This window comes from Mycoplasmopsis californica, from assembly GCF_000695835.1.
Taxonomy (GTDB): Bacteria; Bacillota_I; Bacilli_A; order Mycoplasmatales; family Metamycoplasmataceae; genus Mycoplasmopsis; species Mycoplasmopsis californica.
In genome coordinates this window covers 692057-793841 of the sequence record NZ_CP007521.1, presented here as the reverse complement: position 1 = coordinate 793841, position 101785 = coordinate 692057, and the positions used below count along the sequence as shown (strand labels likewise).

Annotated in this window: 96 protein-coding genes, 4 tRNA genes, 1 other RNA gene and 1 pseudogene (1 of these 102 only partly in view); 53 read left to right on the top strand and 49 right to left on the bottom strand. The window is 30.8% G+C overall.

Features of this window, described 5'->3' with window-relative positions:
• Positions 1-268: 268 nt before the first annotated feature.
• The 5 genes from MCFN_RS03345 to MCFN_RS03325 all read left to right on the top strand — a co-directional run bounded on the left by MCFN_RS03345 (position 269) and on the right by MCFN_RS03325 (position 6955).
• Positions 269-2452: an ATP-dependent DNA helicase gene (locus MCFN_RS03345; protein ID WP_081817287.1), complete on the top strand. Its 2184-nt coding sequence runs from the start codon at positions 269-271 to the stop codon at positions 2450-2452.
• Positions 2440-2997, top strand: coding sequence for an aminoacyl-tRNA hydrolase (gene pth, locus MCFN_RS03340; protein WP_038562374.1), 558 nt, complete (start codon positions 2440-2442; stop codon positions 2995-2997). The genes MCFN_RS03345 and pth overlap by 13 nt, the downstream gene beginning before the upstream one ends.
• Positions 2978-3856 carry a tRNA lysidine(34) synthetase TilS gene (gene tilS / locus MCFN_RS03335; protein ID WP_038562371.1) on the top strand — a complete coding sequence of 293 codons (879 nt, stop codon included), beginning with the start codon at positions 2978-2980 and terminating at the stop codon, positions 3854-3856. Before pth ends, tilS begins: the two co-directional genes overlap by 20 nt.
• A 49-nt stretch (positions 3857-3905) precedes the next feature.
• Entirely contained in the window at positions 3906-5993 is a 2088-nt protein-coding gene (gene ftsH / locus MCFN_RS03330) for an ATP-dependent zinc metalloprotease FtsH (RefSeq protein WP_038562368.1), read from the top strand.
• Between the two features lie 167 nt (positions 5994-6160).
• Positions 6161-6955, top strand: coding sequence for an alpha/beta fold hydrolase (locus MCFN_RS03325; protein WP_038562365.1), 795 nt, complete (start codon positions 6161-6163; stop codon positions 6953-6955).
• A gap of 24 nt (positions 6956-6979) precedes the next feature.
• Here the strand turns inward: MCFN_RS03325 and MCFN_RS03320 are convergent, their stop codons facing one another.
• From MCFN_RS03320 to MCFN_RS03310, 4 genes are all read right to left on the bottom strand, one after another.
• The gene (locus MCFN_RS03320; protein WP_038562362.1) at positions 6980-7720 is read right to left on the bottom strand and encodes a YebC/PmpR family DNA-binding transcriptional regulator; all 741 of its coding nucleotides are present in this window, start codon (positions 7718-7720) and stop codon (positions 6980-6982) included.
• Position 7721: 1 nt separating this feature from the next.
• Positions 7722-8519 carry an NAD(+) synthase gene (gene nadE / locus MCFN_RS03315; RefSeq protein ID WP_038562360.1) on the bottom strand — a complete coding sequence of 266 codons (798 nt, stop codon included), beginning with the start codon at positions 8517-8519 and terminating at the stop codon, positions 7722-7724.
• Positions 8520-8560: 41 nt separating this feature from the next.
• A complete protein-coding gene (locus tag MCFN_RS03460) occupies positions 8561-9478 on the bottom strand; it encodes an HpyAIV family type II restriction enzyme (protein WP_051604595.1) in 918 nt (305 codons plus the stop codon).
• Between the two features lie 107 nt (positions 9479-9585).
• Positions 9586-10899 carry a DUF2179 domain-containing protein gene (locus MCFN_RS03310; protein WP_408633510.1) on the bottom strand — a complete coding sequence of 438 codons (1314 nt, stop codon included), beginning with the start codon at positions 10897-10899 and terminating at the stop codon, positions 9586-9588.
• A 221-nt stretch (positions 10900-11120) separates the two neighbouring features.
• Between MCFN_RS03310 and gyrB the strand changes: the two genes are divergently transcribed.
• From gyrB to smpB, 6 genes are all read left to right on the top strand, one after another.
• Positions 11121-13046: a DNA topoisomerase (ATP-hydrolyzing) subunit B gene (gyrB, locus tag MCFN_RS03305; RefSeq protein ID WP_038562354.1), complete on the top strand. Its 1926-nt coding sequence runs from the start codon at positions 11121-11123 to the stop codon at positions 13044-13046.
• Positions 13047-13169: 123 nt separating this feature from the next.
• On the top strand, positions 13170-13484 hold the full coding sequence (locus tag MCFN_RS03300; RefSeq protein WP_038562352.1) for a thioredoxin family protein: 315 nt from the start codon (positions 13170-13172) through the stop codon (positions 13482-13484).
• A gap of 148 nt (positions 13485-13632) precedes the next feature.
• Positions 13633-14007, top strand: a complete 375-nt coding sequence (locus MCFN_RS03665) for a site-specific DNA-methyltransferase (RefSeq protein ID WP_187468866.1) — start codon at positions 13633-13635, stop codon at positions 14005-14007.
• Complete coding sequence (locus MCFN_RS03295) at positions 13979-15556, top strand: site-specific DNA-methyltransferase (RefSeq protein ID WP_235619440.1); 1578 nt, start codon at positions 13979-13981, stop codon at positions 15554-15556. The genes MCFN_RS03665 and MCFN_RS03295 overlap by 29 nt, the downstream gene beginning before the upstream one ends.
• 1 nt (position 15557) lies before the next feature.
• Positions 15558-18164, top strand: a complete 2607-nt coding sequence (locus tag MCFN_RS03290; protein ID WP_038562349.1) for a DEAD/DEAH box helicase family protein — start codon at positions 15558-15560, stop codon at positions 18162-18164.
• 134 nt (positions 18165-18298) lie between these two features.
• Positions 18299-18742, top strand: coding sequence for an SsrA-binding protein (gene smpB, locus MCFN_RS03285; RefSeq protein WP_038562346.1), 444 nt, complete (start codon positions 18299-18301; stop codon positions 18740-18742).
• A 49-nt stretch (positions 18743-18791) separates the two neighbouring features.
• On the opposite strand, the gene MCFN_RS03280 is transcribed toward smpB, so the two are convergent.
• Positions 18792-19778 carry a LacI family DNA-binding transcriptional regulator gene (locus MCFN_RS03280; protein ID WP_038562343.1) on the bottom strand — a complete coding sequence of 329 codons (987 nt, stop codon included), beginning with the start codon at positions 19776-19778 and terminating at the stop codon, positions 18792-18794.
• A gap of 56 nt (positions 19779-19834) precedes the next feature.
• On the opposite strand from MCFN_RS03280, the gene ffs reads away from it, so the two are divergent.
• An RNA gene (gene ffs, locus MCFN_RS03520) (signal recognition particle sRNA small type) lies at positions 19835-19919 on the top strand.
• A gap of 29 nt (positions 19920-19948) precedes the next feature.
• Here the strand turns inward: ffs and rsmD are convergent.
• Positions 19949-20497, bottom strand: a complete 549-nt coding sequence (gene rsmD / locus MCFN_RS03275; protein WP_038562340.1) for a 16S rRNA (guanine(966)-N(2))-methyltransferase RsmD — start codon at positions 20495-20497, stop codon at positions 19949-19951.
• Between the two features lie 33 nt (positions 20498-20530).
• Between rsmD and def the strand changes: the two genes are divergently transcribed.
• The 7 genes from def to MCFN_RS03455 all read left to right on the top strand — a co-directional run bounded on the left by def (position 20531) and on the right by MCFN_RS03455 (position 32760).
• Positions 20531-21118 (top strand): peptide deformylase, encoded by a 588-nt coding sequence (def, locus tag MCFN_RS03270; RefSeq protein ID WP_125075585.1) that lies wholly within the window; start codon positions 20531-20533, stop codon positions 21116-21118.
• Between the two features lie 80 nt (positions 21119-21198).
• Complete coding sequence (locus tag MCFN_RS03265; protein WP_038562337.1) at positions 21199-22422, top strand: MFS transporter; 1224 nt, start codon at positions 21199-21201, stop codon at positions 22420-22422.
• Between the two features lie 17 nt (positions 22423-22439).
• Complete coding sequence (locus tag MCFN_RS03260) at positions 22440-24581, top strand: helix-hairpin-helix domain-containing protein (protein WP_038562334.1); 2142 nt, start codon at positions 22440-22442, stop codon at positions 24579-24581.
• A gap of 144 nt (positions 24582-24725) precedes the next feature.
• Positions 24726-27635, top strand: a complete 2910-nt coding sequence (gene dnaE, locus MCFN_RS03255; protein ID WP_038562331.1) for a DNA polymerase III subunit alpha — start codon at positions 24726-24728, stop codon at positions 27633-27635.
• 7 nt (positions 27636-27642) lie between these two features.
• Complete coding sequence (locus MCFN_RS03250) at positions 27643-28515, top strand: 5'-3' exonuclease (RefSeq protein ID WP_038562328.1); 873 nt, start codon at positions 27643-27645, stop codon at positions 28513-28515.
• 202 nt (positions 28516-28717) lie between these two features.
• On the top strand, positions 28718-30973 hold the full coding sequence (locus tag MCFN_RS03240) for a hypothetical protein (protein WP_038562323.1): 2256 nt from the start codon (positions 28718-28720) through the stop codon (positions 30971-30973).
• A 149-nt stretch (positions 30974-31122) separates the two neighbouring features.
• Complete coding sequence (locus MCFN_RS03455) at positions 31123-32760, top strand: MnuA family membrane nuclease (RefSeq protein ID WP_051604594.1); 1638 nt, start codon at positions 31123-31125, stop codon at positions 32758-32760.
• Between the two features lie 73 nt (positions 32761-32833).
• Here MCFN_RS03455 and MCFN_RS03230 read toward each other — a convergent pair whose 3' ends face one another.
• From MCFN_RS03230 to MCFN_RS03210, 5 genes are read right to left on the bottom strand one after another with little or no spacing between them, the layout of a single operon-like run.
• Positions 32834-33346: an adenine phosphoribosyltransferase gene (locus MCFN_RS03230; RefSeq protein WP_038562320.1), complete on the bottom strand. Its 513-nt coding sequence runs from the start codon at positions 33344-33346 to the stop codon at positions 32834-32836.
• Between the two features lie 13 nt (positions 33347-33359).
• Positions 33360-35165, bottom strand: coding sequence for a translation initiation factor IF-2 (infB, locus tag MCFN_RS03225; protein ID WP_038562317.1), 1806 nt, complete (start codon positions 35163-35165; stop codon positions 33360-33362).
• Complete coding sequence (locus MCFN_RS03220; protein WP_223211390.1) at positions 35126-35419, bottom strand: YlxR family protein; 294 nt, start codon at positions 35417-35419, stop codon at positions 35126-35128. Before MCFN_RS03220 ends, infB begins: the two co-directional genes overlap by 40 nt.
• 1 nt (position 35420) lies before the next feature.
• A complete protein-coding gene (locus MCFN_RS03215) occupies positions 35421-37031 on the bottom strand; it encodes a NusA N-terminal domain-containing protein (protein WP_038562310.1) in 1611 nt (536 codons plus the stop codon).
• 9 nt (positions 37032-37040) lie between these two features.
• Positions 37041-37469, bottom strand: a complete 429-nt coding sequence (locus MCFN_RS03210) for an LSm family protein (protein ID WP_038562308.1) — start codon at positions 37467-37469, stop codon at positions 37041-37043.
• A 325-nt stretch (positions 37470-37794) separates the two neighbouring features.
• Here MCFN_RS03210 and rpsT point away from each other — a divergent pair, with 325 nt between their 5' ends.
• A complete protein-coding gene (gene rpsT / locus MCFN_RS03205) occupies positions 37795-38064 on the top strand; it encodes a 30S ribosomal protein S20 (protein ID WP_038562305.1) in 270 nt (89 codons plus the stop codon).
• A 112-nt stretch (positions 38065-38176) separates the two neighbouring features.
• Here rpsT and MCFN_RS03200 read toward each other — a convergent pair whose 3' ends face one another.
• Together MCFN_RS03200 and MCFN_RS03195 are read right to left on the bottom strand one after the other, a co-directional pair.
• On the bottom strand, positions 38177-39163 hold the full coding sequence (locus tag MCFN_RS03200; RefSeq protein ID WP_038562302.1) for an alpha-ketoacid dehydrogenase subunit beta: 987 nt from the start codon (positions 39161-39163) through the stop codon (positions 38177-38179).
• Positions 39164-39188: 25 nt separating this feature from the next.
• The gene (locus tag MCFN_RS03195) at positions 39189-40271 is read right to left on the bottom strand and encodes a thiamine pyrophosphate-dependent enzyme (protein ID WP_038562299.1); all 1083 of its coding nucleotides are present in this window, start codon (positions 40269-40271) and stop codon (positions 39189-39191) included.
• A gap of 317 nt (positions 40272-40588) precedes the next feature.
• Between MCFN_RS03195 and MCFN_RS03190 the strand changes: the two genes are divergently transcribed.
• Positions 40589-41479, top strand: a complete 891-nt coding sequence (locus MCFN_RS03190; RefSeq protein ID WP_038562296.1) for a DegV family protein — start codon at positions 40589-40591, stop codon at positions 41477-41479.
• Between the two features lie 42 nt (positions 41480-41521).
• Here MCFN_RS03190 and MCFN_RS03185 read toward each other — a convergent pair.
• Positions 41522-41596, bottom strand: a tRNA-Trp gene (locus tag MCFN_RS03185).
• 64 nt (positions 41597-41660) lie between these two features.
• Between MCFN_RS03185 and MCFN_RS03180 the strand changes: the two genes are divergently transcribed.
• Positions 41661-42308, top strand: coding sequence for a hypothetical protein (locus tag MCFN_RS03180; RefSeq protein ID WP_038562293.1), 648 nt, complete (start codon positions 41661-41663; stop codon positions 42306-42308).
• 80 nt (positions 42309-42388) lie between these two features.
• A tRNA-Thr gene (locus tag MCFN_RS03175) sits at positions 42389-42464 on the top strand.
• 125 nt (positions 42465-42589) lie between these two features.
• Here the strand turns inward: MCFN_RS03175 and MCFN_RS03170 are convergent.
• Positions 42590-43642 (bottom strand): zinc-dependent alcohol dehydrogenase family protein, encoded by a 1053-nt coding sequence (locus MCFN_RS03170; protein ID WP_223211389.1) that lies wholly within the window; start codon positions 43640-43642, stop codon positions 42590-42592.
• 200 nt (positions 43643-43842) lie between these two features.
• Positions 43843-44682, bottom strand: coding sequence for a methionyl-tRNA formyltransferase (fmt, locus tag MCFN_RS03165; protein ID WP_187468865.1), 840 nt, complete (start codon positions 44680-44682; stop codon positions 43843-43845).
• Positions 44683-44758: 76 nt separating this feature from the next.
• Here fmt and MCFN_RS03160 point away from each other — a divergent pair, with 76 nt between their 5' ends.
• Together MCFN_RS03160 and MCFN_RS03155 are read left to right on the top strand one after the other, a co-directional pair.
• Positions 44759-47677, top strand: coding sequence for a lysylphosphatidylglycerol synthase transmembrane domain-containing protein (locus MCFN_RS03160; protein WP_038562290.1), 2919 nt, complete (start codon positions 44759-44761; stop codon positions 47675-47677).
• 300 nt (positions 47678-47977) lie between these two features.
• Positions 47978-49399: a hexose phosphate transporter gene (locus MCFN_RS03155; RefSeq protein WP_038562288.1), complete on the top strand. Its 1422-nt coding sequence runs from the start codon at positions 47978-47980 to the stop codon at positions 49397-49399.
• 45 nt (positions 49400-49444) lie between these two features.
• Here the strand turns inward: MCFN_RS03155 and MCFN_RS03150 are convergent, their stop codons facing one another.
• Complete coding sequence (locus tag MCFN_RS03150; protein ID WP_038562284.1) at positions 49445-50143, bottom strand: ribonuclease HIII; 699 nt, start codon at positions 50141-50143, stop codon at positions 49445-49447.
• 2 nt (positions 50144-50145) lie between these two features.
• On the bottom strand, positions 50146-51063 hold the full coding sequence (locus MCFN_RS03145) for a Cof-type HAD-IIB family hydrolase (RefSeq protein ID WP_038562281.1): 918 nt from the start codon (positions 51061-51063) through the stop codon (positions 50146-50148).
• A 447-nt stretch (positions 51064-51510) separates the two neighbouring features.
• Between MCFN_RS03145 and MCFN_RS03140 the strand changes: the two genes are divergently transcribed.
• From MCFN_RS03140 to MCFN_RS03445, 3 genes are all read left to right on the top strand, one after another.
• Positions 51511-51873 (top strand): hypothetical protein, encoded by a 363-nt coding sequence (locus tag MCFN_RS03140; protein WP_038562278.1) that lies wholly within the window; start codon positions 51511-51513, stop codon positions 51871-51873.
• A gap of 448 nt (positions 51874-52321) precedes the next feature.
• Positions 52322-52780 carry an AEC family transporter gene (locus MCFN_RS03450; RefSeq protein WP_051604593.1) on the top strand — a complete coding sequence of 153 codons (459 nt, stop codon included), beginning with the start codon at positions 52322-52324 and terminating at the stop codon, positions 52778-52780.
• A 21-nt stretch (positions 52781-52801) separates the two neighbouring features.
• Positions 52802-53521, top strand: coding sequence for an AEC family transporter (locus MCFN_RS03445; RefSeq protein ID WP_051604592.1), 720 nt, complete (start codon positions 52802-52804; stop codon positions 53519-53521).
• A gap of 30 nt (positions 53522-53551) precedes the next feature.
• Here MCFN_RS03445 and MCFN_RS03660 read toward each other — a convergent pair whose 3' ends face one another.
• Genes MCFN_RS03660 through MCFN_RS03110 form a run of 6 tightly spaced genes read right to left on the bottom strand, consistent with a single transcriptional unit; the run spans position 53552 to position 58099 of the window.
• The gene (locus MCFN_RS03660; RefSeq protein WP_235619439.1) at positions 53552-53929 is read right to left on the bottom strand and encodes a nitroreductase family protein; all 378 of its coding nucleotides are present in this window, start codon (positions 53927-53929) and stop codon (positions 53552-53554) included.
• Positions 53914-54285: a nitroreductase family protein gene (locus MCFN_RS03655; protein WP_235619438.1), complete on the bottom strand. Its 372-nt coding sequence runs from the start codon at positions 54283-54285 to the stop codon at positions 53914-53916. Before MCFN_RS03655 ends, MCFN_RS03660 begins: the two co-directional genes overlap by 16 nt.
• A 17-nt stretch (positions 54286-54302) precedes the next feature.
• Positions 54303-55148, bottom strand: a complete 846-nt coding sequence (locus MCFN_RS03440) for an Asp23/Gls24 family envelope stress response protein (RefSeq protein ID WP_051604591.1) — start codon at positions 55146-55148, stop codon at positions 54303-54305.
• Positions 55149-55165: 17 nt separating this feature from the next.
• Positions 55166-56077 carry an RluA family pseudouridine synthase gene (locus MCFN_RS03120; RefSeq protein WP_038562275.1) on the bottom strand — a complete coding sequence of 304 codons (912 nt, stop codon included), beginning with the start codon at positions 56075-56077 and terminating at the stop codon, positions 55166-55168.
• A gap of 59 nt (positions 56078-56136) precedes the next feature.
• Positions 56137-57555, bottom strand: coding sequence for a phosphotransferase (locus MCFN_RS03115; protein WP_038562272.1), 1419 nt, complete (start codon positions 57553-57555; stop codon positions 56137-56139).
• Between the two features lie 10 nt (positions 57556-57565).
• The gene (locus MCFN_RS03110) at positions 57566-58099 is read right to left on the bottom strand and encodes an NUDIX hydrolase (protein WP_038562269.1); all 534 of its coding nucleotides are present in this window, start codon (positions 58097-58099) and stop codon (positions 57566-57568) included.
• Positions 58100-58371: 272 nt separating this feature from the next.
• Between MCFN_RS03110 and MCFN_RS03105 the strand changes: the two genes are divergently transcribed.
• The 3 genes from MCFN_RS03105 to MCFN_RS03095 all read left to right on the top strand — a co-directional run bounded on the left by MCFN_RS03105 (position 58372) and on the right by MCFN_RS03095 (position 59314).
• Positions 58372-58455, top strand: a tRNA-Tyr gene (locus MCFN_RS03105).
• A gap of 3 nt (positions 58456-58458) precedes the next feature.
• Positions 58459-58533 (top strand) — tRNA-Gln (locus MCFN_RS03100).
• A gap of 46 nt (positions 58534-58579) precedes the next feature.
• The gene (locus tag MCFN_RS03095) at positions 58580-59314 is read left to right on the top strand and encodes an MAG0110 family membrane protein (RefSeq protein WP_038562266.1); all 735 of its coding nucleotides are present in this window, start codon (positions 58580-58582) and stop codon (positions 59312-59314) included.
• Between the two features lie 87 nt (positions 59315-59401).
• Here MCFN_RS03095 and MCFN_RS03090 read toward each other — a convergent pair whose 3' ends face one another.
• The 14 genes and pseudogenes from MCFN_RS03090 to MCFN_RS03025 form a co-directional block, all read right to left on the bottom strand.
• On the bottom strand, positions 59402-59626 hold the full coding sequence (locus tag MCFN_RS03090; protein WP_038562555.1) for an acyl carrier protein: 225 nt from the start codon (positions 59624-59626) through the stop codon (positions 59402-59404).
• Positions 59627-59633: 7 nt separating this feature from the next.
• Positions 59634-60344 (bottom strand): peptide chain release factor N(5)-glutamine methyltransferase, encoded by a 711-nt coding sequence (gene prmC / locus MCFN_RS03085; protein WP_038562263.1) that lies wholly within the window; start codon positions 60342-60344, stop codon positions 59634-59636.
• Positions 60344-61423 (bottom strand): peptide chain release factor 1, encoded by a 1080-nt coding sequence (gene prfA / locus MCFN_RS03080; protein WP_038562260.1) that lies wholly within the window; start codon positions 61421-61423, stop codon positions 60344-60346. Before prfA ends, prmC begins: the two co-directional genes overlap by 1 nt.
• A gap of 128 nt (positions 61424-61551) precedes the next feature.
• Positions 61552-62244, bottom strand: a complete 693-nt coding sequence (gene rplA / locus MCFN_RS03075) for a 50S ribosomal protein L1 (RefSeq protein ID WP_038562258.1) — start codon at positions 62242-62244, stop codon at positions 61552-61554.
• A 23-nt stretch (positions 62245-62267) separates the two neighbouring features.
• A pseudogene (rplK, locus tag MCFN_RS03070) lies at positions 62268-62696 on the bottom strand (50S ribosomal protein L11); the annotation flags it as partial.
• Positions 62697-62899: 203 nt separating this feature from the next.
• Complete coding sequence (locus MCFN_RS03065; protein WP_038562552.1) at positions 62900-63451, bottom strand: thermonuclease family protein; 552 nt, start codon at positions 63449-63451, stop codon at positions 62900-62902.
• A 97-nt stretch (positions 63452-63548) separates the two neighbouring features.
• The gene (gene gatB / locus MCFN_RS03060; RefSeq protein WP_038562253.1) at positions 63549-64964 is read right to left on the bottom strand and encodes an Asp-tRNA(Asn)/Glu-tRNA(Gln) amidotransferase subunit GatB; all 1416 of its coding nucleotides are present in this window, start codon (positions 64962-64964) and stop codon (positions 63549-63551) included.
• The gene (locus MCFN_RS03055; RefSeq protein ID WP_038562250.1) at positions 64957-66285 is read right to left on the bottom strand and encodes an amidase family protein; all 1329 of its coding nucleotides are present in this window, start codon (positions 66283-66285) and stop codon (positions 64957-64959) included. The genes gatB and MCFN_RS03055 overlap by 8 nt, the downstream gene beginning before the upstream one ends.
• Complete coding sequence (locus MCFN_RS03050) at positions 66285-66587, bottom strand: Asp-tRNA(Asn)/Glu-tRNA(Gln) amidotransferase subunit GatC (RefSeq protein WP_038562248.1); 303 nt, start codon at positions 66585-66587, stop codon at positions 66285-66287. The genes MCFN_RS03055 and MCFN_RS03050 overlap by 1 nt, the downstream gene beginning before the upstream one ends.
• A gap of 9 nt (positions 66588-66596) precedes the next feature.
• Positions 66597-67454: a pseudouridine synthase gene (locus tag MCFN_RS03045; RefSeq protein WP_038562245.1), complete on the bottom strand. Its 858-nt coding sequence runs from the start codon at positions 67452-67454 to the stop codon at positions 66597-66599.
• Between the two features lie 25 nt (positions 67455-67479).
• On the bottom strand, positions 67480-68064 hold the full coding sequence (scpB, locus tag MCFN_RS03040; protein ID WP_038562243.1) for an SMC-Scp complex subunit ScpB: 585 nt from the start codon (positions 68062-68064) through the stop codon (positions 67480-67482).
• Complete coding sequence (locus MCFN_RS03035) at positions 68054-68791, bottom strand: segregation/condensation protein A (RefSeq protein WP_038562549.1); 738 nt, start codon at positions 68789-68791, stop codon at positions 68054-68056. Before MCFN_RS03035 ends, scpB begins: the two co-directional genes overlap by 11 nt.
• Positions 68792-68864: 73 nt before the next feature.
• On the bottom strand, positions 68865-69608 hold the full coding sequence (locus MCFN_RS03030; RefSeq protein WP_038562240.1) for a lysophospholipid acyltransferase family protein: 744 nt from the start codon (positions 69606-69608) through the stop codon (positions 68865-68867).
• A gap of 1 nt (position 69609) precedes the next feature.
• The gene (locus tag MCFN_RS03025; RefSeq protein ID WP_051604589.1) at positions 69610-69909 is read right to left on the bottom strand and encodes a 4'-phosphopantetheinyl transferase superfamily protein; all 300 of its coding nucleotides are present in this window, start codon (positions 69907-69909) and stop codon (positions 69610-69612) included.
• Between the two features lie 162 nt (positions 69910-70071).
• On the opposite strand from MCFN_RS03025, the gene MCFN_RS03020 reads away from it, so the two are divergent.
• The 8 genes from MCFN_RS03020 (at position 70072) to MCFN_RS02985 (ending at position 76919) form a co-directional block, all read left to right on the top strand.
• The gene (locus MCFN_RS03020) at positions 70072-70806 is read left to right on the top strand and encodes a PQ-loop domain-containing transporter (RefSeq protein ID WP_038562236.1); all 735 of its coding nucleotides are present in this window, start codon (positions 70072-70074) and stop codon (positions 70804-70806) included.
• 114 nt (positions 70807-70920) lie between these two features.
• Positions 70921-71370 carry an RpiB/LacA/LacB family sugar-phosphate isomerase gene (locus MCFN_RS03015; RefSeq protein ID WP_038562234.1) on the top strand — a complete coding sequence of 150 codons (450 nt, stop codon included), beginning with the start codon at positions 70921-70923 and terminating at the stop codon, positions 71368-71370.
• 95 nt (positions 71371-71465) lie between these two features.
• Positions 71466-72521 carry a YhjD/YihY/BrkB family envelope integrity protein gene (locus MCFN_RS03010; RefSeq protein ID WP_038562231.1) on the top strand — a complete coding sequence of 352 codons (1056 nt, stop codon included), beginning with the start codon at positions 71466-71468 and terminating at the stop codon, positions 72519-72521.
• An 80-nt stretch (positions 72522-72601) separates the two neighbouring features.
• Entirely contained in the window at positions 72602-73681 is a 1080-nt protein-coding gene (dnaJ, locus tag MCFN_RS03005; protein WP_038562229.1) for a molecular chaperone DnaJ, read from the top strand.
• Positions 73682-73818: 137 nt separating this feature from the next.
• Positions 73819-74289 (top strand): hypothetical protein, encoded by a 471-nt coding sequence (locus MCFN_RS03000; protein WP_038562228.1) that lies wholly within the window; start codon positions 73819-73821, stop codon positions 74287-74289.
• 57 nt (positions 74290-74346) lie between these two features.
• Complete coding sequence (gene cmk, locus MCFN_RS02995) at positions 74347-75030, top strand: (d)CMP kinase (RefSeq protein WP_038562225.1); 684 nt, start codon at positions 74347-74349, stop codon at positions 75028-75030.
• Positions 75020-76327 carry a ribosome biogenesis GTPase Der gene (gene der / locus MCFN_RS02990; RefSeq protein WP_038562221.1) on the top strand — a complete coding sequence of 436 codons (1308 nt, stop codon included), beginning with the start codon at positions 75020-75022 and terminating at the stop codon, positions 76325-76327. Before cmk ends, der begins: the two co-directional genes overlap by 11 nt.
• Before the next feature lie 313 nt (positions 76328-76640).
• Entirely contained in the window at positions 76641-76919 is a 279-nt protein-coding gene (locus MCFN_RS02985; protein WP_038562218.1) for an HU family DNA-binding protein, read from the top strand.
• On the opposite strand, the gene recU is transcribed toward MCFN_RS02985, so the two are convergent.
• Positions 76916-77395, bottom strand: a complete 480-nt coding sequence (gene recU / locus MCFN_RS02980; protein ID WP_038562215.1) for a Holliday junction resolvase RecU — start codon at positions 77393-77395, stop codon at positions 76916-76918. The two genes, MCFN_RS02985 and recU, sit on opposite strands and share 4 nt — an antisense overlap.
• A gap of 126 nt (positions 77396-77521) precedes the next feature.
• Between recU and MCFN_RS02975 the strand changes: the two genes are divergently transcribed.
• The 12 genes from MCFN_RS02975 to MCFN_RS02920 all read left to right on the top strand — a co-directional run bounded on the left by MCFN_RS02975 (position 77522) and on the right by MCFN_RS02920 (position 91918).
• Complete coding sequence (locus tag MCFN_RS02975) at positions 77522-79582, top strand: Mbov_0121 family peptidase domain-containing ABC transporter (RefSeq protein ID WP_038562212.1); 2061 nt, start codon at positions 77522-77524, stop codon at positions 79580-79582.
• Positions 79557-79943: an MAG1140 family protein gene (locus tag MCFN_RS02970; protein WP_038562209.1), complete on the top strand. Its 387-nt coding sequence runs from the start codon at positions 79557-79559 to the stop codon at positions 79941-79943. The genes MCFN_RS02975 and MCFN_RS02970 overlap by 26 nt, the downstream gene beginning before the upstream one ends.
• A gap of 170 nt (positions 79944-80113) precedes the next feature.
• Positions 80114-80569, top strand: a complete 456-nt coding sequence (gene ybeY / locus MCFN_RS02965) for an rRNA maturation RNase YbeY (RefSeq protein ID WP_038562206.1) — start codon at positions 80114-80116, stop codon at positions 80567-80569.
• Positions 80570-80573: 4 nt separating this feature from the next.
• On the top strand, positions 80574-80963 hold the full coding sequence (gene cdd / locus MCFN_RS02960; RefSeq protein WP_038562203.1) for a cytidine deaminase: 390 nt from the start codon (positions 80574-80576) through the stop codon (positions 80961-80963).
• The gene (gene era, locus MCFN_RS02955) at positions 80963-81832 is read left to right on the top strand and encodes a GTPase Era (protein ID WP_038562201.1); all 870 of its coding nucleotides are present in this window, start codon (positions 80963-80965) and stop codon (positions 81830-81832) included. Before cdd ends, era begins: the two co-directional genes overlap by 1 nt.
• An 11-nt stretch (positions 81833-81843) precedes the next feature.
• A complete protein-coding gene (locus tag MCFN_RS02950) occupies positions 81844-82899 on the top strand; it encodes an aminopeptidase P family protein (RefSeq protein ID WP_038562199.1) in 1056 nt (351 codons plus the stop codon).
• 2 nt (positions 82900-82901) lie between these two features.
• Entirely contained in the window at positions 82902-84242 is a 1341-nt protein-coding gene (locus MCFN_RS02945) for an aldehyde dehydrogenase family protein (RefSeq protein ID WP_051604588.1), read from the top strand.
• Positions 84243-84319: 77 nt separating this feature from the next.
• Positions 84320-85750, top strand: coding sequence for a proline--tRNA ligase (proS, locus tag MCFN_RS02940; RefSeq protein WP_038562197.1), 1431 nt, complete (start codon positions 84320-84322; stop codon positions 85748-85750).
• A 52-nt stretch (positions 85751-85802) separates the two neighbouring features.
• A complete protein-coding gene (locus MCFN_RS02935; protein WP_038562195.1) occupies positions 85803-86168 on the top strand; it encodes an MG284/MPN403 family protein in 366 nt (121 codons plus the stop codon).
• 95 nt (positions 86169-86263) lie between these two features.
• Complete coding sequence (locus MCFN_RS02930; RefSeq protein WP_038562192.1) at positions 86264-90607, top strand: PolC-type DNA polymerase III; 4344 nt, start codon at positions 86264-86266, stop codon at positions 90605-90607.
• Positions 90608-90614: 7 nt separating this feature from the next.
• A complete protein-coding gene (locus tag MCFN_RS02925; RefSeq protein WP_038562189.1) occupies positions 90615-91250 on the top strand; it encodes a chromate transporter in 636 nt (211 codons plus the stop codon).
• The gene (locus tag MCFN_RS02920; protein WP_038562186.1) at positions 91250-91918 is read left to right on the top strand and encodes a chromate transporter; all 669 of its coding nucleotides are present in this window, start codon (positions 91250-91252) and stop codon (positions 91916-91918) included. The genes MCFN_RS02925 and MCFN_RS02920 overlap by 1 nt, the downstream gene beginning before the upstream one ends.
• A 67-nt stretch (positions 91919-91985) precedes the next feature.
• On the opposite strand, the gene rpmG is transcribed toward MCFN_RS02920, so the two are convergent.
• The 3 genes from rpmG to ftsY form a co-directional block, all read right to left on the bottom strand.
• The gene (rpmG, locus tag MCFN_RS02915) at positions 91986-92138 is read right to left on the bottom strand and encodes a 50S ribosomal protein L33 (protein WP_038562183.1); all 153 of its coding nucleotides are present in this window, start codon (positions 92136-92138) and stop codon (positions 91986-91988) included.
• A gap of 158 nt (positions 92139-92296) precedes the next feature.
• Positions 92297-92533 carry a sigma factor-like helix-turn-helix DNA-binding protein gene (locus tag MCFN_RS02910; RefSeq protein ID WP_038562180.1) on the bottom strand — a complete coding sequence of 79 codons (237 nt, stop codon included), beginning with the start codon at positions 92531-92533 and terminating at the stop codon, positions 92297-92299.
• Positions 92511-93569, bottom strand: coding sequence for a signal recognition particle-docking protein FtsY (ftsY, locus tag MCFN_RS02905; protein ID WP_038562177.1), 1059 nt, complete (start codon positions 93567-93569; stop codon positions 92511-92513). The genes MCFN_RS02910 and ftsY overlap by 23 nt, the downstream gene beginning before the upstream one ends.
• Before the next feature lie 338 nt (positions 93570-93907).
• On the opposite strand from ftsY, the gene MCFN_RS02900 reads away from it, so the two are divergent.
• On the top strand, positions 93908-94498 hold the full coding sequence (locus MCFN_RS02900; protein ID WP_038562175.1) for a DUF402 domain-containing protein: 591 nt from the start codon (positions 93908-93910) through the stop codon (positions 94496-94498).
• 83 nt (positions 94499-94581) lie between these two features.
• On the opposite strand, the gene MCFN_RS02895 is transcribed toward MCFN_RS02900, so the two are convergent.
• The 7 genes from MCFN_RS02895 to dnaX all read right to left on the bottom strand — a co-directional run bounded on the left by MCFN_RS02895 (position 94582) and on the right by dnaX (position 101409).
• Positions 94582-96237, bottom strand: a complete 1656-nt coding sequence (locus tag MCFN_RS02895; protein ID WP_038562172.1) for an MBL fold metallo-hydrolase RNA specificity domain-containing protein — start codon at positions 96235-96237, stop codon at positions 94582-94584.
• Between the two features lie 98 nt (positions 96238-96335).
• A complete protein-coding gene (rsmI, locus tag MCFN_RS02890) occupies positions 96336-97061 on the bottom strand; it encodes a 16S rRNA (cytidine(1402)-2'-O)-methyltransferase (protein WP_038562169.1) in 726 nt (241 codons plus the stop codon).
• Entirely contained in the window at positions 97054-97971 is a 918-nt protein-coding gene (locus tag MCFN_RS02885; RefSeq protein WP_038562165.1) for an AAA family ATPase, read from the bottom strand. The genes rsmI and MCFN_RS02885 overlap by 8 nt, the downstream gene beginning before the upstream one ends.
• On the bottom strand, positions 97971-98627 hold the full coding sequence (tmk, locus tag MCFN_RS02880) for a dTMP kinase (RefSeq protein ID WP_038562162.1): 657 nt from the start codon (positions 98625-98627) through the stop codon (positions 97971-97973). Before tmk ends, MCFN_RS02885 begins: the two co-directional genes overlap by 1 nt.
• A 10-nt stretch (positions 98628-98637) precedes the next feature.
• Positions 98638-99222: a toprim domain-containing protein gene (locus MCFN_RS02875; protein ID WP_038562159.1), complete on the bottom strand. Its 585-nt coding sequence runs from the start codon at positions 99220-99222 to the stop codon at positions 98638-98640.
• Positions 99222-99512: a YbaB/EbfC family nucleoid-associated protein gene (locus MCFN_RS02870; RefSeq protein WP_038562157.1), complete on the bottom strand. Its 291-nt coding sequence runs from the start codon at positions 99510-99512 to the stop codon at positions 99222-99224. Before MCFN_RS02870 ends, MCFN_RS02875 begins: the two co-directional genes overlap by 1 nt.
• Before the next feature lie 37 nt (positions 99513-99549).
• Positions 99550-101409, bottom strand: a complete 1860-nt coding sequence (gene dnaX / locus MCFN_RS02865) for a DNA polymerase III subunit gamma/tau (RefSeq protein WP_038562154.1) — start codon at positions 101407-101409, stop codon at positions 99550-99552.
• A 189-nt stretch (positions 101410-101598) separates the two neighbouring features.
• On the opposite strand from dnaX, the gene gpmI reads away from it, so the two are divergent.
• On the top strand, positions 101599-101785 hold the 5' portion of the coding sequence (gene gpmI / locus MCFN_RS02860) for a 2,3-bisphosphoglycerate-independent phosphoglycerate mutase (protein WP_038562152.1). 1304 nt of this gene lie beyond the right edge of the window; only the first 187 of its 1491 coding nucleotides appear in the window; its start codon is at positions 101599-101601; its stop codon lies off the right edge, out of view.

The following is a 101785-nucleotide window of genomic DNA, read 5'->3' as shown; positions in this document are numbered from 1 at the left end:
CCCTTTTTGTCGTTTATAGATATATCTATAATATTTTAATTTTATTATGTTGATAATTTAAATTTTTATATTTTGAGTTTTTAACAGGTTATCCACATATTTATATTTTACGAATAAACCATATTTATAGCTATTTTTTTAAAATTTAATGAATATTTACATAGAAGCAAAAATGCTGTGGATAACTTGTTATTTTAAGTGTCAAAAATAATATTTATAAACAATAAATCAACTATTTAAAAAAACTTAATTTACTATAATATTTAATATGAATAATGAAGTAAATGCAAATACGAAAAAAGGAACCAAAAATCAAATCCAATTAAGGGGAATGTTCAAAAAAATAATTAGCGGCGGAGAGTCAAATAATTGATTGTGAGCATTGGCAATTTTTGTTTCTGATGAGGGCGAGAATCACACAGTTTATTGCAAAGGTAGGGCATTAAAATTAATGACGCATTATGATGTTGTGCTGTCGGAAAATTTTAATGATAAATATAAAAACAAAAATCTAGTTTCATTATCAATCAGTCAGCCGAAAAATAACGAAGAGCTAAAAAAAGTGCTATTAAGAACTAATACAGGTATTGGCCGAGCGACAATAGAGAAATTGGACAAGCAATTTGGAGAAGATTGGATCGATTCGTTTTTAAAAAATCCAGAAATATTTAAAGAAAAAATAAACGAAAAAACATTTACTTCATTAGATAATTTTTTTAAAACCTACACAAACAAAAGTTATAACTTTTTTCTAAGCCATGGATTAGAAAAGTTATATGATGCATTAAAAATTGATTTTTCAGAGGGTGACCTAATTGAGGAATTGAAAAAAATCAATCCTTACACACTCGTTTACACTCATAATTACTCATTTTCTAAAATAGATGATTTAGGTATAGCGTTGGAATTGCACAACAGCATTGAGCGTCTTTATGCATTAATTTATCATTCGATTGAAAAAGAAATTAATTCTAATAACTCTACAAAAATAAAAATGAATTACATATTGGAAGCTGTTAAAACTGATTTTTTAAATTATAGTGATAAAGTAATTTTAGATGCTATTACATATATGATTAATAATGCTTTCATTGTATACTGAGATGATACAGGATTATTTTCTACTCATTCGATTGTTAGAAAAGAAAATTATATAGCCGTTAGGTTATCTAGATTAAAAAAAATTGCCTTAAAAATAAGTAATTATCAAGCCCATAGCAGTATTTCTAAACTTCAACAAGAAGCATTTATGAATGCGATTATAAATTCAGTTAGTGTTATTTCAGGGTTCCCGGGCACCGGGAAATCATTTGTGATTAAAAACATTATAGAGTTTTTAATAAGTGAAAAATTATTCAAAAAAGAAGAAATAGTTATTGTAACTCCTACTGGAAGAGCGGCCGTAAACTTAAAAGCTAAGTCAGGTGTAGATGCTAAAACAATTCATAGTTATTTTAAAATAAGTGATACCCCTTTTAAATCAACCCTATCTTGCCAATTAACAGAAAACACTCATAAAGTATTGGTAATTGATGAGTTTTCGATGGTTAATACTGATTTATTTTATACAGTCCTTTACAATTCGCCAGATCTTGAAAAACTAATTTTAGTAGGTGATGCCGACCAATTACCATGTATAGGGGCCGGTAATTTGCTTGATGATATTATTGAATCTAATAAATTTCAAACAACAAAATTGGTTGAAATTTTTAGAACAGACCACAGAGACATCGCTGAACATTTTTTAGCAGTTAGAGAATTTAAAGAACCTCGTTATAACACCGAAAACATTGAATGGTATGATGCTAACAATATTGATTTTAAAGATAAATTATTATCCATTTATCAAGAAAAAGTCGATCGTTTTGGCATACAAAATGTCGCTTTATTAATTCCACTTCATAAAACTCCTCATGGAACAATTAAAATGAATATGTTGTTGCAAGAATGGAATTTATATCGTCAAAACCTGAATATTGAAGATATACCTTCAATTAAGATAGGCGCGGGTGAAAATGCTAAAATTTTTTATCTAGGTGATAAAGTGGTGCAAAATGAAAACGATTATGATTTAAATGTCTATAATGGTGAAATAGGTTTTATTGAATCGATTGATAAAGAAGGTAAAAAAATCACTATTAATTTTGATTATAAAAAAATTGAATATTCACGTGACCAATTTATTCAATATATTACCTTAGGGTATGCCCTTACTGTTCATAAATTTCAAGGTTCAGAAAGTTCATGTGTTATATTCCCTGTTCTTCCAGAATATGATTATTTATTTGAAACTAAATTAATTTATACAGCTGTTTCTCGCTCGAAAGAAAATTTAGTGATATTAGGTGATTTAGGATACTATCGTGAAAAAGTTTTAAAAGGTCACAAAAAAGAAAAAACACTAACTAATTTTGCAGATTCTATTCAAATGGAGGAATTATGAAACTTATAGTTGGTCTTGGAAACATTGGTGATGAATATAAATTTACTCGTCACAATATAGGATTTTTAACTATTGACAATCTTATCAATAAAACAGGTATTAAATTAAATAAAGAAAAGTTTAATGGACGCTTTGGTATGGGTGATGGTTTTATTTTAGCTAAACCTTCAACATATATGAATAAATCAGGTCAATTTATTAGAGAAATTTGTGATTTTTACAAAATATCATCTTCTGATGTAATGATTATTTATGATGAAAAAGATTTTAAATTAGGACAAGCATCTATAAAAATAGGCGGTTCTGATGCCGGTCATAATGGGGTTAAAAGCGTCATTCAACATCTAAGCGCAAATGATTTCAAACGGCTAAGAATAGGGATAGGTTGTGATCCGAAATTTGAATTAAAAGATTGAGTTTTGAGTAAATTTACCCTAGAAGATATGCCCATTATTGAAAAAGTTTTATCAGTAGCTGCTGACGCAGCGCTTTCGTTTGTGTATAATGATATTAACAGAGTAATTGAGAAATTTAATGGAACTTATAAAAAATAATGTTTTAGTCGCTGTGAGCGGCGGTCCAGATTCAATGTTTCTTTTAAATTGTGCAATAAAAATGTATGGATTTGAAAATATAATTGTTGCTACAATGAATTACAACACGAGAGCTCAAAGTCAAAAAGAGGTGGAGTTAGTCCGGACTTTTTGTGAATTGAACATGATTTATTTTGAGTTAAAATCAGTAAAATACACTGAGAAAAATGGCAATTTCGAAGATTGAGCACGGATTGAAAGATATAGTTTTTTCTCAGAAGTTTATAGACGCCATAATTGCGATCTATTATTGCTCGGACATCATAAAGACGATTTTATAGAAACTGTGTTAATGCAGATAGAAGCTAAAAAACAACCCTTACAATGAGGGATGAAAAAACATAATATTCTTTTTGGAATGAATATTTATCGTCCTTTTCTTGATAAATACTGAAAATTTGAAATTGAGAATTTAGCAAATACCAACAGCATCCCTTATCTTGTGGATGAATCAAATTTTTCAGATATTTATACTAGGAATAAAATAAGGGCAAAAATATCAGGTTGAAACATTAAAGAAAAAGAATTATTTTTTGAAAAATATTATTCAAATCTTCAATGCGAAAATACACAAAAAACCGTTGAAAATAAGTATGAAGACTGAAAAAAATCCGAATTTTCACAAGACAGTTTTTCAAAATACACACAAAAAAAACAATTATTTTTTATGTTTATTCATAAACATTTTTTGAACATTAAATTAAGTACGAAGAAATTAGAATCTATAATTCAGTGATACATTTCCAAAAACCGAACTGGAAAATATTTAATTAAAAATAACATATGATTAATTAAAAAACAAGGTAAGCTAAAACATTAAAATATTTTTGCTATATAATTTTAAATATTAATTTATATGAAAGGATGCAATGAAAGAGAAACAACCTGTAAATAAAGGTAAGGTTATTTGAACAATTCTTTTAAGTATTTTAGGTGTAATTGCCACCGCTATTTTTGTGTATATGCTATTTAGAAGATTTTTGCCTCAAAATAAACCTGTTGGCCTTAAACAATGATTAGACCATATTAAAGCGGCCATAGCAAAAGAAAATGATACAGTTTATTTATCAGATATATTTATTGATAGATTAAACGGGCAAATTTCATATATTTTTAACGACGCAAATGGTGTTAAAACTAAATTTATTGCTAATGTTGGTACTGAAAACGCAATTCGTTGATTGAGCCATGAATCAATATCAGAAGGCTTAATAAGCGAATTAGGTGCAGGATATTATTATCCAACACTGCTAAAAGCATCTATGTTTGCGAATAATGGTGCCGCTATTGACCCAATTCAATCTGTGCCATTACCATCACAATCAGCTCCTTGATGACAAGTAATTTTGCAAAGTTTATTACCAATTTTGTTATGAATTTTAATTGGTTGATTATTCTTTAGAACCATGGCGCGTGGCGGCGGAATGGTCGGAATGGTCGGTGATGGAAAAGGGCCTGCAAAGAAAATAAAAAGTGATAAGAAATTTAAAGATATTGCTGGTAATAAAGAGGCAATTGAAGAAATTAGTGAAATTGTAGATTATTTAAAAGATCCTAAAAAATACGCAGTCGCCGGGGCAAGAATGCCCCATGGGATTTTGCTAGGAGGTCCTCCGGGTACTGGAAAAACATTACTGGCTAAAGCAACAGCTGGTGAAGCAAATGTTCCATTTTACTTCATTTCGGCATCTAATTTTGTGGAAATGTACGTTGGATTGGGGGCTAAAAGAGTAAGAAGCGTAGTCGCCGAAGCGCGTAAAAACGCCCCTGCAATTATCTTTATCGATGAACTTGATGCAATCGGAAGAACAAGGGGTGCTGGATTAGGTGGGGGTCATGATGAGCGTGAGCAAACACTTAATCAACTTCTAGTTGAGATGGATGGTATGGAGCAAAATAATGGTATTTTGTTCTTCGCTGCAACTAACAGAACTGATGTTTTAGATCCAGCTTTAATTCGTCCCGGTCGTTTTGATCGTCAAATAACAGTTGGATTACCTGACGTTAAAGAAAGACAAGAAATTCTTGAATTACACGCAAAAGGTAAAAGATTGGCTCCTAATATTGATATGATGAAAGTTGCCCGCCGTACTCCGGGTTATTCAGGGGCGCAACTTGAAAATGTTATTAATGAAGCTAGTTTATTGGCAGTTAGATTTAAACATCCAGTAATTACTCTTGAAGATATTGATGAGGCTATTGATAGAGTTATGGCTGGACCAGCTAAGAAAAATAGAGTAATTTCTAAAAAAGAATTAGAAATGGTTGCTTACCACGAAGCGGGACACGCAGTTGTCGGTATTAAAGAACCGGGCGCAAATAAAGTTCAAAAAATCACAATTATTCCCCGCGGTCAAGCCGGTGGTTACAATTTAATGATGCCTGAAGAAGAAAAATACAACATGTCTAAACAAGAATTAATCTCAATGATTACTTCATTTATGGGAGGGCGTGCTGCTGAGGAAATTATTTATGGTCCTGATAATATTTCAACAGGGGCCAGCGATGATATTCAAAAAGCAACAAAAATAGCTCGTAAAATGGTTACAGAATACGGTATGTCGGATCTTGGGCCAATTCAGTATGAAACTGATGAAAGCTCTCCATTTTTAGGTCGTGATTACTTAAAATCAGCATCGTTCTCTGCGCAAGTGGGCCACGAAATTGATTTAGAGGTTCGCAAAATTATTCTTGAAGCACAAGTTAGGGCAAAAGAAATTATTTTAGCAAATAAAGAGCTTTTAGAATTAATAAAAACAGCTTTACTTGAAAAAGAAACTATTGTTGCCGAGGAAATTGAGTATATTGCCAAAAATATGAAACTTCCTGAAAAACAACAAGTTGAAGCCATAAAGGAAAATAACCATTCGCTTGATGAATTAATTGCGATGTCGCAAGAACAAATGCAACATTCAACCGTTGAAACGAATGAATTATCCGAAAGTACCGAAAAATAAAACAAAAAGATTGGTTTAACCAGTCTTTTTTTAAAAATAAAAACCCGAATACTCGGGCGGTATATTAAAGTTATACACTTCAATAGCGGCTCATCGCAAAATTATTATACATTCTCTTTTAAAATTCGATTAATTTATTGATAAAATTACAATTATTAAGGAGAATAATGAAGGCAATTATTTATGATTATCCATACGTTTTTAAGGACAATCACAATGAGGAGAGCAATGTAATTTTTGTGCACGGCTTTAATTCAAGTCCGGCCACATTTAGAATTTTTGAAGAATATTGAAAAAAATCGAATTATTATGCAATCCAATTTCCCGGAAACAACAATACTAATCCAGTAAATGGACATGAAATTAGCGTTTATCAGTATGCTAAATTACTTGTAGAATTTGTAGAAAAGAATAAACTAAAAAATGTGACATTGATTGGGCACTCAATGGGTGGTGGGACAATTTCACTAGCTTATGAAATGAAGCCAGAACTTTTTAGTAAAATGATTTATATTGCTCCGATGAATAAATCATCATTATCAACAGTTGACAAATATTTTGAAACATATTTCCCAAAAACTTTTGATCAGTTTTTAAAATTTTTAGAAGCTTTATATTACGATACGACACGTTTTACTAGTGATTCAAGATGAATGAACTTAACACAAAAAAACTTCGATGCTAACTATTTTAACAATGATAATATATTAAAATTAGGTCGCTCACTACCAAACCTTCAATTACACAATGACATAGAAAAAGGACTACAAGCCATAAAAGTTCCAACTCTTTTGATTTTGGGAGAAAAAGACGCTGTAATTGATCGTGATAACTGTTTACGCTATTTTGAAAATAATGTTGAAGATATAAAGACAATTTATATACCACAGACTGGACACATGATGTTTGAAGAAAATTGAAAATCTTTTATTTCCATATTAGAGCCATTTTTATTGAGTTAAAAAAATACACTGCTGTGTATTTTTTTACTCTTCAGTGAATTCAATGTTGTGATACACTTCTTGAACATCATCATCATCTTCAAGTTTTGCAATAAATTCTTTAATTTTTACTGATTTTTCCTCATCAAAAGAGACTGTTGAATTTGGAACATATGTAACTTCACATTGTAAGAAATCGATAACACCTAAGTTAGTTTCAACAGCTTGCTTTAAATCTGCGAAATTTTCTGGTGCACAAGTAATTAAAAATGATTCTTCATAATTTTCAATATCGTTAGCACCATTTTCTAAAGCGATCATTGTTAAAGAGTCTTCATCGACTAAATCCTTAGATATTTCTAAAAGTCCTAATAAATCAAATTGAAAAGGTACTTGTCCAGTTTTTCCTAAGACGGCATTTTGACGGTTAAATAATGCAGTCATTGAAGATTTAGTTCTATTCATATTGTCGCTCAGTGTTTTGATTAAGAATGTTGCGCCACCTGTGATTGTGGCATTAAATAAAGTTTCCACGAAGCTTGCACCTTCCTTCGCTTCTCCTTTCGCTTTTGCCAACGCTCTCTCAATATTAGCTTTTGGCATGTTTTTAGCTTTTGCTTTTGAGATAGCAAGTTTTAATGCGGGGTTAGAATCGGGATCTGGGCCGCCTGCTCCGGTTGCCACAACATAAATTTCTTTAAAAAGTTTTTGGAATATTTTACCTCGTGCTCTATCTTGGGCACCCTTACGATGAGCTATATTAGCCGAGTGTGAATGTCCTGCCATATTAATTCTCCTTTAAAAATTGTTCAATTGTTTTCGGTTGATATGGTTTGCAACGCTTATGTTGAGTTGCTTTATGCATCTGTTTAATTTTTGTTTTTGTTTCAATATTTAATAATTCTACCCTATTATTCAAATAATTATCAAGTTCGTCATATGAAAAACCTAATTCATCTTCGTCATTTTGTCCCGCTCATAAACCAGCAGATGGTTTTTTATTTATGATACTGTCTGGAATGTTTAAATATTTAGCCATTAATTTTACTTCATTTTTTAAAAGTCTGCTAATGGGCAAAATATCGACTCCACCATCACCATATTTAGTAAAATAACCTATATACATCTCATCTTCATTATCAGTGCCTGCGACCAAATAAGAATTTTGTTGAGCGATAGCATATAAAGCAGCCATCCTGATTCTTGGTTTGATATTGCTTAGTGCCATTTTATTTTCTACATTGCAAACAGCGCTAATTTCACTGAATGTAGAGTGCAAATTGATTGTTTTTGTGTCCAATCCGATATTAGAAGATAATTGCTTAATATCACCTAAATCGTGTTCCATATTATCGATAGGCATAACTATGCCTAGAGTATTTTCGGGAAAAGCTCTTTTAGCAAGTGCAGCAACAAGAGCTGAATCAATTCCGCCGCTGATACCTACTACCAGACCTTTTGCACGCGCTTTTTTGACGCGTAAACGAATTCACTCAACCAAATAATCACAATATTTTTGAATACGCTGATTATTCGGGTCAGATGTTATATCGTTATTTAAACGCAATCCTAGACGATCTTTCATATTTACTCCTATTTATTTATGCGAAATAGATGTTTTAGTGTTTAGACTTCTTCAACCGCCACTTCATTTCTTCTTTGCATAGCAATTTTATAATTACTATTTTCAGCTTCATTATCAAAAATAATTTGCCGTATTTTAAGAGCGTTTTCGTCATCACTTGATATTTTATTTCAAGCAGATTCACTGCAATGCACCATAAACTCAAGAGTTTCTGGGTCTCGATTTAGGTTTGGTATCTTTAATAATTTATCTCAATTTTCATTTTTAAATGTTTGAATATGATTTTCAATTAATTTTCATTGTGACTCTGCTTCAAAAATAGAGAAAAAACCAGAACCATAATAGATTGAAAATTGAAAATTATCATTTGAGATCGACCTTGCAAATTCAGACAAGGAAGAGTTATTATTTGTGTAAAAATCATTGACAAATCATAAAATATAATGTATTTTATAATCTCTATAGTTGTTTTGTAGTGCTTTTGAACGCTCGTTAATTTTAAATGTGAAATCTAAAAATTCAGTTTGCGATGCCGTATCATATTTTTTAGCATTAACAATATAAAGCTCTTTTTTTTCCTTGTTGATTCAGGTTATATTAGCTTTAAATTTAACTGAGCGTGATGCTTTTATAATCTCTTCGGGTGATAATATTTGATTTTCATCGCCTGGTAAATTGTCTTTTTCTAAATATGATAATTTAAAGTTCTTATTGATATGCTCGTAATTTAGATTGCTAAAACTGTTTGTAACTATATTTTCAGCGCACTGAATCAAGAATTTATAAAATTTATTTTCTTGCGATCTTAAAAATGATTGCTCCATTTTGGTTTGGATTTGAAAAGGGTGTAAATCTGAGTTATATCGGTACGGAGCTTCAAATAATTTTAATAAAAGCTTAGGCCCATTATCAGCAGTTAACGCTTGTTTTAACTGAATTAAAAAACTTGTGTATTCCATTAAGCACCTTTCGTTTTGGTTGTAAAGCAATTAGATATATTTTAGCAAATCTCAGTATATTCGAGTAATAATCGTAGTTTTTAAATAAAAAAGTGCATTGCACCTTTTTAAAATTTGCCACCAGGGATATATAACTTACCGTCTACTGATGCGACATTTGATACAGTGATTAAAGCATCTTTATCAACTGCCCGTATTTTTTTAATTAAACGTGGAACTTGTTTGTATAAAGTAATTGACGATAATACTTTAGTTTTTGATCCAGAGTAGCCACCTTCACCAACTGTAACGGTAAAACTGTTAATGGTTTTTTGGTCTCCGATAATAGCCGCTTTAATAGCACTCATGTGTGGAGAGTAAACTTTACATTGAACTATTTTAAATCTTGGGAATAATTTATTTAATGCTGCCACAAAAACAAAGTTTGAGAACAATGTTGAAATAAAGTTTGGTGATAAATACATCGCGGGAGATCATGCCACTTTTTTCATATTGGCTATAGCTTCAGTAATTTGACCTTGCTCGTAGGCACTCATGGTTGCTCACCCCTCAATTTGTTCTGGGTTAATTTGACTGGCAAAACCATTAATTAATAAGCTACCAGGCAAGTATGAACCGAATAATACGGCAACAACTAAAATACCTAAATTTATGTAACCATTAATTGTCCCGAAGTTTTTTTGCTTAACAACTGACATATATTCGCCGATTATTCCAGTTACACCAGCTGAACCACCAATAATTGCGATAACAGCAAAGAAATAAGCTAACATAAATCCATAAACAACACCAAAAATCATTTGCGCTATAACATTACCTGCGTCATCTCATAATAAAGGAATAAGAGACCACATTTGAGGTTTATTTCCTCAATACTCTTTAGTAATGTGGTTTTTTAGAGCTTCTGGGACATCACTGTGTGAAAAATTACCAAACATGTAGAATTTATCATTACCTGGAATTTGACCGATAGCAAACGAAACAAGGCTAGAAACAACTAAAAATAATATTGTTAGCATTGTAAATACTTTGCCAGCTTTTTTTCAACCAAAAATAAAAATAGGTATTGATAATATTATGTAAAGAATCCAGAATAAAGCGTGGTCAATAATGTTATAAATTTCTGGTGTTATATTTTTATTATTACGTAATAAAACGTTAGTTAATCTAGCCGCCGCTTGCCCAAAAGCAGCTGCTCCAAAGTTGTAGATACCAGGGTTTTTAACAAAAAATACACTGATAACACCGAATAAAACAGCTAAAAGTGAAGTTATTGTCGCTAATTTCCACATTGGCATTGGAGCGTAAAAACGAGATAATTTCAACACAAAATTAGACATTCTTGTGTATGTATAATCAGTGTTTTGACGTTTAACTTTTTTCAAGACTGGATGATCAGGTTCTTGCGTAAATATATCTAAATGAGCATTGTCATCGTCAATATTACGATAAAGTTTGGAATTATTTTCTTGACTTTTTTGAGACTTCAATTTTGATCTCCTTTCAATAATTATTAAAAAAAGCTGCTCTAAAAAATTAGATACACTCTCTATTTAAATTATAAATTATTTATAAAAACAAAAAATAGAAAATTATTAATATATAATATTAATATTAAATTTTAATATATATTGGAGGTCTTATGTCGCAAAATGAGTATGGTGCATCAAATATTAAGGTTTTAAAGGGTTTAGAAGCAGTTAGAGTGCGTCCAGGAATGTATATTGGTTCAACTGGACCACGCGGCTTACATCACTTAATCTGAGAAATAGTTGATAACTCAGTTGATGAATGTATGGCGGGCTATGCTAACCGCGTTGATATAACTCTTACTAATGATGGTTTTGCTGTTATTGAAGATAATGGCCGTGGCATTCCGACTGATATTCACCCTGAAACAGGTTTATCAACCGTTGAAACTGTATTAACTGTTTTACACGCTGGAGGTAAATTTGATTCTGATAGTTACAAGGTGTCTGGAGGTCTTCACGGAGTTGGTGCTTCAGTTGTTAATGCTTTAAGTACTCATTTTGAGGTTTGAGTTAAGCGTAATAATAAACTTCATTATGCAAGTTTTCAAAACGGGGGGCAAACAACCCAGGCCCTAAAAGTAATTGATGATGTTCAAAACGGGGACACAGGGACAAAAATTAAATTTCATCCAGATTTTTCAATTATGGATGAACATCCATTTGATAAAAACGTAATTGTAGACCACGCAAAACAAATAGCGTATTTAAACAGAAACTTAACAATTTCAGTAGCTGACGAGCGTGATAACTCAAAAATCGAATTTCATTTCGAAGGAGGCTTGATAGATTATGTTAAAGAGCTGAACAAAGGCCAAAAATTAATTCACCCCGAAGTAATATATGCTGAAGGTGAGTATGCATACGGAGATGAAGCGCCAGTTGTTGTTGAAGTTGCTGTTCAATATAATGAAAAAATTACAAGCAATGTTGTGAGTTACGCAAACAATATTATTACTGTTGAGGGCGGGACGCATGAAAGTGGATTTTATGATGCTTTAGTTCGTTTGATTAATAATTACGCAATTAAGAACGGCTATGTTAAAAGTGAGGAAGAAAAATTTACGCGCGATGATATTAAAGAAGGTATTGTTGCAATAATTTCAATTAAACATACGGATCCTATTTTTGAAGGGCAAACCAAAGGTAAATTAGGAAATAAGGACGCTAGAATTGCTGTAAATAAAGTATTTAGTGGCGCTCTTGAGCGTTTCCTTGATGAAAACCCTGTTGAAGCCAAGTCATTGGTACAAAAAATTCACGAAGCTCGAAGATCGCGTTTAGCAGGGCAAGCCGCACGGGACGCTGCACGTAGAAAAACAGTTTTTGATAGCGGCTCTTTACCAGGTAAGTTAGCTGATTGTTCATCTAAAAACGCAGAAATTAGTGAACTTTATATCGTTGAGGGTAATTCAGCTGGTGGTTCGGCAAAAAATGGACGTAATCGAGAGACACAAGCAATTTTGCCGTTGCGTGGTAAGGTTATTAATGTAGAGAAGAATAACCCAAGCAAAGTATTTGCTAATGCTGAAATTTTATCAATTATTTCAGCATTAGGTACAGGAGTTGGTGAAGATTTTAATATTAATAAATTAAGATACCACAAAGTTGTAATTATGACCGATGCCGACGTTGATGGTTCGCACATAAGAACCCTTTTATTAACATTTTTCTATCGTTATTTCAGACCTTTAATTGAATATGGCTTCATTTACATCGCTCAACCCCCATTATATAGATTACAACAAGGCAAAACGCTCAAATATGTATATTCTGATGCCGAAAAAGACAAAGCTATGGCTGAAATGAATAATGGCCAAAAAATAACAGTTCAACGTTATAAAGGTCTTGGTGAAATGGATGCTGAGCAACTTTGAGAAACAACAATGGATCCTGACAACCGTAAAATGTTACAAGTACAAATAGAAGATGCAGCTCAGGCCGATTGAGTTTTTACAACATTAATGGGTGATGAAGTTTTCCCGCGTCGAGAATTTATTGAAGCTAATGCAAAATATGTAAAAAACATTGATTTATAACCATCTAAATCCTTGAATTTTTGAAGCAAAAAATGCAAAAACTAAAAAAAACAATAATTTTTAATGCAATTTTGCATTTTTTGTATAAAATAAATTTAAATAATAACAAGAAAGGAATTGCTTATGTTAAGAGAAATTACAGAAAAAGAATATAAAGAACAATACGCCTCAACACAAAAAGGCACATATTTATTAGTGTTCCATGCACTATGATGTCCACCATGTAGAAACTTTAAACACTCTTTAGAAGAGTTAGCTGAAAAAGACGGAGTAGATATCTTCCGTATCGATGTTGATGAAAACCGTCAACTACCTGGCGAATTCGGGGTAAAAAATTTACCTACCTGATTTATTATGAAAGATGGCGAAGTTGTGGAAAAAGTGGTTGGATATCATCCATATTCAGAACTAAAAGAATTTGTAAGCAAACACTTATAAAAATTTATATTACACACAAAAACACTGAGTTTTCAGTGTTTTTTTGTATTTAGTTTTAATTTTAAGTATGGTTGCCACAGTTTTCTTTATAGATACTCTGATTTTTAAATTAAAATAATATTATTGAATATGATCTATTGGAGCAAACGTGAAGAAAAACATTTTTAAAATAGTTGAAGAAGTATTATTATCAAAAGATAAATATGTATCAGAAGATAAAAAACTATTGAAAACAGAGGTTTATAGCGATATTATGAGCATGAATGAGGATTTACTCGCTTTATTGCTTTCTAATCAACAAATAAAAGATAATTTTTTCAAAAATATTGATGGAACACTGATTTTTGATAAACAAAAATTCGCTTGATTCATTGAGTCTAAGGAGTTTTTACCAGACTCATATACTCAGTATGCAAATAAAATTGGACTGACACATAATGGCAATTTCATTTCTAAAACAAACGACGTTGTTTTAGATTTTCTATATAAAGACTGTGTCTTGCGGGGGGCAAGACAAGGATAGTGCGAAAAGACAAGAAATCTTTTATAACGAAATAATAGCTAGCGATGAAATCAGTAGAATGCTTGCTCCAAAAGTTTTTACAAATGTAAAAAGATATTCAAAAGACGGTATTGAAGAAAATATTACCTTTAATGGCAACGATAATTTAATAATTAAAGGTAATAACCTTATAGCATTATCAAGTTTACTTAAAAGATACGAGGGTAAAGTTAAATGTATTTATATTGACCCACCGTACAATACAGGAAATGATTCATTTAATTACAACGACTCGTTTAATCATTCAACTTGACTAACATTCATGAAAAATAGACTTGAATTAGCAAAGAGATTGTTGAGTGATGACGGGGTGATTTTTGTACATCTTGATAGAAATGAAGTTCATTATTGTAAAGTTTTAATGGATGATATTTTTGATAGAAAAAACGAAATTACTACTATAGTATGATTAAATAAAGAGGGTGGGGGAAAAAGTGATAGTAAATTATTTAGGCAAAAGCATGAATATATTTTAATTTTTGCTAAAAATATAAATAATGTTACTATAAATCCTTTACAAGTTGAAGATATTGATAGATATAAGGAACAAGATGAATATGTTGCTACAAGAGGAAAATATCAACTTATTAAATTAGATAGTGGAAGCTTGGGATGGGTAAAAAGCTTGGATTACCCAATAGAAAATGATGGTGTAACTTATTATGCCGGAGGAGATCGAAAAAAATGGGAAGACAGACAAAATGGAGGAGCAAGTATTAAGGATTGGGGATGAAGATGAAGATGGAATAAGGAAAAATTTGAGTGGGGAATTAAAAATGATTTTATTGTTTTTAAAAATGGAAATGTTTATACTAAACAATATTTAAGTTGTGACAATGATGGAAATATTCTCCCGAGAACTATTCAACCTACAGGCATAATTGAAAAATATTCTAATACACAATCAAATAAACATATGAAATTGTTATTTGAAAAAGTTCCTTTTAACTACTCTAAACCCGAAGGTCTTATTTATGAATTATTAAATTATTCTACACAACAAAATGACCTTGTTTTAGATTTCCACCTAGGTTCAGGTACAACCGCTGCAGTAGCTCATAAAATGGGAAGAAGATACATAGGTATTGAGCAAATGGACTATATTGAAGATGTTACGATTGAAAGAATGAAAAAAGTTATTGACGGTGAACAAGGTGGTATCTCTAAAACAATAAACTGAGAAGGTGGTGGTTCTTTTGTTTATTGTGAGCTTATGGAAAACTCAAAAACCTTAATAAATAAAATACAAAGTGCCGATGAAAGCAGTATTAATGCAATAAAAACTCAAATATATTCAGATGATAGAATAATTCCTTATATTTCTACTGAGGAGTTAACAAGTGCTGATGATGAATTTAATGCTTTAGATTTAAGTGAAAAGAAAAAAGTTCTTCTTAAATTAATTGATAAAAACAAGCTATATGTAAATTACTCTGATATAGAAGATGAAGATTTTGCTGTAAGTGAAGCTGATAAAGAATTTAGTAATTCATTTTATAAAGGTAACTAATATGGCACAACAATTTTTATATGAAAAAATCAATACCCTAAAGGAATATGGTCAAAGTATTGATTTTCCTGACATTATTAATAGTTGTCTCTCTAACAAAATAGACTTAAGAGATTACCAAAAAGAAGCTTTTAGTAATTTTATTCTGTATTTTGAAAATGATAAATTAAGAAAAAATAAACAGATTCATACACTGTTTCATATGGCGACTGGTAGTGGTAAAACTGTTATTATGGCTGGACTTATTCTTTATCTATATACAAAAGGTTATAGAAAGTTTTTGTTTTTTGTCAATCAGACGAATGTACTTGAAAAAACAATTGAAAACTTTACCAATCCACTATCAAGTAAATATTTATTCAATGAGAGTATTGAGTATTTAGGTAACAACATAAAGATTAAAAAAGTTAATAATTTTAGCACTAATATACTCAATGATGATATTGAAATAGTATTTACTACGACACAAAAACTTCACTTAGATTTAGCACAACCAAAAGAAAATTCAATCACACACGAAGAATTTGAAAATAATAAAATAGTATTTATTTCTGATGAAAGTCATCATATTAATACATTAACTAAAATGAGTAGCAAGACTGAGGAATCGTCAGTAAAAAGCTGAGAAAGTTCAGTTACAAGAGCTTTATCGAGTAATAAAGATAATATTATGCTTGAATTTACGGCAACGTGTGATTTAAAAGATGCCAATGTTCTTGATAAATATATTGATAAAATTGTTTTCAATTATCCACTTATTTCTTTTAGGGAAAGTGGATATACAAAAGATTTTCAAAATTTTGCCACATACACTGACCTATGACAAAGAACGATTATTGCCCTTGTTATGAGCGAGTATCGAAGATTTCTATTTTCTGATTTAAAGCTTAATATCAAGCCTGTAATTATGTTAAAATCACAAAAAATCAGCGAATCCAAGAAATTCTATGATGAATTTTTTAACAAAATTAAAAACCTAACAAGTTATGAACTAATGAATCTTGAATTATTTAATATCGATAAATTAAATGAGGCGATTAATTATTTTAAACAAAAAGATGAGACACTAGAATTATTAGAACATTCAATTAAAAATTCATTTACGATTGAAAAATCAATTATTATTAACGGTACATCAGCCGATAATAAAGAAAGTCAACTACTTGTTAATTCATTAGAAGATGTTGATAATTCAATAAGAATTGTTTTTGCTGTTGATATGTTGAATGAGGGCTGAGATGTGTTAAATTTATTCGATATTGTCCGTCTTTATGATACAAGACAAGGTAGTGGTAAAGCAGGTAAAATTGCTACATACACAATTAAAGAAGCACAACTTATAGGTCGTGGAGCTAGATACTGCCCATTTGTCGATGAGGATGAAGAATATAAATTCAAAAGAAAATATGATAACGATATAACTAATAAAAATCGTATTCTAGAAACAATGTATTTTCACAGTAAAAATGACTCCAAATATATATCAGAACTTAAGCAAGCACTTATTGCTACTGGGTTACAACCAGAAGAACTTATCAAGTTAGAGTACAAATTAAAAGATGAATTTAAGACGAGTGATTTTTACAAAAAAAGCTTCGTATATTCAAATAAACGAGTACTAAAAAGCACTCCTAACACACTTGAAACGAGTATGAGATCTAAAACTTATCACTACACAGACATTGAAAATTCAGGGGCTATATCAAATTTATTTTCTGATGAAAGCAAGATCGCTAATTTAAAAGTAAATACAGAAATAATAAAACTAAAAGAGATTAATTACAATATCCTTTTAGGAGCGATTGAATGCTATAATGAGCTTCGTTTTAGTGTTCTTAAAGAAAAATACCCTAATTTAAAATCAACCAAAGAATTTTTAACCTCAGATCAATTTATTGGTAATTCAACCATTGAAATTAAATATTCGCACAGTAAATTAACTGCTAAAACTGTATTTTTAGCAGTGAAAAATGCATTAGGTGAGGTTGCTTCACACATTCTAAAATTAAAACCACAATACGAAGGTTCGACTGATTTTATTGCAAAGCAACTTAGTGAAGTGCTTAAGGATAAAATAATAAGTTTAAGCACAATTGATCAAAATGGTGGTAAAGGAGATTCGCAAAATAATTGTGTTAATGAAAACTATCAATTAGATTTATCTAAAGAAAGTTGATATGTTTTTAATGATAACTACGGCACAAGCGAAGAAAAATTATTTATAAAATATTTTAAAACACATATAGAACCCTTGCTAAAAGATAAAGATTTAGAGTATTATGTTGTTAGAAACGAGCGAATTCCTGAATTAGCTATATATTCGTTTGAAAGCGGTGAGAGATTTGAACCTGACTTTTTATTATTTTTGCGAAAAAAATCTAGATATGATGACACGACTTATCAAGGATTTATTGAACCCAAGGGTAGTCATCTTGTAGAAAATGATTCATGAAAAGAAGAATTTTTAATGCAAATCAATGAGAAAAACCATATTAGCGGGTTATTTGCTGACCAATACAAAATAATAGGATTTCCATTTTTCAATCAAGAACAAGATAAGATTGAAAAATTTAAATCTCATATTATGAATTTTATTACCGGAATATAAATCATTATTTAGCGATAAAAATAAAGCTATATAAATAACATTAAAATGTTGTAAATGAATACAGTTTTATATTTGGATTATAGAATTTACAGTATTAATATCAATAAATTAATGTTTGTTATAATAAAGATAATATGAAAATAATTAGCGATAATAGAAAAGGTTTGCACGGTCACTCAATTTTAGAAAAACATGAGGCCGGAATAGTTCTTGAAGGTTGAGAAGTAAAGTCGGCACGGGCAAAAACTGTTCAACTAACAAGTTCTTATTGTTTTTTTCGTGCTAAAGAATTATTTTTATGTAACGCAACATTTAAAGAATATATGCTAATTAAATCAAATCCTACACAAGATAGAAAATTATTGCTTCATCGCAATGAACTCCTGCGCTTGCAAACGAAAAAAGAACATTTAGGCAATGCAACTATTTTGCCAACAAAAATATATTTTAATGATAAAGGTAAAATTAAAGTAGAAATAGCCCTTGTCACTTCAATGAACAAAGCGGATAAACGTGAACAAATAAAAAAGCGTGACAATGAACGCTATTTAAAAAAAGTTTTAAAAAATTATTCATAACGTCTATAAAACTCAGTGTTTATACACGTTTTTTATAAAAAAACAGGATTTAAACCTGTTTTTGAGATAAGACAGTTGGCTTAACGCTTACAGAGACTGGTTCTAAATACGCGTTAGGTTTATCTTGTTTTTTTAATTCGGCATCAAAAATGATTTTTTCGATTGCTGCACCCACTTTACGATAATCGATTAAAATTTTAGATTTGTATTTTTTTTGCGTATCGTAAATTGAATGAGTTCCAATATCGGTTAAGCGTAATTGATTATCATTTGAAGAAACTAAGTTAATAAAAGATTCGTGAGTTGAGCAAACAACATTGACATGATTTTGATCAAATAGATATTTTTGAAATTTTTGAACATCTGAATTTTTGTGGTTATCAATAAAATATCGCTCATACTCAATGTTTAATTCTTCGCAAGCTTTTTTAAATCCTAAAAAGCGCGATTCTCGCTGATATTGACTTAATTTTAAGTCATCAGCATAAACAACTTTTTGTCCATTTTCAATATAGTTATAAAACATTTTAGTTACTGAAAAGAAGGCGTTTAAAACGTCTACTTCGACATAATTCATGCCCTTGATTGGATCTCCAAATGCAACAGTCGTTATTGATAAGTCTTGGTCTTTGATAAAGTTTATTATTTCAGTGTTATCACCTTTTGGAAGGAAAAACACAATTGCGTTAGGTTTTCAAGCCATACACCATCTAATTGTTTCAATATATTGAATTGCAGTCGGTTCTGAGTGCGTGATAAAGACTTTTTTCTGATGGGTTTCAGCGCTTGTTTCGATTCCATTAATTATGTGCGATACTGAGTGATCATAAACTTTTGGAGCAATTACAAAAATAGAACTGCTACGACCTTTTATCAAACGAGCGCCATTATTAGGATAATATCCATTTTCCTTAACAACTTTTTCAATTTTTGCGCGTGTTTTTTTACTTACGTAACCAGCATTATAATAACGACTGACGGTACTTATCGATACTTTTGCAAGTTTGGAAATGTCTTTATATGAAAAACTTCTCATATTATTATTTTACTATATTAAGTTTTTAATATTGCGTTTTTTAGTTTATAATAAATTTGCCAATAGAACAATAACATTGTAACCTGGTCAGGGCGGGAACGCAGCAGCCACATCAAAAAGTGTTGTGTCTGTTGGTTTTTTATTACTGAATATCAGTATTTTTAGTGCTTTTAGACGACATTAGTAATATATACAATGGTTGTTTTGCCATATTGTTTTGTTTTTGAAATTATTAATTCCTTAGGAATTACAATTTGCGTAATATCATCTGTTTCAAGAATTATAGTTCCAAATTTTTCTAAGTATTTCAATTCAACTATTAAATTTAAAGCTTCGTTAACTAAATTGTATTTGCGATAAGGTGGATCAATAAAAATAAAATCAAAAACCCGTCCACCCATATTCCTTAATCATTGAATAGCATCATCTTTAAATATTTGGACATTATTTATTTTTAAATTGTTCAAATTGTCGCTTATTACTTTAAAACACTCAGAATCATTATCAACTAATAATGCTTTTGCACATCCATTACTGATAGCTTCTATACCCATTGCTCCACTGCCGGCAAATAAGTCTAAAACAATTTTTCCTTCAATTTCAAAACGCAATGTATTAAAAATCGCTTCACGTATGCTGTCTTTTGTAGCCCGCGTGTTCTCCTTACGGGGTTGCAGAATTTGCAATCTTCTATACTTTCCTGATATTATTCTAAGCATAAGAGCTCCTAATATTGTGGTATTATTATTTTTATGAATTATAAATTAAAAGTCAGAGATTTTACAATTACACAACTACCCAAAAATGTGCTTCGCAAAAAATCAAAAGATATTCCAATACCTTTGACCCCTGAGGATATTGAGCTTGCTGAAGCAATGATTTATCACATTGATGATTCTCAACTTCCTGAAACCAAATACCAACCTGGTATTGGTGTGGCCGCTGTGCAATACGGTGTTTTAAAGAATATGTTTTATATTAATTTTGGTACAGCTGATCCAGAATTGCTAGAAAATGGTCAAAAACCAGTTAAAGATGTGTTTATTAATCCAAAAATCATCGCTAAAAGCGACTTTCAAGTCGCATTAGCTGAGGGAGAAGGTTGCTTGAGTGTTGGGCAGAACATTACAGGTCAAGAAGGGTATGTATTTCGTGCCAATCGAATAGTTTTTGAAGCTTATTCATACAATGAAAAAAAAGTAGTAAGAGTAGATCTAACCGGCTATTTAGCTATTGTTGCTCAACATGAACTTGACCATCTTGATGGAAAATTGTTTATAGACCATATCGATACGAAAAATCCTTGAAAAATGAAGCCAAACTCACGTTTAATTAATTAGTGCATGCAATTTATCTTTTTAAATATGATAATTTAATTGCAAGTATTACTGCGAAAACTAGAAAGTGATAATATTTGAATATGCAAACATTATTATCTAATCAGAATACAAAATCAAGTTCTTTTAGTTTAGGACCTTTAGATGCATTTATTAATTTTTATAAAGACATAAGTCCAGCAACGATATTTTTTATTGTTGCTGGTATTTTGGCTGTTTTTGTTGCAATAAGTGTACTTTGAGGTTTGGCTAAAGGTTTTTGACCGGCCGTAATCATGTTTATATTTATTGTAATAGGATTCGGTATTTCAGTATTTATTGCAGCAAAAGTTGATATTAATAAATACTATAAATTATTTACTAAGGGCAGAAATGACATTGATAATTTCTGGATATTTAAAGACGAATCTCGCTATATAATTGGTGGAATAATATTATGATGCTCAATGTTTATTTTTTGAATTATCGCCCTTATCGGGACATCTTTAATAACCGCAATATTTGGTTGTAGTGCTCAGAAACTGAAAAAACGTGGCAAAAACGTCAAATTAAATCGTATTTTAGGTGGTGCTATTGCTCCTGTTTCTTCATTAATTCTTGCATCTCCTCTAATCAATAATGTTGGATATTTAGGGAGTGATGGATTTTTAATTACTATTAACGATAAGTTTTTAGAAATTGTGTCAGGTGGTAAGTTGAGGGGTTATTCACGTTTAGCACCTGTTTTAAAAGCAACTACACATCTTTATTCTAATAGAGAAGATTTACAGAAGTTGGCTGATTTCAAAGGTGATGTTAATATAGACAAAACGACAGCAAGGTTTGATAAAGAAAACAACAAATTTGTGATTAAACTTGACGTAAACAATAATTCAAATGCATTAAACTCAGGAAACAATCAAGAATACGAAGAATTAAACAAAAAAATTGAAATTGTCAACAAAGTATTTAGCACAGCATTACAAACTAACGAATCACTGTCATTATTACTTAAAATGACAAGTTTTATAACTAAAAATAAAAATGATGAATTTATAAGCAGATATGCTAAACAAATTGAAAAAGTTAAACAAGAAGCACAAAAAAATGCTCTCGATCCAACGAAGACGAAATTAGAAGTTGTAATTCCAGATGGTATCACAAAACCAAACATTAAATTAACAAAAAAACAAGAAAAGATTGTATTAGACCACTTTACAGAATTGTTTAAAAATAGCAATTTACAAAAAGATGATATCAAAATTTTAACTAATATATTCACATCAAGTTTATCTAATTGAAAACATGCTAGCGAAGTTAAAGCTTAATTAAATAAAGAGGATTTATGGATATTTCAGTAAAAACAGTAGCAAAAAGATTAAATATCAGTGAAAAACAAGTTCAAACAGTTCTTAGTTTACTTGCTGAAAATTCCACAGTTCCCTTTATCGCTCGTTACCGTAAAGATTTAACTGGTGGTCTTGATGAAGAAATTATTAACAACATAAACACTTTATATATTTATGATGTTGAATTAAATAAACGTAGAGAAGCGATAATTGAAATATTAAAGGAAAAAACGCTTTTAACTTCTGAAATTGAGTTAAAACTACGTCAAGCAGAAACCAAGGTTGAGTTAGAAAACATTTACGAACCATTCAAAGTAGGTAAAAAAACAAAAGCGTCTGAAGCAATCGCTTTAGGTTTAGAACCTCTTGCAAAAGAAATTTTTACAAATACGGACATCAACTTTAATCCATTAAAATATGCACAAAAATTTGTTAATGGTAAAGTTGAAAACGTTGAGTTTGCTATTGAGCAAGCTCAATTTATTATTAGTCAATGAATTTCACAAGATCCAAAAACACGCGATCTTGTGAAGAAGGAAATTCTAAATTTTGGTTCAATAGTTACTAAAATTAAAAAAGGTGCTGTTGATGAAAATGAAAACTTTAGCAATTACTATGACCACAAAGAAAGTGTAAAACGAATTCCAAATCATAGAATTTTGGCTATATCACGTGGAGAAGACAAAAAAATTATTTCTTACGACATTACTTTCAATGAAAACCGTGTTAAGTATGAGTTAAATAATATTTATTTTAAGAATAAAAGAACTGGAAAAATTATTTCTAACTGTATAAATGATTCACTTGATCGATTAATAATTCCATCAATTATTCGTGAAATAAAATCAGATTTATTTGAAAGGGCACAAAAAGAAGCTGTCGCTTTATTTGCTGAAAGTTTAGAAAATATGCTGTTATGGCCAGCTGTTAAAAATAAAACTGTTATGGCTATTGACCCTGCTTACGTTCATGGTTGTAAAATAGCGGTCTTAGATCCACAAGGTAATTTTTTAGCTAAGGATATAATTTATCCAACGCCACCCAAAATGCAAATAGAACGATCAACAAGTATTGTAAATTATCTGATCGATAAATACAAGGTTAATGTAATTGCAATCGGAAACGGAACTGCATCGCGTGAAACAGAAGAATTTATTGCTAAATTACTAAAAAAACGTAATAATGAAGACATTGCTTATGTTATTGTCTCGGAAGTGGGAGCTTCTGTTTATTCGGCATCGAAGATTGCACAAGAAGAATTTCCTGATTTTAGCGTGGAAGAAAGATCAGCAATTAATATTGGTAGAAGATTTTTAGACCCTTTGAATGAGTTGATTAAAATCGATCCTAAATCAATCGGCGTTGGCCAATATCAACATGACGTTAATCAAAAGGAACTTTCAGAAGCACTTGCCTTTAAGATTGATAAAATTGTCAATCTTGTCGGCGTTGACTTAAATACAGCTTCCAAGACAATATTAACTTACATTTCTGGGCTTAGTTCTAACATGGCCGCCAATATTATTGAGCATCGTAAAAAAATTAATCGCTTTAAAGATAGAAACGAACTAAAAGATGTTAAGGGAATCGGGCCAAAAGCTTTTGAGCAGAGTGTAGGATTTTTAAGAATTCACGATTCAGAAAACTTTTTCGATCGTACTTCTATACACCCAGAATCGTATAAGTTGGCACAAAAGATATGTGAATACTTAGGCCTAGATCTTAGCAATATTGATACAAAATTACTGCAAAATCAAGACATAAATCAACTTGCGCAGAAAATGAACTCAAATATCTACGATGTGAGCTTGATTTTGGAATCCTTGATGAATCCAACTAAAGATATTCGCGATAACAAAGAGGGTTATAAATTTAAAAAAGACATTTTAAATGCCGAAGACATAGTTAAAGGGATGATTTTAGACGGAAGCGTACAAAGTATCACTGATTTTGGGGTTTTTGTTTATGTTGGCGTTAAAAATAATGTTTTAATACACGTTTCAAATATGAAGAAGGATTCTAATCAAATTATTACCCATCCTCGCGAGATTTTAAAAGTCGGCGATAACATCAAGGTTGAAATATTGGAAAATGATTTAAATCGTAATCGTATCCAAGGTAAATTAATTTACAACTAAATTTTTCATAAAATACACATTTATCAGTATTTTATGTTTTTTTATCGCTTTCATATTAACTTGACACAATTGAATTTACTTACTTAAATCAATAAATTAGTTTTATTTCAGCATTAAAATTTAGCTTTTAAGTATCATTTATATATGAAGAAATTTGTCAGTTTATTTAATACAACAGAATACACTTTTTTAGACTCACTAATTCGTGTGGAAGATTTAGTGGTTAGAAGCAGTCAAGCAGGACTACCTGCAGTAGTTTTAAGTGATAAAGATTCGATGTTTGGTCTTGGAGTGTTTTTAGAAAGTTGTCAAAAAGTTAATATTAAACCAATTGTTGGCGTTGATCTTGGTGTGGGAATGTACCGGTTTATTCTGCTCGCTAAAAATCACGCTGGCTTTGTTAAAATCAACGAGTTAATTTTGCAAAAATCTCAGGGCAATGAAATTGAACCTGAGCAAATCAACGATCCTAACATATTTGTCTTAGACCATCCAACTAAAGGTTATTTTGCATTGACGGGATACAACGGCTACATCGCGGGGTCGAATTATTTTGTGCACTCTGAAGATGCCACAATTCACAACGCAATTTATTTGCGAGAAAATAAAATTATGAATGTCGAAGACAATGAAACACTCAACATTTTACAGAAATTAGGCGACCATCCTACAACTACTCAGACGCATAATTATTTTGATGATTTGAGTATAAATTCAGTATTAATTGACAGAATTCACAATATTATTGAGCAGTGTAATTTTGAACTTCCACCTAAGAAACTTAATTTAGCAATATTCAATGATAATGATTCTAAAACTAATGAAAAACTTTTTTTAAAACTTATTCATAAAGGTATTAAACGTGTTTTTAACGAGTTACCCAAGGATAAGGACGTTTGATACTCACGCTTAAAAATGGAGTTTGACACAATTAAAAAGCTAGGTTTTATTGACTATTTTTTGATAATTCAGGATTTGGTTCAATGAGCAAAAGAACGAAACATCTCCGTTGGTCCGGGTCGTGGTAGTGGAGCGGGTTCTTTAATTGCTTATTTATTAAACATTACAACTATTAACCCCCTTAAATATGATTTATTATTTGAACGTTTTTTAAATCCTGAAAGAGTATCCTGGCCAGATATAGATATTGATATCCAAGATGATCGGCGTGGTGAAGTTTTTGATTATGTAGTGAATAAGTATGGTTATCAAAAAACGGCTTTAATAACTACTTTTCAAAAAATATTAGCTAAGACAGCAATTAGAGATACAGGGCGAATTTTAGGCATTAGCTTAGTGGAGCTTAATCAAATTTCGGCTGCAATTGGTGAATGCAAAACCCTTGACGAAGCATTAAAAACTAATCTAAAATTCCAATTATTGATTGAAAAATACCCACTTTTACTGCACCATGCACTAAAAATCGAAGGTTTGCCACGCCAAGTTGGCTATCACCCTGCTGGAATTATTATTTCACAGGACAACATTTCAAAATACAGCCCAGTCTCGCAAAGTAATATTGGAACACAACAAACTCAATTAACTATGGAGTACATTGAGTCTTTCGGGATGCTAAAAATCGACCTTCTTGGCTTAAAAACTTTAACTGAATTACAGTATATTGAACAAGATTTACCTACGAAATACCATTTTGAAAATATCCTTGCTAATGATCCTTATAAAAAATTATTAAATGATCCAAAAACATTTGAACGTTTAAATCACGGTTTAACACAAGGTATATTTCAACTTGAATCTGACGGTATGAAAAAAACTATTTCAAAAGTCAAAATCAATACTTTTCACGATTTGTATGCGATTATTTCATTATTTAGACCAGGGCCAGAACGTTATATCTCTAATTATGCTGAAAATAAAGAAAATCCGGAGAATATTCAAAAAATACACCCCAAGTACGATGCTATTTTAGAATCTACTTATGGAATTATGGTTTATCAAGAACAAATTATGCAAATAGCTCAACAAGTTGCGGGAATGAGTTTTGCTAACGCCGATTTTTTGCGCCGCGCAATAAGCAAAAAAAACGAAGACGAAATTAAAAAATATAAAGATGAATTTTATCGTGGTGCTTTAAAAAATGGACTGAATCAGTCTCAAATTCAGTTGGTTTTCAGTAATATTGAACGTTTTGCACAATATGGTTTTAACAAATCACACGCTGTTTCCTATGCATTTTTAACAATGAAAATGGCTTATTATAAAACCTATTTCCCTATGCATTTTTACAGCGCATTAATTACAAATATGCGTGGCGACCAAAAGAAAATTTCTGATTATGTGTCTGAAATGCGTAGATTAAATATTAATGTATTTTCTCCAGAAATTATTCATTCAAGTTCACAATGCATTGTTAAGAATAACTCTATGTATTTGCCTTTTGACTTAATCAAAGGTTTTGGAAGTGAAGGTGTAAATAAAATAATTAAATGCAAAGAAGAAAACAGTGATTTTGGTGCAAATTTAAATGACACTTTATTACAATTAAAATTTGCTGGACTGGGCGATTCTGCACTAATAACACTGATAAAAGCGAATGTTTTTCGTAATTTTGGCCATATTAAATTTATTGAGAATGCTTTTAAAACGTTACAAGATTGTTATAAATTAGTTTCCAATTTAGATTGGCAATCAGCACGGCAAAAACTGAATTCGATGGGTTATCTAACATTACAACACGACGAAGTGTCGCGTGATATTAATTATGAAGCTCAAAGTGAAGCTCAACTATTGGGCTCGATATACAATGCGTTTTTAACATCACCATACGAACAAGATTATGTCTATAAGTTAAATAATATACCTGTTGGGCAGACTGTATACGTTCCTGTGCAACTAGGGGCTCGTAAAATACTTCGAGGGAAATCGTATTTTGTTATGGAATTAGTGGATAGTAGTGGGCAGATAACTGTATTTCCTAAAGATAGCGAAATGGATAAATATTCACCAATTCGTGTAGGAGAGGTTTTTGAAGCTGCTTTAAAAAGAACGCAAAGATCTATCAAATTAGTCGATTATAAATTTATAAATAAGTAGGAGAGATATGAATAAAAAATTTCTTTTAGTAGATGGTAATTTTTTGATGTTTCAATCATTTTATGCCTCATATATGCCAAATATACAGTTGATGACAGATAGTCAAGGCCGTAGCACAAATGGGGTTCATGTATTTATGATGACTTTACATAAACTAATTAAGTATATCAATCCTGATTATTTATTTATTGCTTTTGATGCACACGGAAAAACCAAGCGGCACGAACAATATGAAGACTATAAAGCCGGCCGGTCAAAAGCTCCAACTATAATCTTTGAGCAATTTGCAATCATTAAAGATATTTTGAGTTCTTGAAACATAAAATGGTTTGAGCAAGAAGGTGATGAAGCTGACGACTTAATAGCAACTTTATGCAAAAATAGCACTGCTAATAATTATATTTATTCAAAAGACCAAGATTTATTACAACTTGTTGATGCCAATACGGAAGTTATATTTAAATCAAAAGAAGGATTTTTTGATACATATAATATTTATAATTTTGAAAACTATCATGGTATTTTACCTTCGCAGATTCCGGACTATAAAGGTCTTGCTGGCGATTCTTCTGACAATATTAAAGGGGTTAATGGGATTGGGTCGATTGGCGCTAAAAAGCTAATTAATACTTTTGGAAGTATTGAAAATATTTATGCAAATATCTCGCAACTTAAAGGCGCTATTAAACAAAAATTAATTGCCGGTGAAAAAGATGCATTTTTTTGTAAGTCTCTAACTACATTAAATAAAGAAGTTATCATGAACTCAGAACTAGATTTTTACTCTGTTAAAAAAATTGATAAAAACCAGGGCTTAAATAAAATGATGGAATATGAATTAAATTCAACAATTATTCGTTGAAAAAGAATTTCATTTTAGACTTATTAATTAAAAGTGGAATTAAGTTTCCACTTTTTTTCAGTGAAATTATGCTACAAATGAGTAACTTATACACAAATTGTGCGAATTATATTGAAAATTTTACCTATTTATTATTTAGGGTTATTAGTGCCAGAATTCAAAATGATAAAATACATATAAATAAAAATTTAAGACAGCAAAAAATAAGAAAAGGTGAAAAATGAAGAAGAGAAAACTAAGTTTCCTATCTTTAGCACTTACATCTGTGGCATCAATTCCACTAACTGTAATTGCTTGTAAAAATAAAGAAATTAATTATGAAAATATTATTTCGCTAAGTGCAAAAGATGGTTCTTTAACTAAGGATGTAAAAGACGTGAATTCTAGCGATATTCAGGTAACATCTAGTGACAAAAATTACACAGCAGAGATAAAAAATGTAGCACTAGTAAATAATAAACCAGGCACAGTATTAGTCGCGCTAGATATTAAAGATAAATCAGGAAATGTTGTTTTAGCGGATATGCAAAAGACAGTCGAAGGATTTAAAACAACATCAGATTTATCTGAAAAGCCCAAAGTGATTCCCCCAAGTGAACCTGAACCTAATAATCCTGCAAGCCCTGACGCAGATAAAAATCCCGAGACTAAACCTCAAAATCCATCTGATTCTCCAGATAAATTCACTGGCAGTGACAATTCAACCAGCGATTCTGCCGATGTATCAAAACTTAGATCAAAAGAACTATACGATTACTTAAAAAGTGGAAAAAAACTTTTTACTTTCGATGGTAAGCAAGAAAATATCAACAAGCTTCAAAGTATTTCTAAACAAAAAAATAATAGAGTTAAGATTAAACACGAATATGATGGAAATACAAAAAAATACACAGGAAAAATAAATGTTGTATTTTCAAACGATAATAGTCAAACAGGTTTAACTTTAAATAAAGATGTTGAGAAAATAGCATTCACAAATAGAGTAGATAAAAATGAAATTACATTAGCTGCTGGTTCTATAAAAGAAGGGGGTAAAGTAAACTCAAATCAATATGGTTTAGAAGTTATAGTTAAAGAAAAAGATGGAATATACTTATCTTTTAGATTAGTAAATAATGATAAAACTGTATCACCTGATCTTTTTGAAGAATTAATTTACAAATTTAAATCATCAGAAGAAAATAACGCACCAGATAAAAATAGCAATCAAGCTCAACAAGATACTCCTACTCCTAACAATGGCAATGCAGGAGGGAAAACTGAAAAAGTGGAGAGTGCGCCTACCGAAAAATACAAAAACGAGCATCTTTTCCAAGTAGCCACAGAGAAAAAAGGTCAAATATTTCAATTTAGTGGCAAAAAAGCTGATTTTGAAAATTTAATAAAGGCGGCAAAAAATACAAGCAATCCCATGTTAAAAATTGAGAACAGTAGGGGTAAAATTAAAATCTCTTTTTCGTGAGGTCAATTAAAAAAAGAATCACACGGACTAACATTAATAGAAGAACTTTCTAATGATAATAATGTTTTAACACACACTGAACAAAAAAGAACTATTGTACCTGGGAATGATGACAAAAAATTAGGTATTTTTATTGAATATAATGAACGTGAGAAAAAAATACTTTTAGTTTATAAACTTGTTAAAGAAAATAATGAAGGTTTTTCTGATAAATTTCAGCAACAAATTTCAATGCCATTAGAAGAAGTGTTACCTGCACCTAACTTAAAAGATGATAAAAATATCTCTAATTCAACTAGAAAAGAAAATAGAAACGATAATGCTCTTCCTGAACCTGAAAAAGCGAATCCTAAAAGTGATGAAGCACAGTCAGAAAATATCGCAAAGAATAATAAATTAGATAATCAAAAAGAACAAGATAATGAAATGAAAACAAATCAAAATTCTGGCAATAGCGAAATGAACAATACAAAAGGTGAGGAAAATCATCAAGAAAAACCTAATAATTCTGATGGTTCAATACCCAAAAATCAATCTGACAAAAAAATTATGGACGGTGATGACACCACAAGTAAACAGGAAAATAGACTGAATGTTGATTATTTAGAGCCAGAAATTAAACAACAAGCAGATGAAAATACTTTTTTGATCATTGGTGATGGCGTAACATACAAACAATTAAAAGAACAATTAAGGAATGGTGACCATCTTTTTATAATAGAGCCTAAAAATGGCAATTCTGTTGCGACTGGAAAAAATAAAACTAAATCTAAACGAATAAATAATATAAAGTTACCTGACAAACTAAAGACAATATTTGAAAAACATAAGTATAAAGGGCTTATTTATTCAGCTTCAGAAACTGCAAATAAACCCAATAGGAATAAACAATTTTTCGACACAGAATTCAACGACACCGAAAAAACAATCACTCTTAAATTTAAAACCCCATTAAAAACTCCTGCCGGCACTCTTTCAGAAGTTATTACAACAACAATTAAATTTACATCTTAATAATTTAAAAACATATATTTAGTTTTAACCCTAATATATGTTTTTTATTTTGTATAAATTAGATAATATATAAAAACAATTCCATAGTGCTAAATTACATATTAATAGTCTATGTTTAAGTATATATTTAATTAGAGTAGAATTAAATTATGAGTATAAAAAGAAAATTAGGTTTTTTAGCTTTCGGAATACCTTTTGGAAGTGTTGTCGTTGCTTCTTGCACCCAACATTACGTGCAACAAAAAGGTCTAGAAGTTAAGCTAGCGGATAACGAAAAAGTTAACTTTAAAAACATTGATTCAGAGTTAAATAAATTTAAATTATTTGATAGTGGTAAAGAATTAACAAAAGGATATCGATTAGAGATAATTCACAAAGTTATAAATGATGATAAATCTTTATCATTAAAATTTAAAATTGCTCTAAATGAATTTGAGGTTGTTAGACAATTAAGAATAGAATCTACAAATGTAATTGTTGAAAAAGACAAAAATAATGAAGGGCAGGACACTCCTCCTAAAAGAAATATAAAAAGAGAAAAAAATAAGAAACCAAGGGTACAACCCAATCCTGAACAGGATGGTTTAGATGACGACGATCCAGATGATAAAGATTACATGCCCGGCGATAATGAAGTTGACGGTAATGAAAATGTTGAGCCTGAGAATGATCGAAAAGATGAACCGGTAGAACCAAAAAATCCTTCAGATAGTGGAGAAAATGTTAATCCACATCAACCCGATTCCGGGCAAACAAAAAAAATAAATCAAAATACAAACAAAAAACACGTTAGAATTGCGTCATGGAATGTTAAAAACTATGGAGATAAAACATTATCTAAAAATCCGGTTAAGGCTGAAGCTGTAGCGTCAGTGATTTTTGCGAATGAGTACGATCTGGTTGGTTTAACTGAATTAGATGGTCCTAATGTCCCGAATGAATTAGTTAAAAAACTAAATGAATTAGAAAAAAAGAATCGCCCGAATGAGAATAATATTTGAAAATCGCTTATTTCCGATGATTATCCAAAAGGTTCTGCGGATAAAAAAGCAGCTTTTTTATATAAAGATAATATTATTTCTCCTTTAATTTTAAACAATAACAAATACTATACCTTTTATAATGGAGATAAATTTGAACTTAAATTTGGTGGAACAGAAAATAAAGAAAGAAAAGCACCATTTATTGCTAAATTCGGATCAAAAGTTAGTGGCTATGAAAATGTAAACTTTACATACGCTATTTCTCATTTTGATGGTCCAGGGGTTAAAAAAGACAAAGGTGAAAAATCTATGAGAAAAGGAAATGGTTCTTTTGAATTTAATGAAGCATGAAATATAAAAAATGTTTTTGATTGAATGAAAACAATTAACGGCGGTGATGATGATTTAATTTTTCAAGGTGATACAAATATTAAAAAGGGTAATGAAAATAGAGCTTTTGGCTGAGTGGGTAGTTACGAAAATGCTAAAATGGTCTTAAATGAACAAAAAGACAATACATCATTAGGAAAAAATATGGATAAGTATTCACAACCTTATGACAAAATAATCCATAGCTCGAATCTAAAATTTACTAACCCGCAAGTATTTCACTTATACGATTTGGTAAAAAATCCTAATATTTTCCAATATTCTTCTATTAATTCTATTAATGACTGAGTAACTTACTTTAATAGTAAATCAAATAGTTATTACAATAATGAATGACAATACGTATACGATGGCGTTTCTGACCATTGCCCAATTAGCTATGATTTAATTTTGGATGCTAATGACCCTAAATAAATGAATAAAACAAGCTCGCTATTAGTTGAGCTTGTTTTAATTAATGTTAAAAGTGAGTATAAACACTTGTTATTTAAACTCTAATAAGAGATGAAATCTCGATGTTTGTGTTAGCAAATTTAGAACGACCGTTAAGTTCTGAAAGTTCTAAAAGTAAAATAATACGTTTAACTATGGCGCCTTGTTCTTCAAGGAGTGTAACAATTGCTTTTGTTGTGCCACCGGTAGCTAAGACATCGTCAATAATAGCCACGGTTTGACCAGGTTTGATAAATCCGTCCTGGATTTGTAAAACATTGTTTCCGTATTCTAAGTCGTAGTTTTTACTAATAACCTTACCAGGAAGTTTACCTGGTTTGCGTACCATAATAAAGGGCTTTTTTAATTTAGCGGCGGTAGGAGTACCGAATAAGAAACCTCGAGCATCAGGGCCGACTATGACATCACAATCCTTGGCTAAAAGAGCCATTTGGTCAATCGTATAACTTAATGCTTCACCATTAGCCAACAATGGGGAAATATCCTTAAATAAGATGCCCGGTTTAGGAAAATTTTTAATATCACGAATATATTTTTCAAGTTGCATTTGCTTCTCCAAACTAAATTGTTACTGCAACATCTTCAAAGAATTCGATAATATCATCTTCTTTAAAGTCGTTGTATTTTTTAATGGTCATACCAAAATCTTTACCTTTTTCAACTTCTTTAACATCATTAACATCACGTTTTAAAGAGTCAATAACACCCTCATAAATTAATTTACGGTTTCGAATAATTTTTACTTTACATCCCGCTTTGACAACACCTTCATCTAACATAACGCCGGCAATTGTTCCAACTTTCGAGAAGAAAAATGTTTTGACAACATGACCAGAACCGATTTTTTTCTCTTCGTAAATAACAGCTTTTTCACCATCTAATCAAGCTTGCATATCTTCGATAACTGAATATACGACATCATAGTAAACAATTTTGATGCCTGATTGCTTAGCGTTTTGTTTAATGTTTGGGCTGGGTTTGATACGGAATGTAACAATTATAGTGTTTGAGGTTTGAGCAAGAAGAAGGTCAAAGTTAGTTACCTGTCCTGATTGCGCACCGATAACTTTAATAATAGCTTCATTGTTATTCATGCCATCAATACTTGCTTTTAAAGCCTCAGCAGTACCTTGAACGTCTGAACGGATGATGACATTTAGAATTTTTTTGCCGTCCTCATCGTTTGTGTTTTGGCTTCGATTGAATAGGTCTTGTTTCTTATCCATTTGTTGTTTTTCGAGAGCAATTTTTTTGGCGTATTTTTCGTCTTCAAACGAGATAAAACGATCACCAGCAAGTGGGGCTGTGTTTAGTCCTGAAACAACTACGGGTGTGCCGGGTGTGGCACTTTCGATATTGTTGCCAGCAGTGTCTTTAAGGGCTTTAATGCGCCCATAACTTGAACCAGCAACCATAAAATCACCTTTAAATAAAGTTCCGTTTGTGATAATTAAGGTTGAAACTGTACCCACGCCTTTATCCGAGCGTGATTCAAGGACGATTCCGGCAGGATAGCGACTTGGATTAGCTTTTAGTTCCATTAGGTCAGCTAAAGCGATAATGGTGTCTAATAATAAGTCAATTCCCTCTCCAGTTTTGGCTGAACCATAAATTATTGGAACATCACCTCCGTATTCTTCAACAATAACATCGTTTTCCGCCAACTCGCGCTTAACACGTTCAGTGTCTTTAACAGCTTTATCCATTTTATTAACGAAAACAATTATCGGCGCATTAGCAGCTTTTGAGTGTTGAATCGCTTCTTTTGTTTGAGGCATAACACCATCATCGGCGGCAACTACTAAAATTACGATGTCAGTAATTTGAGCACCTCTTGAACGCATTTGTGTGAAGATTTCGTGCCCTGGAGTATCAATAAATGTAATATCGCCTTTTGAACTTTTAACTTGATATGCTCCAACGTGTTGAGTAATACCACTTGATTCGCTTTGCGCAATTTTGCTATTGTGAATATAGTCTAATAAAGTAGTTTTACCATGGTCAACATGCCCCATAATAGTGATAACCGGCGGGCGTTTAACAAGCATTGATTCATCGTCATTAAACTCAACACGGTTTAAAAAGTTTGAAGCATCAATGTTTTGTTCTTTTTTAAAGTCTAAACCGTTTTCTAAACACACTTCTGCTATTTCTTCTTCTTCAAGCATATGGTTAATTTGATACATTTTTCCACGCATCATAAATCTTTTAATTAAATCATTTGCATTTAATCCGATTTTAGTAGCAAATTCACCTAAAGGCATAGAGTTAGTAAAAATAAAGACACCATTTTTAACTTCTGTTTTAATATTTTTTAATTGCGACTCTACATCTTTTTGGTTTGATAATCTATTCTTTTTAGACATTCTACCCCCCTTAATTCTTCTTCAATTTGGTTATACACTTCTTTAGTCACGTTGGTTCGAAAACTACGGTTTAATGCCTTAGTTTTCTTAACCAATTCCCAATTTTGTTCATTGAGATTAATATAACAACCTCGACCCTTTTTAATTTTGTCAAGATCAAGTGAAATAATATTGTTTTTTTTATCAAAATCTACACGCACAAGCTGATCAAGAGGTAATATTAAACCAGTAACAATACACTTGCGTCGAACCATTTTAATCTCAGTCCTCGTCATTCATAAAGTCTTCTAAATCAAAGTCATCTAGACCAAAATTAGATAAGTCATCATCAACTTTGAAAGCCTCAATCGCTTCTTTAACTTTACGATAGTCTTCCACGTCAACCCTAGTTTGTTCTTTTTTAGCTTCTTCAGCACTTAATTGTGCGGCTATTTCATCAATGGTTAATGGCTTTTCAACCTCAGTTTTTGGCTCGACAGCTGGTTTACCATAAAGCTCATTAACATCTCAGTCCATTTGTGAGTGATCGATATTTTGAAATTCACTTTCTTTAAATTCTTCAACATCTTTTTCGAATGAATCGGCAAATACACTGACTTTATCAAGATCGTAAAACATATTGTTTTTGTGTGTTATACGAGTATTTTTGCGTGTATTGCGTGTATGTGAAGCGCTGTCATAAGTTTGTTTGTTATATACAAGTTTTTTAGCATCAGCTTCTGCTTGTGAGATGATATCAATATTACGTCCAGTTAGTGCAGAAGCTAAGGTTACATTGACACCACGCCGTCCAATAGCGGGGGTTAAGTATTCTTTGGCCACCACAACTCAAAAAGCATTATTACTTATACTATCAGCCTTTATAACGACATCTAGAACTCGTGCAGGACTCATTGCATTTTTAATAAATTTAATTGGGTCTTCATCATATAAGATAACATCAATTTTTTCACCAATTTCCTGGCTAACCGCATTGATTCTTTGACCATTAGGCCCGATAATAGCTCCGAATATATCGAAATCAGTAGGAGCAAGTTCGCTAAGTTTAAAAGCAACTTTTGTACGTTCTCCGGGTTGACGCACAGCATCAAAGATTTCAATAACGCCTTCACTAATTTCAGGAATAGAACGTTTTAACAGTTCGATAACATTTTCTTTCGAATCAACAGAAACCTGAACTTGACTTAATTTAGCTTCTTCTTCAACGTGTGTAATTGTTGCATAATCATATTGGCCGCCTTTGATTTGGCGCTTAGAACTAATTAAGTTAGCTGGTAGATAAGCAGGTGTAAGTGTTTCATTTTCCTCTGTGATTTGGACATTTCAAGAACCATCTGAGTTTTTGGTGTTAAATTTAATACGTACTCTTTCGCCAATACGGTCTTTGAAGTTTTCATAAACTCGTTGTTTACGCAACATTGACATACCTTGTTGTATTGATGAGTGAATAGTTTTTAATACAAATGAGTATTTTGTGTTTTTAACAGCTGAATTTAACTGAACTAAATCTAATGGTTTATCAATTACATCGCCTTCCTGAGCGCTTGGATTGATTTTTTGTGCGTCAGTAAGTGAAATGAATGTTACATACATTAAAAGTTTTTCGTTGTCACCTTGTGATAAATATTCATTAGCTTCATCATCGCTAATCACAACCATTGTTTTAATAATGGGGGTAAGTGTTTTTTTGGTTTCATCAAGAATGTATTCAACTTCAATCTCAGGGTCTATTTTAGATAGAATTTTAGTTGTTTCCTCATTAAAAACATTAATTATATCGTCTAAATTTAGTTTTTGATTTTGTTCAAATGATTTAACGATTTCATAAAAATTTAAAGCCATTTGCGCATTTGAAATGTTGCTCATTATAACTCCTTAAAACTTAAAATATTTTTGAATTGAACTAATATTGCTTTTAGTTAAATTGATTTTACGAATATTGCCTTTTTGATTTCATTGGCATGTAATTTCCTCGTCACCTACTGACAATAGTTTAACTTTAAATTCATTGGTTTTGTACTCGTTTTTGTGTGTTTTTATCAGTAAATCAGTGCCGATATACTCGTCCAGGTCATTGATAGCAATATCGATTTTGGTGCCTGGTGAATGGATTGAAACAAAGTGGAAAGGCTCAAATAATTTTTCATCTACCTGCGAATTTATCTCTTCCGTTATAGTTTTTATATCGTCTAAATTAGTATATTTTACAGTAATATCAAGAATAAAAAGTCCATCGGCCTTGGATTCTTTTGCCTCAATGATTACATCTCCGAATTTTTCTTTTAAAAATGCAGTTCAGTTCAATATAACTCCTTTAAAAATAACAAAGAGTTGCACCAGCAACTCAATTATTAATTTGACTTGATGTTTTTATTATAACACAACGAGAAATTATAACAATTTGATTTTTTTAGTATGTGAGTCAAAAGCGAATTAAAATTCAGCATCAAGTAAGCATGGACGCTGAATTTATTAATAAAACAGAGTTGAGTGTTTAAAATAAGATGTGATGATGTTGGATTGTTTTAAAATTTATTTGCAATGTTTTGCTTTTTATTTTTTTATATTATAATAATAAAGATTTTTTCAACCAAGTTAATTTGGTCGAGTAGAAAAAAGGGGGCTTATTATGGCAAATATTAAATCAAAAGTAAAACACATTGCTAAGTCAGAAGAAAACAGACTAAGAAATAACGCAATGAAAACCAGAGTTAGAAAAGCTATTCGTGCGGCAAGAGAAGCAATTATTGCAAAAGACGCTTCTGCAACTGAATTGGTTAAAAAAGCACACTCAATTATTGCAACTGCTGTACAAAAAGGTGTTTTCCACCCAAATAAAGGGGCAAGAAAATCATCTCGTTTAGACTTATTTGCTAACTCTCAATCAAAAGCTGAATAAGCTTTCTTATCTTAACAGTCTGTCAAGACTGTTTTTTTGTTCGCTTTTATTAGAAATGAAAATGCAAGACGGTAACTTACGAGACGTCTTGCATAATTAGTAGTATGTACTCTTATTTAAGAATTTCTTTAATAACAGTAGCAATTTTAGTTTTGTCAACAATGAATTTGCTTTCTAGAGAAGGTAGAGGAATTGTAACGTCAGCACCGTTTAAACGAACTGGAACATCTTTTAGATAGTCAAATGCTTTTTCGTTTACACGTGTGATGATTTCAGCTGTTAGTGAACCAGATTGTACTGATTCTGAAATAGCCAATAGACGTCCTGTTTTCTTAACTGATTCTACAATTGTAGCTGTATCCATTGGTTTTAGAGTTCTTAAGTCAATAACCTCAATCGAGTATTCTTTTCCTTCTTCAGCTAGAAGTTTTAAAGCACCCATTGTTTCGTGAATCATGTGGCCGTATGTTACAACAGTCAAGTCATCACCAGGAACTTTAACATCAGCTTTTCCTAGAGGAATTGTGTAGTATCCAGCTGGAATTTCTTGTTTGAAAGCACGGTAGTCGTGTTTGTGTTCTAGGAACACAACTGGGTCATTGTCTTCAATTGATGAAATTAGAAGACCTTTTGCATCGTAAGGTGTAGCAGGCATAACAACTTTTAGACCTGGAATGTGGCAAAATAGAGCTTCGATTGATTCTGAGTGGTGCTCTAGAGCTTTAACTCCACCACCACAAGGCATTCTCAATACCATTGGAACACTTAATTTACCACGTGAACGGTTTCTGATACGAGCGGCATTACCGAATAATTGACCTAAACCGTAGAATACGAAACCTGAGAATTGAATTTCAGCAACTGGTCTTAAACCTGCAACGGCTGAACCAATAGCTGTACCAACGATAGCTGATTCTGAGATAGGAGCGTCAAATACTCTATCAACACCATATTTTTTTTGCAAACCTTGGGTAGCACGGAAAACTCCACCTTCGTACCCAGCATCTTCACCATAAACGATGATTGACTTGTCTCTTTCCATCATAACGTCCATTGCGTTTGTGATGGCTGCAATATTATTAACTAGAATTTTTTCCATAATAATCTCCTTTATTTATATAACCTTATTGGAATCTTTTATGAGCTTCGTATTGTTCAACAAGTTCTTCAGGTAATGTTTCAAAGGTGTATTTAAATACTTCGTCAAATCCTTCAGTTGCTAGGGTTGCAGTTGACTTGTCATAAGCTTTTTTGGCGTCTTCAGTTGCGTCAGCAATGAATTTTTCTTTATCAGCTTCAGTAATAATTCCGTTTTCGAATAAGTATTTTTCAATACGGTGGAATGGTTCTCATTTTTCGTGTTCAATTTCTTCTTCTCTTGTACGGTATACACGAGGGTCATCACTTGTAGTGTGTTGTCCTTGACGTCATGTAACCATTTCTAGTAGAACTGGTCCATTTCCTTCACGTGCTCATTCAGCAGCTTCGTGTAGAGCTTCGTATGAAGCTAACAAGTCATTACCGTCAACACGTAGTGAAGGAATATTGTAAGCTATACCTCTTTGTGAAAGTGTTTTAACAGCGTAGCTGTTGTGTTCTGGAACTGAAATAGCTCATCTGTTGTTTGAAATCACGAATACAACAGGTAATTTGTATAATGATGCTCAGTTTAATCCTTCGTGGAATTCACCTTCGTTTGTACCACCGTTACCGATAATTGTGAAGGCAACTGCACCGTTTCCAGCCATTTTTAGTGCTTTAGCAACACCAGCTGCTTGTGAAATTTGTGATGCAATGATAACTTGCATTGGCATTGTGTTTGAAATGAATTTTGAACCCAATTCTGAACCTCTTCAGTATAGGTAAATTGATTCCATTGATTCACCACGTGCTAGTAGTGTTGCTAGAACACGGTAGTGAGGCACAAACCAGTCTTCTTTTTTCATTACAAAACCTAGAGCTGTTGAGAATGCTTCTTCACCTAACATAGGTGCAAATGTTCCTAAACGTCCAGTTTTTTGTAGTGTTAAAGCATATTCGTCTCATGAACGTGATTTACGCATGTTGTGGTACATGTCTCTTAATAGTTCTTTCGACGCTGTTGGTTTGAATGATTTGTCAATTAGATCACCGTTAATGTCTAAGAAACGAATCATTGTGTCTGGGCAACTCATCACTTTGCCCGCTTCGATGAATTTGTATTTCATTTGCGTTTCCTTTCTAGATAGAATTCGTATATTTTTTATACAACTTAATTATAATATAGAAATAATTATTTAAAAACTGAATATGGTTTATTACCAATAATTCAAAAAATGTATTTTGACGTGTAAAACGAGTACAAAATACGTTTTTTGTGTTTTTTAGGCTGATTTTATTAATAATTTATGCAATCATTCACACAACAGTGAGGAAATTTCAAACAAATATGTTGAATATAAGAAATATTTTTTAATTTTTGATTAGTAAAAAATCTTGCAAAATGACTATTTTTTATGAGCGATATTCTTTTATAATTAGAATTATGAAATATGCAATTGTAGTAGATTCTTCAAGTGCCTTAACTCAAGAACAAGCACGTAAGTTAAATTGACACTATTTACCTTTACATATAGTAATAAATGGTAAGAAGTATCGTGACGGTATTGACGTTAATGGTTTAAATTTATTTGAGTTTTATGGCAAAAAAGAAGATGGTAAAACATCAGCGGTTAATTTAGGCTTGGCTGAAGAATTATTTACTAAATTATCAAAAGAATTTGATAAGGTTTTAGTTTATCCAATTTCAAAAAATTTATCCGGAGGTTGTGCGTCTTTAACTGCTTTGGCGAAGGATTTTGAAAATATTCGTGTCGTCCAGTCTATTCAAGTTTTACAAATGATTATTTTAGATCTTGTTTGATTCGAACACCAAATGAGTATTGACAGTTCTAAATTTGAGGAATATGTTGTACAAATGGAAAAAGGGGTTGGTCGCAAATATGCAACTTTAATTCCAAAGTATAATGATTACTTAGTTAAAGGTGGTCGCCTACATCCGACAGCGGCCGCGACAGCTAAAATGTTCAAAATCGTTCCCAAAATTTGTTGAGAAGATGGTTTTTTGAAAAAAGAGGGAATTGGCAGAAACTTTTTAAAAACTTCATTAAAAGCAGTTGAGGACAAAGCTCAGATATTACCAATCGATAACAATAAAAAATTGATTACAATGGCTCTGCATTCGATGTCGGATGAGCAAGAATTAATGCCGTTTTGTGCAAAAATTACTGAGATTTTAGGCGTTGAACCAATAATTGATTTAATTGCCCCGGTAGTTTCAATTCATACAGGACCTGAAGCACTAGCGGTATTAGCGTTCGAGGTTGAACCGGAAATTCAACAGAAATTCAAGGATTTATTCAAATTAGTTAAATAATTATGTTAGCGTAATTATTTTTTGTAAAAAAGTATAAAAAAATGGCAGGAGTGACAGGACTCGAACCCATAACACGCAGGGTTGAAGCCTGCTGTTCTACCATTGAACTACACTCCTAACAATAGCTATACAATTATAGCAAAAAAATATAAAAAATAATTTATATTGCTATAATTTTATTATGCAATCATCTCAAAAACACGTAAATGTAATTTTAATTAACAGAAATAACAAAATAACAATTAGTCGGCATGCATTAATATTTAAAATGGTTTCATTAGCTGTATATTTAGCTTATTTTATTGTTTCTGGTTTTTCAGTATTTTTGGCGTATATTCCATTTGGTCCCTTTTGATTAACTTACCTGCCACTGATTGTTGCGATGGCGACATTTCAATTTGGATATTCTGGGGCTATGGTTGCTGGTTTTGGTTTTGGGATTTCTTCATTTATAGCTTCAATGCTTCTTGGCTTGTTTTGATTCCAAAACCTTGACGTTTCAGTTGTTTCGCGCCTTTTAGTTGGGGTTGTTTCGTGTTTTGCTTACCGAGTATTAAACATAAAAAAAAGTCCAAAATTATGAAAATTTGTTCTTTTAACACTCGTTGCTACTGAATTTAATTCAATATTCGTGTTTGGTTCATTGTATATTCACTCTAAATTTATTGGTGAATTAAGTGGGCTACCTCCTTTAAGAGATATGTTGATTTTAAACACAATTAATTTAATAGCTGAACCTATACTTAACGTTTCAATGTCGGTTTTATTATTCATGCCTGTTCTTGGATTGAAACAGAGATACGAAGCTAGAAAAAACGTGTCATGATAACGTTTTTTTATTTTATTTTTTTAAAAATTGGCTTCAAAATGCGTTTTAAGTTTTTATTATTTAAGTTATAATATATGCACGCCGTCATAGCTCAGTCGGTAGAGCACATCCATGGTAAGGATGGGGTCGCAGGTTCAAGTCCTGTTGTCGGCACCATATGTTAATTCACTATTTAACTGACTTATAGTCAGTTTTTTTATTGAATTTTGTGTAAAAATCAATAAAAAACTCACGGTTTTCCGTGAGTAAATAAGAAAAGTTATTATATTAAGGACTAAATTTTATTTTGTTGCGTCAATAAAAATTTTCATTGCCTTATTATCAGATGCATTTAAGAATGTGTCATAAGCTTTCATCATGTCTGAAAGATTAAATTTGTGTGTGATTAAGCCTTCAACCGGTAATTTTCCAGTAGAAACAGCATTAATTAACATTGGAAGTGTATTTGTGTTTACAAGTCCTGTTGTAACAGTAATGTTTTTGATTCATAGTTCTTGAACATTAAAGTCAACTTTTTTACCGTGAACACCAACAACTGAGATATTTCCACCAGCCTTAACAATTTTTTGGCAAGTATCTCATGTTTGTGGAATACCAACAGCTTCGATTGCAACATCAACACCATCAGCTCCCACAATTTCTTTTAGTTTATCAATTAATGTTTCATCTGGTGTTAATGTGTGTGTGGCTCCTAATTGTTTTGCCATTTCTAGACGGTTTTTGTCAAAGTCTATAACCACTAGATGAGATGGAGAGTATAATTGGGCAGTTAGTAAAGCTCCCATACCTACTGGACCCGCTCCAACGATTGCAACAGATTTACCTGGTGCAACTTTTCCATACTGTACACCGATTTCGTGTCCTGTCGGAAGTGCGTCAGATAGCATAACTGCTACCTCATCAGAAATTGATGTTGGGTATTTGTATAAACTATTGTCAGCAAATGGAACTCTAACGTATTCAGCCTGTGTACCGTCAATCATGTATCCGAATTTTCATCCACCCTCTGCTTCTCTACAGTGTGAATATAATTGTCTTCTACAGTTGTCACATTTTCCACAAGGTGTTACACAACCAATTAGAACTTTATCGCCAACTTTGACATTTGACACGCCTGAGCCAATTTCTTCGACAATTCCAATACCTTCGTGTCCAAGAATTCTTCCGTCAGCAACTTCTGGGTTTTTACCCTTATAAATACCTAAATCAGTACCACAAATAGTAGTTCTTGTAATTTTTACAATTGCGTCTGTAGGTTTTAAAATAACCGGTTTGTCAACCATTTCTAGAGCAATGTTATGCTCGCCATGGTATACTAATGCTTTCATTTTCATATAATGTTAACCTCTTTATTTTTGTTCGATCATTAATTAGAATACACGTTTTTTTTTTTTTTTTTTTTCAAAAATATTCCAAAAACCACTTTCTCTATAAGTTTTTGTCTAAAAAGGTTTTAATTTGTGGCACGTTTTCATATAAAGATATTTTGTTTGCAATTAAAAAAATGCCGATGGCATCTTTATTAAAATCGTTTTTATTTAAGTTTTACACGTTTTTTACCCTCGAAATGATAATCCACCAAGTATATTGTTCCATCACTTAATTGGATGGTAGGCGCATTTTTTACAGGGTTTGATGTAGCAAAATTAATTTTAACTCTTTTAGAATCTATGTGAGTAAATGCACAAGGATTGGGGTAAAAAGCTTTTATTGTTTGTAGAGCTTTTTGAACACTCATTGATGTTTTAATCTCGCCGTCAGATTTATTCAGTTTAGGGCTAAACGACACTTTTGAGATGTCTTGAGGTTTTTTTTGAAGTTTATTTTGGTCAATGTCTCTAATTCATTGAACTATATTTTCAGAAGCGACATTTGAACATTTTTTAAAAACATCAGCGCTTGTATCATTTTCGTCAATTTTAACAACACTTTGTACAAAAACATCGCCAGCATCCATTTCTTTAACCATTTCCATTAAACTAATACCTGTTTGAGATTCTCCTTCCCAAACAGCGTATTGAATAGGAGCGGCACCTCTAAACTTAGGAAGAAGAGATCCGTGAATATTTAAATTGTACTTTTTAGCAATACTTAAAATTTTAGTGGGTATAAATTGTCCAAAAGCCGCTGTGATTAAGTAATCATATTCTAGTTGTTTTAACTCGTCATAAATTTCACCAATTTTTTCAGGTTGGAAACACGGGATATTGTATTTTTGAGCTAACAACTTGGTTGGAGTTTGTAAGCTAATTCGACCACGAACACTTGGTCTATCAGGTTGAGAAACGATTGCAACAACATTGTAGTTTATAATAATTTGCTCAAAAATATCAACAGCAAATTCAGGAGTACCAGCAAGTAATATTTTTATCATAAAAACAATTATATTATCATAGGGAAATTAAAATATATAATTTTATAAAACTATTTTTAAATCGCGGGGTGCAAAAATGAATCCAGTTTTTGAGAAGTGAAGATCACGAGAAAGTAAAGATAAATCGTTTACTAAGCAACTTTTTAGTTCAAAATTTAGCAAAAAACACAAAAACATTAATAGTGCATTTAGCAAAAACTTTGTTTTTGTTAATCATAAGATAATTGCCCCTGTTGGTGTTGGTACAGCGGTATTAAATGAGTATACAGCTACTGCAATCGCTCAGTCTTTTGCCCGTGTTATTAGGGAAAATTGTGCTGAAAAGAAAGAAATTTTATTAATCAATGATAGAACATTTCACGGTGAATTATTTACCAATATTTTTGCCAGAGTTATAGATGATTATGGATTTAAGGTTGTTATGACTGAATCTTCTGATACTTTGCCGGAAACTTTTCACAGAGTTGTCGCACAAGAAAATGATATTGTCGCTTCTGTATATATTGGAAAGCACGATAGCTCAAAAAATAATATGCAAATTAGTTTTTATTGCAATAATGGCCAACCTTTTTGTGTTGATAGAGCATTTAATATGCAAGAAAACCTAGCCGAGACTGATTATATGTACGTTGAAATTCCTGATCGTACAATTAAATTTAAAAAAATTAATTATTCACACAAAATAATCGACAAAATTACTAATTTTTATACAGATTCTAGTTCATTAAAAGATATTGAAGAACTAAGACAAAATATACAATTTGGTTCACGAAGTAACATCGAATTTTTTGAAAAAATATTCAAAAATTTAAATTTAAATATTCCAATAGCTAATCAATATAAAAATAAAAATTGATTTAAATCTAAGTTAAAACACTTAAATAAAATTCATAATTCAACTATATTTAGAAAAAACGATGTAAATATAGCTATAAATAGCAAAGGAAGCGGATTAGTCGTTTCGTATAAGCACAAACATGTTTATAAGTACTTAAATACTTCGCAATTAGCAGGGTTATATTTATATTTTTTAATAAACGATGATCCTAATTTTGATCGAACTAAGTTAAGCAAATATTATGTAGCCCGCAGTATTGACACTGGATCGTTAGTCGATGTAATTGCAAGTAAAAATAACTTGGATGTATTCACGTATTCCAATGATGATGAGTTATTTGATAAGTTTAAACAAAACAAAAATTTATTATTAGCACATAACAACGAGTTTGAATATATTATTAATCCTGAAATACTAACTTACAATGCTTATTCATTTGCCTTGGAAATTTTGCGCATGGTTGCTTTTTATAAGCAAAAAAACCTTACTCTTTTTGATATCTTGTCAAGGATTTATGATGAATTTGGTTTTTCGCACACGGTGGATAAAATATATGATTTAGAACACTCTAATTTAGAACCTTTTATCAATCGCATAAAAATGACAGGCAAACTAGCGAATCAAAAAATAACGAGTATAAACGAGTACAAAATCAGTAATAATTCACTAAAAACGCAGTATGAAATACGTTTTGCACAAGGCGAGAGGTGTGTCTTATCATACAATGGCATAACTGAGAAATTAAATTTATTTTCTGATGTTAGGATGCGTTCAAATGATAAAAGAAAATTAGACGCAATTATTAGAGAGAAAGAAATTATTGATAATATATTAGATTTAAAAGAAACTAACAGAATAAAGACAATTAAATTAGGTTCAATAATTAAATATATTGGATTGGTACTTATTTTAGTTGGTATATTCCTATTTTTATTCCACTCTGTTTACAATTATAAAGATTCAACAAAAATTGGGGATGCTAACATTGGCGCGATTTTGTGAACGATGTGAAACCAAATTAATCACGATCGCTGAACAAGACTTTCATTTATAGCAATGTTGGGCTGGTTCCCGTTATATTCAATAATCAATTCAATTATATTTAAACGGCTACTTACCTGACAAAATGTGAAAGTAAAATTTTCTGACTTAATGATTGGTTCGCTGATATCGCTTGTGGCACAAAATGTGACACCGAAGTCGATTGGAGGCGATTTAGCTACATACTGATTTTTACGAAGACGTGATGTTCCAAGACCTGAGTTGCTATCTTCAATAGTAATTAACACTTTTATATGGCAAATTTCAAACCTTATTTTAACAATTATATTTGTGCCGATTGGCATTCATTTTTATGGCAATTTCTTCGCTAATTTATCAGATCCAGCAGTTTTAACAATGCTTATATCACTTATTTTAGGAATAACTATTGATACTTTTTTAGTTATTATCGTTTTGGTTCTTTCATTGAGTAGTAAACTTCAAAATAAAATTCTAAAAACATTTGTTCATGTGGTTGAATGATTGCCGTTTATACACGTTTATGATTCGGAAGCTATGATATCAAAATACCAATATGAATTGTATAAAGTAAGAGAGGGATTAAAAACTGTACTTCGCAAGTGATATAACTTTGTAGAAATATTATTTTGAAAAATAATTTTAACTTTCTATGTTCCAACAGCTTGATTCGCCCTTTCAGCAGACATGTTACAACCCGATTTGGTCGGAGGTTCATATTTCAATATGACTGTTGCTAGCGTGTTGGCACGCAATATTAACTCGATATCTCCAACACCTGGTGGCACTGGAACCTCAGATATTATTAATAAAGCTGTTTATGAATATATCTTAAAACCCGATGTCACAAATGGATGAAGCGCAACTCAAAGATCGTCGCTTCTTACCTCGATAAAAGGTATGGGAGAAGTTATATTACCAACCTTTCTTTCAGCAATAATTTTATTCATTGTATTTATCGGCGAAAAAAGAGTAGATCACTATCGTGATAAAGCTAAAAATGAAACTTTAAATCAAACTTCCTCAGTTGAAGAAATTAAGAAAATAAAATCAAAATTTTACCCTGTTACATTCAGTCTACTAACCTTAATTTTGCTAGGTGGTTCAATTCTATTCATATTTAATCCGTGAGTATAATTTAAATATTTGATTAAAAAATAAAAACGCATAAGTACTTAGTTGTTTCTTATGTGTTTTTATTTTTTTGGTTAGTATTCTTGCTAAACCTAGCAAAAAAAATTGAGGATTTTGAGGTTTATTTTGCTAAAAGTATCTAATTAGATATTTATTAATGAAAAAATGATTCTATAAATTGCCTTTTTTGTGCCTCTGCAATTATAAATTACAGGATTTTGGAGAAAAACGGCATTATTTTCAATTTTTATGGTATGCTAAAAAAGCAAAATTATTTTGTAAACAATTATGAAAGGAGGCGTTATGCAGACTAAACTATCTTTTGAAGATAAGTTGCAAAAAAATAAAGCGCTATATGGCATTTTTATTTGATTATTTATTTCGATAGCGTATTTATTATTTATTGCTAACTGAGGCTTTGGTGGATATTTAACTGGTAAAGGTATCAGTATTGAAGGTGATAAAACAATATTAAACCCTGGTATTTTAGGGTACTTTGGAATTAATGGAAATGATTCATCATTTTTACTTAAAAACCAAGCAGCCAACTGGGGTATAACTATTGGTCGTGGTATCGGATCAGTTGCGGTTGCTTTATTGTTATCGAAACTGTTCCACAAATATACTACTATTGTAGCTTTATCATTAACGTTACTAGGTATCCCAGCACAATTTCTACCTAGCCAACCATACGGTTATGTATTATTTTTAGTACTAAGAACATTAATGGCAATTGGAGGGACAATGATGATTATCTTGACCCAACCTATCGTTGCTAATTTCTTTACTAAAAAACAAAAATCTGTAGTTTCGCAATTCGGTATCTGATTCTACCCACTAGGTACAATTATTGCTGTTTTACCATTTGTTGTTGCACACTACACAAAAGCAAACGATGTTGTTATGAATAATTGAAAAACTATTTTAACTACATTATCAGCTTTAAATGTTATTCCGTTGTTAGTTATGATTATTTTTGGATCAAGATTTGACGCTAAAAAAGCTCAAGAAGAAGAATCAATGGAAAAACAAGAAAGTGGCTTGAAATTACTTGGGGTTTACTTTAGAAAAAAAGCTACCTGAGCTTGAACATTACTATATGGGGGATGATTATGTGCCGTTGTACTTCCAACAGCGCTATCGCACGTTATATTCCCAAAACTTGCTGAAATAGCAGGAAATCCTGCGGGCGAAGCTACACACATTAGAGAATGATATATTGTATTCTTGGCTGCTGTGTTTGTAGGTCCTATTACAATTGGCCTATGGTCAAGATTCCCGCTAAAACGTAAATGATATATAGCATCAGTTATTTTATTAGGAATCTCATTGTATGTTTTATCAATGATCACATACGTATGAGGAGTTTCTAAAGGTGATATAACTTCACGTGTTATTTTCTATATTTTAGGTTTCTTATCAGGATTATCATTATGAGGTATTCAAGGAGTTATGTTGAATACACCACACGAATACAAAGATAATAACCCTAAAACAATTGGATGAATGTTTAGTTTAATTTGAGGTTTAGGATTTATTTTCTTTACACTTGTTCTAATTTTAATTAACTTAGTCCCAATTATTGCTGGTGGAAAATTCGCAGTAAATAATATTTGAATGTATGTAATTATTATTGTTGCATCACTAATTTCAGTAATTGGTTTATTAATGTTAAAAGAACCAGATCCTGAAGCTAATACATTCCCATGATCTAATAAAAAATAAATAAAAACACACGGGTTATCGTGTGTTTTTGTATTGAATTTCAGTTTAATCACTGCTTAAATCCATTTTAAATGTGTTTTTACATACTAGCTTGGGGTCGATATCTGGACGTGTTTTTCACAAGTTAAACGCAAATTCTTTAACAACATTTCCAGCCCCGAAAGGAAAATTGATATTGTATTGCCGATTCAATTCTTGCATTCTAATTAAAAATGCTTCCCGAGCTAAAATTGATGCGCAAGCCACTTCAATTGAAAGCGACTCTGCTTTATTAGCCAAAATAATATTTTGACTAAAATCACTAAATTTAACAAAACTATTAGGGCCTTTAAATTTATTAAAATATTTCTGCATGCTATTTGTTGTTGAGTATTTATCAATAAAAATATACTGAAAAAACTCAATTTTATTGATAATTTTTTCAATTGCATTTAAGTGTGCAAACATTTTTAATTCATTAGCATTATTATATCTGCTCATATTATTGTAACCGTTAGGAGTTAATACATAAACGCCCCAGGTACATAGACTCTTAATTTTTGGTGCAATTTTTAATATGTTGCTGTCGTTAATTTTTTTCGAATCCCTAACCCCTAACTTCAAAATAGATTCTTTGTTGATATTAGGAATAAATACCGCGGCTGCAACTAATGGGCCGAAATAATCACCTACCCCAACCTCATCAACACCAATAATTTCATCATCGGCAGTAACTTTATATTGCTCAAATTCAATAAACTGCATTATTAATCCAAATCTGCAGTTAAAAAAGCTTCGGTTTTCATTTTTGCTCGTTCTTTATTGCTTTTTTCAATTTCTGCCTCGGGGTTATCTAAAAATCGATTAATATAGTACCCAACACCACCTTCAGCATTTGTATATTCAAGACGAACAGTTGCTTGCATTTTGACTGGGTCTTTTGAGTTTTTCATCGCAACCGAAACTTTCGCAACTTTAAACATTGGAACATCATTGTGTCCATCGCCAAACACAACAATATTTTCTAGTGGGATGTCATAGTAACGACTTAATAATGAAATTACCCGACCTTTATTTACAGATACATTAGTAATATCAAATACAGGAGTTAAACCTTCTCCTTTTGATCAATAAGAAAATTCACCTAAATCACCATATCTTGAACGTAGGTATTCTCTTAATTCTTCGCAATCTGTTGTTTCTTTAACATCAAAAATAATACCAGTTGGGCTTAGCGGGATTTTATTTAAATCCACTCCGACAACAAATTTACGATTTTGAGCAAATCCAAATACACGCTCTAAATCGTCGTCACGTTTTTGAATTAAAACTCATCCCGGACCTTCGATGGCGACATTTGTAATCTCATCTTTAACTTTAGGGTCACCTAAAATATAAAGCATTTCGTTAAGATTTAGGTATTTGATTGAAGGAATAAAGTTTTCATCACTTGGATTGTGAATTTGAGAACCGTTATAGTTAGTAACCACAGTGTCTAAGCCCAGTTCATGATAAATTGGCTTTGTTGAAAGTCAAGGACGACCAGTAATTAAGCAGACAATGTGACCTTCCCTTTTAGCTCTTTCAATCGCTTCTTTGGCAATAGGGTGAATTGTACCTTTTGCGCTTGATGATAATAATGTACCATCAAGGTCAATGGCAAACATAAATCTTTTGTTTTTCATTTAAATTCCTCAAAACTTTATTATAATTATTAATTTTATATATGTGAATTATATATTAGTAAATTTAAATCTTAAATATTAAATTATACATTTATAGGAGTATAGACTGATTCGTTAATAATTTTTCTATTTTCAATGATGATTTTTATAAATAAAAACTTTTTTATTTAACACGAATAATTAAGAAATCAATTATATTTATACCTAAAAATGCTTTGAGAAAATTTTTAATATTTTTTTAAATTACGTTTAAAAGTAAAAAATAAAAATTAAGGTATAAACCACACTGAATTTTTAAGTTTTTATAGCTAACTTAAAAACGAAAATGCAAATTTCACTTTGAAAATTAAATAATAAATAGCTTTTTGAAAAATCATTTTTTAAGTTTGGACTTTAACAATTTTTTCAGTTTATATTATAGGTATAGAATTTTTTAATGGAGAAAAAATGTTTAAGCAAAAAGAAATAAAAACAGCGAAAACTTATTCTATACTTGGAATTGCCAATTTTGTTCTTGGTATATTAGTTCTTATTTTGCATTGGCTATTTGTAGTACAACTAGCTATGGAATCTAGCATCACCTTTGTCACTCTTGCATTTTTTATAATATTTGTAATACTATTTATTCCAATTGGTATCGCAGGACTTGTATTTTGAATAATTACATTAATAAATGCATATCGCCTAAAAAATAAAACATATTTTATTGTAGCGTTGGTTCTCCCTCTTGTTGGAATAGCTATTTCACATTGTTTTATGGGTTTTCTAATTGCAAATGAAATGGCTAAAGAAAACAAGGGAAACGAGTAAATTAGTATTTTATATAAATAAAGTTGCAAATTCAAGACACATAAATGAGTAAAATTTATTCTTTTGTCTTGAATTTTTAATTTCAATTATTACAAAACTTGGCAATTACAAAACACAATGTTTAAAAGATATTTGTGTAAATATTGTTATATTTTCTCACGATTTTTAATAATAATTTTATTTTTAGCTTTAAAATGAGTTAAGTTCTTCTTATTTTTCCATAAAGTTAGTTATTTAACTTTTAAATTAAAAATGCTTAATTAACGATATTTCAAGTACTATAAATAACTTTTTAATGAAAAGTGTATTAAAAAAACAGCCTGAGATTGAAACAAAACCTCCAAAACATTCAGTAACTGTGTTAATTTAATATAATTATAGTGGTACAAATTTAGTCTCTTTGTACCACCTCTTATATTTTTGAATAGATCTAAATTAAAAGGATAATATGAACCATTTAGTTAAGATATTAACTTCGCAAGGGTTATATGGTGCCGTTCTTGCAACATTAACCTTTGTTCTAATCGGTTGGATTATCACACGTAAAGGACTATTCACAAAGGAAATTAACGGTAAAATCTCTAAGTTCTTATTAGATTGAGCTCTTCCTTTCTTGTGTTTAGTTGCCTTCATGGTTCCAGCTGATGCTACAATCGGAAAAGAAGTGGGAGTAGTTATAGGGCTATCGGCAGCATTCTATATTTTAATGGCTGTATATAGTTTTGTAATTGTTAAGTTTTTCCCACGCTTAATTTCAACAAAATTAAGAGCAAAAGCTCGCTTAGCATACGAAAAGTCTGACAAATCAGCAACGTCAGTTAAGTACGAAGAAGCGTATGTTGAAAGCTATGCTCAAAAAATCCTAGCCGCTCAAATGATGGTTTCCTATGCATCACTTCAATTCTAAGCAGTACCTCTTGTAAACGTATTGGGAAAAGAAGTTTTTGGCGGAACAGGTACAGCACTGCTTCAAGTATGAAACCTACCATACATGATTGGTGCATTCTCATATTTAAAATTCCAATATTCAGGTCAAAAATTTACAAAAGATCAAGTTAAACCAGTAGTTAAAGCTTTATTTACTCCTATGCTTGTAATTTTATATGCGTCAATGATATTATGAGCACTTCAATTTATACCAGGCCTAAATGCTAAGTTAACAACTAACCCTTCAGACCCGTTCAATTTTGCTACGGATGTTACAAAGGGTAAACAATTCTGAGAAGGATTATTAGTTAGATTCCCAGCTATAGGTGTAATTGTTAAAGCTGGTATAAGCATTATTTCTCCTCTTGCGTGAATCGTTATCGGTGGTTCATTAGCCAGCTCAAATCTTAAAAAAGCTGCTGTTGATAAGGATGTTTGAATTACAACTGCAAGAATGCTAATTATTAGACCATTAGTTATTTTTGGTATTATTGCAGGTTTAGTATATCTACGTGCTATTAACAGCCAAACCGGAACACTTATTGTTGTTCTAGCTGCGTGTCCACCTGCAGCGGTTACAATTATCTTCTCAGCCGCTTATAAACACGAACACACGACCTTTACTGCTGAAGTAAACTCTCTTGGAACGTTGTGTTGTCTTTTAGCTTTACCAGTATGAACAGTTATAGCACACGCAACATATTCATCAATTATATCTTAACCTCATTAAAAAATGACCCTGCGGGGTCATTTATTTTTGAAGTTTTAATCCTCAAATATCTTCAATTAGATCTGTATCCATTTTATAACTAGAAGCTGATTTCATGGTTGCTTCTTGATAGCTTCATGCTTTTTTATCGGGATTTATCTTACTGAAATGAGATATTAATTTATGATTATAATTCTCTATATCTGATTTTAAACGTTCAAAATCATAACGGTCATTAAACACGCGGTTCATTTTTGGTTTAATTTCACCATTGTTTTTAGCGTAACCAATTGTTAAGCCAATAACAGGGAAAGCTTGGCCTTTAATTTCTAAAATTTCAGTTAATTCTTTAACAATAGTTCTAGTTAAACCTAAAAAACAAGTGCTTAAGCCTAATTCAATCGCTATGTCTTGTGCCATAGTTGCTTGAATGAAAGCGTCTCCGACAGCGACAGTATATGACTCAGAAGAATGATTGGTATATTCATACTCTGGGAATATTTATCTTGTGCATTATTAAGGCGATTATAATCTGCTAGAAAAATTAAAAACATACTGCAGGTTTTAATAGCGCCGGTATACTTACTAGTTGCTCCTAGACGTTCTAAAAGATTTTTGTCACGGACAACAATAACGCTTGATGAATGTCAGTTTGATGAATTAGGTGCTGAATTGATAACGTCAATAATTTTGTTGTAATCATCTTGCGAAATCTCTTTAGAAGTATCATATTCTCGAACAGAATATCTATTTTTAATTTTGGTATAAAAATCCATAATTAATCCTTTATTTTTTATTTCTTATTTGTTATTTCGTAAATTAAGTTGGCTAATTCTTCTTTATCCATTTTATCGTATCCACTAATATTTAATTTTTCGGCAATAATATATAGATTCTGAATAGGTAAATCTAACATTTTTTGGATTTGTTGCTTTTTGTGTTCTTTGTTGTCATTGTCAATAATTTCGGCAGGCTCTTCGTCCGTGTTAGGTTTATCTGTCATTTCTTGTTTTTCAGGAGCCATAGACTTAAATAAATTGTATAGTGGATTTGAAGGATCCATATTTTCAACTTCTTTTGTGAATAATTCAAAATTACGAGCATTAATAAACTTAGCGGCAATAATTCTAAGATTTCTGAAAAACGCATAATATAGGACAACAGAAGCTAGGGAAAAAATAATATTTAAAACAATACGAGTGATTTGTAAAGGTTCTAGGTAGCTATTTGACGTGTTTTGATGATAAATTAAAAATCCTAAAATCTCAATAAATCCAATAAATGATATAAAACCAAAAACCATTAAAGTACCTAAATTCAGATGCTCAAATGATTTATTACGATATGAGTTTTTAATACTTATTAAAAATTTAATTGTTATAAATAAAATAATGACTACAGAGATACATTGTATCACCATGCTTGCATATTTATCGCTAATTCTATTTTGAGCTTGGTCTTGTGTAGAGCCATCGCCCAATGCAAAAATAAATATTGAGACAAGACACAGAGCGATTGATAATAGAGACAAAAAGATTGATGAAACTACTGAACCAACAGCGAATTTGCGATATTTTGATTTTTCATCTTTTCAAAGTTCTTCAACTGTTGGTGTATTTTTATTAAAGAATGGATTCATATTTCTCCTTTTTTATTTTATTTAAATAATGTATTAAAATCGAAGTCAGCAATTGCAAATTCATTGGGCACAGGTGCAAAAACATTGATTTCTTTTCCGGTCATCGGATGTATAAAATTCAACTTATAAGCATGAAGACGTTGATTAAAATCATCAACTTTTTTATTGTAGACAGCGTCCCCATAAACCGGATGACCTATGTATTTTAGGTGAACTCTAATTTGATGAGTACGCCCAGTTTCCAATTCACAAAGAACTAATGATTTTGGCATTTTATCTATGTAAAAATGTTTTAAAAGGGTGACATTTGTTACAGATTCTTTACCATCACGATGTACAGTCATTTTTTTACGATCATTAGCGTGTCTATTGATTGGGAGGTTTATTTTAGTGTTTTTATTTTGAATTAAACCATCACAAATTGCAATGTACGAACGTTTTATTTCATGATTTTTTAACATTTCAACAAGCTTAATATGCGTTAAGTTATTTTTAGCAATAATTAAAAGCCCGCTGGTATCCTTGTCAATTCTATGAACTATTCCTGGTCGCAATAAACCATTTTCATTTGAAAGGGTTTTAAAATGGTGTAATAATCCATTTACCAATGTATCCTCGTAGTGCCCCGGAGCTGGATGAACTACTAAATCTGATGGCTTATTCAAAACTACTAAATCATCATCTTCATAGATGATGTCTAAATCCATTCTAGTTGGTACCACATCCGTTTGTTTTTCAATGAGTTTTGTAATTGTTATATTCCAACCTTGCTGAACAATATAATTTGGCTTATTAACTGGAATTGTATTGTCATTTAGGTAGACTGCTCCTTGTAGTATTAATTGCTTAACATCATTGCGTGATAATTCACTATTGTCCGATATGTATTTATCTATACGTTCCTTATAATTTACTTCTAACTTTAACATATATAGAATTATAATTGAAAATTAAAATATCTAATTTGTTAAACTTGACAGCTCTTATGTTATTTTAAAAACTTGATATTAACAAAAACATGCTTAGCCAATCAATCAAAATTAAAATCAGGATTGTAGGTTAAAGATCAGGAAATTCCATAAAAATTTACAATTGCTTTAACTCTGTAATATTCATCTAAATTCACTGAAAAACCAGTGTATTTAGCATACAAATTGAGTATTTTTAGCTCAGTATCGACATCATAATCCAAGTCTGAACAATGATATGCTAAATCAAAATATTTTGAATTCATTGAGCAGTATTCAAAATCAATAAATTTAATTTGGTCACTAGTGTTGAGAATAATATTTTCACGATTTAAATCATTATGGCTTGGAACTTCATTAGGTAATGTAAGTGAATTATCAATAATTTTTTGCTTTAAATTTTCAGAAAAGCAAGCATTATATTTTTCATGGTTTTTTAACTTATTTACGTAGTATTTAATACGCTCAGCAATTTGATTTTTTTGCAATTTTACTGAAAATGTGTGTAATTGAGCAATAGCTTTAACAATTTTTTCCTGAATTGTAGTGTCATCAAAACTGAATTCTTTATTGTTTATGAATTTACGAATAATTATTTGCTCATCTTCGTAAATTACTTTTTCATTTGGTTCGAGTTTATCAAAAATTTTTAAGGGATTTAAGTGATTAAAAGCGTTTTTGTGTTTTTTTTGGATGAAAAGATCATTTTTAACAAAAGAAGTATTAGTATAACCTTGTGTCAGTTGTTTTGCCTGGTCATCAACTGCAATATTGCTATATTTGATTTTGTAAGCATTTTCTCTAAATTCATCAGTGATGTAACTCATTTCTTCAAATTCTTGTGCACTAATGTTAAATTCTTGCATGACTATTTCTTTATCAAAATTTTGAGCTTGTACAAGTGTTAAAGCATCGAAAAAAGGATGTGCTTTTCTAACTCATTCAAAGTCAATTAACTCTATTTCGCCATTGTCATTTATTAAAACATTTTTGGCCGATAAGTCTGAGTGTGAGGTGACTAATTCATTAGTTTTTGAGTATTTTTGTACTAATTTTTGATATTTTTCAGTACCCCTCCCATATGTGAATAAGTCAATTTGTGGAACCTCGATATCCATTTTGTGAAATTCTTTAATTTTTTGTATAACAGCACGCTGAATCTTTTGTGTAAGGTTTATTTTTTCCAGTGTTTGGCCTTCAAATCATTTTCTGATTAAGATACCGTCTTTGTAATAAATTGTTGAGCTAAGATGACTAAGAACTCTTGCCTCAATATCGTGATTAACTAAATCAGAAATTGGCAGGCGCAATTGACACATAATTCCTTGAAAAAGACACTTAAATGTATAATTATGAAAACCTTTATAAATAAATTCAATATTTTCTAACTGTTTATATATGTCTTTTGGGATTTTATTTTCAATAAATTTTGTGTACATAAAACATCCTTTATATTAACGATTGGTCACTTAGTCTTGTGTATGGAGTTTTGCGTGTTGAAAATAAGAGATCGATAAGTGACTTATAGTAAGGGATAAACGAATTAGAATCAACAGCTTCATAAATTTCTTCTTTAGTCATTCAGCGTATTTCATCAATTTCATTCTTATCAAACTGAAATTGAGAAATATTTCAATTACATTCAGAGACATAATAGTCGCAGATAAAATTTCTTAAATTTAGAGAAATAAACGGCTTAGGATATTTGCTTTTATAATTAAATCCTAATTCTTCCATTGTCTCTCTTTGGATAGCTTGATAACTCGATTCCCCACTTAATGTGCCACCACCGGCGCTAAATTCTCAATATCCCCCAAATATTTGCTTATTTTTTGCACGCTTTTGCACAAGCATTTTACCTTCTTGATTAAACAAACAGAGAAAAACAAATAATTTATGCTCTCCTTCTTTTAAATTGGATTTGCGTGGATCATTTTTTCTGATAATTTGTCTATTATTGTCATAAACATCCGTTAATTCCATGATATCTCCTAATTGATATTTATATTATACTTTCAATGTAAATATACTAGCTTTAATTGAGTTGATTTACACATAAAATATTGATTTAGGTGTAAATTATTTCTTTTTAATATTATTTAGTGGAAAACAGATGGTAAATTGATTTATTCCACTTTAACAACGCACGCTATGATTATTTATTTCTTGCACAAATCCGGAAAATATAAATTTTTATAAAAATATTGGCAAAAATAAAAATTGTATTATAATTACTATGCTAATTTTAGCAATGTGGAGGGGTAGCGAAGCGGCCAAACGCGGGTGGCTGTAACCCACTTCCTAACGGTTCGGGGGTTCGAATCCCTCCCCCTCCACCATTTTGCCCCTTCGCCAAGCGGTAAGGCATTGGTTTTTGGTACCAACATGCGTTAGTTCGAATCTAACAGGGGCAGCCATATCACCGAAAGGTGATTTTTTTTATTTTGTGATATCATTTAGGTTATGGAAAATCAGTTTTATTCATCAGATGTTGGCTCAAACAGCCAATTAAAAGGAAAAGTTGGAAATAAAGTAATAGTTGGTTCAATAATTGTTTTTGCTTTAAATTTAATTTTAGCAATTGCAGCAGGAATGATTTTTGTCAATTTTTTTGCTAAAAGTACAAAGATATTTATACCGGTATTTACAATATCACTAATTTTAGAAATAATTTTAGTAATTATCTTTTTCGCTTTTGGTTTAAGAATGCCAATTTATATCTCAATACCTTATACTGCAATAACATCTATTGTTTTAGGGATATTTATTTTAAGTGCGATAAGTTTTAGTGGATTAGGGTCAATAAATATTAATTTATTATTAGCTTCATTATTTATTCCTCTTGTTGCTATGTTGATTTTAGGAACACTAGCTTATTTCATGAAAATAAATGTAACTTTTTTATCAATAGTTATATCAGTATTGTTGGTTACAACACTTGTTTTTTTGATTGTTGTATGATTCGTTAGTCGAAGTTGAGCTACTACAATGTTTTCGTTCCTGGGATTAGCATTGATGCTAGCATATATGGCTCTTGATTGATACTTGATTGTTAAATTTAATAATAATTTTAAATCTTATGAAAATCAAGAACAATCTAAATTGCTTTGATTAAAATATTCAATCTACTTTGGATTTAGATTATTTTATGACTACATTTATGCAGCATACTACATATATAATTTATTTAGAGGTTAGAAAGATTAAAAAAAACAGGGAGACCTGTTTTTTTAATTGTGAAATATAAACATTAGCGTTATAAGGCACTAATGTTTATGGAAATGGTTAAACTCTGTCTGATGCTTCGATTAACTCGACAACATCTTTAATAGATTTTATTTTCATTAATTCGTCGTCGCTCACACGAATTTTTAATTGTTCTTCTAGTTCAAAAACCAATTCGGCAAGACTTAAAGAATCAATTTTTAATTCTTTAAGTAAAGAGTCCATTTCTACTTTCACTTTTGTGTATTTTTGAATTTGATTAATAACTAAATCTTTAATATTCATACCGTTATTATACAATAACAAAACGATTTTTCCCGTTAATATCTTTTATGATTTTAGCTTCTCGAATTTGCTCTCATTTATCAGAATGAAGAGGATTAATTTCGAGAATTAGCTTTCCATTAGGTTTAAGGTATTTCTTATATTGCGACAGTATTAAATCGTAGTAATATCAACCTTTATTTGGGGCATATAGTGCTTGTTGTGGTTCGTGAATTAGGGAATTATTATTCTTCAAAATAACTTTATCATCAAGATAAGGAGGGTTAGAAATAATTAGGTCAAATTTGCCGGTTATACTGTTAAATAGATTGCTTTTGATAATTTTTACACACTCATCAGAACCGAAATTAACAATTGAATTTTTCCGGGTTTGAGTAATAGCTTCAGTGTCAATATCGCTTAAAGTAACACTTACTCATGGGGCATTTTTTTTGATTGCTAGACCAATAAAACCTGAACCACAACATAGATCTAAAACCTTAAAATCAGTAGCTTTAGGAATATGTTTTTTTAAAACAAGATCTACCATCTCTTCAGTTTCATAGCGTGGTATTAAAACTTTATGTTCTAAATTTATACGTGTATTTAAAAATTCAACATATCCCATAATATATTGAATTGGCATATTATTTTTCAGTAATTCAATCTCATCTGCACTAACAGTCGGTTCTAATCCATATCGCTTTTTTTCTTGAATTAATTCTTCAATAGTTGGCATTATTTCAGTCCGCTTGTAGCAATTTTTTGATTTTGTTCTTCGGTCAACAAGCTTTGAATAATAGGTTCTAATTTACCTTCAATCACTTGTTTTAAAGAGGTTGAAAACCCGATTCGATGGTCAGTAACACGGTCTTGTGGATAATTATATGTTCTAATTTTTTCGCTTCTATCGCCATGTCCAGCAAGCTTACGATAATTAGATTCTTCATTTTGTTTTTTTTGCATTTCAAGGTCATATAACTTAGATTTTAAAACAGACATAGCAGACTCACGGTTAGCTATTTGACTTCTTTCGTCTTGCGAGGTAACTACAATTCCAGTTGGAATGTGAGTAATTCTAACTGCTGAGTCAGTAGTGTTAACGCTTTGTCCACCAGCTCCTGATGAACGGAATGTATCAACTGTTATTTCATTTGGTTTAATTTCGATATCGATGCTATCATCTAATTCAGGCATGACTGTAACTGTCACTGTCGATGTGTGAATGCGCCCAGATGACTCGGTAGTTGGTATTCTTTGGACTCTATGAACACCTGTTTCGAATTTTAATTTTGAATATGCATTTTCACCTCGAACAACAAAGACAATTTGACTAAATCCGCCGGCACTAGCAGCTGATGACGAAATTGTTTTGTATTTAAAACCTATTTCATCGGCGTATTTTGTGTACATTCTAAATAAATCGCCAGCAAAAATATTAGCTTCATCACCCCCGGCTGCTCCTCTAATTTCAATAATTACGTTTTTATCATCATTTTCATCTTTAGGTAAAATTAAAATTTTCAACTCATCTTCAAGTTGGATCATTTTAGGGGTGTTTTCGTCAATGATTGTTTTGGCAAACAAAACCTCTTCAGGATCTTTTGAAGATAGCATTTCTTTGGCTGAAATTATGTCTTTTTCTAAATTTTGAAATGTCGTGAATGCCTTAGCAATATCATTAATCTTACGAATTTCTCTATTTATGCGTGTATATTCCTTAATATCTTGAATAACGCTATCGTCTGAAAGTTTTTGGTTCAATTCATCAAATTTATTTTTAATTGCCAAAAGTGATTTATACATTGTCTGTTCCATAATGTTTTATATTATAAACTATGGGTCAATATACCAAGGTAAAAAAGATTAATTGTACTTTAATTTTGTTAGTAGAGGTCAGTGTTTTACGTTTTTTTAAAAAAATCCAAGCTATTGCTTGGATGAAATTATTTTTCAATTTTAACTTTAATACCAGGACCCATTGTTGGTGAAACAACAATATTTTGCATGTATGCACCTTTAACGGTTGATGGTTTAAGTTTTTTAATTAGAGAGATAACTGTTTGTGCGTTTTCTACAAGTTTGTCAGTGTCCATTGATACTTTACCGATTTGTGTATGAACAATACCGGCTTTATCAGTTCTATAGTTAGCTTTACCTTTTTTCAATTCTTCAACTGCTTTTTCAGGTGTTGGAGTAACTGTACCAGTTTTGGGGTTAGGCATTAGACCTTTAGGCCCAAGTTTTTTACCGTATTTACCTAAAATTGGCATCATTGCTGGGTCAGCAACCATAACATCGAAATCGAAGTCATCTTCTTTGATTTTTTGTTCTAAAGCTGCTCCATCAACAACTTGATCAGCTCCTGCCGCTGTTGAGGCTTTTTGTTTTTCCGGGTTGTTTGTAACTACTAGCACTCTGACATTTTTACCTGTACCATTAGGTAGTAAAACGGCTCCACGTAGTTGTTGTTCCGCTTTACGAACGTCTAAGTTTAATTTGAAGACTAATTCAATTGAACCGTCAAATTTTGAATATGAAGTTCTTTTTGCTAAGTCAATTGCTTCTTTTAGGTCATAAGCAACGTTTTTGTCAAAAGATTCTCAAGCAGCTTTAATTTTTTTACCAATTTTAGCCATTATTTGTCTCCTTTAACCGGTGCATCAGTGTAACCCTCAACTGTAATACCCATATTTCTAGCAGTGCCAGCAATTGTTTTCATAGCAACCTCAACATCATCAGTGTTTAAATCCACTAGTTTATATTGAGCGATTTCTCTTAATTGTTCAACAGTAATTGAAGCTACTTTTGTCGTTTTAGCGTTTGAACTACCTTTTGTAATTTTTGCTGCTTGAGCAAGTTTATAACTCGCTGGAGCAGTAAACACTTTAAAGTCAAATGACTTATCTTTATAAACAGTAATTTGAACCGGAACTGGTTCATCTCCTCTATCACGTGTCGCATCGTTAAAAGCTCTTGTAAAGTCGGGCATATTGATACCAACACCAGCTAATGCTGGACCTGGTTTAGCTTGCCCGGCTTTGAATTGCAATTTACGAACACGAACAATGTCAGCTTTTGATTTTGCCATATTTTATCCTTTCGATAATGGTGGTTCTAGCGATATAAATCTCCCACTAGCTTAGAGGCAATTAAATATAAATTGCTTTTTCATTATATTAAAAAATATTTTTTTTGAAAATTAAAAATTTATTTAGTTTGGAATTTTTGACTAGGATATTAAATCTTTTTTTCAAAAAAGAATAAAAAAGACTGAATTGGAGACTGAAAATACTACTTTTTCTTAAAAATTTCCTTAGTTTTATGTTTTCATATACCTTTTTTGTTTCTTTTTGCTTTTTCTTCTGTGTTTTTTAAAGTGTTGAAATAGTCAATTATTTTGCCGTGATTATTTCAATAATTAATATTTTTAGGGATTTTTTCAAGATATTTGACCCGTGCAAAACCCTCTTTAATTAAGCGTAATCCTGCATCTACACCTTCGCTATTATAAATTCGACATACTCAGCGTCCATATTTATCTTCATTAATTTTTTCGATTTTGATCGGTTTATTTTTAAGAATGTTTATTAGTTCATTTTTTGCTAACTGTGCAAAATGATTTTCAAGGGTAGCTACATCGTTATTTTTCTTTTTGGTTTCTGGAGTGTCAATCCCAAGTATCCTTATTCCAATTTTTTTGTCATTGTTATAAAAGTAAATAGTATCCCCATCAGCAACATAATATTTAGTAATTGTTTTTTCTTCGAATTTCTGAGTATAAATTGTGCATGATGCAGTAAATAGTGGAAGGTATAAAGGTACAGGAATTATAAGTTTTTTCATCATAATTTATTTGTGCATAAACTTATTTTAATAGCAAAAAAAGGAATAAATTGATTTTTTGACTGAAATTGTTCAATAAAAAAAGCAATTAAATTGCTTAATTAAATTTTTGTTCAAGGATTGATTGTACTATTTGGGAAGCTTTATTGGGATTAATTTGCCCGTCAGATATTTTCATTAATGAACCTTGAATCATTTTTAAAACACGTTCAGGACGATTTGGATATTCAGAAATTGCCTGTTCATTTTGTGAAATGATTTCTAAAACTCATTTAGTTATTGTTTCAGTATCTGATATTTGTGCCAGTTTATTCTCTTGAACTAGGTCATCTAATGATTTTGAGTTATTTTGTAATAAAGGAACAAGTTTTTTAAACGAACGTCCGCTAATAACCTCATTTTCTAAAAGATTAATAGCTTCAACAAGTTGCGATGGTTTAATATTCAACTCACAAACGTGTTTTTGAGTTGAATTTGCTAATGAAACTACCTCAGCAAAGAAAAGTTTAGATAATTTTTGCTTATCATGGAAGTCAATAGAATCAAAATATTTAGCAAGATCTATGTCGTTAATTAATGAATTAATATAAATGTCTTGTATTCCATATGAACGGTATCTTTGTGTACGTTCTCATGGTAATTCGCTTAATTTTACTGAGTTTACAAATTCTTTTGAGAGCTGAATAATAGGAATATTTGGCTCAGGAAAGTATTTATAGTCAACCTGGCCTGTTTTGGTACGCATAGGAATATTGCTTTGTGTGTCAGGGTCAAAACGTTTTGTTTGTTGCATAATTTTTTCGCCAGTACGTAGTTTTTTTGTTTGAATTTGAATTTCATTTTCGATTGCCTTGGCAATACCACGAAAAGTGGCAATGTTTTTGATTTCGACTTTTGTTCCGAAAACATCAAAACCTTTTGGGCGTAATGAGATATTTATATCAGCACGAAGCGAACCTAATTCCATTTTTGCATCTGAAATATCTAAGGCTAATGCAGTTTGACGTATTGAGTTAACATACGCTACAGCTTCTTCAGCTGAGCGAATACACGGCTTTGTAACAATTTCTATTAAAGGGACACCAGCACGATTATAATCTAATTTAGTTTGAACTCCATGATGTTGTCGTGCAGTATCTTCCTCGAGATGAATTCTTTCTATTTCGACACGATTTTCAGTGTTAAAATCAGTAATTATATAGCCATTTGAACCAATTGGTCGAAAAAACTGAGTAATTTGATAACCTTTTGGTAAGTCGGTGTAAAAATAGTTTTTGCGATCAAAATGTAGCTCAGTATCAATATTCATGTTTAAGGCTTTTGCAAGTTTTATGGCATAAATTACTGCTTCTTTATTTAAAAGAGGAAGAGTGCCTGGATAACCTAAATCAATTTGATTAATTGCTGTGTTAGGTTCGGCTAAAAAGTCGATTGGCGCAGGTGAAAACATTTTTGTTTTAGTTTTTAATTCAAGGTGAATTTCAATACCAATAATAACTTCAAAGCTATTCATTTTCTCCTCCTAAAAAATCTTCCATCCATAATGAATAAGAAAGTAGTTTTTCGTCTGAATAAATTGGTGTTTCAAGCGTAATATTTACGCCAAGGCCTTTTTCATTTTTAATTCACGGTAAAGTAATTGAAGGAAGACCAGCTAAATTACTAGTGGTTAAAATATAGTCCATATAATCATATGATTTATTTTTTGTTGAGTCAATGTAGGGAGCGATGTCTGCACTCGCTGGGTAAATAACTAAGTCATATTGTTCGTGTAAGCGATCTCAATATTCTTTAATTAAACGTCTAACTTGTTGAGCTTTTAAAAATAATTCTTTTTGATTTTCGCTAAATAAGAAAAAACTTCCTAATGTTAGTCGACGTTGTACCATTGTTCCAAAACCTGCTGAGCGTGTATTTGTCATTATTTCTTCTCAATTAGAACCTTCTTTTCTCGACCCGAAAGCAATACCGTTTAAATTAGCTAAATTACTTGATGCTTCTGAGTACGAAATAATATCATAAACAGGCTTAACAGCTAATAATAATTTTTTATCTGGTTTGACGATTTCAATAGTAATATCAGTATTTTTTAATTTTTTAATCAATGATTTATAAGAGTTAAAAACAAATTCAGACAGCAATGATTCTTCAATGTCAAGAATTGCAATTTTAGATGGTTTTATTTTTTTGATATCATTAATTTTTACAGAGACACTTGTAAAATCTTTTGAATCTACACCGAACATTACTTGTGATAATAATGCGATATCATTAACGTTGTGCGCAAAATAACTGACAGTATCAAGTGACGAAGCGTATGCGAACATTCCGTATCGGCTAATTGCGCCATAACTTGGTTTAAATCCAACTTGTGAATTATAAGAAGCGGGCAAACGTACTGAATCACCTGTATCTGACGCGAGTGCGAATGACACGTTTTTAGTTAATGTAGCAGTCGATCCTGATGACGAACCCCCTGAAAGGCGCAAATTGTCGATTGGGTTCTTAATTAATCCGAATGCGCTAAACGTTCCCGTCCCTCCAAGAGCTAGCTCATCATTATACACTTTACCAACAGGTGTTGCACCTGCGTCTAATAATTTTTGCACAGGTGTTGCGTTGTATCCGGGATTAAAAGTCTCTAAAATTTTGCTTGAAGCAGTAGTTTTGACGTCCTTGGTTGCAAAAACATCTTTAATTGTAAACACAGCACCACTTAAAATTCCATCTTTTTCAGTATTTTGTTCTGTATAAACGTGTGCTACTGCATTATTTTTATCGTTTTTCAGCTCTTCTTGCGCTTTTGAGAAGTTACCTTTAACTTTTAATTCCATTATTTAACCACCTTTTCAGTAATTATGTAGTCTTGATCATATTCTAATGCATTTTGCAATGCAGTTTGTTTAGATATTGCTCAGGAAGAATCGATTGTGTCCTCACGCAAGAAGTCAATCCGTGGATGTTCATCAATATGGCTTAAAGGTTTGACTCCTATTGTGTCGATAGCATTAATAAAAGACATTTGCTTTTGAATTAAATCTCACTCACTAAGAATTTGTTCGAGCACATTATCACTAGGTTCAAGCATCAAGCTTTTAACTATTTCAGCTAGTTTTTCTTTATTAATAGATTTCATTACAACTCCTTAAACTCAGTTATCTGGTTCAATTTTAAATGTTTTTTGATTTAAATACTCAATATTACCTTCTAAAGCATTGAATGTTATTGAATATGAATGTAAATAAACACGTTTATCTGGTTTGGCTCCATATTTTACATCTCCCAAAATCGGTGCATCAAGATAAGCACAACTTAGTCTAATTTGATGTTTTCTTCCTGTTAAAATTTCTGCAAAATACTGGTTATTTACTGAATAAATTAACGTCTTTGCAATACATGCATTTTTTGTGGAATGATTTACAACTTTCATTTTTTGATTCATTTCATCTTTTTCTATTCAAAAATTATATTCGCCTGTTTTAATTGGTTTGGTCGGAATAAATTTATAAATTTTTGTGAAGTTCGAATGTTTAGAGTTTAATTGAGCTAATGTTGAATAGTTTTTGGCATAAACTATTATTCCGCTCGTTATTTTATCTAGTCGTCCTACGTGCGAGGGCTTAAATGAGGTTGTTTGGTTAAATTTAAGATAATTTAAGACCTGATTATCAAGTGATTTTGGATGCCCGTGGACAAGAGTATTTATTTGCTTATTTATAATTAAAATATTGTCATCTTCGTAAACAATAGATAGGTTTTGGTTATTTTTTTTGTGAGTAAAAAGTGTAGCGTCATTATTATTTAAACCAAAAATTTCAATTGTTTGGTCAGCTTGAACAATGAAATTTGGATTTTTAATCCGTTGTGAATTAATTTTGACGTCTCCAACACGCAAAATTTTGTGAATTTTTGATAACGGTGTTTTTTTGAAAATAGAGGCTAAAAATTTAATTAATTTGCGCCCCTGGTCGTTTTGAGTGGTTATAAATGTATGTTTAGCCATTTAAAATTAAAATAGTGGAGACCCACTATTCATTTTGGTCTTGACGTTGTGAGTCAAAAAAATTAAATTCATCTGGACTTTCATTTTCAACACCGTCAAGATAATTAAATTCATTAAGTTTTGGTAGGTCTGACATTGATCTAATACGGAAGTAGTCGTAAAACTTGTTTGTGACCCCATATAAAACAGGGTTTCCAGGAGTTGGGCTTATCCCAACCTCCTCAATAACACCCTTGGCGAGTAAAGTGTTAACAACTTGTTCGCTAGCAACCCCCCTAATATTATTTATTATTGAACGTGTGACTGGTTGTTTGTATGCGACAATTCCAGCAACTTCAATTGCTGCATTTGATAAACGGTGCTTTTTAGTAACTTGAACCATTTTAGTAATATAGTCTTTATATGTTTCACGAGTAGCTAATTTGAATATATCATTAAAATTCACAACTTTAAGTGCAGTTTCACGTGAATTATATTCTTTCATAAAGTCGTTTAGAACTTTTTTTGCCTCATGAGTAGTGTTAAGATTGAATATTTCTTGTATTTGTTCAAGACTTAAGCCTTCATCGCCTTGAATATATAATAGAGCTTCCAAAATATTATTTTTCATATTCAGGTCCTTTTTTAAATGTGATAGTGCCAAATTGTTCTTTTTGTTCTAGTGTAATTTTTTGTGTTTTTACGAGTACTAAAACAGCTAAAAATGTAATTACAAAGTGATTTATACTAGGTTGATTAAAAATCATTTCAAAGCTTACATCTTCATTATTTTTAAATAATTCAATGATAAATGGAATTTGATCTTGTGGTGTTAAATTGAAGTGTTCCAGCTTAGTGCGGCGAAGTTTTTGAGCATACGTACGCTCAAACATTTTTCTCAGTATTGTGATTACTTTTAACGGGTTTGATTGCCCATCTAATGCAGTTTTATCGTCTTCAACTAAGAATTCTTCAATATCACTAGGTCTTTTGATAAATATTTCACTTCGAGCAAGTTCGTGTTCGCGGAGTGCTTTTGAAACCTCTTTAAATTGTTGATGCTCATACAATCTACGCAGCAATTCGCGTTTATCCTCTTCAATTTCAGGTTTTTCTTCAGGAGTATATAACATCATTTTAGTTTTTAAGGCAAGCAATGTAGCTGCCATTACTAAATATTCACCAGCTAAATCAATTTCATTTTCTTGTAGTGTCTGAATAACTTCCAAGTATGAACTGGCTAGTTCAGCAACGTCAACATCCATAATATTTTTGTGTTTTTGTTGAACTAAAGCGAGTAGAAGGTCTAATGGACCTTCGTAGTTTTCGATGTTTATAACAAATTTATTTGCTGTCATTTCAAGGTCTTTAGTGTGTTGCGTGTTTTTAATTTGAATTAAGTCATCATTTTGATTGAATATACTTTCATTATTATTCATGGTTTAGTGCCTTTTCGATTGTTTGTTTTACTCTTTCCATAATAACCGCATTATCAATTGTAATAAACTCCGCAGGTTTAATTACTTTTAAAAATTCAACTCGAATTTTTAATTTTTTGTTTCTTTTTTTATTTAAAGCATCACGTGAATCGGAAATAGCGACAGGAACAATAGGTAAATAATGACTACGAGCGACTTTTGCTCCGCCAGCTTTGAATTCACCTAGTGTTAGCTCATTAATTCTAGTACCTTCAGGAAAAATAACGCCATAAGTTTTATTTTGCTTTACGTGACTTCCGAATTCTTCTAATGATTTAATTGATTGTCTCAAATCTTGACGATTAATAAAAATTGTGTCCAAAAGTTCAAGTACTTTGCGAGTAATTCCCCTCTTTTTTAACTCAACTTTTGCAATAAAAGTAGGAATTTTATTTTTACCAATACGTTCAAAATTGGTTTTTTCTAGGGATGCCAAAATTAATAAGGGATCAATATTTGATTTGTGGTTCGGCATTAGGATAACAGGCCCTTTTGGCAATGAATCCAGACCTACAACCTCCAGTTTAACATTGAAATATCATAAGAGTTGTTTAGCCCTTTTAAGTAAATAGTCATTCCGTTGTTGAATGTGAAAATTCATTGGATCGCGTCTATATCTTTTTGATGCAGCGCTTAATCTTCACATACATCATAGAAAATGTCATCAAAGAAAAATCATTTTTAAATTAAAACCCATATTACTCCTTTTTAACTACGACGGCAATGACTAGGTCGCCCTCATTTGTTGTTGCTATATTCCAGTCGGAATGCTCCCAACCGTGTTGATCTTTTTTGAGCTCAATTTTGCGAAAATCAGCAAAATTGTTATCAGCTTTAAATAAAGCTTCCTTAATTGCTCATATTGATGCTAGAAAATCAGCTTTGTGTTTTTCTTTTTCCAAAAGTAATAATTCATTTGGATGGCAAAAACGTTTTTCAAAACCTTTTGGCATATTTTTAAAACGTTTAATGGTTGTTGCATCGAGACCTATTTTCATATTTAATATTATATAATTAATTATTAATCTTTAATTCAATATTATATTATCTAAAAATATAATGATCCATTAGAAAGTTTGATTTTGTATAAAGTGTATAATTTATTAGTGTTTATGACACATTTGTGTTAGTGTTAGTAATTACAATTAAGAAAAGAAGATATGGTAGAAAAGTTTTTTAATATTTATAATTTAGATAAAACTTATTTGGTTTCAGGTTGATTTGCCTGAATTTTTGCAACTATTTCAATAACATTGACTGTTAGTGTCGGGATTCCGCAACTAGTATATTTATTAAAAAATAAAGATACTGGCGAAGGTGTTAATTTTTACTCATTTTGAATTGTTTTTGTTGGATCTATTGGTTGGATGTTAATTGGTTCTTGGGATATTCAACCAGTTAAAATGGTAGCCTCATCAATAGCAAATATGCTTTCGTTATCAATTTTTATTTTTACAATTTTTTTCACATACAAGTACGCAAGGGACGAGAAGAAAAGAAAACAAGCTTGAAAAGTTCTTATCATCGCTGCATTAGTTGTTGCTTTCGCCGCAAACATTGCGATATATGGACTTGTAAAAGACAAAAGAATGTGGCCTCAATTACACGCCATATGCGTTATTATTTTTCCAATGCTGACAACATTTAGCTTTTTTCCTTCGGTTATTAAATCGCTAGAACAAAAAAGATTTATGGGTATGTCAAAAGGTATGTTATTCACTATTATCTCAATAAATGTGACTTGAGTATGCTATAGAGTTGCTGTTGGGTTCAATAATAATGAATTTACTGCAGGTTTGATAACGACTATGGTATGGCAATTTGTTTCGCTGGCAATTTATTTATCGCAGGTATATTTATTGATTGAAAATCATTTAAAAAATAAAAACAGGTAGCTTAATTCTCCCTGTTTTTATTTAAAATACGGAAAAGATTAATTCTATTTAACTAATTAATAGTTTGATGTGTTTATTTCTTTTAATATAAAATTTAATTATTAAGGAGAATATATGGATAAAAAAATAGTTGCTTTCGTTTCCGACCACGCGGCGGTCGATCTTAAAAATAAACTTGTGGCATACATTGAAGAACTTGGGTATCAAGCTGTTGATTTAGGGCCGGTTGATGAGTCTCAAAAAGTTTCATATTCACTTCAAGGACATAAACTTGCAAAGTACGTTAAAGAAAATGATGTAAATTTTGGAATTGGTTTATGTGGTACCGGTTTAGGGATTTCATATGCATTAAATCGTCATAACGGAATAAGAGCTGCTAGGGTTGCTTCTGTTGAGGATGCTGAACTAGCAAAATTACACAACAATGCAAATATTTTAGTTTTCGGTGGTCGCCAAGTTAGTTTTGAGCAAGCTAAAACCATGGTTGATAAATATATTGCGACAAATTATGAGGGTGGCCGTCACCAACAAAGAATAGATGATATTGAACATTTTGAAGACTAGTTTTCAAATTTGCACTGAAAAACACTGATTTTTACTAATTGCTGCACAACTATTAAAATGTTGTGCTTTTATTTTTAAAATTTATAATATTAAATATGGCTAAAAAACAACGACAAATATATACGGGTTTAGAACTAAAACAAATTAAAAAAATAACAAACAGAAAAAATAGAAGTTCCTGAGCTGGTAAAAATATAATTTCTAATGAAAATCGTCGTTGAGATTTTTTTGAAAAGATAATTAAGTATTTTTTACGTTTTATTTTATGATTAACAACATCAAAAATTGGATGAAAAAATAAGGTTAAAACTAATGAGTTAGTCGATCGTACATATGCAAAATTCATTGCAAAAGACTCGGCTTTTATTCCATTCTCACTCGCTTTTTATTTCCTTGTATCATTTGTGCCTATATCTACAATTGTTATTGTTTTACTTTCATTTATTGACGATTACAATGTAATATTCGTGAACAAAATTATAACAAGAGTAATACCAGGCGTCCAGTCCTTATTGGCAATTCCAGAATTTAAGATAAATGAAGGAGCTAAATACACGGCAATACTCGTTTTACTATTGACTTCGACGTGACTAGGATCGAGTGGATGAGGGCGTTTTATCTACTTACAAAACTACATATACGGCCATGAAAACTTAGGTAATTTTTTTCTTAACAGAATAAAAGGTTTCTTTGTAGTTTTGGGTATAAGTATATACATTTTTTTAGCTTCGGCACTTTATATTACTTTCTATAAATGGATAACTCCATCATTTAGTCTAACAGGCGAAACTATATTTTTTTATATTTCATTATTTATTTATCTACTTTTAATTTTGTATCTTGGTTTCACTCTTATTTATAAACTGACTCCAAGTTTTAAGTTGCAATGGAACTCAGTGTTGCCGGGTGTTTTAGTGGCATCAATACCAAATATGATTTTTATTAGTGGATTTGGTTATTTAACTTCACTATTAAAATATGATCAATATGGAACAATTGGCACATTTCTTTATTTGGCATTATTTGTTTCATCATTAACTTATTTTACTTATATGGGGTTAATTGTTAATGAGTCGTATTTCAAAACTTACTATTCAAGCTTCACTATTTCTAAAACAGCTTGAATATTTAAACGTTTTAATAAAATTTAGATTTTTTAGTTGAAGTCAAACCCTTAAAATTTATAATTTAAATTTAGCACTCAAAGAGCTTTTGTGCTAAAATAAAAAACATGAGTAAAAAAGATTATTATGAAGTTTTAGGTGTTTCAAGGGATGCTACAGAAAAAGAAATTAAGTCAGCATACCGTAAATTAGCGATGCAGTATCATCCAGATAAATTAAAAGATGGAACTAGTGACCAAAAAATGCAGGAATTAAACCAAGCTTATGAAGTTTTAAGCGACAAAGAAAAAAGAGCTAATTACGACCAATATGGTTCAGAAGAAGGGCCACAAGGTTTTGGCGGATTTGGTGATTTCGGCAGTTTTGGCGGATTTGGAGATATTTTTAGTTCATTTTTTGGTGGATCAAGTAGACAAAAAACAAATACTCCTATGCGAGGCGACGATTTGATGGCGAGAGTCCAAATTTCATTTGAAGATTCGATAAAAGGAGTTGAATTTGAGAAAAAATTGCAAAAATGAGAAGCTTGCGATTCCTGTGAGGGACGAGGAGCGGAAAAATCAAGTGATATTTTAACTTGTTCAACGTGTAAAGGGACAGGCCAACAACAAATTCAACAACGAACTCTTTTTGGGATGATGTCAACTGCTCAGATTTGTTCAAATTGTCACGGCAACGGCGAAATAATAAAAAACCCATGCAAAACTTGCAAAGGTAATGTTTATATTAAAAAAGATAAAAAAGTCAAATTTAGAGCTCCTGAAGGGTGCCAAACAGGTGATAAAATTTCATTAACAGGATATGGAGAAAAAGGTCTAAATGGTGGCCCTGCTGGTAATTTAATTATTGAATTCCAAGTATTGCCTCACAAATATTTTGTGAGAGAAGGATTAAACTTATTCTTAGAATTTCCAGTTTCATTTATTGATATTGTTAAAGAAAATCAAGTTATTGTGCCAACTCCTTATGGAAATGAAACTATTCAATTACGTCGAAGTCATCAAAATGGAAAAATATTAGTTCTAAATGGAAAAGGTATTCGTCGTAGTGGCCGCAGTGGAGATTTAAAAATTCAATTAAAAATTATCATTCCAGACCTTTCTAAATCAGAAATGAATAAATTAGCTAATCAAATCTCAGAATTTCAAGACAACACAAATCTAGACTTCATCAAGCTTTTTAAATAAATGGTAATATAATCTCTCATTTTAATTTTGAGAGATTTTATTTTTTTAAACTCTTATTTACAATGTATATCATTAATATTCATCAGTGAAATTTTAAATGTAATTTTTTTATTAATAATTATAGCTATAATTAATATATGAAAAGCAAGAAAAATGGTGATTTATTAAGTAATTTTAATCATACTAATTATGGTCCTGAAAGCCTTTTTGCAAGTTTGTTGAAAGAAGATAAAGACTTTAAAAAAGATGTCTTATCCTTCATGCGCCTATTGCCCTTAAATAAAACTATTAGTGCATTTGATGATACGATTTTTCCTGATTTCAAATATGATAAAACAAAACAAATTACACTATTAAATATTGAAGAACTCCAAAAGATAAAAGCAAACCTTTATCAATTTGACTGTGCCACAAAAGTGATGCCAAAAGATATTTTTAAAGATATTTCTTTACAAAAAAGTGATCTTGCTCACTTTTTGAAAAATCATATTGGTGATGCGCAAAACATCGGCGAACATAATTGAGGTTTTGAATCTAGATTTAGTAACGAAGATACAGTAACATTAGCAGACTCGGCAGAAATTGTCATAAAAGAAGTAAGAATTTAATTTTTTTTAGTATTATTTATTATTAGTTAAATAAGCAAATATATAGGAGAACTTTGTATGAACCATAAAAAAATTAATGTTGCAATTGACGGCCCTTCAAGTGCAGGAAAATCAACTGTTTCAGAAGAAATTGCAAAAAGATTAGGCTACACTTTTTTAAGTTCGGGGAGCATTTATAGAGCAATTGCATACGTTTTGATTAAAAATAAAATCAATCACACTGACGAAAATGCAGTGAGTGATTGCTTAAATAATGAGTTCTTAAAAATTTCGCTTGACAATCAACAAAAAATATATGTAGATGGCGAAGACATAACAAGATCAATTAGATCAAATGAGGTTTCTAAAGTTTCTTCTGAAATTGCAATTTATAAAGCGGTACGCCAGTACGTTGTTGAATTTATTCAACACATGACTAAATCGTCAAAAGGTTTTATAATGGACGGTAGAGATACAACATACAAAATTATGCCTTATGCAGAGCTAAAAGTTTATCTTGATGCTACTCCTCATGAAAGAGCTCGTCGCCGTTATTTGCAAAATATTGAATTAGGTTTTAATACAAGTTATGAGGAAGTTCTAGATGCTGTAAAAACTCGTGATGATCAAGACTTTAATCGTGCTAACGACCCACTAAAACGTGTTGATGACGCAAGTTATATTGATTGTACAAACATGACATTCAGTGAAGTTGTTAATGAAATAATCCGCCAAATCGAGGAAATTATAAATGCGCAATAATGTAATTGCAATTATAGGCAAGCCGAATGTTGGAAAAAGTACTCTTTTCAACAGATTAGTGGGTAAAAAAAGTTCAATAACCTATGACGAACCTGGAGTTACTCGTGATCGTCTTTACGAAACATTCGAATGAAGTGGAAAAGAAATTAAAGTAATTGATACTGGTGGTATTGAAGTAGAAAATAGACCATTTCAAGAACAAATTAGAATTCAAGCTTCTATTGCAATTGATGAAGCTAACGTAATTATTTTTATGGTTGATGGAGCTTCTGATATTACAAACGATGATCAATTAATTTTAAGTATGTTGCGGAAAAGTAACAAGCCAATTGTAGTTGTTGCCAATAAACTTGACAATCTTGATTTATTTAATTATTCTTGATATTCATTAGGTGAGAATATATTTAAGATAAGTGCGCAACACGGCCATGGTGTAGGCGATGTTTTGGATGAGTGTTTGCGAAATTTAAATCTTGATGACCAAAAAACCTCAAAAAACTTTAAATTATCAATAATTGGCCGGCCTAATTCTGGTAAAAGTTCTCTTCTTAACTTGCTTTGTGGTGAACAAAGATCGATTGTAAGTGAAATTGCAGGAACAACACGTGATGCTGTAAAGAGTTTTGTTAAAATACGAGATCAAGAGTTTGAAGTTGTAGATACAGCAGGGATTACAAGAAAAAGTAAAATTGTAGATATGATTGATAAATATGCTTTAATGCGTGCAATAAGCGCATTAGATGAATCTGATTTATCAATCATTATGATCGATTCGACCAAAGAATTAAGCCATTTTGATTCACGTATTATTGGATATGCATTGGAAAATTCAAAACCGATTATAATCGCCGTTAATAAGTGAGATTTAATAAACAAAGATACTAATACAATGATTAATTACGAAAAGCAAATGAGAAATAAATTTCATTTTGTTCCGTGAGTTCCATTTTGCTTTATTTCAGTTTTAAAAAATCAAAGAATTGATAAATTTATTGACACAATTTTGCAAGTTAAACAAAATTTAGAACGAGATGTAAAACCTGCTTTATTATCAAACTTTATTCGGGAAACTCAATTAATTCAACCCGCCGCTCCTTACAATGGTGGTCGCTTAAATATTTATTTTGCGCGTAAATTTACGGATTTGCGAATTCCAACTTTTGTTTTTTATGTCAATAATAAAAAATTCCTGCATTGAAGTTACGAACGATTTTTGGAAAAGCAAATACGCTCGATCATTGATTTCACAGGATGCCCGATTAAATTAATTTTCAAAAACAAATCAGGACTTGAATAATATTTTCAGCAAATGCAAGAGTTTGCTGATTTTATTTCAATTATTCATTATATTTATTTTTGACATTCAAAAAATTTTCTTGGAGATCCGCTGTCGCCCATTGAATGCTATTTAGATTAATTAGAGCAAGGAGGCGCTCGTTTCAATTTAGATTTTTAATAAATTTTATATTTTTCATATATGCTCCATTGTGTGAATGTTTTTATTAAAATTGTTTTTTGTATATAAATGCGTATAAAAATACTGACATTTTGTGTAAAATTAAATTATAGGTGGTTAAAAATAATCTCCGTGTATATTGAAAGGGTATCTCATGACTAAAAAAGAATTTATGGCCGAAGTAGCTGAAAAGATGGGTGTTCCAGTAAGAACTGCAAATGAATTTTTTGATAAATTCATAATTGTTCTGAAAGACTATCTTTCAGAGGGGGAAAAGGTTCAATTGAGCGTACTAGGAACTTTTGATGTTGTTGAACGTGCTAGACGTGAAACAACAAACCCATTTACAAAAGAATTGTTGGTTATCGAACCTAAAAAAGTTATTAAGTTCAGGCCATCTAAATTCCTAAAAGAAGCCGTTGATAAAAACTAGATACTATACAAATAAGGTAAAAAGTCAATAATGCCAGGATACGTAAGTTCAATTTGTATTCCGGCATTTTTTATTTCTTCATATGTTCAGGATTTTTTTCAATGTGTAGCTAAATACTGTGAATTAATAATATAAAACTCATCAACATTACTAAACATAATAATAAAAAAGGCAATTCCATTCATTGTGTTAATTTTATTTAAATAATCTATTTGGTGTCGCAAAATATTACTTGCGGGAAGCCGATTTTCATTGGTCGTTTTTGCTTCAAAAGCAACAAAAGTTCCATCAACACACCCGATATAATCGACTGTACTTTTCTTATAAACGTAAGCTCCCGACAATTCTCTTTTGTTATCAACCTTGTGGAATTTAACGGGCAAAGTTTTCTTCTCGATTAAAGCTTTATTATACGTTTCATAATGTGCTATTGTTTGGTTGATGATTTTTTCTAATAACATTCCTCTATTTTTCATCTCAACTATACATATCACGGAATTTCTTTGTAAATTGAAAAAAAGAAAAAAATATAATTTATAGGCATAAATTATATATTTTTTCCATTTTAATAAAATCTGCTTTAAAAATTAATACCTATAAGTATGAGAATATCAAAACAATACGATTCAAAAGATTGCGGACTACACGTTTTGCAATATTTTATAAAAAAACTCAATAAATCAGACGTAGAAATAAATTATTTGAAATTAAAAGCAGATTATGGACCAAATGGAATAAGCTTGACAACATTAGGAAAAGTTGCCAGGGAAAATGGCTTGATCATTGATACATATAAAACTAATTTTGATGAATTAAAGAAAATTAAAAATATTGATTTACCTTTTATTGTATTGGTGGAGGATGAAGGACTTAAACACTATCTTGTAATCGAAAAAATTGATAAAAATTATGTTTATATTCAGGATTCTAGAATAGGAAGAAAAATAAAAATGAATCACACTGAGTTTAGATCAATTTATACGGGCATAATGAGTTTTGTGTATCGTGATATAGAAAACAATCAAAGACAGGATATTAAATGTGTTGATAACAAGTTAAAATATTTATTTAGTTTTAATTTTAACTTATTTTGTATAGTTTTTGTGTCCTTATTAACAATGTTATTAGCATTTAGCTCTTCATTTTTTGTAAAAATTGTTTTTGATTTGGTAATACTAAATCATTTAAACAAGATGTTGTTTGCATTGTTTATTGGTTTTTTATGATTGAATATTGTCCGGTTTTTAAGTGTATTTTTAAAAAATTTAATGACTAAAAAGCTGGCTAATGCGATAGAAATAGATATTAAAGAAAGATTTTTTACAAAACTACAACGAATTGGATTAAATGAAAAATCTAAAATAACAAATTCAGAAATTTTCAAGCGTTTAGGTTATATAAATTTTATTAGCGAATACAAAGCCAGCTTTTTATACACATTTTTTGCTGAATTTATCGCTATTTTATTCAGTTCATTATTTTTGATTTGACTAAATTTAATTATATTTGGGATCGTATTTTCTTTTAGTGCGTTGTGTTTGATTATTAATATTATTTTTCATTTTTTTATTGAAAAAAGATACCAAAAACATTTAAATTTATCTCATAATAATGCACAAACTGAAATGGATTATGTTTTTGGATTAACTTCATTTAATGATGAATACAGTTTAAATTTCAATGAACTTTTACGCCAAGAAAAATTAATAAAATTTAAAATGAGTGATTATAAATTAAATAAAAGTAAAAATGTCAATAACTTAGTTAATGACTTTTTAATTGGAAATTTAGGTTTGGTTATTGTATTTGTGTCTTGTTTTCTAATTTTTAAAAATCAATTAACCGTTGGAACGTTAATTATGATATTAACTACAATGTCATACTTTGTACAACCTGTTGCATCATTAACGTCGATAATAATGATGAATAGTATTGTTGCAAAGCATATTGACATGATTAATTTTGTATTGAATTTCAAAGAAATAAACCTAGAAAATAAAGGCGTGATGATTGAAAAAATTAAAGAAATTGAGTTATTAGATCTTAACTTTGGTTATGAATCAGGAAATAATAATATAAATATTGATGCTATAAAATTAAATGAAAATACACATTTTATAGGCAAAAACGGTTGCGGAAAGAGTACATTATTAAATTTATTAAATTTTAAACTTTCAAATTGAGATGGCACATTAAAGATTAACAACCATAATGTGAATTTTATTAATATTTTAGCTCTTAAAAATGATTCGATTTTAATAAATGATGACGTTTACATTCCGCAATCAACTGTTTATGATTTTTTGGTGTGTGGGAATCAAAATATACATAAAACATTGATGAATAATATTGACTTTTATGGTTTAGATAAGGTTATGGAGCGTTGTAACTTAACACTTAATTCGTTTATAAATAATAATGGAGAAAATATATCAAGTGGACAGAGGCAATTAATCATTTTACTAAAATTATTTACAAAAAAATTCAAGCTTATTATGCTTGATGAAGCTTTTGAAAATCTAGATTTAGAAGTGAATAAAAAATTAATAAATTCTATCAAAAATTATCAAAGCGATGCATTTTTTATTGAAATTAGCCATAGCAAAAAGTATGCAAGTAATGGAATGGAGGTAGATTTTGAAAAAATTAACAAAACCAACTAAAATTGTTTATTTTTCAATTTTCATTCTCTTTTTGTTAAGTGTAGCTTTGTTTATTATTATTCTCAATATTGAGGTTGAAAAAACAATTAAAATTAATTTTATAGTTGATAAAAATAAAAAAATGATACTGGTCGCCCCTGAAAAATCGCTTTTTTATTTAGAAAAAAATAAAGAGGTTTCAATAAGTTATTTAAATAAAATTTATCTATTAAAAATATCTAATTTCACCAAAATAAATGAGACTGTGATTGTGAATTTTCATAAGATTCCTGCAGGAATTAAACTCGTTTCTAATACACAAGTTAGTGGCGTTTTATTTTATGATAAAGTAAAATTATGATCCTTGATTTGAAATATTTAATATCTACTGACAACAAATCTATAAATTTAGCAAATTTAATTTTGTCATAAATTGACTAATTCAGTCGATTTATGAGTGCAATCGTTAATTGTGTATTTAATTTTGTATTTTTTACACTAATAAATTTAAAATAGGTAATAATGTTCCTATATAACTATATAATTTAAATTATGATTGAACTTAATATTAATATTGAAGATGGAAACTCATTTATATTTCAAAAAGAGTATGAACAAGTACTAAAAAATCTTGCAACTTATTTTAAAATTGAAAAGCAAGTCATTTTAGACGTCTCAATAGTTAATAATTTGAAAATTCAAGAATTAAATAAAGAATATCGGAATAAAGATTATCCAACAGATATTTTGTCTTTTGATTTTGGTATGGATGAGGTTTATGATGAATTACCAATATTACCTCTTGGAGAATTGGTTATAAGTCATGAAAAAGTTGAGCAACAAGCACAAGAATTCAATCACTCGCTACGTCGCGAGTATTGCTATTTATTTGCACATGGATTAGTTCATTTAATGGGTTATGACCATGAGAATGAGGAAGAAAAAAAACAAATGGACAAAATAGTGGATAATATATTTAATCCATTAGGAATTACTAGGGAGGAATAGTTTTATGGTTCAAAAATTAAAAGATTTATTACAATTTTCATATTGCCCTTGATCACATTTTAAGGTTGCGGCTATTGCTATTGATGATCAAGGTAGAGAGTGACCTGGGGTTAATGTTGAAAACGCAGCATTTCCATCTGGATTATGTGCTGAGCGTTCAGCATTATTTGGTTCAGTTGCACACGGGGCAAAAGTAGGAACATTTAAAGAAATTTATGTAATTTCATCAGGAGAGGGTGTAATTTCGCCTTGTGCAGGATGCCGTCAAGTAATGACAGAATTTATGACTGATGATTCATTGGTACACTTGTTTAATGGAGCAGGCGACATTAAAAAAACATTTAAATTAGGTGAATTAGTGCCATTACCAATCAGAAGTGAACAAATTAAATAATGAAGGTAGCTATTGTAACGATAATTGGTCGCCCAAATGTTGGTAAATCATCATTATTGAATTCTATTCTTAACTATGAGTTAGCAATAGTTTCAAATATTCCACAAACAACACGCGACCAAATTAGTGGTGTTTATAACGAGGAAGGGTATCAAATTGTTTTTGTTGATACACCTGGTGTTCATAAACCGCTAAATAAATTAGGCGAATCCTTAAATAAAAACGCTTTCGATGCTTTAAGCGGAATAGACTGCGTGTTATTTTTAACTCCTGTAAATGAACCTATTGGTCAAGGTGATAAAAATATTTTGGAAAAAATTAAGTCAAGAGATAATAAAATAGCCGTAATTTCAAAAATTGATTTAGCTAAATCACCTTCCGAAATTCAAGATAAGATAACACAATTAAATGAGTATGGATTCAATAAAATTTTGAGTGTATCAACATCAAATCCTAATTCTATAAGGATGCTAATTGATGAATTAAAAACTTTTACGGAGGATGGAAACCCATACTACGACGAGGATTATATAACTGATAAATCAATGCGATTCATGACAAAAGAAATAATTCGTGTATCGGCAATGAAATTGTTACGTGAAGAATTACCACACTCAATTGCTGTTGAAGTTTCTGAGTTTATTGAAGATTATAATTTGATCAGTATAGAGGCAGTAATTTATGTAAAAAAAGACTCACAAAAAGGAATGGTTATTGGAAAAAATGCTCAGATGATAAAGCAAATTGGAACCAATGCTAGAAAGCAAATAATGAATCTTTTTGGAATTAAGGTAGACCTAAGATTAAAAGTTAAAACAGCTAATAAATGAATAAATGATGCTAAATTCTTAAAAAAATTTGGCTATTAGATGAGGTAAATATGAATAGAAAATATTTAGATAAAGTGTTTGCAGAACATAATGTTGACGCAATTGTTTCGGAAGCTGCACAAACAAGACTATGATACACCGGAATTCAAACAACTGACGGATATTTGGTGATAGAAAAAAATAATGCTCACTTATTTGTTGATGGAAGATATATTGAGTATGCTCGAAATAATGCAAAAAATGCAGAGATTCATTTGTTGCAAGGTAGTGCTTTAAAAGACTTTTTTGCGAAGAAAAAATATAAAAAAGTCGCTTTTGAAAAAGACTATTTAAACTTGCAAACTTATGAATATTTAAAAAATATTATTGGCGCAGATGAAGAAGTTTGAATTTTGGGACAAGAGTTAAGAATTATAAAATCAGCAGAAGAAATTCAAAAAATTCAAGATGCAGTCGATAAATCAATGAAAAGTTTATGACAATTAAAAAAATGAATAACTCCTGGTTTTACTGAAAAACAGGTTGCAGCAAAACTTAACTATTTAATGAAATTGAATGGCGTTGATAAAGAGAGTTTTGATGAAATCATTGCAACCGGACCTTCATCAGCGGAACCACATCATCATCCAACTGATCGAAAATTAGTCGCTGGTGATCTGTTAAAAATAGATTTTGGTGCATTATATAAAGGTTATTCAGCAGATATTACACGTACATTCATTCTTTGGGATGAAAGGGGAGATGATACTCCAAACGATCCGAAAGCAAAAGAGATTCTAGATATTGTTTTAGGTGCTGCAAAAGCAGGGAGAGATGCTGTTCGACCAGGAATTAAAGCTAGTGAAATTGATCGAATTTGTCGTGAATATATTGAAAAAGCCGGTTATGGAGAGTATTTTGTTCACGGAACAGGTCATGGATTAGGCATCGATGTGCATGAATTACCATACGTTAGTTCAAAAGGTAAAGATTACATTTTAGAGCCAGGAATGATTATTACTGTTGAGCCAGGTATTTACATTGAAGGTCTGGGCGGAGCTAGAAATGAAGATGATGTTTTAGTGACCGAAACTGGCCGTTATGTATTTTCGAATCCGGAAGAGTAGTTTTGACAGAAAAAGATAGAAAAACTTATAAAAAAATGTATGAGGATACAATTTGTAGCCCATACATTTCTTATATAGAACGAATTAAAACTCTAAAAGCTATTAAAACAGCAATTCAAGGCAATATAGAATTAGTATCAAAGGCTCTAAGCTCGGATCTTAATAAACATAAGAGCGAAGCATATTTTAGTGAAATCGGATTAGTTTTGAAGGAGTTATCTTTAACCATTTCACAACTTAAAAAATGGATGAAACCAAAAAGAGCAAAAACACCAATTTTATTATTTGGAGGTAGTTCAAAATTAATTCCACAAGCAATGGGGATAGCATTAATAATTAGTCCATGGAATTACCCTTTTTATCTTTCATTAATGCCTATTATATCTGCGATTGCGGCTGGTAATAGAGTAATTTTGAAGCCATCGGAATCAAGTCCTGAAACTAGTTATTTACTGACGAATTTATTTAATAATACAGTAGATTCGCGTTATATTTACGTTATGTCATCGGACGTGGATAGTACCAAAGAAATGCTTATGAATAAATTTGATATAGTATTTTTTACTGGGTCTCAACGTGTTGGTTCATTAGTACGTCAACAATTATGTTCTACGAATACAGCGATAATTTTAGAGCTAGGTGGCAAATGCCCTGTCATAATCGATCAAAACATTAATATTGACCAATCTGTTGAAAAAGTCTTTAATTCTAAGGTGATAAATGCTGGACAAACTTGTGTAGCTCCGGATTATGTCGCAATTCATAAAGATAAAATAGATATTTTTATTGATAAGTTCAATAAATTATCATCAGAGTTCGAAAAACATATTGATGAGTATCCAAAAATAATTAATAAAAAACATTTTGATAGGTTGCTAAATTTAGCTAAAAACACAGAATTGACAGTGAAAGATACAAAAATACTTCCAAAAGCAATAAAAACAACTTTTAACAGTGAGTTAATGGTTGATGAGATTTTTGGGCCATTATTACCTGTTGTTTCATATAGTGAGATATCTGAGGTTTTAGATTTTATTAAATCAAATGGGGAACCGCTTGCAACGTATGTATTCACGAAAAGTAAAAATTTTGAAAACGTTATTGTAGAACGGGTGCGTACTGGTGCGGTCGTAACTAATGAAATAATGTTGCAATTAGCTAATTATAATTTACCATTTGGGGGCGTTGGGTCATCAGGGTGAGGTCGCAGTCATGGTTATCAAGGTTTTTTAGCATTTTCAAATGTTGTGAGTTGTTATTCTAGATGAGGCTTTGGCACAAAACTAAATACTCATCCATATACAGATAAAAAGATTAATTTAATTAAGAAATTTTTAAAATAATAATATTAAAAGTAACAAAAATAGCTTTTTTAAAGCATTTTTTAGCTATTTTTACACATTAATATATAATTAAACTCATGAAAGAATTAGATAAAATTACACCTTTAGAAAAAGATTTTTCGCGCTGATATACAGATGTTGTTAAACAGGGAAACCTGATTGCCTATGGACCGTTAAAAGGAACATTAGTTTTTAAACCGAATTCTTATGGTATTTGAGAATTGATTCAGAAACAATTAAATGAAGAGTTTAAAAATTATGGAGTTCAAAACGTCTATTTACCACTTTTAATTCCGGAAAGATTATTTAATAAAGAAAAAGAGCATGTCGATGGTTTTAACCCTGAGTTAGCGACCATTACTCACGTTGGAAATGAAAAACTTGATGAGAAAGTTTTTGTAAGGCCTACATCAGAAGTTTTATTTGCAGATTTGTTTAAAAATTCTATCGAATCATACAAGGATTTACCAATTATCTACAATCAATGAGCAAATGTTGTGCGTTGGGAAAAAACAACCAATCCATTTTTAAGAAGTCGTGAGTTTTTATGACAAGAAGGGCATACTTGCCACAACAACCCTCGTGAGGCAAGACATTTAACTAGAACTATGATTTCTGTTTATGCTAAATTTTTGAAAAATTACCTTGCTATTCCAGTTATTATTGGTAAAAAAACACCAAAAGAAAAATTTGCAGGAGCATGTTCAACTTATACTATCGAAGCGATGATGAAAGATGGACGAGCTTTACAGGCGGGCACATCACATTATTTAGCTCAGAATTTTTCTAAAACTTTTGGGATCGTTTTTAAAGATGAAAACAACAATCAAGAGTACGCTTACCAAACATCTTGAGGTGTTTCAACTCGCTTATTAGGGGCTATAATTATGACTCATGGAGATAACCGTGGAATAATTATCCCTCCATATGTAGCACCTGTTCAAATTGATATTTTGGAATTATTTGGAGCTAAAAATACTGAGGTTCAAGAAACCGTGAATGAATTAGAAAAAAGTTTAGGTAGAATTTATCGAGTCCGTGTTGATAGAAGCGATAAAAATCCAGGTTTTAAAGCTTCTAATTCAGAAATTCAAGGCACGCCACTTCGTATTGAAGTAGGGCCAAGAGATCTCGAAAATGGTTTAGTCACTCTTGTTCGCCGTGATACACTTGAAAAAATACAGTTGCCAGTAGATCAAGTAAAAGCGAAAATTAAAGGAATTTTAGCTGATATTCACAATAATTTATATCAAAACGCTAAACAACGTTTGGATAGCAATATAGTTATCATCGATAATTATGAAGATTTTAAACAAGGAATTAAAGAACAAAAATTTGTATACGCTCCATTCTGTTGTCATGAAGCTGAAGAAAAGGCTATTCAAGAAGAAACAGGAGCAACAACTCGGTGCATTCCTAAATCCTTAACAAAAATAGAAAAAATGGGCCCATGTATAACATGTCGCAGAAAAACCAAAAGATTTGTCGTTTTTGCTCGAGCTTATTAATCATTATGCCTAGCCCTTTTGGCTAGGCTTTTTTTATTTAAAAAGGAGTAAAATGACCGATTATTCTGTCCTATTAAGAGGAATTAAAACGCAAAGCAATTTAACTAAATACAAAGCAGTGCAAGATATAAGTCAACTTGAGTTGGCACAAGCAAAGAAAAAATATTGAGAAGAATTTTCATTAAATAGTTATGATAAACTTAATCAAGTACGTGATAGAAATTTATATAGATTTTTATCAAACAGTATGAAAACCGCAATATCAACCTTAACAAGATTTGAAATGGAGATATTTGAACGTGAGTTTGTATGATATATCGAAGATTCGCAATGATATGAAGACTTTTGTTCAAAATCAACATACTATAAACGTCGAAATTCGTTAGTTGATAAATTTTTAAATATTTATTTAGATTAAAGTTAAAACCGCAGCTTGGGTTGCGGTTTGTTTGTTAAGCAATTATTATATTTAGTATAATAAAAAATACATATTCATATCAGGAGGTGGCAAAAATGCAAGATGTTCTTCGTTTTAAAAAATTTTGTGAATCTATTAAATTTGAGATTCCGCAAAGCATGCAACAAACTGCATTAAAAATGTCGGATAAGGCATTTTTAAACGACACATTATCTGTTCAAATTATTTTTGCTGATGAGGTTAAAATTAATGATTATTTTACTCTTTATAATTTAATTAAAAATAATCGCAATTATAAAATTTCGCCAGATTTTGAATTTGATTTTTTACAGTATAAACGCGATAATTTGATTGAATTTATTGTTTTTTTAATAAATATGAAACCGAAATACTCAAAATTGAGACAAATAAATTGAGTTAATAATCTTGAATTTGTTGGGGATTATACTACACGTATAATATCAATTGATAAACTAGGTTATAATGAATTTTCACAATTAATTCGCAATCTTGAACGTGAACTTCGCGAATATGGTTTTAATCATTTAATACTTTCTCCTGAATTAAAAGAAATTGAATTCAGTGCTCCGTTAGAAACAATTGATCTTAAGGAAGAAATTCGTAAATATGAAGAATTAAGCCGTAAAAATCAAAAAAATGTTAAGCAATCCCATACCGCTGAAAAAACTGGGTTTAAGCCTCGTTCTCAACGTAGATACCAAATCTGTAAAATTGAAGAAATTAACGAATTTGAGGAAAAATCGCTAGTTGAATTTAGTGGAGAATTATATGAGTTCGATTCGCGCCAAACCAAAAACGGCAAACATATTTATATATTATCAATCGCTGACGGGACGGATGCGATTTTAGCACGCTGATTTTTAACTGAACCTATTTCTCCTGAGGTAATTAAAAAGGATTTTGTCCTTGGGAATTATCTTCGTATTCAAGGTTCAGTTGGCGGTCGAACGCAAGGTAAGTACGAAGGATTTGTTTTCGTTGATAATTATGCCGTGGTTGAAAATCCAAATGGTATAGTTTATGATAACCCAAATGACACAAAAAAACGTGTAGAATTGCACATTTGTTCAAAATTCAATACAATGGATGGAATAATTGACCCTAATGAGGTTATTGAACGAGCTGAGAAATTAGGTATGAGTGCGGTTGCGATTAATGATTTAGATGCTGTACAAGCATATCCAAAATTTTTTGCGGCCGCAAAAAAATCGAAGGTTAAAGCGCTTTATGGAGCTTCATACTCCACTTTCAAAAAAAATCCACAAGTTTTTTTAAATTATGTACCTAATGGAAGTATTTCAAGCACTAATTTTGTATCTTTTGACATCGAGACAACCGGTCTTAGCCCTTTATTTCATGAATTAATTGAGTATGGTTCGCATTCAGTGCCTGTTAGTGGTCAGGCGCCTGAAATCCAGCAATTTTTCTTAAAACCAAAAGAAGAAATTAAACCATTTACACACAGATTAACTGGCATTAGTCAAAAAATGATTGATGAAAAAGGACTTGATTATAAATTAGGTTTGCAAAAAATTTATGATGCTTTGCATAATAATGTAGCTCTTGCTCACAACGCAAAATTTGACTTTAATTTTTTGAAAGAGCAATTTAGATTGCATGATATGGAATTTCCTAATGTTGCTGTTATCGATACGTTAGTAGTTTCTCGTTTATTATTTCCAGAGAGAAAAAAACATTCATTAGGTGATTTAGCGAATTTTTTAGGAGTAAAATATGACCCTAATACTGCTCACCGCGCCGATTATGATGCAAAAGTCTTAGCGCAGGTTTGAGTTGAATTAGTGCATGAAATGAAACTAAAAAATATTACAACTTTTGCTGATTTGCAAAATTATTCATTAAAAAACCAGTATAAAGATAGATTTCCATTTTCAATTAGTGTTTTAGCACGTTCGCAAGCAGGGTTAAAAAAACAATTTGAAATGATATCAAAATGTTTAACAACTAATTTTACTGATCGCCCCAAAACCTATTTTGAGGATATAAAAAGCGACCCTGACTTATTATTTGGTTCGGGCACTCTAAAGTCTAAATTGCTTGATACGTATTTTTATTCAACACGCAGTGAGTTTGAAGATGAAATTCAACGTTATGACTATATTGAAATACCCGCTCCACAAGTGTTCAAACACTGAGTAGAGACTGATTTTATTACTCAGAATCAATTAGAATACGCACTAAAAGATATAATACTAACTGCTAAAAAATATAATAAAATTCCGGTTGCGACAGGTGATGTTCGTTATCTAGACCCTGCTGATAAAAAAGCTTTTGAGGTTTTAGTTTATGCCAATGGAATCGGACATACTAAACACTATCTTTACAGTTATGAGCGAGCAAGAGAAAATACGATGTCTATACCTGACCAGTGGTTTTTAAATACTACACAGATGCTGGCACAATTTAGTTTTCTTGATGATGAACAATTAATTAACGAAGTAGTAATTGAAAATACAAACAAAATTGCTGATATGTGTGAAGAAATTGAAGTGACTAAAAAAGATTTATACACACCTAAATTTGATGACTCGGCAGTTAAATTAAAAAAATTGGTTTATGACACTGCACATGATAAATATGGTGAAGATTTACCTGAAATAATAGAAAAACGTATTGAAGCTGAATTGACGCCGATTATTAAATATGGTTTTGACGTTATATACTGAATTTCACATAAATTGGTTAAAAAATCCCTAGATGAAGGTTACTTTGTAGGTTCGCGTGGATCGGTTGGTTCCTCACTGGTAGCAACCCTAACTAATATTAGTGAGGTAAACCCGATTGAGCCATATTATTTGTGCCCTAATTGTAAGTTTTTTGAATTGGCAAAGATTGATGGTGTAACATCGGCATATGATCTTCCAGCTAAAAAATGTAATAAGTGCAATGTAGATTTATTACGTGAAGGTCACACGATTGCTTTTGAAACTTTCCTAGGATTTAATGCCGACAAAGTTCCTGATATTGACCTTAACTTTTCTGGGGATTTCCAAAGCGAGGTTCACAATGAGGTTAAGAGATTATTTGGTGAATCGCACACACTTAGAGCCGGCACTATATCTACTGTCGCTTTTAAGACTGGGTATCAATTTGTTAAGAATTTTTGCGAAGAAACACGCAAAAATTATTCATCATCATACACAGCTTATTTAGCTAAAAAAATTGAAGGCGTTAAACGAACAACAGGACAACATCCAGGTGGAATTATTATTATTCCAAAAGAATATGATGTTAGCGATTTTACGCCAATTAATTATCCCGCAGATGACAATACTTCATCTTGATTTACGACGCATTTCGATTTTAAGGCAATACACGATAATGTTTTAAAATTAGATTTATTAGGGCATGATAACCCTACTGTAATTAAAATGCTTGAAAAATACACAGGAATCAATATTTCTCAGGTACCTAAAAATGATAAAGACACTTTTGAATTATTTTCTTCAACATCGCCATTAGGGATTGAATCAATTCAAATAGGCAATGAACCAACAGGTGCATTGGGTTTACCAGAATTTGGAACTTCATTTGTGCGTCAAATGCTGACGCAAGTTAAGCCTCGCTCATTTGCTGATTTAGTTTCAGTTTCTGGATTGAGTCATGGAACTGATGTGTGAATTGACAATAATCAAGATTTGATTATGAAGCAAGGGTTTAAATTATCTGAAATATTTAGCTGTCGTGATGACATTTTAGCTAAGTTAGTTTCACAAGGCGTACCTAACAAATTTGCTTTTGATATTATGGAAAAAGTACGTAAAGGTAAAGGTTTAACAAAAGATGAGGAGGCTAAACTTACGGAGTTCGGGGTACCTAATTGACAACTAGATTCAATGAATAAAATTGCTTATATGTTCCCAAAAGCTCACGCAGTGGCGTATGTTTTGATGGGTTATTGAATCGGTTGATTTAAAATTCACTATCCATTAGCATTTTACGCATCATATTTTGCTACACACGCTAAAGCAGTGGATATTGCAAGCATGGTTGATGTTAAAGGCGGAAAAAAGGCTCATAACAAACTTGTTTTACTTCAATCTTTATCTAAAGAGGAACTCACAACAAAAGATAAAGATTTAATGCCAACCCTAGAAATTACAAGAGAACTTTACGCACGAGGTTTATATATTGCTAATATAGATCTTGAAAAATCGCTAGCACACGAATGATTAATTGACAATGAGAACCAATGTTTAATTCCACCATTCAAATCATTAGACGGATTAGGTGATGCAGTTGCTGAATCGATTGTTAATACTCGTGAGCAGAAACAATTTACTTCGATTGAGGACTTTGCATCTCGGGCAAAAGTGAATAAAACATTAATTGAAAAATTAAAACAAATTGGCGTTTTTTCAAATATTGATGAAACTGACCAAATAAGTTTATTTTAAGAGGATTATGGAACAAATGAAAAACGATAAATATAAAAAACCAACATTTTGAAATATTTTTATACTAATAATTATGATTACATTTGTTGGTTTTGGTGGTGGAAATGCCTTGATGCCAGTAATTAAACGATATGTAGTTGATAAATACGGCTGAATTGATTCGGATGAGTTTGACAAAAGCGTTGTTGTTACAAATATGTTGCCAGGGCCTATGGCGATTCAAGTGTTATCTTATATTTCAATTAAATCGTTAGGTTTTTGAAAAGGGATGCTGGTAGTCACATTAGGGGCAATACCGCATGTTTTATTAACTATAGCTTTATTCTTTTTAATTAATTTATTACCCCTCAAATATTTATATGTTGTTCAAGTTGGTGTTTTAGTAGCGATTACTGGTTGTTTAATTGGTTTTGGTTGGAATTACTTCATTAAAGGTAGAAAGCAAACGGGCATAACTCTATGAATGATTTTGTTTATTTCTACTCTTGCTTTTTCTCTTTTTGTACCGGTTCCTTATAATTTACCAATCGGTATTATGTTGTTAATTATCGCAATTTATTCAACTTATTACATAATTAAAAAACGTACAAAAATACGTCAAAATATTGACAAAACATTGAATAATGAAGGAGGCGAAAAATAATGGCACTATTAGCTTTATTAGTTTCAATTCCTTTAATAGCTTTAATCTCACTTTCTATATTTGGTGGTGGCCAAATATTTATGCCAATATTCAATTGACTTTGAGAATCTTTTAATCAATGATTTAGTACCAACATTTCTCGCGAAAGCATTGATGCAGTCTTTGCAGTTTCTAATTCAACGCCAGGTATTTTAAGTCCAAAATTTGCAGCATTAACTGGTTATTTAGTGGCAGGAGGCGAATGGTGAGGTTATGTGGCGATGATATTAACATATTTAGCTTTTGTTCTTCCGGCAATTTTAATGATGCAATTAGCTATTAAATATGTTGATAAATTTGAGCACTCACCTTACTTAAAAAGGTTGATACAAATTATGAACCCCGTTGTTACCGGAATTATCATTGCATTATCTATTCAATTATTTATTGCCACAATAGCACCCAACATTTATTTTAATAAGTCTATATCTGAGTATGTTGGTTGAAAAAACTTAACAGATCAAAAATTACAATTCTTTAGTAATTGAAGGAGATATGTTTTATATGTTTACGTACCTGTTGGAGTTGGTTTGAATTTATCATTGTACATGAAAAAATCTCCTATGTTCGCTCTAATTATTGCTAATGTTATAGTTTCCTTAATTCTTTTTCAACCTTGATTAAATTAACCGCAAAAGCGGTTTTTTGATTGCAATTTAAAAATAAAAGTCGACTTTAGAAAGTCGACATTTTGAATTATTTTTTCTCTTTGTGGTTTGTGTGAGTTCTACATTTAGCACAGTATTTGTTTAATTCCACTTTTTCAGGGTGATTTTTTTTGTTTTTTTTGCCAATGTAGTTTTCCATTTTACAGGTTGTACATTGAAAAGTAAATCCTTCTCTTGGCATGTTAATCTCCTATGATTATTATTCTAAATTTGATTTATTTTGGTTTTTGAAATAATTGTGAGTACTCCATTTTTGAAGTCAATGCTAATTATAAACGTAATTATTGTTTTAATAAGCATTTTTTCAGTTTAAAAAGTAATTTTCGGGTATTAATACTGCTATGTCATCTTTTGTTCAAGTTTTAATAGCTTATTAATTGCTTTTTTGACGCTATCATAAGCTGCTGATCTAGTTGTGGCTTGAATATTTGCAATTTCTTGATAACTTAAATTCTCAAAAAAATAAAGCTGAAAACTTTGTTGTTGCGTCTGAGTTAAAAAGTTCTTGAAACGCTCGAAAAGGGTGATGTAATGCTCTCGTTGGTCAATGTCGCTAATTGTTGATTTCACTGGCATCTATTAATTCTTTCGTCATTGTGTAAATAAATTTTTCAAGGTCAAATTCTTCAAGGTCATCTAAACCCTCACCTAACCCAATATATTTTACATTCAAGTCAAATTCATCTTTAATTGAAAGAACGATTCCACCCTTACTTGTTCCATCCATTTTGGTCAAAATAATACCGCTTGGATTCGCTACTTCTTTAAAGTGGCGAGCTTGACTAATTCCATTTTGTCCTGTGGTAGCGTCTAAAACCAATAAGCATTCATGTGGAGCATCATTTTGAAAACGAGTAATTATTCCGTACATTTTTTCAAGCTCTTTCATTAAGTTAATTTTATTTTGCAATCTACCAGCAGTATCAATCAGCAACAAGTCATAATTCTCATTTTTAGCTTTTTGTAATGAATCATAAACAACTGAGGCAGGATCTGCTCCTTCCTTAGCTGGTTTTATAATATCGGCCCCCGCTCTTTGCGATCAAACCTCTAATTGACTAACGGCCCCCGCCCTAAATGTGTCGGCGGCAGCAACAAGAACCTTTTTACCCATTTTTACATATTTATGAGCGATTTTAGCCACAGACGTAGTTTTACCAGAACCGTTAACACCAACAAAAACAAAAATATTTAAGCGTCCATCCTCAAAGTTTAGGGTGGTATCAACAACGCTTTTGTTGGTATAAATAACAAACATTTGATCAGCGGTTAATTCACCTAAATCTTTACTATTTTGCAAATTGCGAGCTCTAACTTCATTTTTTAGGTGTGAAATAATTGCATAAACCAATGAAGCACTAATATCTGACATAATCAAAATTTCTTCTAATTCATCAAAAAATTCTTCGTTAATTTTTTTATGTTTATTTTGTAAATTGAATATTTTTTGACCCAAACTTGATGCATTTGACAATCCAACACTATATTTTTCAAGTTTTTTGCTTTCAATAAGTTTTTGTTCTTCTAATTGTTCTATTTCTTTTTCTTTTTCGGCAACTTTGTCTTTTTTCTTACCAAAAATTTTATCTTTTAAAAATTTAAAAAATCCCATATTAAATAAATTGTATTCTAAAAAATATTTTGTATAAATAAATGTACATATCGGTAAATTAAAATAAATATACTCAATATTATGTTTTGTGATAATTCAATATATAATTTAATTGTAAACATTTAGATTTTATTTTTGCTTTTAATAAGTTAAGTGCAAATAAAACGTTAATAATCAATAAAAGCACATAATAATTCTAATTAAGGTTTAATTAGAAAAAAGAATCATAAATCAACACAACTTTAATAGTTTTATCTTTTTTTTACGAATTTTAAGAGCAGCAAAAATATTTCTAAGAATATTAAGTTTAAAAAAGCGGGTAACCGCATGAGGAAAATATGCCGAACTACAAAAATAAGGAAATGTCTTTTCCTTTGTTGGGCGCCATAGTAAATGTTCAAGCATACAAGTATAACGGACATTTATATCGACAATGAAACGGAGTTAAAGTAATAAGAAACACTGAAGATCATTTTGCATTGTTTATGTATAAAACAAAAGTTGCAGAGTGTGAAAAATCTTCATGAATTTACCGCGAGCCAGTCATTTGGTTCATGCCAAAAAATGAAAATTATAATGCGTTAGTAATGCTTAAGAAAAAACATAATTACATTTATGTTAATTTAGCCTCAAAACCAATATACGAAGATAACACAATTAAGTTTATTGACTTTGATTTAGATTTGAAAGTGTATCCGCGCCGTGATATTTCAATTGTTGATCGTGAGGAATTTAATGAAAACTCTCGCAAGTTTAATTATCCCGAGAATTTAAAAAAAATGATTTTTGAAGCGGTTGAACAATTAATTGATAAATATGATAAGCAACAGTATTTTTTCAATTCTAAATTAATTGATTATTATATTGATGTTGTTATCAAAGATAATTCACTCCCACGCAACTTCCGTAATCGTAATACTAAAAGTTAGTTTATATGGCTTATAGCCCACTTAAGAAATAAAACAAAAATACGGGGAACCGTATTTTTTACTGAATAAATACTGAAAAATACTTAGTTTTGAACTTGATTCAAGGAAACAATAATCATTGGTTCTTTATTAAAAGTCTTAAATATTTTCTTGCGAATGACTGTTCGTGCACGGTTTTGAAAGTCTTTTAGTCCTTCAAATGTTTCAGTATCCATGATAGATGCCATAGTTGTTACAATTAATTCCTCAGCTTGTTTTTTATCTTCCTTCGAAAGAGAACCGATAATATTAATTTGCACTTTACCAACAATTTTTTTAGTAATTGGACTATACGTTGATGTAATGATGATTGCTCCGTCGCGCCCCAACATTTCTCTTTCAGCAATAACTTCAGTACTTATATCACCAATTCCAAAGCCATCAATAATAACATCACCAACATTCTTAACTTTGCCTTTTGTACTTGCTAATTTTCCGTTAATAAAGTGAGCAATTTTACCATTTTGTAGCAATAAACAATTTTGAGTTCTTATGCCAGCGTCTTGACTTATGTATTTAGTAGCTTCGGCAAGATAACGATATAAACCTTGTGCAGGGATAACATATTGTGGATTAATTTTTTTCACTAAATCAATTAGGTCTTGACGGGCAGGACGGTGTCTATAAAATTCCTTGTTTGAAACGTCGGAAATTTTTGGTGTTATACGCGCAATTTCATCAAGGGCAATGGCCGCTAAACTTTCCAAACCGTCAATAGGAGGCGCTATCATAATTACATTATCAGTGTTTTTTAACTTTAAATATACATCATTGCCATCTGTAATTCGTAAGAACCGCGAATATAGGCGCTCAATTGAACCTGTTACCAAAATTACTGCATTTTCAGTGCGATTAGCATATTTATAGTCAATTAATTCAGGTAATTTTAATTGAGGATGTTCCTTAGCCATTAATTGGTATAGCTGGCCATAAGTTTTACCATATGTCACGATTGGTCGCTTGGTTAAATATGCCATTTCGACAATCTGATGTATTGAAACCATTTCTTCATCGTAAGCACCAATAATAATTCTTTCTTTGGGGTTAGCGTTCATAAATACATCTTTAACTGACTGAGGTAATTTAATTTTATTGACTGCTTTCCCTGAATAATTTGCTCGTCCTGCATCTACGACTAGGGCTAATAATTTTCGTTTTGTAAAGGCACGTTGTAAAAAGTTAAAATCTATTTTTCCATATACCCCCAAATCGCCTTCGACAAAGTTAAACATGAATAACACATCACCATCAGGAGTTACAAAATCAAATCCAACTTGGCCAGGCATTGAACCTGCAAGTTCAATTGGTTGAACAAATATATCCCCAATTTTAGTCATTTTCGCAATAGTTGTAACTTTATATGATCGATTTACGATTTTATATTTAGATAAACGTTCGTTAATAATCGCTCTGTTAAAAGCTGAGGTATAAATAGTTAAATTTGGTACGTGCATCAGCAATCAAGGAAGTGCTGAAAATGTATCATTTTTAACATCTGTAATAAATACACCAGCAATTCGATCCTGATTTTTTTCTAGGTATGTGAAATCAGGAATTAGTATATCTACTCCATTTTTTGAGTTGATTGGAACCTTTGTTCCTGTGTTCACGATGTAAATTTTTTCATTAAATTCAAAGATGTAGCAGTTTTTGCCATTTTCATCTAGTCCGCCTAAGGCAAATATATTTATGTGGTTCATAAATCTCCTATCTATATTATCAATTATTATCGAGAAATACTAAAATTAATTAATTTATATAAATAAATATATTTTATTATAACATAACAAAAAAACGCCTAAGCGTTATTAATTTTTGAAAAGTGTTTATATTTATTGATTTTTTCTTTTTTAACCTCGTGAATTTTAACCGCTATTGTAAATTCACCTTTTTTTGATGTTGTGTCAAGCGTTTGACGAATTTGAGTAATATTTCCGCAATATGTAGTTTCATGAATTTTTGTTAACTCTCTAGCGATAAATAACTCAATTTTTTCTCCTCATACACTTTCAATATCATCTAAAAAATTATCCAGTTTATGCGGCGAAACATAGAAAATATGTGCATTTTGTGTGTCTAATGACTGAAAATGAGTTTGTCTCTGAATACGTTTTTCTTTTGGGAAGCCATGAAAAATAAATGTCTGTGATAAAGCACACAAGGAAAAAGTGCTTATAGCCGCATTTACCCCTGGTATTAATATAACATCGATATTTTTTGCACGTGCTAATTTAATTAACTCAAAGCCCGGGTCGCTTACCAATGGCATGCCGGCATCAGAAATTAGAGCAAGGTTTAAATTATTTTTAATTATTGTGTCGATAATGTATTCAGCACTTTTAGATTCATTGATTTTGCTGTATGAAACCAATTTTTTGTTAATTTGATAATGATTAAGTAGTTTAGCACTGACTCTGGTGTCTTCGCAAGCAATTAAATCAACTGAGGCTAATGTTTCAAGTGCTCGAAGTGTAATATCTTTTAAATTTCCAATCGGAGTGCCAACAATATAGATTTTACTCATAAAACTCCATTAATTTAATAATCATTTTTTGGCCTTGTAGGAATAGGTTTGCATTTGTATCCACTAATGATAAATACCTGTCAATAATTATTAAGCAACTTTTAAAATCGATAGATGAATTTGAAATTTTAGTGGCAATTTTCCTGAAAAGAGGTGGAATTAGGTTTAGTTTTGCCCAATTTCAAGAAAAAATAAATTTAAGTACGACAAGGTTAAAAAATAATTCATCGTGTAATTCCCGTTTATTCATACTTGTTAAATAAACTGCCAAAAGATAGCGATTTTTTAGTGAATTAGATACAATTTCTAACACGTTTTCAATCTTTTCATATTGTTTTAAACGTTCTATTGATTTTATTTCTGAAGTATCTTTAAATAAATGAGAGAAAAATCAAGCGAAATCCGAGTTTAAATTATGACTTATTAAAAAATCGTAAATTTCTTTTGTATCTTGTTTGTTAATGTTGATAATAAATGAACGAGATTTGATTGTAGAAAGCAAGCGGTTGGGGTTTGTAGTTGTTAAAATAAAAATAACATTATTTGATGGCTCTTCAATTGTTTTTAACAGTGAATTCAGTGCTGCATTCGATGCTAATTCAATGTTTTTAAAAATTATTATTTTGTGTTGTTTGTCAGTAAAATTACTGAAATTTGAAGATTCAAACAGATCAAGAATTTCATCTTTTTTAACACCTCTTCCATTTTCTTTTGAGGCATCAATAACAACAATGTTTGGGTCATGAATTTCAGATAAATTATCAAATGATGAATGCGTAAATTTATTTACCATGTAAATTAAATTATCATCAAGGTTTACACCTTTATATGTTTTGAGTAGGTAGCAATGATTGATTTTATTATTGTCCACTGATGAATCAACGATTTTTTGTAAATTAGCTGATATCATTAATTATTCTCGCTTATTCACGTTAAAAATCTTGGGTGTAGCATTAATTTGCTTATTATTTCATCTAAAACATCCCCAATTTCTTTGGAAGCATCAATAACAATAAATCTTTCAGGTTCTTCCTCAATAATTTTTAAATAGCCATCGTAAACTTTTTGCCTAAATAAATCAGTTTCAGCATCCAAACGGTCGTGATTTTCAATCAATCTTAACGAATTCATTCGTTCTTTGCTTTGTTTAGGAGTTATTTTTAAGAAGATTGTAATATCAGGCATAGTATTTTCAATAACAAGTCCAGTTAAAGCTTTAACGTACGGTATCCCCAAGTTTCGCGCATATCCTTGATATGCGTAAAAACTATCAACATATCTATCGCATAATACAAGTTTATTTTCTTTTAATGCTGGTCAAATAACTCTTTCCAAGTGAATCCGTCTGCTAGTCGTATATAACAAAGCCTCGGAAATAGGGCTTAATATAGAGTTTTTATCTAAAATTAGGTCTCTAATTTTTTCAGCTTCGACTAAGTGCTTACCACCAGGTTCACGAGTAGTAATATATTGCAATTTTGGAAATTGCAAGTGAAAATATTCAACCAACTTGTTGATAATTGTAGTTTTACCACTGGCATCTGGACCTTCGAAAGTTATAAACATATACACCCCATTATTTACGATTATTGATTGCTTGCTTAATTGTGAAAGTATCAAGGTATTCAAGACTTGAACCCATTGGCATACCAATAGCAGCTCTAGACACTTTAATACTTTTTTCCTTGAACAAATTTGTTAAATGAGCTGTCGTCATTTCACCTTCAAGAGATGGTGAAATGACGATGATAATTTCCTCAAAGTTATGTTTTTCAACAAAAGAGAAAAGTTGTTCATAATTGTAGTCATTTTTTTCGATTTGTTTTTTTAATTCTAGCAAGTATGGCAAAACAAAATAATATCCTAAAAAAATACCTAAGCCATCAATTTTGTTAGCTGTTGCAAAACTTTCCACAATCATTAATGAATTGGTTTTTAATGTATCATCGCAATTAAGACAAGAATTATTCTCCTTGATGAAATTGCATTTTGGGCAGAATTCAATTTTGATATGTATATTTTGTAATTTTTGACACAGCTCGTCAGTGAATTCAGGCTTTGAATTCAGCAAAAAAGTACTGATTCGCTCTGCTTGTTTTTTACTGATTCCGGGTATTTTTTTTAGTATTTCGTTTGCAGTTTCAAGTGTTTCTATTTTCATTAAAAACCAAAATTACCAGGCATTTGTGGCATTAATTTTTCTTGTTCTTCATCAATTTTTGTAAATAATGCATTAATAACTAATATCATTAAATCAGATAATGTTTGCGGGTCTTCGGGATCAACTAAATCTTGGTCCTTAATATTTATTGAAATTATTCTTTTACTTCCTTTTGCACTTACTTCTAATCCATATTTTTCTTCGGTAAAAACTAAATCCATAAATTCTTCAGTTTTTTGCTCGTATTCCTTTTGAATTTTTTGTAATTTTCTTAACATTCCTTGGTCCATAATTTTCTCCTGTATGTGTATTTTTTGTGTATTTTCGTTATTTTAAATGGTTGTATAGTCATCCTGTGGGTGTTTCGTGTTCGTTTATTTCAACATCTGGGTATGGTTGAGTTTTAAACTCATTTTTAATGTTTGGATTTTGCATTGCTTTTGTACCTATAGTTTTATATTGTAAGACGTCAGACAGTGCAAAAACGTGTTTGTAGCCGCCAAAGTATTTTTTCAAAAACTCTTGTCAAATAGCATTGTTTCCAAGACTATTAATGTAGTTATTGAAGCCAATATTTTTTGTGCGTAATAAAATAAAGTTTGGTCCTGCAGCTAAAATTTTGGCATTTTGTAAAACTTTAACTATTGGTGCATAAATTTTTTCCTCGCAACCTTTGATAACTCAGTCAAGCGAAGAAATGGCAAATTCAAGATTACTTCTGTTTGAGAGTAAAATCATATTTAAAATTTCATTATCTAAAAATGTTTTTTGTGCATTAATCTGATCTTCGAATGGTTTTATATCTGGTAATTCTACACCTATTTTAGACATGTTTTCAGTGTCATTTAGGTCAATTTCAGCTGTTGAAATTAGAGGGTCGTTGTCAAAATTGAAGTCGTTAAAAGTGTTTAAAATGTCATTATTAATAGTTTGGGCATTAGCTTCATCACTATTTGCCTCGATTAATATTTCCTGACTATGTTCTAGTTCTATTTTGATAGTGTCCATGTTTTTGTCTTTTTGTTTATCCATTTTTGCAATCTCGCTATTTTGTTGTGTATTTATCAGTGTCTCCTGAGTATTTTGTTGTTCTGATGTTATTGGTTTATTTTTTATGTCCTCTTTTTGATTATTAGCCATTCTTAAAAGTGTTAACTCAATCATTTGAAATGGTGAATCACTATAAATTAAATCTTTTGTTAATTTATAAAGCAATTCTGATTTTTCGAATGCGTATTTATCATCAATATTTAAGGTCTGTATTTCATCTAAGGTTAGCAATTCAAGTAGTTTATGATCAGAGGTTTTTGAATAAATAATTCAGTCTTTTAACACATTTATAAGAGCTGATACAAATTGATTGGTATCAATCCCTCCATTTTTTAATTCATTAACTAAACTAATTGCCTCTTTTACTTTGCCTTCATATAATAAATTAAGTAAAGTGATTAAATTTTCATTTGCCGAAATACCAAAACCATATATTATGTCATTTAGTTTTATCTCGCCATCGCCGTAAGCTAATGCTTGATCTGCAATTGACAATGCATCTCTCATTCCACCTGATGCGAGACGTGCAATATAGCTTAATGAACTATTTTCGAAAGAAATTTGTTCGCTAATAAGCACATTTTCAAGTTGTGAGACAATTATTTCGGTTGGAATTTTACGAAAATTGTAACGTTGAACCCGAGAAAGAATAGTAAGAGGTATTTTCTGAGGATCGGTTGTTGCTAAAATAAATATAGCGTGTGCAGGTGGTTCTTCTAGAGTTTTTAAAAGAGCATTAAATGCGCCTTTGGTTAACATATGAACTTCATCAATAATGTAAATTTTGAAACGGCCATAAGCCGGAGTGTGCTGAATTTTTTCTCGCAGCTCGCGAATCTCATCGACACCATTATTTGATGCTGCGTCCATTTCAATTATATCTAAATTTTGATCAACATTTTTTATGCAATGTTCACATAAACTAATTAAATTTTCTGCGTGACCACAATTTAATGTGGACGCAAAAATTTTAGCAACTGATGTTTTACCGACACCTCTAGGACCTGAAAATAAATAGGCGTGAGATATTTTATGGTTCAAAATTATGTTTTTTAATGTCTGAATTATGTGGTCTTGGCCAACAACCTCATTAAACGTTCTTGGACGATATTTTCGGTATAATGCTTTGTAACTCATTTCGCCCCCTTTGTTTATATATTTAATTATATTAATTATTAATATTATCTAAATAAAGATAATAAAAAAATGCAATAATTATTAAAATTTAAATGATAAAGATACCACTAATTTAAGATTAAAAATACAGTTTTAGAATTTACGGGTACAAAAAATATAAAATTATTAAGATACAAATAGAAGGAAAATATGAAAAAAACAGTTTTAATTGTAATTGACGGGTTAGGTATTGGTCAAAAATATGAAGGTAATGCATTTGATTTAGCGAATACGCCAACCTTAGATAAATTATTAAATGAGTATCCTAATTCATTATTACAGGCCTCAGGAAGCCACGTTGGGTTACCTGAAGGACAAATGGGTAATTCGGAAGTAG